This window comes from Pseudochrobactrum kiredjianiae (assembly GCF_030362795.1).
In the GTDB taxonomy this organism is placed as follows: domain Bacteria; phylum Pseudomonadota; class Alphaproteobacteria; order Rhizobiales; family Rhizobiaceae; genus Pseudochrobactrum; species Pseudochrobactrum kiredjianiae.
In genome coordinates, this window is record NZ_JAUCBM010000001.1 from 1 (window position 1) to 113,874 (window position 113,874).

At 51.0% G+C, this 113,874-nt stretch carries 114 protein-coding genes and 2 tRNA genes (1 of these 116 only partly in view); 50 read left to right on the forward strand and 66 right to left on the reverse strand.

Going from position 1 to position 113,874, the window contains the following annotated elements; all coding sequences use genetic code 11:
• Positions 1–449: 449 nt before the first annotated feature.
• Both QUF18_RS00005 and leuD read right to left on the reverse strand, forming a co-directional pair.
• Positions 450–869, reverse strand: a complete 420-nt coding sequence (locus tag QUF18_RS00005; RefSeq protein ID WP_289384162.1) for a metallopeptidase family protein — start codon at positions 867–869, stop codon at positions 450–452.
• A 151-nt stretch (positions 870–1,020) separates the two neighbouring features.
• Positions 1,021–1,626: a 3-isopropylmalate dehydratase small subunit gene (leuD, locus tag QUF18_RS00010; protein ID WP_289384166.1), complete on the reverse strand. Its 606-nt coding sequence runs from the start codon at positions 1,624–1,626 to the stop codon at positions 1,021–1,023.
• A 256-nt stretch (positions 1,627–1,882) separates the two neighbouring features.
• Here leuD and QUF18_RS00015 point away from each other — a divergent pair, with 256 nt between their 5' ends.
• Together QUF18_RS00015 and QUF18_RS00020 are read left to right on the forward strand one after the other, a co-directional pair.
• Positions 1,883–2,746, forward strand: coding sequence for an HpcH/HpaI aldolase/citrate lyase family protein (locus QUF18_RS00015; RefSeq protein WP_289384167.1), 864 nt, complete (start codon positions 1,883–1,885; stop codon positions 2,744–2,746).
• Between the two features lie 31 nt (positions 2,747–2,777).
• Complete coding sequence (locus QUF18_RS00020; protein WP_220158670.1) at positions 2,778–2,984, forward strand: DUF1737 domain-containing protein; 207 nt, start codon at positions 2,778–2,780, stop codon at positions 2,982–2,984.
• Between the two features lie 44 nt (positions 2,985–3,028).
• On the opposite strand, the gene QUF18_RS00025 is transcribed toward QUF18_RS00020, so the two are convergent.
• The gene (locus QUF18_RS00025; protein ID WP_289384168.1) at positions 3,029–5,065 is read right to left on the reverse strand and encodes a M3 family metallopeptidase; all 2,037 of its coding nucleotides are present in this window, start codon (positions 5,063–5,065) and stop codon (positions 3,029–3,031) included.
• Positions 5,066–5,220: 155 nt separating this feature from the next.
• Between QUF18_RS00025 and QUF18_RS00030 the strand changes: the two genes are divergently transcribed.
• From QUF18_RS00030 to typA, 4 genes are all read left to right on the forward strand, one after another.
• Positions 5,221–5,688, forward strand: coding sequence for a MarR family winged helix-turn-helix transcriptional regulator (locus QUF18_RS00030; protein ID WP_289384169.1), 468 nt, complete (start codon positions 5,221–5,223; stop codon positions 5,686–5,688).
• 45 nt (positions 5,689–5,733) lie between these two features.
• Positions 5,734–7,002 carry a multidrug effflux MFS transporter gene (locus QUF18_RS00035; protein ID WP_289384170.1) on the forward strand — a complete coding sequence of 423 codons (1,269 nt, stop codon included), beginning with the start codon at positions 5,734–5,736 and terminating at the stop codon, positions 7,000–7,002.
• Positions 7,003–7,341: 339 nt separating this feature from the next.
• Positions 7,342–8,730 carry a magnesium transporter gene (gene mgtE, locus QUF18_RS00040; protein ID WP_289384171.1) on the forward strand — a complete coding sequence of 463 codons (1,389 nt, stop codon included), beginning with the start codon at positions 7,342–7,344 and terminating at the stop codon, positions 8,728–8,730.
• A 221-nt stretch (positions 8,731–8,951) separates the two neighbouring features.
• On the forward strand, positions 8,952–10,769 hold the full coding sequence (typA, locus tag QUF18_RS00045) for a translational GTPase TypA (RefSeq protein WP_289384172.1): 1,818 nt from the start codon (positions 8,952–8,954) through the stop codon (positions 10,767–10,769).
• 100 nt (positions 10,770–10,869) lie between these two features.
• Here the strand turns inward: typA and QUF18_RS00050 are convergent, their stop codons facing one another.
• Positions 10,870–11,319 carry a universal stress protein gene (locus tag QUF18_RS00050; RefSeq protein ID WP_289384173.1) on the reverse strand — a complete coding sequence of 150 codons (450 nt, stop codon included), beginning with the start codon at positions 11,317–11,319 and terminating at the stop codon, positions 10,870–10,872.
• A gap of 315 nt (positions 11,320–11,634) precedes the next feature.
• On the opposite strand from QUF18_RS00050, the gene cysK reads away from it, so the two are divergent.
• Positions 11,635–12,603 (forward strand): cysteine synthase A, encoded by a 969-nt coding sequence (gene cysK / locus QUF18_RS00055; protein ID WP_289384174.1) that lies wholly within the window; start codon positions 11,635–11,637, stop codon positions 12,601–12,603.
• 287 nt (positions 12,604–12,890) lie between these two features.
• Positions 12,891–13,334 carry a DoxX family protein gene (locus QUF18_RS00060; protein ID WP_289384175.1) on the forward strand — a complete coding sequence of 148 codons (444 nt, stop codon included), beginning with the start codon at positions 12,891–12,893 and terminating at the stop codon, positions 13,332–13,334.
• A gap of 77 nt (positions 13,335–13,411) precedes the next feature.
• Here the strand turns inward: QUF18_RS00060 and QUF18_RS00065 are convergent, their stop codons facing one another.
• From QUF18_RS00065 to QUF18_RS00095, 7 genes are all read right to left on the reverse strand, one after another.
• Positions 13,412–13,543 (reverse strand): hypothetical protein, encoded by a 132-nt coding sequence (locus QUF18_RS00065; RefSeq protein ID WP_272906624.1) that lies wholly within the window; start codon positions 13,541–13,543, stop codon positions 13,412–13,414.
• A 221-nt stretch (positions 13,544–13,764) separates the two neighbouring features.
• On the reverse strand, positions 13,765–14,646 hold the full coding sequence (locus QUF18_RS00070; protein ID WP_289384176.1) for a 3-hydroxybutyryl-CoA dehydrogenase: 882 nt from the start codon (positions 14,644–14,646) through the stop codon (positions 13,765–13,767).
• A 384-nt stretch (positions 14,647–15,030) separates the two neighbouring features.
• Positions 15,031–15,960 carry an electron transfer flavoprotein subunit alpha/FixB family protein gene (locus QUF18_RS00075; protein WP_289384177.1) on the reverse strand — a complete coding sequence of 310 codons (930 nt, stop codon included), beginning with the start codon at positions 15,958–15,960 and terminating at the stop codon, positions 15,031–15,033.
• Between the two features lie 24 nt (positions 15,961–15,984).
• Positions 15,985–16,734 carry an electron transfer flavoprotein subunit beta/FixA family protein gene (locus QUF18_RS00080; protein ID WP_289384178.1) on the reverse strand — a complete coding sequence of 250 codons (750 nt, stop codon included), beginning with the start codon at positions 16,732–16,734 and terminating at the stop codon, positions 15,985–15,987.
• A 497-nt stretch (positions 16,735–17,231) separates the two neighbouring features.
• Positions 17,232–17,837 (reverse strand): cob(I)yrinic acid a,c-diamide adenosyltransferase, encoded by a 606-nt coding sequence (locus QUF18_RS00085; RefSeq protein ID WP_289384181.1) that lies wholly within the window; start codon positions 17,835–17,837, stop codon positions 17,232–17,234.
• Between the two features lie 32 nt (positions 17,838–17,869).
• Entirely contained in the window at positions 17,870–18,061 is a 192-nt protein-coding gene (locus QUF18_RS00090) for a twin transmembrane helix small protein (protein ID WP_122005959.1), read from the reverse strand.
• A gap of 308 nt (positions 18,062–18,369) precedes the next feature.
• Entirely contained in the window at positions 18,370–19,227 is an 858-nt protein-coding gene (locus tag QUF18_RS00095) for an SDR family oxidoreductase (RefSeq protein WP_289386051.1), read from the reverse strand.
• A gap of 200 nt (positions 19,228–19,427) precedes the next feature.
• Here QUF18_RS00095 and QUF18_RS00100 point away from each other — a divergent pair, with 200 nt between their 5' ends.
• Entirely contained in the window at positions 19,428–20,273 is an 846-nt protein-coding gene (locus QUF18_RS00100; RefSeq protein WP_289384187.1) for a YihY/virulence factor BrkB family protein, read from the forward strand.
• Positions 20,274–20,430: 157 nt separating this feature from the next.
• On the opposite strand, the gene QUF18_RS00105 is transcribed toward QUF18_RS00100, so the two are convergent.
• Positions 20,431–21,462, reverse strand: a complete 1,032-nt coding sequence (locus tag QUF18_RS00105; protein WP_289384190.1) for an aspartate-semialdehyde dehydrogenase — start codon at positions 21,460–21,462, stop codon at positions 20,431–20,433.
• A gap of 103 nt (positions 21,463–21,565) precedes the next feature.
• Positions 21,566–21,724, reverse strand: coding sequence for a hypothetical protein (locus QUF18_RS00110; RefSeq protein WP_289384192.1), 159 nt, complete (start codon positions 21,722–21,724; stop codon positions 21,566–21,568).
• A gap of 409 nt (positions 21,725–22,133) precedes the next feature.
• On the opposite strand from QUF18_RS00110, the gene QUF18_RS00115 reads away from it, so the two are divergent.
• A complete protein-coding gene (locus QUF18_RS00115) occupies positions 22,134–24,011 on the forward strand; it encodes an MFS transporter (RefSeq protein ID WP_289384195.1) in 1,878 nt (625 codons plus the stop codon).
• A 78-nt stretch (positions 24,012–24,089) separates the two neighbouring features.
• Here QUF18_RS00115 and leuB read toward each other — a convergent pair whose 3' ends face one another.
• From leuB to QUF18_RS00140, 5 genes are all read right to left on the reverse strand, one after another.
• Positions 24,090–25,202, reverse strand: coding sequence for a 3-isopropylmalate dehydrogenase (leuB, locus tag QUF18_RS00120; RefSeq protein WP_289384197.1), 1,113 nt, complete (start codon positions 25,200–25,202; stop codon positions 24,090–24,092).
• A gap of 273 nt (positions 25,203–25,475) precedes the next feature.
• Positions 25,476–25,667 (reverse strand): Trm112 family protein, encoded by a 192-nt coding sequence (locus QUF18_RS00125; protein ID WP_289384199.1) that lies wholly within the window; start codon positions 25,665–25,667, stop codon positions 25,476–25,478.
• Between the two features lie 25 nt (positions 25,668–25,692).
• Complete coding sequence (locus QUF18_RS00130; protein ID WP_289384201.1) at positions 25,693–26,391, reverse strand: LON peptidase substrate-binding domain-containing protein; 699 nt, start codon at positions 26,389–26,391, stop codon at positions 25,693–25,695.
• 98 nt (positions 26,392–26,489) lie between these two features.
• Positions 26,490–27,611 carry a thioredoxin gene (trxA, locus tag QUF18_RS00135; protein ID WP_289384202.1) on the reverse strand — a complete coding sequence of 374 codons (1,122 nt, stop codon included), beginning with the start codon at positions 27,609–27,611 and terminating at the stop codon, positions 26,490–26,492.
• A gap of 151 nt (positions 27,612–27,762) precedes the next feature.
• Entirely contained in the window at positions 27,763–28,278 is a 516-nt protein-coding gene (locus QUF18_RS00140; protein ID WP_289384203.1) for a prolyl-tRNA synthetase associated domain-containing protein, read from the reverse strand.
• 285 nt (positions 28,279–28,563) lie between these two features.
• Between QUF18_RS00140 and QUF18_RS00145 the strand changes: the two genes are divergently transcribed.
• Both QUF18_RS00145 and QUF18_RS00150 read left to right on the forward strand, forming a co-directional pair.
• A tRNA-Gly gene (locus QUF18_RS00145) sits at positions 28,564–28,638 on the forward strand.
• A gap of 203 nt (positions 28,639–28,841) precedes the next feature.
• Positions 28,842–28,916 (forward strand) — tRNA-Gly (locus QUF18_RS00150).
• A gap of 149 nt (positions 28,917–29,065) precedes the next feature.
• Here QUF18_RS00150 and QUF18_RS00155 read toward each other — a convergent pair.
• From QUF18_RS00155 to QUF18_RS00170, 4 genes are read right to left on the reverse strand one after another with little or no spacing between them, the layout of a single operon-like run.
• Positions 29,066–29,914, reverse strand: a complete 849-nt coding sequence (locus QUF18_RS00155) for a metal ABC transporter permease (RefSeq protein ID WP_289384204.1) — start codon at positions 29,912–29,914, stop codon at positions 29,066–29,068.
• A complete protein-coding gene (locus tag QUF18_RS00160; RefSeq protein ID WP_289384205.1) occupies positions 29,911–30,774 on the reverse strand; it encodes a metal ABC transporter permease in 864 nt (287 codons plus the stop codon). The genes QUF18_RS00155 and QUF18_RS00160 overlap by 4 nt, the downstream gene beginning before the upstream one ends.
• Positions 30,774–31,667 carry a manganese/iron ABC transporter ATP-binding protein gene (locus QUF18_RS00165; RefSeq protein ID WP_289384206.1) on the reverse strand — a complete coding sequence of 298 codons (894 nt, stop codon included), beginning with the start codon at positions 31,665–31,667 and terminating at the stop codon, positions 30,774–30,776. Before QUF18_RS00165 ends, QUF18_RS00160 begins: the two co-directional genes overlap by 1 nt.
• Positions 31,667–32,587, reverse strand: coding sequence for a metal ABC transporter substrate-binding protein (locus QUF18_RS00170; protein ID WP_289384207.1), 921 nt, complete (start codon positions 32,585–32,587; stop codon positions 31,667–31,669). Before QUF18_RS00170 ends, QUF18_RS00165 begins: the two co-directional genes overlap by 1 nt.
• 144 nt (positions 32,588–32,731) lie before the next feature.
• Between QUF18_RS00170 and irrA the strand changes: the two genes are divergently transcribed.
• From irrA to QUF18_RS00200, 6 genes are all read left to right on the forward strand, one after another.
• Entirely contained in the window at positions 32,732–33,211 is a 480-nt protein-coding gene (irrA, locus tag QUF18_RS00175; RefSeq protein ID WP_289384208.1) for an iron response transcriptional regulator IrrA, read from the forward strand.
• A gap of 135 nt (positions 33,212–33,346) precedes the next feature.
• The gene (locus QUF18_RS00180) at positions 33,347–34,195 is read left to right on the forward strand and encodes a metallophosphoesterase family protein (RefSeq protein ID WP_289384210.1); all 849 of its coding nucleotides are present in this window, start codon (positions 33,347–33,349) and stop codon (positions 34,193–34,195) included.
• On the forward strand, positions 34,195–35,376 hold the full coding sequence (locus QUF18_RS00185) for an ABC transporter ATP-binding protein (RefSeq protein ID WP_289384211.1): 1,182 nt from the start codon (positions 34,195–34,197) through the stop codon (positions 35,374–35,376). Before QUF18_RS00180 ends, QUF18_RS00185 begins: the two co-directional genes overlap by 1 nt.
• Entirely contained in the window at positions 35,369–36,301 is a 933-nt protein-coding gene (locus QUF18_RS00190) for a carbohydrate ABC transporter permease (protein ID WP_374806455.1), read from the forward strand. Before QUF18_RS00185 ends, QUF18_RS00190 begins: the two co-directional genes overlap by 8 nt.
• 12 nt (positions 36,302–36,313) lie before the next feature.
• Entirely contained in the window at positions 36,314–37,135 is an 822-nt protein-coding gene (locus QUF18_RS00195) for a carbohydrate ABC transporter permease (protein ID WP_289384213.1), read from the forward strand.
• Positions 37,136–37,186: 51 nt separating this feature from the next.
• Positions 37,187–38,452, forward strand: coding sequence for an extracellular solute-binding protein (locus QUF18_RS00200; protein WP_289384214.1), 1,266 nt, complete (start codon positions 37,187–37,189; stop codon positions 38,450–38,452).
• Between the two features lie 30 nt (positions 38,453–38,482).
• On the opposite strand, the gene QUF18_RS00205 is transcribed toward QUF18_RS00200, so the two are convergent.
• Entirely contained in the window at positions 38,483–39,370 is an 888-nt protein-coding gene (locus QUF18_RS00205; protein ID WP_289384216.1) for a DMT family transporter, read from the reverse strand.
• A gap of 105 nt (positions 39,371–39,475) precedes the next feature.
• Here QUF18_RS00205 and QUF18_RS00210 point away from each other — a divergent pair, with 105 nt between their 5' ends.
• Positions 39,476–39,976 carry a YaiI/YqxD family protein gene (locus QUF18_RS00210; protein ID WP_289384218.1) on the forward strand — a complete coding sequence of 167 codons (501 nt, stop codon included), beginning with the start codon at positions 39,476–39,478 and terminating at the stop codon, positions 39,974–39,976.
• Between the two features lie 5 nt (positions 39,977–39,981).
• Here the strand turns inward: QUF18_RS00210 and QUF18_RS00215 are convergent, their stop codons facing one another.
• Entirely contained in the window at positions 39,982–40,602 is a 621-nt protein-coding gene (locus QUF18_RS00215; protein WP_289384220.1) for a LysE family translocator, read from the reverse strand.
• Between the two features lie 82 nt (positions 40,603–40,684).
• Positions 40,685–41,398 carry a thiol:disulfide interchange protein TlpA gene (gene tlpA / locus QUF18_RS00220; RefSeq protein WP_289386053.1) on the reverse strand — a complete coding sequence of 238 codons (714 nt, stop codon included), beginning with the start codon at positions 41,396–41,398 and terminating at the stop codon, positions 40,685–40,687.
• A 44-nt stretch (positions 41,399–41,442) separates the two neighbouring features.
• On the opposite strand from tlpA, the gene argH reads away from it, so the two are divergent.
• The 3 genes from argH (at position 41,443) to QUF18_RS00235 (ending at position 45,762) form a co-directional block, all read left to right on the forward strand.
• Complete coding sequence (gene argH, locus QUF18_RS00225; protein ID WP_289384221.1) at positions 41,443–42,843, forward strand: argininosuccinate lyase; 1,401 nt, start codon at positions 41,443–41,445, stop codon at positions 42,841–42,843.
• Between the two features lie 164 nt (positions 42,844–43,007).
• Positions 43,008–43,190, forward strand: a complete 183-nt coding sequence (locus tag QUF18_RS00230) for a lipoprotein (protein ID WP_113943872.1) — start codon at positions 43,008–43,010, stop codon at positions 43,188–43,190.
• 52 nt (positions 43,191–43,242) lie between these two features.
• On the forward strand, positions 43,243–45,762 hold the full coding sequence (locus tag QUF18_RS00235) for a TIGR02302 family protein (RefSeq protein ID WP_289384226.1): 2,520 nt from the start codon (positions 43,243–43,245) through the stop codon (positions 45,760–45,762).
• Between the two features lie 167 nt (positions 45,763–45,929).
• Here QUF18_RS00235 and hpt read toward each other — a convergent pair whose 3' ends face one another.
• Positions 45,930–46,475, reverse strand: a complete 546-nt coding sequence (gene hpt, locus QUF18_RS00240; protein ID WP_289384228.1) for a hypoxanthine phosphoribosyltransferase — start codon at positions 46,473–46,475, stop codon at positions 45,930–45,932.
• Between the two features lie 363 nt (positions 46,476–46,838).
• Here hpt and ftsE point away from each other — a divergent pair, with 363 nt between their 5' ends.
• The 5 genes from ftsE (at position 46,839) to ppa (ending at position 50,953) form a co-directional block, all read left to right on the forward strand.
• Positions 46,839–47,498, forward strand: coding sequence for a cell division ATP-binding protein FtsE (gene ftsE, locus QUF18_RS00245; RefSeq protein WP_289384231.1), 660 nt, complete (start codon positions 46,839–46,841; stop codon positions 47,496–47,498).
• Positions 47,491–48,486 carry a cell division protein FtsX gene (locus tag QUF18_RS00250; protein WP_289384232.1) on the forward strand — a complete coding sequence of 332 codons (996 nt, stop codon included), beginning with the start codon at positions 47,491–47,493 and terminating at the stop codon, positions 48,484–48,486. The genes ftsE and QUF18_RS00250 overlap by 8 nt, the downstream gene beginning before the upstream one ends.
• Positions 48,487–48,625: 139 nt before the next feature.
• Positions 48,626–49,345 carry a YdcF family protein gene (locus tag QUF18_RS00255; protein ID WP_289384233.1) on the forward strand — a complete coding sequence of 240 codons (720 nt, stop codon included), beginning with the start codon at positions 48,626–48,628 and terminating at the stop codon, positions 49,343–49,345.
• A gap of 130 nt (positions 49,346–49,475) precedes the next feature.
• On the forward strand, positions 49,476–50,306 hold the full coding sequence (locus QUF18_RS00260) for a lysophospholipid acyltransferase family protein (RefSeq protein ID WP_289384235.1): 831 nt from the start codon (positions 49,476–49,478) through the stop codon (positions 50,304–50,306).
• Between the two features lie 113 nt (positions 50,307–50,419).
• Positions 50,420–50,953 (forward strand): inorganic diphosphatase, encoded by a 534-nt coding sequence (ppa, locus tag QUF18_RS00265; RefSeq protein WP_289384237.1) that lies wholly within the window; start codon positions 50,420–50,422, stop codon positions 50,951–50,953.
• A gap of 184 nt (positions 50,954–51,137) precedes the next feature.
• Here ppa and QUF18_RS00270 read toward each other — a convergent pair whose 3' ends face one another.
• Positions 51,138–51,431, reverse strand: a complete 294-nt coding sequence (locus tag QUF18_RS00270) for a YggT family protein (RefSeq protein WP_122005985.1) — start codon at positions 51,429–51,431, stop codon at positions 51,138–51,140.
• A 139-nt stretch (positions 51,432–51,570) separates the two neighbouring features.
• Positions 51,571–52,110, reverse strand: a complete 540-nt coding sequence (locus QUF18_RS00275) for a gamma-glutamylcyclotransferase (RefSeq protein ID WP_289386054.1) — start codon at positions 52,108–52,110, stop codon at positions 51,571–51,573.
• 311 nt (positions 52,111–52,421) lie between these two features.
• Between QUF18_RS00275 and QUF18_RS00280 the strand changes: the two genes are divergently transcribed.
• On the forward strand, positions 52,422–53,438 hold the full coding sequence (locus QUF18_RS00280) for a DUF2125 domain-containing protein (RefSeq protein ID WP_289384241.1): 1,017 nt from the start codon (positions 52,422–52,424) through the stop codon (positions 53,436–53,438).
• Between the two features lie 216 nt (positions 53,439–53,654).
• On the opposite strand, the gene QUF18_RS00285 is transcribed toward QUF18_RS00280, so the two are convergent.
• Both QUF18_RS00285 and hisC read right to left on the reverse strand, forming a co-directional pair.
• Positions 53,655–54,587, reverse strand: a complete 933-nt coding sequence (locus QUF18_RS00285) for a prephenate/arogenate dehydrogenase family protein (protein ID WP_289384243.1) — start codon at positions 54,585–54,587, stop codon at positions 53,655–53,657.
• A gap of 1 nt (position 54,588) precedes the next feature.
• On the reverse strand, positions 54,589–55,698 hold the full coding sequence (gene hisC, locus QUF18_RS00290) for a histidinol-phosphate transaminase (RefSeq protein WP_289386055.1): 1,110 nt from the start codon (positions 55,696–55,698) through the stop codon (positions 54,589–54,591).
• A gap of 312 nt (positions 55,699–56,010) precedes the next feature.
• On the opposite strand from hisC, the gene metX reads away from it, so the two are divergent.
• Both metX and metW read left to right on the forward strand, forming a co-directional pair.
• Positions 56,011–57,192 carry a homoserine O-acetyltransferase MetX gene (gene metX / locus QUF18_RS00295; RefSeq protein ID WP_289384245.1) on the forward strand — a complete coding sequence of 394 codons (1,182 nt, stop codon included), beginning with the start codon at positions 56,011–56,013 and terminating at the stop codon, positions 57,190–57,192.
• 4 nt (positions 57,193–57,196) lie between these two features.
• Entirely contained in the window at positions 57,197–57,868 is a 672-nt protein-coding gene (gene metW / locus QUF18_RS00300) for a methionine biosynthesis protein MetW (protein ID WP_237121247.1), read from the forward strand.
• 18 nt (positions 57,869–57,886) lie between these two features.
• Here the strand turns inward: metW and QUF18_RS00305 are convergent, their stop codons facing one another.
• Positions 57,887–58,666: a class I SAM-dependent methyltransferase gene (locus QUF18_RS00305; protein WP_289386057.1), complete on the reverse strand. Its 780-nt coding sequence runs from the start codon at positions 58,664–58,666 to the stop codon at positions 57,887–57,889.
• 60 nt (positions 58,667–58,726) lie between these two features.
• Complete coding sequence (locus QUF18_RS00310; protein ID WP_289384248.1) at positions 58,727–58,996, reverse strand: hypothetical protein; 270 nt, start codon at positions 58,994–58,996, stop codon at positions 58,727–58,729.
• A gap of 369 nt (positions 58,997–59,365) precedes the next feature.
• Between QUF18_RS00310 and aqpZ the strand changes: the two genes are divergently transcribed.
• Positions 59,366–60,070, forward strand: a complete 705-nt coding sequence (aqpZ, locus tag QUF18_RS00315; RefSeq protein ID WP_289384250.1) for an aquaporin Z — start codon at positions 59,366–59,368, stop codon at positions 60,068–60,070.
• A 172-nt stretch (positions 60,071–60,242) separates the two neighbouring features.
• On the opposite strand, the gene QUF18_RS00320 is transcribed toward aqpZ, so the two are convergent.
• The 5 genes from QUF18_RS00320 to hemC form a co-directional block, all read right to left on the reverse strand.
• Positions 60,243–60,779: a tellurite resistance TerB family protein gene (locus tag QUF18_RS00320; RefSeq protein WP_289384251.1), complete on the reverse strand. Its 537-nt coding sequence runs from the start codon at positions 60,777–60,779 to the stop codon at positions 60,243–60,245.
• 174 nt (positions 60,780–60,953) lie between these two features.
• Positions 60,954–62,657: a heme biosynthesis protein HemY gene (locus tag QUF18_RS00325; protein ID WP_353074470.1), complete on the reverse strand. Its 1,704-nt coding sequence runs from the start codon at positions 62,655–62,657 to the stop codon at positions 60,954–60,956.
• A gap of 24 nt (positions 62,658–62,681) precedes the next feature.
• A complete protein-coding gene (locus tag QUF18_RS00330; protein WP_289384253.1) occupies positions 62,682–64,124 on the reverse strand; it encodes a COG4223 family protein in 1,443 nt (480 codons plus the stop codon).
• A gap of 82 nt (positions 64,125–64,206) precedes the next feature.
• Positions 64,207–64,917 (reverse strand): uroporphyrinogen-III synthase, encoded by a 711-nt coding sequence (locus QUF18_RS00335; RefSeq protein ID WP_289384255.1) that lies wholly within the window; start codon positions 64,915–64,917, stop codon positions 64,207–64,209.
• 3 nt (positions 64,918–64,920) lie between these two features.
• On the reverse strand, positions 64,921–65,850 hold the full coding sequence (gene hemC, locus QUF18_RS00340) for a hydroxymethylbilane synthase (protein ID WP_289384257.1): 930 nt from the start codon (positions 65,848–65,850) through the stop codon (positions 64,921–64,923).
• Between the two features lie 209 nt (positions 65,851–66,059).
• On the opposite strand from hemC, the gene tsaD reads away from it, so the two are divergent.
• The 5 genes from tsaD (at position 66,060) to QUF18_RS00365 (ending at position 69,645) form a co-directional block, all read left to right on the forward strand.
• Positions 66,060–67,151 carry a tRNA (adenosine(37)-N6)-threonylcarbamoyltransferase complex transferase subunit TsaD gene (gene tsaD, locus QUF18_RS00345; protein WP_289384259.1) on the forward strand — a complete coding sequence of 364 codons (1,092 nt, stop codon included), beginning with the start codon at positions 66,060–66,062 and terminating at the stop codon, positions 67,149–67,151.
• Positions 67,148–68,128 carry an NAD(P)H-dependent glycerol-3-phosphate dehydrogenase gene (locus QUF18_RS00350; protein ID WP_289384260.1) on the forward strand — a complete coding sequence of 327 codons (981 nt, stop codon included), beginning with the start codon at positions 67,148–67,150 and terminating at the stop codon, positions 68,126–68,128. Before tsaD ends, QUF18_RS00350 begins: the two co-directional genes overlap by 4 nt.
• Positions 68,129–68,140: 12 nt before the next feature.
• A complete protein-coding gene (locus tag QUF18_RS00355; RefSeq protein ID WP_289384262.1) occupies positions 68,141–68,428 on the forward strand; it encodes a YciI-like protein in 288 nt (95 codons plus the stop codon).
• Between the two features lie 14 nt (positions 68,429–68,442).
• A complete protein-coding gene (locus QUF18_RS00360; RefSeq protein WP_113943848.1) occupies positions 68,443–68,871 on the forward strand; it encodes an EVE domain-containing protein in 429 nt (142 codons plus the stop codon).
• 90 nt (positions 68,872–68,961) lie between these two features.
• Entirely contained in the window at positions 68,962–69,645 is a 684-nt protein-coding gene (locus tag QUF18_RS00365) for a class I SAM-dependent methyltransferase (RefSeq protein WP_289384265.1), read from the forward strand.
• Between the two features lie 190 nt (positions 69,646–69,835).
• Here the strand turns inward: QUF18_RS00365 and QUF18_RS00370 are convergent, their stop codons facing one another.
• Positions 69,836–70,717, reverse strand: a complete 882-nt coding sequence (locus tag QUF18_RS00370; protein WP_289384267.1) for a DMT family transporter — start codon at positions 70,715–70,717, stop codon at positions 69,836–69,838.
• 237 nt (positions 70,718–70,954) lie between these two features.
• Between QUF18_RS00370 and QUF18_RS00375 the strand changes: the two genes are divergently transcribed.
• A complete protein-coding gene (locus QUF18_RS00375) occupies positions 70,955–72,328 on the forward strand; it encodes an aminotransferase-like domain-containing protein (protein WP_289386058.1) in 1,374 nt (457 codons plus the stop codon).
• On the opposite strand, the gene QUF18_RS00380 is transcribed toward QUF18_RS00375, so the two are convergent.
• Positions 72,329–72,847: a L,D-transpeptidase family protein gene (locus tag QUF18_RS00380; RefSeq protein ID WP_289386059.1), complete on the reverse strand. Its 519-nt coding sequence runs from the start codon at positions 72,845–72,847 to the stop codon at positions 72,329–72,331.
• A gap of 352 nt (positions 72,848–73,199) precedes the next feature.
• Here QUF18_RS00380 and QUF18_RS00385 point away from each other — a divergent pair, with 352 nt between their 5' ends.
• Positions 73,200–73,880 (forward strand): response regulator transcription factor, encoded by a 681-nt coding sequence (locus tag QUF18_RS00385; RefSeq protein ID WP_289384269.1) that lies wholly within the window; start codon positions 73,200–73,202, stop codon positions 73,878–73,880.
• A gap of 232 nt (positions 73,881–74,112) precedes the next feature.
• Positions 74,113–74,568 carry a Crp/Fnr family transcriptional regulator gene (locus tag QUF18_RS00390; RefSeq protein ID WP_289384271.1) on the forward strand — a complete coding sequence of 152 codons (456 nt, stop codon included), beginning with the start codon at positions 74,113–74,115 and terminating at the stop codon, positions 74,566–74,568.
• Positions 74,569–74,669: 101 nt separating this feature from the next.
• Here the strand turns inward: QUF18_RS00390 and QUF18_RS00395 are convergent, their stop codons facing one another.
• The 6 genes from QUF18_RS00395 to tesB form a co-directional block, all read right to left on the reverse strand.
• Positions 74,670–76,253: an ABC-F family ATP-binding cassette domain-containing protein gene (locus QUF18_RS00395; protein ID WP_289384274.1), complete on the reverse strand. Its 1,584-nt coding sequence runs from the start codon at positions 76,251–76,253 to the stop codon at positions 74,670–74,672.
• A gap of 269 nt (positions 76,254–76,522) precedes the next feature.
• Positions 76,523–77,329 (reverse strand): exodeoxyribonuclease III, encoded by an 807-nt coding sequence (locus QUF18_RS00400; RefSeq protein ID WP_289384275.1) that lies wholly within the window; start codon positions 77,327–77,329, stop codon positions 76,523–76,525.
• Positions 77,330–77,485: 156 nt separating this feature from the next.
• Complete coding sequence (locus QUF18_RS00405; protein ID WP_353074471.1) at positions 77,486–78,127, reverse strand: outer membrane lipoprotein carrier protein LolA; 642 nt, start codon at positions 78,125–78,127, stop codon at positions 77,486–77,488.
• Between the two features lie 93 nt (positions 78,128–78,220).
• Entirely contained in the window at positions 78,221–80,791 is a 2,571-nt protein-coding gene (locus QUF18_RS00410) for an FtsK/SpoIIIE family DNA translocase (RefSeq protein ID WP_289386062.1), read from the reverse strand.
• Between the two features lie 191 nt (positions 80,792–80,982).
• Positions 80,983–82,554, reverse strand: a complete 1,572-nt coding sequence (locus QUF18_RS00415; protein ID WP_289384276.1) for a sulfatase-like hydrolase/transferase — start codon at positions 82,552–82,554, stop codon at positions 80,983–80,985.
• A gap of 198 nt (positions 82,555–82,752) precedes the next feature.
• Positions 82,753–83,616: an acyl-CoA thioesterase II gene (tesB, locus tag QUF18_RS00420; RefSeq protein WP_289384277.1), complete on the reverse strand. Its 864-nt coding sequence runs from the start codon at positions 83,614–83,616 to the stop codon at positions 82,753–82,755.
• Positions 83,617–83,818: 202 nt separating this feature from the next.
• Between tesB and QUF18_RS00425 the strand changes: the two genes are divergently transcribed.
• The gene (locus QUF18_RS00425; protein ID WP_289384278.1) at positions 83,819–85,090 is read left to right on the forward strand and encodes a ubiquinone biosynthesis hydroxylase; all 1,272 of its coding nucleotides are present in this window, start codon (positions 83,819–83,821) and stop codon (positions 85,088–85,090) included.
• Between the two features lie 100 nt (positions 85,091–85,190).
• Entirely contained in the window at positions 85,191–85,628 is a 438-nt protein-coding gene (locus tag QUF18_RS00430) for an OsmC family protein (RefSeq protein WP_289384279.1), read from the forward strand.
• 146 nt (positions 85,629–85,774) lie between these two features.
• On the opposite strand, the gene QUF18_RS00435 is transcribed toward QUF18_RS00430, so the two are convergent.
• The 11 genes from QUF18_RS00435 to rimM form a co-directional block, all read right to left on the reverse strand.
• Positions 85,775–86,146, reverse strand: coding sequence for a VOC family protein (locus tag QUF18_RS00435; RefSeq protein WP_289384280.1), 372 nt, complete (start codon positions 86,144–86,146; stop codon positions 85,775–85,777).
• A 173-nt stretch (positions 86,147–86,319) separates the two neighbouring features.
• The gene (locus tag QUF18_RS00440) at positions 86,320–87,099 is read right to left on the reverse strand and encodes a succinate dehydrogenase iron-sulfur subunit (RefSeq protein WP_289384281.1); all 780 of its coding nucleotides are present in this window, start codon (positions 87,097–87,099) and stop codon (positions 86,320–86,322) included.
• Between the two features lie 17 nt (positions 87,100–87,116).
• The gene (sdhA, locus tag QUF18_RS00445) at positions 87,117–88,979 is read right to left on the reverse strand and encodes a succinate dehydrogenase flavoprotein subunit (protein WP_289384282.1); all 1,863 of its coding nucleotides are present in this window, start codon (positions 88,977–88,979) and stop codon (positions 87,117–87,119) included.
• 8 nt (positions 88,980–88,987) lie between these two features.
• Complete coding sequence (gene sdhD, locus QUF18_RS00450; RefSeq protein ID WP_289384283.1) at positions 88,988–89,371, reverse strand: succinate dehydrogenase, hydrophobic membrane anchor protein; 384 nt, start codon at positions 89,369–89,371, stop codon at positions 88,988–88,990.
• Positions 89,372–89,384: 13 nt separating this feature from the next.
• The gene (gene sdhC / locus QUF18_RS00455) at positions 89,385–89,786 is read right to left on the reverse strand and encodes a succinate dehydrogenase, cytochrome b556 subunit (RefSeq protein ID WP_289384284.1); all 402 of its coding nucleotides are present in this window, start codon (positions 89,784–89,786) and stop codon (positions 89,385–89,387) included.
• A 428-nt stretch (positions 89,787–90,214) separates the two neighbouring features.
• Positions 90,215–90,682, reverse strand: coding sequence for a GNAT family N-acetyltransferase (locus QUF18_RS00460; RefSeq protein ID WP_121992195.1), 468 nt, complete (start codon positions 90,680–90,682; stop codon positions 90,215–90,217).
• 353 nt (positions 90,683–91,035) lie between these two features.
• Complete coding sequence (leuC, locus tag QUF18_RS00465) at positions 91,036–92,445, reverse strand: 3-isopropylmalate dehydratase large subunit (RefSeq protein ID WP_289384285.1); 1,410 nt, start codon at positions 92,443–92,445, stop codon at positions 91,036–91,038.
• A gap of 243 nt (positions 92,446–92,688) precedes the next feature.
• The gene (rplS, locus tag QUF18_RS00470; RefSeq protein ID WP_289384286.1) at positions 92,689–93,126 is read right to left on the reverse strand and encodes a 50S ribosomal protein L19; all 438 of its coding nucleotides are present in this window, start codon (positions 93,124–93,126) and stop codon (positions 92,689–92,691) included.
• 212 nt (positions 93,127–93,338) lie between these two features.
• Positions 93,339–93,695 carry a DUF4260 domain-containing protein gene (locus QUF18_RS00475; protein ID WP_289384287.1) on the reverse strand — a complete coding sequence of 119 codons (357 nt, stop codon included), beginning with the start codon at positions 93,693–93,695 and terminating at the stop codon, positions 93,339–93,341.
• Positions 93,692–94,387, reverse strand: a complete 696-nt coding sequence (trmD, locus tag QUF18_RS00480; RefSeq protein WP_289384288.1) for a tRNA (guanosine(37)-N1)-methyltransferase TrmD — start codon at positions 94,385–94,387, stop codon at positions 93,692–93,694. The genes QUF18_RS00475 and trmD overlap by 4 nt, the downstream gene beginning before the upstream one ends.
• Positions 94,387–95,022 carry a ribosome maturation factor RimM gene (gene rimM / locus QUF18_RS00485; RefSeq protein WP_289384289.1) on the reverse strand — a complete coding sequence of 212 codons (636 nt, stop codon included), beginning with the start codon at positions 95,020–95,022 and terminating at the stop codon, positions 94,387–94,389. Before rimM ends, trmD begins: the two co-directional genes overlap by 1 nt.
• Positions 95,023–95,114: 92 nt before the next feature.
• Between rimM and QUF18_RS00490 the strand changes: the two genes are divergently transcribed.
• The 3 genes from QUF18_RS00490 (at position 95,115) to aroB (ending at position 97,953) form a co-directional block, all read left to right on the forward strand.
• Positions 95,115–96,095: a tyrosine recombinase XerC gene (locus QUF18_RS00490; RefSeq protein ID WP_289384290.1), complete on the forward strand. Its 981-nt coding sequence runs from the start codon at positions 95,115–95,117 to the stop codon at positions 96,093–96,095.
• A 109-nt stretch (positions 96,096–96,204) separates the two neighbouring features.
• A complete protein-coding gene (locus QUF18_RS00495; RefSeq protein WP_289384291.1) occupies positions 96,205–96,813 on the forward strand; it encodes a shikimate kinase in 609 nt (202 codons plus the stop codon).
• A 15-nt stretch (positions 96,814–96,828) separates the two neighbouring features.
• The gene (gene aroB, locus QUF18_RS00500; protein WP_289384292.1) at positions 96,829–97,953 is read left to right on the forward strand and encodes a 3-dehydroquinate synthase; all 1,125 of its coding nucleotides are present in this window, start codon (positions 96,829–96,831) and stop codon (positions 97,951–97,953) included.
• A gap of 62 nt (positions 97,954–98,015) precedes the next feature.
• On the opposite strand, the gene QUF18_RS00505 is transcribed toward aroB, so the two are convergent.
• Positions 98,016–98,345 (reverse strand): BolA family protein, encoded by a 330-nt coding sequence (locus QUF18_RS00505; RefSeq protein WP_289384293.1) that lies wholly within the window; start codon positions 98,343–98,345, stop codon positions 98,016–98,018.
• Between the two features lie 179 nt (positions 98,346–98,524).
• Between QUF18_RS00505 and QUF18_RS00510 the strand changes: the two genes are divergently transcribed.
• The 3 genes from QUF18_RS00510 (at position 98,525) to cobT (ending at position 102,404) form a co-directional block, all read left to right on the forward strand.
• Entirely contained in the window at positions 98,525–99,148 is a 624-nt protein-coding gene (locus QUF18_RS00510) for a J domain-containing protein (protein WP_289384294.1), read from the forward strand.
• A gap of 286 nt (positions 99,149–99,434) precedes the next feature.
• A complete protein-coding gene (gene cobS / locus QUF18_RS00515; protein WP_289386063.1) occupies positions 99,435–100,421 on the forward strand; it encodes a cobaltochelatase subunit CobS in 987 nt (328 codons plus the stop codon).
• A 96-nt stretch (positions 100,422–100,517) separates the two neighbouring features.
• On the forward strand, positions 100,518–102,404 hold the full coding sequence (gene cobT, locus QUF18_RS00520) for a cobaltochelatase subunit CobT (RefSeq protein WP_289384295.1): 1,887 nt from the start codon (positions 100,518–100,520) through the stop codon (positions 102,402–102,404).
• 70 nt (positions 102,405–102,474) lie between these two features.
• On the opposite strand, the gene QUF18_RS00525 is transcribed toward cobT, so the two are convergent.
• The 3 genes from QUF18_RS00525 to rpmB all read right to left on the reverse strand — a co-directional run bounded on the left by QUF18_RS00525 (position 102,475) and on the right by rpmB (position 104,543).
• The gene (locus QUF18_RS00525; RefSeq protein ID WP_289384296.1) at positions 102,475–103,212 is read right to left on the reverse strand and encodes an SDR family oxidoreductase; all 738 of its coding nucleotides are present in this window, start codon (positions 103,210–103,212) and stop codon (positions 102,475–102,477) included.
• A 300-nt stretch (positions 103,213–103,512) separates the two neighbouring features.
• Positions 103,513–104,169 carry a VUT family protein gene (locus QUF18_RS00530; RefSeq protein WP_289384297.1) on the reverse strand — a complete coding sequence of 219 codons (657 nt, stop codon included), beginning with the start codon at positions 104,167–104,169 and terminating at the stop codon, positions 103,513–103,515.
• 80 nt (positions 104,170–104,249) lie between these two features.
• Positions 104,250–104,543, reverse strand: coding sequence for a 50S ribosomal protein L28 (gene rpmB / locus QUF18_RS00535; protein ID WP_289384298.1), 294 nt, complete (start codon positions 104,541–104,543; stop codon positions 104,250–104,252).
• A 338-nt stretch (positions 104,544–104,881) separates the two neighbouring features.
• Here rpmB and QUF18_RS00540 point away from each other — a divergent pair, with 338 nt between their 5' ends.
• Positions 104,882–105,730: a DUF3108 domain-containing protein gene (locus tag QUF18_RS00540; protein ID WP_289384299.1), complete on the forward strand. Its 849-nt coding sequence runs from the start codon at positions 104,882–104,884 to the stop codon at positions 105,728–105,730.
• 176 nt (positions 105,731–105,906) lie between these two features.
• Here the strand turns inward: QUF18_RS00540 and QUF18_RS00545 are convergent, their stop codons facing one another.
• The 6 genes from QUF18_RS00545 to dapF are packed head-to-tail and all read right to left on the reverse strand — an operon-like array spanning position 105,907 to position 111,497.
• Positions 105,907–106,410: a hypothetical protein gene (locus QUF18_RS00545; protein ID WP_289384300.1), complete on the reverse strand. Its 504-nt coding sequence runs from the start codon at positions 106,408–106,410 to the stop codon at positions 105,907–105,909.
• A gap of 13 nt (positions 106,411–106,423) precedes the next feature.
• Positions 106,424–107,188 carry a hydroxyacylglutathione hydrolase gene (gene gloB / locus QUF18_RS00550; protein ID WP_289384301.1) on the reverse strand — a complete coding sequence of 255 codons (765 nt, stop codon included), beginning with the start codon at positions 107,186–107,188 and terminating at the stop codon, positions 106,424–106,426.
• A gap of 14 nt (positions 107,189–107,202) precedes the next feature.
• A complete protein-coding gene (locus tag QUF18_RS00555) occupies positions 107,203–107,877 on the reverse strand; it encodes a septation protein A (RefSeq protein ID WP_289384302.1) in 675 nt (224 codons plus the stop codon).
• Positions 107,874–109,298 (reverse strand): signal recognition particle-docking protein FtsY, encoded by a 1,425-nt coding sequence (gene ftsY, locus QUF18_RS00560; protein ID WP_289384303.1) that lies wholly within the window; start codon positions 109,296–109,298, stop codon positions 107,874–107,876. The genes QUF18_RS00555 and ftsY overlap by 4 nt, the downstream gene beginning before the upstream one ends.
• A 31-nt stretch (positions 109,299–109,329) precedes the next feature.
• The gene (gene mtaB / locus QUF18_RS00565; RefSeq protein WP_289384304.1) at positions 109,330–110,610 is read right to left on the reverse strand and encodes a tRNA (N(6)-L-threonylcarbamoyladenosine(37)-C(2))-methylthiotransferase MtaB; all 1,281 of its coding nucleotides are present in this window, start codon (positions 110,608–110,610) and stop codon (positions 109,330–109,332) included.
• Positions 110,611–110,612: 2 nt separating this feature from the next.
• Positions 110,613–111,497 carry a diaminopimelate epimerase gene (gene dapF, locus QUF18_RS00570; protein ID WP_289386064.1) on the reverse strand — a complete coding sequence of 295 codons (885 nt, stop codon included), beginning with the start codon at positions 111,495–111,497 and terminating at the stop codon, positions 110,613–110,615.
• A gap of 639 nt (positions 111,498–112,136) precedes the next feature.
• Between dapF and QUF18_RS00575 the strand changes: the two genes are divergently transcribed.
• Together QUF18_RS00575 and zapE are read left to right on the forward strand one after the other, a co-directional pair.
• Positions 112,137–112,682 (forward strand): protease inhibitor Inh/omp19 family protein, encoded by a 546-nt coding sequence (locus QUF18_RS00575; RefSeq protein ID WP_289384305.1) that lies wholly within the window; start codon positions 112,137–112,139, stop codon positions 112,680–112,682.
• A gap of 95 nt (positions 112,683–112,777) precedes the next feature.
• Positions 112,778–113,874 carry the 5' portion of a cell division protein ZapE gene (zapE, locus tag QUF18_RS00580; RefSeq protein ID WP_289384306.1) on the forward strand. 88 nt of this gene lie beyond the right edge of the window, so the window shows 1,097 of its 1,185 coding nt (coding positions 1–1,097); it begins with the start codon at positions 112,778–112,780; its stop codon lies off the right edge, out of view.

The following is a 113,874-nucleotide window of genomic DNA, read 5'->3' on the forward strand; positions in this document are numbered from 1 at the left end:
AACGAAGGACAATGCCGCCCACGTTTCTCTTTCTTCTCTATTCAAATTTCAAAGAACAGACAGTTCATAAAACCGTCAATCACATCAACAAAATCAACAGTCGAAACCGGATCTCATCGTCGCAATCACTTAAGGCCGAAACCTTAAAATCTCGTAAACACTAAATCAATCTCTCAATCTTTTCAGTGCCTTACCGATTAGCCAATCTCTCAATCAACCAATCTCAGGGGCGAAGCTCTCTGCCGCTAGCAGCGCCGCCGCCCTCGTTGTTGGCCTCATATAGACCCCACTAACCAAAACTGTCAACACGACAAACTAAGAAAAATGCATAATTCTCAAAATTTCTTTCCACAGGCAAAAATATCAATTCAATCCCTTAGCCAGCTTCTCTATATGCACTGAAAACGAGAACTCATATCACCTGTATATGTATTGTATTGAGCAGTGTTTTAATGCTCGCTACCTAAACGCTCCATCTCGGCTTCTGATAAACCAAGACTCTGGCCAATTTCATGAAGCAGGATGTGGCTGATAATCTCGCCAAGGGTCTCTGTGTTCTCGCTCCAGTAATCAAGAATGGCACGACGATATAATATGAGCAGTTCCGGTCCTTCTTGCGCTCTTAAATGAAAGCGCTCGCCGATACCCCGCCCTTCAAAAAGACAAAGAATGTCATAGGGCGTATCAAGATCCAGATCTTCCATGACTTGCTCATCGGGAAAGTCTGCAACTTCAATACGAATCTGCGGGCTGAGCGCGCGAAAATCATCCGGCATATGCGCATAAGCATTCAATGCCAGTGATTGTAATTCATCGACAGACGGGGCAAGACGTGCTGCCCAATCTCCGCTCAGATCAGTCTGAACCATTGTTTCTATCTTTCTCTCCCGCTTATAATACAGCAGGGTATTCGAAGAGTATTCCATAAAAAAACCACGCTAACAGCCATCTGCAGCGTGGTTTCTGTCACTATATAGGCATTTAGAGGACAAATGCCAAGAGAAGCCCTGTTATGAAGAGTTACGCCCATGGATGGGTTTCAGAATTCTTCTTCTCAAACACCGAAATATTATCGGCTTTTTCCATTGTCAGACCGATATCATCCAAACCATTGAGCATGCAATGTCGCTTGAACTCATCCAGCTCAAAACCAATCGAGCCGCCATCGGGGCCGGAAATTGTCATGCCTTCAAGATCAACTGTCAGCGTGGCATTGGCACCGCGCGACGCATCATCCATTAGCTTATCAAGATTTTCCTGAGAAACTTTGATCGGCAAAATACCGTTCTTGAAGCAGTTATTATAGAAGATATCTGCGAAAGATGTTGAAATCACGCAGCGAATGCCGAAATCCAGCAATGCCCAAGGCGCATGCTCACGGGAAGAACCGCAGCCGAAATTGTCACCAGCGACGAGAATCTGTGCATTGCGATAAGCAGGTTTGTTCAAAACAAAATCCGGATTTTCCGAACCGTCTTCATTCAGGCGCATTTCCGCGAAAAGACCTTTACCAAGACCTGTACGCTTGATTGTCTTCAGATAATCCTTAGGGATAATCATATCCGTATCGATATTGATGATCGGCAACGGAGCGGCAACGCCGGTAAGCTTGGTGAATTTTTCCATCGGTCTACAAACCTATAAGTCAAAATGCGTTTTCTCATTGTGCTTTACACCAGCTTTTTGCAGAGTCAAAGGCCTGAGAAGGGCTAAAATCCAAGCGAAGTGCCGCACCATGCCGAAAATCACCTTATCGGTACCGATAACAGGTAATATTTCATTGATTGCTTATGGCATTCAATACAAACAATATTCCGTTGTTTTAAATGGTATTTATCGACTAAAAAATACGTGAGCCTCTTTGGTCAAGGAAAAATTCTGAATGTCTCTTTATCAGCCACGCCGTGCCGTTCTTTATGTACCGGCCAGCCACCAGAAGGCTCTTGCCAAAAGCACAACACTGCATCCCGATGCCATTATCTATGATCTGGAAGATTCCGTCGCTCCGGAAATCAAACAGCAGGCGCGTGAAAATCTGCGCCGCCACTTTCAGGAACAGGGACAAGTCACAATCACTCAGGCTATCCGTATCAATAGTCTCAGCACAGAATGGGGACAGGATGATCTGCGACTGGCTGCCGAACTTCGTGTTCACGCCGTTGTCCTGCCAAAGGCAGAGACACCGCAGCAGATTATCGATGTTGCCCGCCAGCTCGACCATAATGATGCGCCGGAGAACTTAGAAATCTGGGCAATGATTGAAACGCCGCGCGGTATTCTCAATGCGGATGAAATTGCCCGATTGGCGCAAAAATCCGCAGCGCGCCTCAGATGTTTCATTATCGGCACGAATGACATTGCCCTGAGCACCGGTGTAAAAACCACCAACCAGCGCAGTGCGTTACTGCCATGGATGATGCAGGTTATCCTCGCAGCCCGCGCGGGCGGTATTGATATACTGGACGGTGTTTATAATAATTTTCAGGATCAGGCCGGTTTTGCTATCGAGTGTGAACAAGGCGCCATGCTTGGTTTTGACGGAAAAACACTGATCCATCCATCCCAAATTGAAACAGCTTTGAACAGCTATTCCTCAACTGCCGAAGAAGCCGCATGGGCAAATCAGGTAATTGCTGCTTTTAATCTGCCGGAAAATGCTGCCAAAGGTGCCATCTCGCTGAATGGCACGATGGTTGAGCAATTACATATTCGTCAGGCTCAGCGCACTCTTGCCCGTATACGTTGATTCTTCTTTCTGCAAACTACAGGAGTTTTCCATGCAGCTTTATCGTTTTCTTACCGGACCAGATGATTCTTCTTTTTGCCATCGCGTTACCGAAGCCCTGAACAAAGGCTGGATGCTCTATGGTTCGCCAAGCCACAGCTACAATGCCGAAGAAAAAAAGATGTATTGCGGTCAGGCGGTAACCAAGGCCGTTGAAGGTCATGAATATTCGCCGGATATCAAGCTCGGCAGTTTCTAATAATTAAGAGCCCCTGCATAACTTGCAGGGGCTCTTTCTATTTACTAAAGGCCGCGCTTTTCGATCATCGCTTGCGGGCTCGGCATACGACCACGGAAGGCTTTGTATAGTTCTTCCGGATCTTTTGATCCGCCAGCGGCATAAATATGGGTCTTCAATTTCTCTGCCAGATCAGCATTGAAAACATCGCCGCTTTCTTCAAAAGCCGCAAACGCATCAGCATCCAGCACTTCCGACCACATATAAGAATAGTAACCGGCAGAATATCCGTCACCGCTAAACACATGCAGGAAATGCGGTGTGCGATGGCGCATAATAATCGCTTCCGGCATATCCAGCTTTTTCAAAACTTCCGCTTCAAAAGCCAACGGATCAGTCACCGCCTTGTCACTGGTATGGAAAGCCATATCCACCAGTGCTGATGAGGTGAACTCCACAGTGTTGAAACCGGCGTTGAAAGTGGCAGCTTTCAGCACTTTATCAATCAGATCCTGCGGGATTGTCTCACCGGTTTTATAATGTGTGGCGAATTTCTCCAGCACCGGACGTTCTGTCAGCCAATGTTCAAAGAGCTGGGATGGCAGTTCCACAAAATCACGCGAGACTGCGGTGCCGGAAATCGCAGGCCATGTCACATCGCTCAGCAATCCGTGCAGGGCATGACCAAACTCATGGAACAGCGTATGCGCATCATCGAGCGACAACAGTGCCACCTCACCTTTTGGCGGTTTGGCGAAGTTCATCACATTATAAATAATCGGCTGCTGGCCAGCATCCAGACGATGAGACGACTGCAAAGCGCTCATCCATGCGCCGGAGCGTTTGCTCTGGCGGGCAAAATAATCGCCTAAGAACAGGCCGCGTCGTGAACCATCTGCATTGAACACTTCCCACACGCGCACATCCGGATGCCATGTCTGAATGCCCTGATGCTCTTTAAATGTCAGGCCAAACAGACGTGTTGCAACGTCAAAAGCCGCTTCAATAATTTTATTAAGCTGCAGATAAGGTTTGAGATCGCCTTCATCAAAAGCGAAGCGCTCGGCACGCAGCTTTTCTGCATAATAGCGCCAGTCCCAACCGGCTACCGGATGATTCAAGCCCTCACCGGCAATCAGCTTTTCCAGATCAGCCTGTTCTTCCGAAGCACGTTGCTTGGCTTTTTCCCAAACCGGCAGCAGCAAATCCATCACCGCATCCGGCGTTTTAGCCATTGTGTCATCAAGCTTGAACGCGGCAAAATTTGCATAGCCCAGCAGCTTTGCCTTTTCATCGCGCAGACTGACAATCTCTGTTACCAAAGTCCGGTTATCAGTCTCACCACCATTTTCACCACGCTTTGCCCATGCATCATAGGCTTTTTCACGCAAAGTACGAACAGAGGAGAATGTCAGGAACGGTTCAACAATCGCGCGGGACAGTGTAACCGCCCAGGCATCTTGACGGCCACGCTCTTCAGCCGCCGCTTTCATGGCAGCCTGCAATTGCTCAGGCAAACCGGCAAGTTCAGCTTCATCCGTGATAAACAACGCCCATGATGCTTCGTCTTTCAGCACATTCTGGCCGAAACCTGCGCCGAGACCGGCAAGCTTTTCGTTAATGTCAGCCAGCCGTGCCTTGTCCTGTGCATTCAGCTTGGCACCGTTACGCACAAAGCCTTTCCAGCTTTTTTCCAGCACACGCAGCGTTTCCGTATCCAATCCGAGATTAGCACGGTTCTGATAAAGCGCATCAAGGCGGGCAAACAGCACTTCGTTCATCATGATGCGCGAATGATGGCGGGACATTTTCGGCGCGACTTCACGCTCCAGTGCCTGAATATCCTCGTTGGTATGCGCACCGGCACGCAGCCAGAAAATAGCTGCAATATGCGAAAGCTCTTGGCCGGAAAGCTGTAACGCTTTCAAAGTATTTTCAATTGTCGGCGCATCAGAGTTCTGCAAAACCGCTTCAACATCAGCCCAGTCTTTTTCCAGAGCAATATCAAAAGCTGCTTTAAAATCCGCATCAGTGAACTTGCTGAAATCCGGCAGACCAAGCGGGCCGCTCCACTGGCTGAGAGCTTTATTTGCGGGTGTCATCTGATTGTCCTGCGGCATGTCTCACGATCTCCGGTTTGCAGAATTACATTTCAAACATTTAAGCAGCCCGCTTATCCGCCACAAGTGATTTATACGGATAATTGACCGCGCGAAGCAGAAATAGTAAATAGAACTTATTATAAGGAAACCTTACTATGTTTTCAGGCAAATCCTATGATCCGGATAGTTTCGGCTTTCTGGCCTACGATATCAGTCGCCTCTTCAGTCTTGAGCGCGAGCGCAAGATCATTGCCGCAGGCATTGAACTCACGGCTTTTGAGTCTCGGACATTGGTGCATGTGGCGCGTTATCAGCCTGCCCGTCAGGTTGCACTGGCCGAGAGTATGAATATTGAGGCGATGACCCTGTCCGGTTATCTCGACAGACTGGAGAATCGCCAGCTGTTGCGCCGTGAGCCTGATCCCGATGACCGCCGCGCAAAGCTGATTTTTCTCAATGAAACAGCTGTTCCCGTTCTCGATGATTTAAAGCGTATTGCACGTGAAACAATTTCAGAAGTCTCGCGCGCATTGCCGCCTGAGGAGTGGGAGAAGTTCATGGGCAATCTGATGACAGTCCGCGCACATTTAAGAGAAATCAATCAGGAAAACCGGAAAAGCTGACCTGCTTTCCCGCTCTTTTACAATCCAACCATAAAGCATGCCGCTATGCCCGATTCATCGCCTCGCGTAAAAGCCTCTCCTCTGGTCATCATGTCCGAACGCCGTGTCGGTATTATCGGTGGTTTTCTCTCGGCAATCGGGCCGCTGGCCATGTCGCTCTACACACCGGCAATGCCGGATATTGTGACCGCTTTCGGCACCACGGAATCCGCGGTCAAACTCACACTCACAGCCTATTTCGGCGGCTTCTGTTTTGCCCAGCTGATCTGTGGTCCCCTCTCCGATGGTTATGGGCGCAAACCGATCACCATCCTGTTCATGTCCGTCTATCTGGCGGCAAGTGTGCTGGCATTGCTGGCACCGACAATTGAGATCATGGTGCTGGCACGTCTGTTACAGGGTGTGGGCGCAGCAGTCGGTGTAACCATGTCCCGCGCGATTGTCCGCGATCTGTTTACCAGTGATAAGTCGGCAAGGGTTATGAACCTGATCGGCATTGTCCTGTCTGTCGGCCCTGCTATCGGCCCGACACTCGGTGGGCTGACGCTGGAGTTCTTCGGCTGGCATGCGATTTTTATGGTCATGATCCTGCAAGGTATCGTGGTTATTACCATCATGCTGCTTTTTGTGCAGGAAACAGGTAATCCTGATCCGTCCCGCATCCGACCGAAAACCCTGATCAAATCCTATTTCAGCCTGCTGAAAACTCCGCATTTTCTGCTGGCCAGTCTGGTACTGACCGGTGCCACCGGTGCCCTTTATACGTCTGCCACCATCATGCCCTTTATTCTGATGTCCCGCGTTGGCTTATCACCAAGTCAGTTTGGCATGGGAATGCTGCTGCAAACTGCCTTCTATGTCTCAGGCGGGATTATCTACCGCTTGATGATGCACCGGCTGAGCGTGTTTCAAATGTTCTGCATCGGCCTGCTCTGCACCTGTTCGGCCAGTATCCTGCTTGCGGTAATGCTGCGCGTTTATGAGCCGAGCTATTTGCGGGTCATGCTGCCAATGGGGCTCTATGTGATGGGTATCGCTTTCCTCACGCCACAAATGACCACAGCGGCCATGGCACCTTTTCCGCAGATTGCAGGCTCGGCCTCGGCTTTAATGGGCTTCTTTCAAATGGGCGGCGGTCTGGTCGGCGGCATACTCTCCGCCTCAATGGGCGATCCCGTGATTGCCATGGCAACTTTGTTGCCGCTGATGGGATTACTGTCATTAATCAGCTATATCATGTGGAACAGGTTCAAACTGCCCCTGAGCCAGACGATAGAACATCCGATTACGCCTAAAATTTCTGAACAACGATAAAATCAGATAGGTCTTTTTGAAAACGGAAACGCATCTAGAGCATTTCCCGTTTAGATTGGATCATTGGAAATGCTCTATACTTTTATTTAAGCGCATCTTATTCCGAAAACCGGTTCCCACTTTTCGGGATGCGCTCCAGCAGGGTTGACATCCCCCGCTCAACAGCACAAAAAGCACGGGAAGACCCTTTGGTCTGATTTTAACCGGAGTTTTACTCTTATGCCCTGCGACAGTCACAGTCGATTGTTTATGCCGTCATCGGCAGCCCTGACCTGATCGCAGAAGGCGGTTGGTTTGTCACGGTCTGTCATGACGGCGGATCGACAGAGAGGCAAGCCAATGAACAACAATACCGGCACCTATGGTGCAGCTCTCGATACAACTAATCTCGCACTATCCGCCCTGCTTGAGCAGGTCGCTCAGCTCCGTACCGGCGATGCCGTCGAGCTGATTAATGAACTTGATCTCGACGATCAGGTCGCATTGTTCCGCGCAGTTTCCACCGATCAGGCGGTTCTGCTGCTCGATCAGCCTGAACTGCATTACGCTGAACAGATCATCGACAGTCTTGACACTGCCCATGCCGGAGAAATCCTCAACGGCATGTCCGCTGACCGCGCTACCGACATTTTTCATGATATGGACTGGCCGTCACGCAACCGCCTGTTTGCTATTCTGTCGGCTGAAACCAAAGCTAATCTGAAAAAGCTGATGGGCTATCCGGCAGATACAGCCGGCGGTCTGATGACCACCGAATTTATCTCTGTGCCAACCACATGGACGGTTGAGCAGACCCTTGCACATATCCGTCAGGTCGAGCGCTCGCGTGAAACTGTCTATGCCATTTATGTGGAAGATCCGGCCACCCGCGTTTTGCAGCACGTGGTTTCTCTGCGCCGTCTGATTACGGCTGATCTGCAGGCCAGCATTGCAGAAGTTGGGCGCGACCAGACACCGCTGACTGTTCCCCCGCTGATGGATCAGGAAGAGGTTTCCCGCCTGTTCCGTAAACATGATCTTCTGGCCATTCCCGTTGTTGATGAACAGCACCACTTGATCGGTATCGTGACCGTGGATGATGTTCTCGACGCCATGACCGAAGAAACCTCGGAAGACGCCTATAAATTCGGTGGTATGGAGGCTTTTACCAAGCCCTATATGCAGATCGGTTTCTTTGAAATGCTGCGCAAGCGCGGCGGCTGGCTCTGTATCTTGTTCCTGAGTGAAATGCTGACCGCCAGTGCGATGCAGCATTTTGAAGTCGAACTGGAAAAAGCCATTGTACTGGCGCTGTTTATTCCGCTGATTATGAGCTCTGGCGGTAACTCCGGCTCGCAGGCAACCTCGTTGCTGATCCGTGCCTTAGCGTTGCAGGATCTCAAACTGGGTGACTGGTGGCGTGTGGCCTTGCGTGAAATACCAACAGGGCTGGCATTGGGTTCAATGCTCGGCCTGATCGGCTTTGTCCGCATTGCCATCTGGCAGAAAACCGGCCTCTATGATTACGGCGAACATTGGGTACTGATCGGCATTACTATTGGTGTCGCTTTGATCGGCATTGTGTTGTTCGGCTCTCTGTCCGGCTCCATGCTGCCGTTCATTCTCCAGCGCCTCGGGCTTGATCCGGCCAGTGCTTCGGCTCCCTTTGTCGCGACACTTGTCGATGTGATGGGACTAATCATCTATTTCAGCGTTGCGGTGATATTCCTCACCGGAACCCTGCTTTAACATCTCAACCGGCCGGAAATTTCCGGCCGGTTTTTTATCCGGTAAATGCTCTTATGGCGTTTTATGCAGTCACTGCACAGCAGGTTTGATATATACGAAATGCTAAAATCAGCCCTCCCCCTTTTAAAATTGACGAAAAACCTGTAAGAGCGCCCCATTATCTGCGGCGTTCACTCGGTTTTGTCCTGGGCGTCCCAACCCCCTATTCAGAGTGATAATCAATGCAATTGCGTAACATCGCGATCATCGCACACGTTGACCACGGCAAAACGACCCTGGTTGACGAACTTCTGAAACAGTCCGGTGTATTCCGTGACAATCAGCGCGTCACAGAACGCATGATGGACTCCGGTGATATCGAGCGCGAGCGCGGCATCACCATTCTTGCCAAGGCAACTTCCGCTGTCTGGAAAGATACACGCATCAATATCGTTGATACTCCGGGCCACGCCGACTTCGGTGGTGAAGTTGAGCGTATCCTTTCGATGGTTGACGGCGTTGTCGTTCTCGTTGACTCCGCTGAAGGCCCGATGCCTCAGACCAAGTTCGTTGTTGGTAAAGCGCTCAAACTCGGCTTACGTCCTATCGTTGCGATCAACAAGATCGACCGTCCGGATGGCCGTCATGAAGAAGTCATCAACGAAGTTTTCGATATGTTTGCAGCGCTTGATGCGACTGACGAACAGCTCGACTTCCCGATTCTTTACGGTTCAGGCCGTAACGGCTGGATGGCAGAAAATCCGGAAGGTCCAAGCGATCAGGGTCTGGCTCCGCTGTTTGATCTGATCCTTAAGCATGTTCCGGCACCTAAGGTTGCTGAAGGTCCGTTCACGATGATCGGTACCATTCTGGAAGCTGATCCGTTCCTCGGCCGCATCATCACCGGTCGTATTCATTCCGGTACTTTGAAGCCGAACCAGGCTGTAAAAGTGCTCGGTCAGGACGGTAAACTGCTGGAAAACGGCCGTGTTTCCAAAATCCTCGCTTTCCGTGGTCTGGAACGTACAGCGATTGAAGAAGGTGTTGCAGGCGATATCGTCGCGATTGCCGGTCTTTCAAAAGGAACTGTGGCTGACACATTCTGCGACCCTTCAATCAATGAAGCCATGAAGGCTCAGCCGATTGATCCGCCAACTGTAACAATGTCCTTCATTGTTAACGACAGCCCGCTGGCCGGGACTGAAGGTGACAAGGTTACCAGCCGTGTTATCCGTGACCGTCTGCTCAAAGAAGCTGAAGGTTCGGTTGCGCTTCAGATTGAAGAATCCGAAGATAAAGATTCGTTCTACGTTTCCGGTCGTGGTGAATTGCAGCTCGCAGTTCTGATCGAAACAATGCGTCGTGAAGGTTTTGAGCTGAGCATTTCGCGTCCGCGCGTTGTGATGCACAAAGACGAAGACGGCAACCTGCTTGAGCCGGTTGAAGAAGTTGTTATCGACGTTGACGAAGAGTATTCCGGCACCGTTGTTCAGAAAATGTCTGAGCGCAAAGCCGAAATGGCTGAGCTGCGTCCATCCGGCGGTAACCGCGTTCGTCTGGTGTTCTTTGCACCAACCCGTGGTCTGATCGGTTACCAGTCTGAACTGATGACTGATACACGCGGTACAGCGATTATGAACCGTCTGTTCCACGAATATCAGCCGCATAAAGGCGCGATCGGTGGTCGTAACAACGGCGTACTGATCTCGAACGATCAGGGCGAATCAGTTGCCTATGCGATGTTCAACCTTGAAGATCGTGGTCCGATGATCATTGATGCAGGTACCAAGGTTTATCAGGGCATGATCGTGGGTATTCACACGCGCGACAATGATCTGGAAATCAACGTGCTGAAAGGCAAGAAGCTGACCAACATGCGCGCATCCGGTAAGGATGAAGCTGTTAAGCTGACCCCGCCGATCCGTATGACACTGGAACGCGCTCTTTCCTGGATTCAGGATGACGAACTGATGGAAGTAACACCAAAGTCCATCCGTCTGCGTAAGCTCTATCTGGACCCGAATGACCGTAAGCGTTTTTCGAAGTCCAAAGGTATGTAATCATACTTAAACGGAAAAATGGAAAAGGCGGCTTTCTTCAGAAAGCCGCCTTTTTCAATATATAAATGTAGTTTTATATCTCACAGAAGATACAGAGCGGTTATTTTACAACCAGCACCGGCACTTTGCTCAAAGACAGAACTTCTGCAGCCTGACTGCCCAGCAACAGCTTGTTCATGCCACGACGACCATGCGACGCAATCACAATCAACTCAGCCTGATGGGTCTCGGCAGCTTCCACAATACCGACGGCCGGTGACTGATTCTCAATATGCAGACCTTCAACAGTCACGCCGGCATCCCGCGCTTTGGCAAGTGCCTGCTGTACAATCGCTTTGGCCTGTTCAGCCATGGATGTGCGGTATTCTTCAAAAATTTCCGGCGATGTGCTCAATCCCGGTGCCACGACAATGCCATAGCTCGGAAACAGATCTGTGACCGTCAAGACTGTGATTTTAGCGGAAAGCTCCTTGGCCAGACCAATAGCCTGCTCCAGACCTTTATTGGCAAGCTCTGAACCGTCAGTTGCCACTAAAATATGCTTATACATTTTTCGCCCTTCCTTTTTGCAGTGTCTGCTAAACATTATCTGAGCAACACTTCATATTATTTATCTAAGAATTAACAGTAGAAATTACATTGATCGCAATCAAAATTGTTTGTGATCCACGCCCTGTATTTCATGGCCTGTTTCAGGACAGCGAAGACGTCAGAAATTGAACCTGTCATTATTCGGCTATAAAATAATTCTAAATTTTCATTGTGATAGAATATTATTCTAATTTGACTGCATAATCTGGAAGCCTGCTTCTATAATCCTGAGCCGTCAGGCCCTATGATTTGCGAAAAGATCAGGAGATTTGGTATGAGCGATTCTAACAAGCCGGGCCGCGGCCGTATTTATTCTTCTATAGTTGAAACAATCGGCAACACACCACTTGTCCGCGTTGACAAGTTTGCCCGTGAGAACAGCGTTGTCGCCAACCTTCTCGTTAAGCTCGAATTTTTTAATCCGCTTGCCAGTGTTAAAGACCGTATTGGTCTGGCAATGATTGAAAGCCTTGAGGCTGAAGGTAAAGCTGTTCCGGGTAAAACAGTATTCATTGAGCCGACTTCGGGCAATACCGGTATCGCACTGGCTTTTGCCGCTGCTGCCAAAGGCTACAGCCTGATTCTGACTATGCCTGAAACCATGTCGGTTGAACGTCGTAAGCTTCTGAAGCTGCTTGGCGCAGAACTGGTGTTGACAGAAGGTGCCAAAGGCATGAAAGGCGCGATTGCCAAGGCTGAGGAACTCGCCGCCGGCAACCCCGACGCCATTATCCCGCAACAGTTTGAAAATGCAGCCAATCCGGAAATTCACCGTAAAACAACTGCGGAAGAAATCTGGAACGATACCAATGGTGAAGCCGATATTCTGGTTTCCGGTATTGGTACCGGCGGCACTATCACCGGTATTGGACAAGTTCTGAAAGCCCGCAAACCATCGTTCAAAGTGGTTGCAGTTGAGCCAAAAGATTCGCCTGTGCTTTCCGGCGGCAATCCGGGCCCGCATAAAATTCAGGGTATTGGCGCCGGTTTTGCGCCCAAAACTCTCGATACCGGCATTTATGATGAAATCATTCAGGTCGCCAATGAAGATGCTTTCACCTATGCGCGTCAGATTGCCCGCGTGGAAGGTATTCCGGTCGGCATTTCTTCCGGTGCAGCACTCAAAGCTGCGATCGAGGTTGGCAAGCGTCCGGAAAATAAAGGCAAAAACATTGTCGTTATTATTCCGTCTTTCGCCGAACGTTATCTCTCAACCGCTTTGTTTGACGGTCTTGACGCCTAATTTAAGCAACTGAACTTTAAAATATTGAAACCGGCCTTTGTGCCGGTTTTTTTATGGCTGTTTCATAAAAAATGCAGCGTACTGTCAGCAGCCCAAACTCTCATGCCCTCTCCGGTTTAATCACGCAAAATTCATGAAGAAAAAACCTTCAGTTCTGCTACACCTCAGCTCAAGAATCAAACCATACGGTTTGTTACGTTATGTGGTGAAATTCCGCATCGCGCAAAGAATAAACACAGAAACTGAACGTCTTTTTCAACCCGCTTTCGTGCAAAGAACCATCATTCATGACAGATAAACACTCTGAACCGTCTTTAATTCTGCCATTTCTCGCACCACTCTATGCCCGTTTTCACGATTTAGCCTACGCCGTCATGCGTGCTGCAAGCGGCGGCATCATGGCATTCTTTGGATGGGAAAAATTGTTTAACGGCGATATGCCCCGCGATATTGAATTGTTTCAGCAATTGGGGCTGGAGCCTGCGGTGCCGCTGGCCTATTTTACCAGCATTCTTGAATTTGCCGGTGGTATTGCCATTGCAATCGGTCTGTTTACACGCCCGCTCGCTTTTATGCTGTTTATCCAGATGATTGTGATTCTGCTGATGGTCATGATCCCGCGCGGCAGCGGTTTCCAGCTCTCAACAGTCTGGTTCGGTGTGTTTATGTATCTGAGTGTGGCCGGTAGTGGCCGCTTGTCCTTAGACCGCCTGCTTGGCAAACAGTTCTAAACATAAAAGCCGGCTCATGAGCCGGCTTTTTCATTCTCTTCACAACCGGATCTGGGAGCTATCCGGTGCAAGATATTTTAGTGCGCATGACGGGCTGCACAAGCAGGGCCAGGGCCACGCATATAATGGCGTTCCGGACGATAGCTTGGTGCCAGAAACTCGCGAATAACTTTAACAACTTGACGAAACTGAACGATCAGACCCATCATCCTACACCCTGATTAATTTAGAATTATTGTTTTTCTGAAGCGCAAATCGCAACAGTGAATTTAAGGTAAATATTAGCCAACAAAGGTGAACATCATATGAATTCACATGCTTAACGACCTGTTAAAAATAACCTTTTATTTATTAACTTGATAAAAAACCCCGCATTTCTTGACAAAATGCGGGGTTTTGATCTGTTTCAAACCTGAGATAGTATTAATTCTTAACGGGTTGGTACCGGCTCATCACCACGGTAGTCGTAGAAACCACGACCGGTTTTACGGCCCAGCCAGCCTGCTTCGACATATTTAACTAGCAGCGGGCACGGGCGATACTTGGAATCCGACAGACCTTCATAAAGCACCTGCATGATCGACAAGCATGTATCCAGACCGATAAAATCTGCAAGCTGCAGCGGCCCCATCGGATGATTGGCACCAAGCTTCATCGCGGTATCAATCGCATCCACAGTGCCGACACCTTCATAAAGCGTGTAAATCGCTTCATTAATCATCGGCAGCAGAATACGATTGACGATAAAGGCAGGGAAGTCGGCTGAAACCGTTATGGTCTTACCGAGTTTCTGTACAAAATCAGTCGAAGCAGAAAAAGTCGGCTCTTCCGTTGCAATACCGCGGATCAGCTCAACCAGTTTCATCACCGGCACCGGATTCATGAAATGAATACCGATGAAGCGCTCAGGACGATCCGTTGTCGCAGCCAAACGGGTGATCGAAATCGAAGACGTATTGGTTGCCAGAATAGCATTGCTATGCAGATGCGGGCAGACCTGCGCAAAAATCTGCTTCTTAACAGCTTCGTTTTCCGTTGCCGCTTCAATCACCAGATCGCAAGGTGCCAGATCAGCCATGGTTTTGGCCGGTTTAATCAGTGCCAGACCGGCAATACGTGCGTCCTCTGCTAGTTTGCCTGAAGCAACCTGACGGGCCATATTTCCGCTGATGGTGGCAATGCCGTTTTCCAGCCGCTCAAGCGAAGCATCATGCAACAGCACGTCAAAGCCCGCCAGTGCGCAAACATGAGCAATACCATTGCCCATCTGCCCCGCGCCGATAATACCCACTGTTTTAATTGTAAAACTCATGATGCGCTCCGGTCCCTTCGTATCAATAAATTTACAGCTAGAGAGTTATCTCTGTTCTGCCTACATGAGCAGCCTCATGCAAATAAGTCTAGAGCGGATTACGTTCAAACGAGATGATTGCGCGCTCTGGTTTCTTTTTGGGTCGCATTATCACAGGCATAAAATTGATTCGATTTAGAGCATTTCCAGCAAAAGTGCGAAGCGGTTTTGCGTCGGATAATGCGTCAAAACAAATAGTTACAGCGGTTCCAACGATTCAATCTTAACTGGAACCGCTGTAACTGTGAAATGCTTTGCCCCTGATTAAAGCAAAACGCGCCCGGATTAAATATCTGGACGCGTTATAATATCAAAGACAATCATGCCTGATTGTCATGATCCTGATTAAAGTGCTTTTTCAAGCTCCGGCAGAATGGTGAACAGATCGCCAACCAGACCATAATCAGCAACCTGGAAAATCGGTGCTTCTTCATCCTTGTTGATCGCAACGATCACTTTGGAATCCTTCATACCGGCCAGATGCTGAATCGCACCGGAGATACCGCAAGCGATATATAATTGAGGCGCAACAACCTTACCGGTCTGACCAACCTGCCAGTCATTTGGTGCATAACCGGCATCAACCGCAGCACGGCTGGCACCAATAGCAGCACCGAGCTTGTCTGCAACCGGTGTAATCACTTCGTTGAATTTCTCAGCAGAACCGAGTGCGCGGCCACCTGAAATGATGATTTTTGCCGAAGTCAGTTCCGGACGATCACCGCCGGAAATCTTGGCTTCAACAAATTTCGACACTGCCGGATCATTGCCTGCATCAACGCTTTCAACCGCAGCTGAACCGCCTTCACCGGCAGCAGCAAAAGATGCTGTACGCACAGTGATGACTTTTTTCGCATCAGTCGTTTCAACAGTCTGAATAGCGTTACCCGCATAGATCGGACGCTTGAACACAGTCGGAGATACAACTTCGATGATCTCGGATACCTGTGCCACATCGAGAAGGGCAGCAACACGCGGCAGCACGTTTTTGCCGGATGTTGTGGCAGGGGCAATCACGGTGTCGTAAGAACCGGCCAGACCGACCAGCAATGCGGCAGTTGGTTCTGCCAGACGGTTTTCAAGAGCATCGCTCTCAGCCAGCAGGACTTTGCGTACGCCTTTGAGTTTGGCAGCGGCATCTGCGGCAGCTTTTGCACCTTTACCCGCAACCAGTACATCCACATCACCGCCAATAGCGAGCGCTGCGGTCAATGCCTTAGCTGTCTGGTCAGAAAGACTTGCATTATCGTGTTCTGCAAAAAGAAGAATAGCCATAATCGTTTTCCTGTCCTGACCCGCTTACAATACGCCTGCTTCGTTTTTGAGCTTGTCAACAAGCTCAGCAACGGAAGCCACTTTAATGCCCGCTTTACGGCCGGAAGGCTCTTCAGTTTTCAGAACTTTCAGGCGTGGTGCAGTATCTACGCCGTAATCAGCCGGTGTCTTCTCGTCGAGAGGCTTCTTTTTGGCCTTCATAATATTCGGCAGAGAAGCATAACGCGGCTGGTTCAAACGCAGATCTGTGGTGATGATCGCAGGCAGTTTGACTTCAATGGTCTGCAAACCGCCATCAACTTCACGGGTCACATTGGCAGTAGCATCTGAAAGCTGCACTTCCGAGGCAAAAGTTGCCTGTGCCCAGCCCAGCAATGCAGAGAGCATCTGGCCGGTCTGGTTCGCATCATCATCGATGGCCTGTTTGCCAAGAATAACCAGCGCAGGCTGTTCTGCTTCAACCACGCCCTTCAGAATCTTTGCAACGGCAAGCGGCTCAACAACATCGTCATTTTTGACGAGAACAGCGCGGTCAGCACCCATTGCCAAGGCCGTACGAAGGGTTTCCTGCGCCTGCGCAGGGCCGATTGAAACAACCACCACTTCAGAAACCTTACCGGCTTCTTTTAGTTTCAGAGCTTCCTCAACCGCGATTTCATCAAACGGGTTCATCGACATTTTGACATTGGTCAACTCAACGCCTGAACCGTCACTCTTGACCCGGATTTTGACGTTGTAATCAACAACCCGCTTAACTGCGACCAGAACTTTCATTCGGTTAAGATCCTCTCCATTGAAGCAGCATGTGCTGCTCTCTTCGACAAGATATCAGCTCTCTACCAACTGATATCCGTCTGCCTCTCTGTCAGATACAATTTTAAACTATGGCATAAGCAACAACTTGCCTGATGCCGACATTCTAATATCGTATCGCAAACCTGCCTGATGCCCGCCCGATATTGTGCGAACAATATTGACCGGAATTTCAGAAATTTCATAAGACCGTAAGTCTGAACGGGAAGCAGGTCAATCGCCTCCAAGACCAAGGCTATGAAATCTCGTCATAACCATCTTCGAAACCTGAACAAGCATGTCGCAAAATAAACATGCCGGAGCGCCGGATACCTATTCGGCTATCAAAACGTCTCGAATTTTTGCAGATGCCCTCTAGAGCATTTCACAGTCAAGTTGGATCAACTTGACGTCGGGATAATGCGACAAACTAAAGAATCTAGAGTGAGCACTGCGATCCAACATGAACGTAAACCGCTCTAGCGCGTGAGCGCCGGAACCCACAAAATATCGTCCTGGCCCTGATTATTAGCAATACGTGCCGCTACAAACAGCAAGTCTGACAGGCGGTTGATATAATGCAGCGCTGGATCAGAAACGATCTCGCCATCCTGTGCCGCCAGCGCCACCATGGAGCGCTCTGCACGACGGGCAATCGTTCTGGCCATATGCAAATGTGCTGCCGCCGGTGATCCACCGGGCAGAATGAACGAGCGGAGTGGTTCAAGCTCCTCATTCAGCGCATCAATCTCCTGTTCCAGACGATCGACCTGCGTGCTGATGATTCTTAATGGCTCATAACCGAGATTTGCAGCAGCAGCACCGGCAGAACCTGAAACAGCATCGGGAGTGGCAATATCAGCACCGAGGTCAAAGAGATCATTCTGTATCCTTGTCAGTATTGCATCAACTTCCGGCAGGATCAGCGCCGTATAAAGACGCGCCAGCCCGATTGCTGCATTCAGCTCATCAATATCACCGCATGCAATAATCCGAAGATCATCTTTACGCCGTCTGGGACCACAGGCCAAACCTGTTGTGCCGTCATCACCGGTGCGCGTGTAAATTTTATTCAGCTTGACCAAATTGCCTCACAACGGACTGTTTCACAGACGAATTAACGTCGGGCAAAATATAATGCGCCGACCATTAACAGCACGGCGATAAACTGAAACATAATACGCAACCGCATCAATTTGTTTGATGTATTGCCATCGCCGTTTCGTAGCATATTACGCAAACCCAGCAGCAAAACCACTGCCACGGCGATCATTGCAATGATCGCTAAAAATTTGAAACCGCTGTCCATCTTCTTCCTCCCGATCGCTTTTCAGCAATCCTCTGTCTTCCCCGCACAATGTGTAACAGATGCTTTTTGCGGCTGATAGAGCATTTCCCGCAAAAGTGCGTAGCGGTTTTGCGTCAGGACAATGCGACTAAACAAACCAGCATTTCCCGCAAAAGTGCGCAGCGATTTTGCGGCAGGACAATGCGACTAAACAAAGCCAGCATTTCCCGTAAAAGTGTATAGCGGTTTTACGTCAGGACAATGCGCCAAACAAACCAGCATTTCCCGTAAAAGTGTATAGCGGTTATAATGCGAAGAGCGCATATTCCTTATGATTGATCGGACAGCATTTTATAAAGCCAGCGGGAAGGCAGCAGGCGCTTGGCAAGAATGCCCAGCTTTGCCGGGCGTGTTACCGGATAATGCGGACGTGGCCTGTCACTTTCCAATGCATGCAATAAAACCTCATACACTGCATCAGGGCCGAGCTTCGCTGAGGACTTTGTCCCGCCACCCTGCAGTTTTGCAAATTGCCGCTGGTAATCCTGCCGGTGAACAGACGCTTCCATATCAATATATTTCTGCGCAAAAGCAGCTGCATTGACTGCAAATTTGCTGGTAATCGGGCCCGGCTCAATCATTGAGACAGAAAGACCTGAACCTTCCAACTCCATACGCTGCACCAGCATCAGCCCTTCCAGAGCAAATTTGGAAGACACATAAGCGCCGCGCCATTTCATCGGCACTAATCCGAGAATGGATGAACAATGCACCAGCCGCCCCTGCTTACGGGCACGCATTGCGGGGATCAGCCTTTGCGTTAAATCCTGCCAGCCAAAGAAATTAGCCTCGAATTGCAAGCGCAACGCTTCCATCGGCAAGTCTTCTACCGCACCGGGCTGCGCATAAGCGCCATTATTAAACAGCGCATCAAGCTGATGATGACAAGCTTCCAGAACCGCTTCAGCAACAGCTGCAATTGACTCCGGCTCACAATAATCCAGATAAAAAGCTTCAAAGCCCTGCTCTCGCAAATAGCTCAGATCTTCACTCTTACGCGCAGTGGCAAACACCCGCCAGCCACGCTGTTTCAGCGCTTGCGCACAAAAAGCACCGATACCGCTGGAACAACCGGTGATCAGAATAGTTTTTTGTATGACAGGTGAAATTTGCGCATTCTGTGCCATAGGTTGGTCTTTATCCATTGGTTTACGGGCTGACATAATTGCAATTCCTGTCCGCAAAGTTTTATACACGTTGAGTTTTTGACTTATCGTCAGTTATACCACACAAACATGACATCAGCGCCGCAACAGATTGAGAGCGGTTCCCACTTTTGCTGGAAGTGCTCGAATAGAACAAGCTGAACTTAAGGAATTTTCTGTCTATGCGAAAAATAGTCCGTTTCCTCAGACAGACTGCCACTGATGCGATCGGCCATTTTATCTCCGATGACGGCTGGGCTTTTGCATCCCATATCGCCCTTTCCAGCCTAATGGCGCTGTTTCCGTTTTTGATTTTCGCAACAGCCCTTGCCAGTTTTCTCGGTGCTGATGCTTTTGCCGATACGGCAGTGCATGTCATTTTTGACACCTGGCCGCCTGCAATTGCCGCACCGATTGCCCGTGAAGTGCAAAATGTTCTGACCATTCAGCGTGGTGACCTCCTGACCCTCAGTGTGATCGCCGCCGCCTATTTTGCTTCCAATGGCGTTGAGGCACTGCGCGTTGCGCTCAACCGTGCCTATCGCGTTACTGATACCCGCTCCATTCTGTTTTGCCGTGCGCAAAGTCTGGGCTTCGTGATTGTGGCGACCCTCAGCATTATGGCGATCAGTTTTCTGCTGATTCTGGCACCTCTGGCTATTCGCTTAGCCGAACAATGGGTACCGGCTCTCGAAACTATGTCTGTCTCATTCAGCTTCTGGCGCTATGCAATTGCGCTTTCCGTCCTGATTTTCGGTCTGTTTGTCGTGCATATCTGGCTACCGGCGGGCAAGCGCTCACTGGTTGATATTCTGCCGGGCATTGTGCTGACATTGCTCGCATGGCTGGCCGGTGCCACCGCTTTTGCACGTTATCTGGAGAGTTTTGCCAGTTACGTCACCACCTATGCCGGTCTGGCCTCGATCATGGTGGCGATTGTGTTTCTCTATATTATCGCCGCGATTTTCATTATCGGTGCAGAAGTTAATGCTGCAATTATGCAGTACCGTAATCGCGAACAGCAATAAGGATACAAAAAAGGCGCGGTTTCCCGCGCCTTTTGGTTTAGAGCGGTTTCAGTTAATATTGAACCGTTGAAACCACTCTATCTTTTTGTTTTTACGCGCATTTGAATCCGAAAACCACTTCACACTTTTCGGAATGCGCTTTAGACTTCGCTCAAAATCAGGCAGCTGATTTTGGCTTAATCAGGTTGCGTTCCAGCAACAACTCAGCGATCTGAATGGTATTCAGAGCTGCACCTTTGCGCAGGTTATCGGCAACAATCCACATGGAAAGACCGTTTTCGAGGGTGATATCTTCACGGATGCGCGAAATGAATGTCGCATCTTCGCCGGCGCTTTCATACGGGGTGATATAGCCGCCGTCTTCAAGCTTATCGACAACCTGACAACCCGGTGCTTCACGCAGGATTTCACGGGCTTCATCAGCACTGATCGGCTTATCGAATTCAATATTCACAGCTTCAGAGTGACCGATAAACACCGGAACGCGCACGGCGGTGCAAGAAACCTTGATCTTCGGATCAAGCATCTTCTTCGTTTCAGCCATAACTTTCCACTCTTCTTTGGTGGAACCGTCTTCCATGAAATCATCGATATGCGGAATGACGTTGAAGGCAATACGCTTGGTGAATTTCTGAGCAGAGACAGGATCAGCAACAAAAACCGCACGTGACTGCTGGAACAATTCGTCCATGCCTTCTTTACCGGCGCCGGAAACCGACTGGTAGGTCGCAACAACGATACGCTTGATGGTGGCCGCATCATGCAAAGGCTTCAGAGCAACAACGAGCTGCGCTGTCGAGCAATTCGGATTAGCAATGATATTGCGCTTGCGGAAACCGTCGATTGCTTCAGGGTTTACTTCCGGAACGATCAGCGGCACATCCGAGTCATAGCGCCATGCGGAGGAGTTATCGATAACAACACAACCCTGTGCAGCGATTTTCGGCGACCATTCTTTTGAAACCGAACCACCGGCAGACATCAGGCAAATATCGACATCAGAAAAATCATAGGTGTCGAGAACCTTGGTTTTCAAGGTTTTATCGCCATAAGACACTTCAGTATTGAGGCTGCGACGGGACGCAAGCGCCACCACCTCAGAGGCTGGAAAACCACGCTCTTCAAGAATATTGAGCATTTCACGGCCCACATTACCTGTGGCACCGACAATAGCAACTTTGAAACCCATATGAAATCTCCTGTCCCTCTCCGCTTTCACACCAGAAAACCCGTTGGCCACGCAGGTTCTCCACCCCGGACCTAACCCGGGAGAGGGTGAGCAGGCCAAGGGATCAGACCGTTTTGGTGGTCGTTTTCGAGGTGATTGTCTTCAGGGCAATCATGGCCGTTTTGGTAATATCGAACGCAGGAGAAGATAAGACCATAGCTTCGCCGCCGGAAATGTTTCCGGAAAATGCTGGCAAAACTAATAGTGAAGCGAGGGATTCCACGCAATGTCTCCTAATTCACCGTTGCTTGTACCGCGATTTTGGCAAGAGTCAATTGCCGTTTATATCCCGAAAGCCGCATATTTTTTATGAAAATAACAATTTTTCAATTTGCAATGCCGGCGCTCGTGCGCCCCTCGCGCTACAACGAAAAATATTTCGCTATTATTATACTAAAGAATACTGACGCAAATCCCGTTTTCAGTTCATTCTGTCTGTGACTGCTTTGCCAAGCGGCGCAACAAGCCGCACGATTGCAGACATCCGGCCAAACTGGCCCAGACCGACCGAAGCTGGCAATGAGCATATTTGGCCGGCAATGAGCATATTTGAAATGACTGAAAGGCAGAAAACAATCAACGCCCGGTGACAATAAGGGAACAGTCACAGGGTTTATCCGGGAGGAAAAAGAATGGCAGCAATTGACGGTGCGCGCGAACGCGCCCCTAAAATGACCAAGGAAGAGCGCAAGGTTATTTTTGCCTCATCGCTTGGAACAGTCTTTGAATGGTATGATTTCTATCTCTACGGCTCACTGGCAATTTATATCGGAGCCACCTTCTTTAGTGAATATCCTGAAACAACCCGTAATATTTTCGCGCTGCTGGCTTTTGCGGCGGGCTTTCTTGTCCGCCCGTTCGGCGCGCTGTTCTTCGGCCGCATCGGTGATCTGGTCGGCCGTAAATATACATTCCTTGTGACCATCGTAGTGATGGGGCTTTCCACCTTCCTCGTTGGTCTTTTGCCGGGTTCGGCATCTATCGGCATCATCGCACCAATTATTCTAGTTGTACTGCGCATGCTGCAAGGCCTGGCGCTTGGTGGTGAATATGGCGGCGCTGCCACTTACGTGGCCGAGCATGCACCAAATGGCCGTCGTGGTTTCTACACCTCATGGATTCAGACCACAGCAACATTCGGTCTTTTCCTGTCGCTCGTTGTGATTCTTCTCATTCAGAACTCACTGACCGCTGAAGAATTTGCAGCCTGGGGCTGGCGTATCCCGTTCCTGATTTCAGTTGTTCTGCTCGGTATTTCCGTCTGGATCCGTATGCAGATGAGTGAATCACCGGCTTTCAAGAAAATGAAAGAGGAAGGCAAACAGTCCAAAGCGCCCCTGAAAGAAGCCTTTGGTCAGTGGAAAAATGCCAAGATTGCTCTGATTGCCCTGTTTGGTCTGACCGCAGGTCAGGCTGTGGTCTGGTATACGGGACAGTTTTATACGCTATTCTTCCTGCAAAACGTGCTGAAGGTTGAAAGCATTTCAGCCAATATCATGATTGCTATCGCGCTTCTGATTGCCACACCATTCTTCCTGTTCTGGGGTTGGCTGTCGGATAAAGTTGGCCGCAAACCAATCATCATGGCTGGTCTTGCACTGGCAATCTTTACCTATTTCCCGCTGTTTAAAGCGCTTACAACTGCTGCCAATCCGGCACTTGCCCGTGCAGAAGCCACGATCAGCGCAACCATTACCGCAGCACCCGGCGATTGTACTTTCCAGTTCAATCCGGTGGGCACTGCCAAATTCACCACGTCCTGCGACGTTGCAACCGCCTTCCTGTCCCGCTCTTCCGTACCTTATACGGTTGAAACCGGCGCAGCAGGCACCCCTGCAAGCGTCAAGATCGGCGACAGCACTATAACATCCTATGATGCGACCGGTGCTGATGCAGCTACACGCGGCCCTGCTTTCATCCATGATACGAATCTGGCTCTGCAAAAGGCTGGTTTCCCTCTGGTGCGTAATCCTGCCAAAGTGCCGGATGCCAAACTGGATGCATTTGTTGCTGCTAATCCGGAACTGGCACTGAATGCAGATACTATTCGTGCCGGTGAAGCAGCCACAATGACAGCCGATCAGATGGTCGCTGCCAAACTTATTACAGCAGCTGACGCGGCGACAATCGGCGAGCAAAAAGTTTATACAATTGCGGATGCAGGTAGCTTTAAAATGGTTGCTAATCCGGATGAGGTAAACTGGCCGCTGACAGTGCTGATCCTGACCATTCTGGTGATCTATGTAACCATGGTCTATGGCCCGATTGCCGCAATTCTGGTGGAAATGTTCCCGACCCGCATCCGGTATACCGGTATGTCCCTGCCTTATCACATTGGTAATGGCTGGTTCGGTGGTCTGCTTCCGGCAACCGTATTTGCGATGAGTGCGGCCAAAGGCGATATTTATTACGGCCTCTGGTACCCGATTATCATTGCAATCATGACCCTGATTATCGGTCTGATCTTTGTGCGTGAAACCAAAGATCGTGACCTCAATCACGTAGAGTAAAAACTCTGCCGCAAAACAAAACCGCCGGAACAGCAATGCTCCGGCGGTTTTTCTATGATCAATCGGCTGCTCTGAATTTTAAGCAGACAATCCTTTGTACTTGGCGAGAATTGCGTCGCCCATTTCAACGGTGCCGACTTTATTCGAGCCTTCCGACCAGATATCGCCGGTGCGGATACCATCATCGAGAACCGCAGCAATTGCAGCTTCCAGACGATCAGCTTCCTCAATCAGGTTGAAGGAATAACGCAGGCACATTGCGAAAGAAGCGATCATTGCAATCGGGTTGGCAATGCCCTGTCCGGCAATATCCGGTGCCGAACCATGAACCGGCTCATACAGCGCTTTGCGCTTGCCTGTTGTTGCATCCGGTGCACCCAGCGATGCCGATGGCAACATGCCGAGCGAACCGGTCAGCATAGCTGCAACATCAGACAACATATCGCCGAACAGGTTATCCGTGACAATCACGTCAAACTGCTTCGGCCAGCGTACCAGCTGCATACCACCGGCATCTGCCAGCATATGCTCAAGCTGCACATCCGCATATTTGGCTTTATGGGTTGCGGTCACAACTTCGTTCCACAACACGCCGGACTTCATCACGTTGCGTTTTTCCATCGAGGTAACTTTATTGCCGCGTGTACGCGCCAATTCAAAAGCCACACCGGCAATACGTTCGATTTCATAGGTTTCATAAACCTGTGTGTCGATACCGCGCTTCTGGCCATTGCCCAGATCGATGATTTCTTTCGGCTCACCGAAATACACGCCGCCGGTCAGCTCGCGAACGATCAGAATATCGAGACCTTCAACAACTTCAGGGCGCAGCGATGAGGCATCGGCCAGCGCCGGATAGCAAATTGCAGGACGCAGGTTCGCAAACAGCGACAGATCTTTACGCAGGCGCAAGAGGCCTGCTTCCGGACGCACTTCATAAGGAACGCTGTCCCATTTAGGGCCGCCAACGGCACCAAACAATACGGCATCAGCAGCCAATGCTTTTTCCATATCGCCTTCAGAAATTGCCTGACCATGGGCATCATAGGCAGAGCCGCCGACAAGACCTTCATCTGTCTCAAAGCCAAGGCCTTTTTCTTCATTCAGATAGGTAATGATTTTGCGGACTTCCGCCATTGACTCAGGGCCGATGCCGTCGCCCGGCAGAAGAAACAGTTTTCTGGTCGCCATTATGCCATGCCTTTGTTCAGATCACTTGCCGGTCAGCCGCACAAGTGAACCTCTTTAAACTCAGAGCACTCTTCCTCTGCAACTTGTTTCAAAGGCAAAGCGCTCACGCGAAAAATTCACGCTATTCATAGCCCAAAAGCTCAAAGAGGGGAAAGTGTCAAACGCAAGATTTGACTCATATTTTTGCAAATTTCGCAATAATCTTAAAACAAATATCTGCGCAGCTTTAAAAGCTTGCCGTAGCACAATTTAAACTGTCAGGGAGCAAGACGCTTAATCCAAAGACCTTGCTTCCGATGCCAGCAGGATCGGAATGCCCTCCCGTACCGGATAGGCCAGTTTTGCTTTTTTGGAAATCAGCTCACTATGTTCACGGTCATAGACCAGCACGCTTTTGGTCAAAGGGCAGACCAGTAATTCCAGCATTTTCGGATCGATTTGCTTGTCGCCTCTCTCGGTAGACATATTCAGCACCCTTTACCCGCGCATATTACTGCAAGCCTGAGCCATAATCATCACCATGGCGAGCCAGCGCAATTTCAGTAATTGCCACCAATGTTTCCGCACGGGTTTTCAAATCCGGCGCTTCGAGCAGCGCTTGTTTTTCAGCTTCACCAAAAGGCGACATCATCGACAATGCATTGACCAGTGTCTCATTGCCCGCTTTAGCAATGCTTTCCCAGTCGGCTTCAAGACCGTTGATTTCAAGATAATTCCGAAAAGCCTGCAACAATGCTTCGCGATCAACATCTTTCTCGCCCTGCTCTTCTTCCAGATCCTGCAAATACGGTGTCACACGAGCCATACGAAACGGATGCGCCACAGACAGTTCTTCCTCCAGCCTGAACCGGCAAATGCCCTGTACTGTGATGAGAACACGCCCGTCGCCGGTTTCGGTATAAGACGTGATCCGTCCAAGACAGCCGACAGCACTCAGTTCCGGTTTATCCGTGCCTTTGGCCGCACCTTCTTTATCTTCCACCGCAACACCGTTGACGATTTTAGGTTGAATAATTCCGATCACACGATCACCGGCTAAAACTTCATCCACCATCACCAAATAGCGCGGTTCAAAAATATTCAGCGGCATTTGTCCGCGAGGCAATAACAGGCCGGCCACTAGCGGAAACACCGGAATCACTTCTGGTAAGTCTGACGCTTTTCGATAATGGACATTGCCCGCCTGCATAAATTCACCTCACCGCTCTGTGCCGGACTTCACATTCCGGTCCTCATTTCATATTCAAAACGGAGCGACCATTACGGTTAAAGATCGCTCCCTGTATTTTAAGCAAATAACAGTGACGACAATTTACGGCGTCCGCTCAATGTGGCCGGATCTTTAAAGCCCCAAGCCTCAAAAAATTGCAGCAATTGCTTGCGTGCGCCGTCGTCATTCCATGTACGATCTGCTTTCATAATCGCCAGCAACCCGTCGGCAGCCTCATCACGCTTATCCAGCGCATTGGCAATCATTGCCAGATCAAAGCGCGCCTGATGGTCATTCGGATCTGCATTCAAACGTGCCTGCAATTCAGCAGGATTACCAAGATGGGCAACCTGTTCGGCCAAAGCCAGACGCGCTTCAACAGCACGTATTGCCGGATCATCCTTCTGTTTCTCCGGCACTTGTGCCAGTACTTCGCGGGCTTTTTCGAGATCACCCAGATCAAACAGACATCCTGCCAGACCGGCAAGAGCTGCCATATTATCCGGCACATTTTGCAAAACAGCAGCGTAAATCTGCGCAGCCTGATCCGGCTCGCCATGCTCCTGCATTTCCTGCGCTGCTGCCAAAGCCTCTTCGATTGCAGCCTGCGGGCCACTTTTCGCACCGGCGCTTTTGGCAACCTTATCGATAAACTCTTTAATCTTGCTTTCCGGCAAAGCACCCATAAAACCATCAACAGGCTGACCGTTGACGAAAGCAATCACGGCCGGAATTGACTGAATACCCAATTGTCCGGCAATCACCGGATGATCGTCAATATTCATCTTCACGAGTTTAACGGTACCCTGCGCCGCATTCACAGCGCTTTCGATCACCGGCGTTAATTGACGGCACGGGCCGCACCAAGGTGCCCAGAAATCCACCAGCACCGGCTGATTACGGGATTCGCTGATAACGTCAGCAGCAAAATCTGCCGTCGTAGTCTCTTTAATCAATCCGGCAACAGCGGTCTCAGAACTGCCAAAACCAGCCAGCGAAGACAGAGTCCCTGAACTGTCCTCTGGTTGCACAGCATTCGCCGCCGGTGCGCTTGCGCTCCTATCATCAACAAGTGCGCTTGCGCCCGTATTATAGGTCACGCTGGTATTGCCGTTTCCCTGCCCCGCGCCTTGTCCGGCTGCAGTGCCATAAGACGCACCGTAAGGATTACCGCCATAAGGATTGTTACCGCTGTTCATTCTCGTCCCTTAATCCGCTCGTATCATAACCACAGGCATCATAATGCAGCATGGTCTGTGCCTTACAATGATTATGGCAGAATAAAATATCTCTGCCATGTTAATTCGGCATTTTACGTTGCGCTTTCAACCCCTAACCTAAAGGCTCTGTTCAAGCGGGAGCAACTTCTGCAGTGCTGACAGGCAATATACGCACATCATGTCCGGTTGCTTTCAAAAACTTCAGTAAATCGTCACGGCGGATTGACGTTGTGGCCTCATTGGTCAGCGGATGCGCATTGATAATTTCATGGCGCATCAATGCCTCGTCGAGAATAATGCTGACTTGATGCTCGCTGTCATTGATCGCACCCAAAACAGAAACCGATCCCGGTATCAGCCCCAGATATTCCAACAGCTTTTCCGGTTTACCAAAAGACACCTTGCTGGATGCGCCAATCACCGTGTGAATCGTCTTCAGATCAACAAGTGCATCTTCCTCAACAGTTACCAGAAAGAAATTGTCCTTCTTATCTTTGAGAAAAAGATTCTTGGTGTGCCCGCCCGCGATCTCTCCACGCAGATTTTGAGAATCAGCAACGGTAAACAAAGGCGGATGAGTCACTGTTTTTACCTCGATCCCCAGTGTTGCCAGATAATCATGCAATTCGGCAGCAGTTTTCGGCATTATTTTATTTCTCCTCCATGAAAAACTATACCACTCTTATAAAACTGCCATCCGAAATGCAAAGTCCCTGAAAAAACCACATGCTTAAATCCGAATCATAACAAGGATTTATGCCCCTGTTCCCGCCCAATCCGATATATCAGAGCTCCAACATCCACAAATTCAGCCTGTAATGCGCTTTTTTGTAATTATACACAAAACTGTTTGAGTTTTTCGCAAAATCCCTGTTGCAAATCACCTGAGGTTTTGCCATATAGCGCAGGCCTAACCAACAAACTGGCGCGAGCGGGTGTAGCTCAGGGGTAGAGCACAACCTTGCCAAGGTTGGGGTCGAGGGTTCGAATCCCTTCGCCCGCTCCAGTTTGGTTAAGCTTTCAAAAGCCACGCAACAGCGTGGCTTTTTGCTTTTCTGCTCAGATTTTCCCTTAATTGCCACATCCTCAAAACCTAATTGCTGATTTGTCGTAAAGCCTTCAAAAAAAATACAGATTTTGAATTTTCCCTATTGCAAATCACTTTGGATTTTGACATATAGCGCAGGCCTAACCAACAAACTGGCGCGAGCGGGTGTAGCTCAGGGGTAGAGCACAACCTTGCCAAGGTTGGGGTCGAGGGTTCGAATCCCTTCGCCCGCTCCAGTTTGGTTAAGCCTTCAAAAGCCGCGCAACAGCGCGGCTTTTTGCTTTTCTGATTACTGCTTTTATTTCAATTATTTATAGTCAAAAAATATGGCGCCGCACTTCAAGCGCGGCGCCTTGCCTGCAGAGAATCGTTTTCAAGCATGAAGTTAAGAGGAGAAAACCTGTCTCTCTGCGCGGGCAACACGACGGCGCGCAATAATAAACGCCGCAATAAACACCAAGGTCATCAGCAACACGATAGTTGGTGCCGGCGCGCTATCGATGAAAAAACTGGCATAAACACCAAGTCCCGATGAAGCGACTGCCACAACGACTGCAACAATCAGCATGGAACTGAAATTGCGCGTCAGCAGGAAGGCAATAGCCCCCGGCGCAATCAGAATCGCAATCGCCAGAATGATGCCCACCGCTTTCAAAGCACCGACAATGGTCAGCGAGAGAATGGCCAGCAAACCGTAGTGCAACAACCGCACCGGCAGCCCCACTGCACGGGCCTGCGCCGGATCAAAGGCATGTAGCAGTAAATCGCGCCATTTCAGCACCAAGAGCGTGGTGACAATTAAAGCAATGATTGCTGTCTCAATCATATCCTGCTTGCCGATACCAAGAATATCGCCGAACAGAATGTGATCCAGATGCACGTCAGACTGCACCTTCACATACATCACTAATCCAAGACCAAACATGCCGGAGAAGACGACGCCCATAATGGTATCTTGTTTGATCCGGCTGTTTTCTTTCAGAAAGCCGGTTGCCAATGCACAAAACATCCCAGCAACAAATGCACCAATCGCCAGCGGGATATTAATAATATAGGCCAGCACCACACCCGGCAGTACCGCATGGGAAACAGCATCCCCCATCAGTGACCAGCCTTTAAGCACCAGAAAACACGATAATAATGCAGCCGGTACCGCGATCAGCATAGCGATGACCATAGCATTGACCATAAATTCAAAGCGAAACGGCATTATCAGAGTTTCAAACAGGCTCATGATTGCACCTCCGCTCTGATCGCTTCAGCTGCGCGACGTCTTGCTGCCAGCATGCCGTGCTTCGGTGCGAAGAAAAATGCTGCCAAAAAGATCAGCGTTTGCATCACAACAATAATACCGCCGGTCGCACCGTCGAGAAAATAGCTGATATAAGCGCCGCTAAAGCTGGTAACAGTCCCGATAATCACAGCGATCATCAGCAAGCGCGGAAAACGATCTGTTAGCAAATAGGCCGTCGCACCCGGTGTCACCACCATCGAGATCACCAGAAATGCACCCACTGTCTGCATAGCCGCAACGGTACAGGCCGACAGCAGCGTGAAAAAAATTACTTTCAACACCGTCGGGTTCAGGCCGATAGAACGGGCATGGCTTTCATCGAAGAAGGTCACCATCAGGTCTTTCCAGATGAACAGCAGCACGGCCAGTGATACAAAGCCGATTATCGCCAGTTGCAGCGTATCCGCCGGTGTAATCGCCAGAATATTACCCAGCACAATAGTCTGAATGCTGACGGCCGTTGGCTTCAGCGACACCATAAACAGGCCGAGACCGAAGAAAGACGTGAAAATCAGACCGATAATCGCATCTTCTTTCAGCTTGGTACGTTCATTGAGAAACAACATCGCAGCCGCAGCTAAGCCACCGGAGAAAAAAGCACCAATCGCAAAAGGCAGGCCAAGCATATAAGCGCCCGCCACACCCGGTACGATGGAGTGCGATAAGGCATCGCCGATCAATGACCAGCCTTTGAGCATCAGATAGCCGGACAGGAATGCGCACACGCCGCCGACCAGCGCCGAAACCCACATGGCATTGATCATATATTGATAGGAGAACGGCTCAAGCAGCAGTTCCATTAGTCTGCTCCTTTGCCGTGACCGTCTTGATAGAGCACCAGCGGCCGCTCATCATCAGTCAGAATATTCACCGGATGCGCCTTGTCTTTATCAGCATCCTTGAGCACGAAATGACGCAGCACACCGCCAAAGGTCTTCTCCAGATTTGCCTGCGTAAAGATCGTTGCTGTATCACCATAAGCCAGAACCGTGCGATTCAGCAGCACTGTACGGTCACAGAATTCCGGTACACTGCCGAGATTATGGGTCGAGACAAACATCACCCGTCCCTCATCACGCAGATCGCGCAGCAGCTTGATAATCGCTTCTTCGGTTTTGACATCCACACCGGTAAACGGCTCATCGAGCAGAATAACTCGACTATCCTGCGCTAACGCCCGTGCCAGAAACACGCGCTTTTTCTGCCCGCCAGACAATTCACCGATCTGGCGCTTGCGATACTCCGTCATGTTCACGCGTGCCAACGCATCTGTGACAGCCTGATAATCCGCAGATTTGGCGCGGCGCATCATGCCCATATGACCATAGCGCCCCATCATCACCACATCTTCAACGAGAACCGGAAAATTCCAGTCCACATCTTCCGACTGCGGCACATAGGCAACAAGATTACTCTTGAGTGCCTGCTTAACAGGAAGCCCGAGAATGCGGATATCGCCTTTTGCCAGCCGCACAAAGCCCATCAGCGCCTTGAACAAGGTGGACTTACCGGAACCGTTCACCCCCACCAGTGCGGTGATTGTACCGGTCGGAATTTCAAAGCTGGCATCACGCAGGGCCGTATGACCATTGCGATAGGTTACTGTCGCACCACGCACCATAAGCCCTGCTCCCGCATCGGATGATGCGGGAGACCGGACTGTCGTTGGGCGGACATTAAGCGGGGCATTCATTATTTCGCATCTCCGGATTTAAGACCCTTCGCAATCGTGTCAGTCGTCACACGAAGCAGGTCGAGATAGGTCGGCACGGCACCGTCCGGCTCTGACAGTGAATCCACATACAGAACACCGCCATAATTCGCGCCGGTTTCAGACGCCACCTGCTTGGCCGGAGCCGGAGAGATCGTGCTTTCAGAGAAGACCACATTGATCTTGTTCTTACGAACAGCATCAATCACTTTACGAACCTGCTGCGGCGTGCCCTGCTGATCCGCATTGATCGGCCACAGATAGAGCTCTTTCAGGTTGAGATCACGTGCCAGATAGCTGAAGGCACCTTCACTGGTAACCAGCCAGCGCTTGTCTTCTTGAATATCTTTCAGCTCATCCTTGATCGGGTCAATCAGAGCTTTGAGCTTGGCTTTATAGGCTTCCGAATTGGCCTTATAGGTTTCCGCGTTTTCCGGATCGTGTTTTACGAAAGCATCACGGATATTATCAACATAGATCATCCCTGCCGATGGTGACATCCAGGCATGGGGATTTGGCTTACCGCTATACGGACCTTCGGTAATGCCCATCGGTTCAACACCATCCGAGACAACAACGCTTGGAACATCTTTCAGGTGCTGGAAGAATTTTTCAAACCAGCGTTCAAGATTGAGGCCGTTCCAGAAAATAAGCTGAGCGCCCTGCGCCTTCATAATATCGCCTGGGGTCGGCTGATAATCGTGAATTTCCGCATCCGGCTTGGTGATGGATTCCACAATCGCGGCATCACCTGCAACATTGCGGGCAATATCGGCAATCACTGTGAAAGTTGTCACGGCTTTGAATTTTTCCTTAGCCGCAGCAGGCACTACGACAAGCGCGGCAGAAAAAGCCGAACCAATAATACCGGCCAGCAGCACGCGCCTCAGTTTACTGAACATTTTCAACTCCTCAATCCATACCAAATTTTTTTATTGCAAATAGAAAATCCTAGTTGCAAATGATTGTCAATTGCACTCCTCGTAAAGAGTCTGTAATAATTTTGCAAGTGAAAATCATTCGCAACTAGAGCAACGGATCGTGCCATGCTGGAAATGCCTGAAAATTTACGCGCGCAATTGCGGTCGCAACGCCTGATGCAAAAGCAGGATACCTCCCGTATCCGGCCGATTTTGCAGAAAGCCGGCCTGCGCCCGACCAAACAACGTCTAATGCTCGGGCAATTTCTGCTCAGCGGACATCACCAGCATATTTCGGCCGATGATCTGCATCTGCTCGTGCTGCAGTGTGGTTTCAGCATGTCGCTGGCGACCGTCTACAATACCCTCAACCAATTTGCTGAGGCCGGTCTGATCCGCAAAATATCCGTCAGCGGCCAACGCACATTCTTTGATACCAATGCCCGTAATCATCAGCATTTTTATTTCGAGGATGAAGATCGTATGATTGATATCGGCGGTGCCGCGCTCATGCTTTCACCAGCGCCACAAGCACCGGAGGGCTATACAATTAGCAAAATCGATATTCTGGTCAGTCTTAAGAAAGTGGAAAATAAGCAATTATGAATGTTACAATTGTGTCACCGGTCTGATGTCTGTCTGTCACCAACGCAGTGTAGTGAACGCGCAGTGGCGGTCTGTGTCCCCCGTTAGAAATACACATCCGCATCTTCTCTTCAAACTCTGTGAAGGAGCAGATCCATGCGGATTGTTCAGATTACCGATACTCATCTCAGCCCGTCCAAAGCCCATTTCACTAAAAACTGGCGCCCGCTTGTCGAATGGCTGGAAGAGGTTCAACCGGATCTCGTCATCCATACCGGCGATCTGGCTGTCGATGGCGCGGATTTTGACGATGATCTGACCTTCTGTGCTGATCTGCTTGGCGAACTGAACATGCCGGTGCTCTGTGTGCCCGGTAATCATGATGTCGGTCATCTGCCCTCCTCTCTCCAGCCGGTTAATGATGAACGTCTGGAACGCTGGCGTGATCTCGTCGGCCCAGATCGCTGGCTGCATGACCAGTCCGGCTGGCGTCTGATCGGGCTGAACAGCCTGCTGATCGGCAGCGGCCATGCGGAAGAAGAACAGCAGTTTCAATGGCTGGAAGAGGCGCTCAAAGGTGCCAATGGTAATCCCGTAGCCATTTTTGCCCATAAGCCGCTTTTTGTAGATAGCCCTGATGAAGGCGACAGCGGTTACTGGGGCGCTTCACCGAAAGACCGCAAACGCCTTCTCGATCTGTTCAACGCGTATAATGTCCGCCTATATGCCAGTGGTCACCTGCACCGCGCATGGGCTGGCCATCATCAGGGTATTTCCCTGATCTGGGGGCCTTCCTCCGGCTTTATCGTCGGCCCGATGGAACGCGATCTGCCGGGTGAGCGCATTGTCGGCGCGGTTATCCATACGCTGAGCGATACAGTCCACAGCGAGATCACCGAACTGACACAGCTGCGCCCATATCTGCTCGATGATGTGGTGCATGAAGTTTATCCTTCGAGCCATACTGCCGTTATCGCAAATGCGGATGAAACGGAGCAGGCATAATGGCTCATTTCGCGCTGAAGAATATTTCCAAATCCTTTGGCGATCAGCACATTCTCAAAGATGTGACGATTGAAGCCGAAGACGGTGAATTCATTGCACTGGTCGGGCCTTCCGGTTGCGGCAAAAGCACCATCCTGCGCATTGCCGCTGGTTTGGAACATGCCGATGAGGGGCATATCTGGTTGGGTGAGCGTAATATCACCGCCGCCCATCCCTCCGATCGCAATATCGCAATGGTATTTCAGTCCTATGCACTCTATCCGCATCTGACAGTGCGTGAGAATATTGCCGTGCCTCTCGCCATGCGCGATCTGAGCACAATGGAACGCCTGCCACTAATCGGCAACTGGATGCCGGGTCAGGTAACTAAACGCGCTACCATTCAGCAGCAGGTACTGACAACTGCACAGAGCCTGAAAATAGACCATCTGCTGGATCGCAAACCTGCACAAATGTCCGGCGGCCAGCGCCAGCGCGTGGCACTGGCACGCGCTATGGTACGCCAGCCGCAGGTCTTCCTGATGGATGAGCCGCTCTCCAACCTCGATGCCAATTTACGCGTGCATACCCGTGCTGAAATTGTCGATCTGCATCGCCGCGCCGGTGTACCAAGTCTGTATGTAACCCATGACCAGTCCGAAGCTCTGAGTATGGCCGACCGTGTTGCTGTGATGATTGGTGGCCATCTGCTGCAAATCGATACACCGGCAGAGATTTATAATAATCCGCGTCATATCGAGGTTGCCCGTTTCATCGGCAGCCCGAAAATCAACGTGCTCAATGCCCGTGCCAGCGATCAGGGCATTATTCATTTTGCCGGAAAACCGATCTTAAATCAGGTTGATATTCACGCCGGTTCCGCGCTCAGCGTGGCTATCCGCCCTGAGGATTTGCAAATCCGCCGTGCCAATGACAAGCCTGCAGAACGAACAATCTCAGCCACTGTGGCGCGTATCGAATTTCTCGGCTCCGAAGCACTGGTCTATCTCCATGCTCCGGGCACTCAGGAACTGCTCACCGCCCGCAGCACACCTGCTTCAGTCGCAGAACTGCAACCGGATATGCCGGTGCATCTGACTTTTGAGCCGAATAAAGCCTTGCTGTTTGACACGGAAGGCCAGCGCCTGCGTAAACTTAACCATACAGTGACCAGTCGCATCAAGGCAGACAGCCATGTCTGACATTGCACAAATCTTCCCTCCGGTGATGACCGCGCGTGAAGCAGCCAATGCGGCATGCAAACGTGAAGAACGGCTGGCATGGAAACTGATGGCGCCTGCTGTCTCACTGGTGTTGCTGTTTATTCTGCTGCCGACACTGGCTGTGCTCTATCTCAGCTTCACCAATTTTGAACTCGGCTATACGGATTACGAATTTATCGGTCTGGAAAATTACATCGAGCTTTTCAAAGACCGTACCTTCCGCATTTCCCTGCAAAATACAGCCATTTATACGCTGATCGTTACACCGGTTTCAGTTTTTCTCGGATTAGGTGCAGCCTTGCTGATCGAGAGTGAAACGCGCGGCAAAGCTTTTTTCCGCACTGTCTATTTTCTACCTGTCGCCTCGCTGCTCGTTGCTATGGCCACCGTCTGGCAATATCTGCTGCACCCGACGATGGGGCCGGTTAATGCCATGCTCGGCCTGTTAGGCATTGACGGACCAAACTGGCTCGGCAGTTCCTCCACCGTACTGCCAAGCCTTGCCATGATCGGCATCTGGCAATCGGTCGGTTTCAATATGGTGCTGTTTCTGGCTGGCCTGACCGCCATTCCCCGAGAGCTGTATTCTGCCGCTGAAATGGACGGCGCCAAAAGTGCATGGGAGCGTTTCCGCTTAGTCACCTGGCCGCTGCTCGGCCCCACTACACTCTTTGTCCTTACCATCAGCGTCATCAACTCCGTCAAAGTTTTTGAATCGGTCAAAACCCTCACACAAGGCGGGCCGAACAAGGCCTCCGAAGTGCTGCTGCATACGATCTATCAGGAAGGTTTCGTGTTCCTGCGTGTCGGCTATGCCTCAGCCATGACGGTCATTTTCCTCATGGTGCTGATCGTGATGATGTTGCTGCAATATCGCGTGCTTGACCGCCGCGTGCATTATTAAAAGGCGAAAATCATGTCAGCCTTACGCTTTTTCCGCCTCGGTATTCTGTCTTTCGGTGCGCTGCTGTTTCTCGCACCTTATATCTGGATGCTCTCCACCGCAGCCAAATCACAATCCGATATTTTCTCGTCTTCGCTCAGCCTGATACCCAAAAACTGGGCACTGATTGAGAATATCACCAAAGCTTTCTCCCGCGTACCAATGGGGCTGTTGTTATTCAACGGCGTGCTGGTGTGTGGTATTATTCTGGTGGTTCAGGTCATTATCGCTATCCCTTGCGCTTATGCCATGGCCAAGCTGCGCTTTCGTGCAGCACAGGTGATGATGAGCGCCGTAATGCTCGGCCTGCTAGTCCCGATCCATGCCACGGCGCTGCCTTTTTATCTTGGCTTTGAACGCACCGGCCTGCTGAACAGCTATTTCGCCATCAGCGCACCGTTCTTCATCTCGGTGTTCGGCATCTTCCTGTTCCTGCAATTCTTCCGCTCAATGCCCGATGATCTGATCAATGCCGCCCGCCTCGACGGCATGTCGGAAACCGGCATTGTCGCCCGCGTTATTGTGCCGAATGCATGGCCTGCAATTACTGCCTTCGCGATTTTCTCAGTGGTTGCCCACTGGAACGATCTGTTTTGGCCGCTGATCGTGGTGACCGGTATGGAAAAAGCCACGCCGCCGCTGGGTCTGCTCTATTTCCGCGCGGCTGAAGCCGGTGATGACTATGGCGCGCTGATGGCCGCCACGCTGATTATCACCCTGCCCCTCGTTCTTGCTTTTCTGGCGGCACAACGGCGCTTCATTGAAGGCATCACCATGACCGGCCTGAAAGGCTGAACCCTCCCCCCCCCTGTAACGCCCTTCCTCCCCGCATTTACGGAGCCTGTAATGACATTCTTCTCCCGTACTCTGACTGCCGCCGCCCTTCTGACCGGCCTGTGCAGCACAGCTCTCGCAGAAACCACGCTCAATGTGCATTATCCGATGCCGGGTTTCTTTCAGGATGTGATGGCCAATATTTCCAAGAAGTTCATGGAAGAAAATCCGGATATCAAAATCCACTTCGTCAATCCGTCAGCGACTTATGAAGACGGCATTCAGCTGATTATGCGCCAGAACGGCACTGCTGAACTGCCGGATGTCACCTTTACCGGTCTGAACCGTCTGCGTATTTTGAGCGAACGCAATATCAGCCTTGATCTGAAGCCACTGATTGAGAAAGAAACCGATTTTGAAGCACAGGGCTTTACCCAGACCATTCTGAATCTTGCTAAAACCGGCGACCGTCAGGTTGGTTTGGCTTTCGCCACCTCCAACCCGATCATGTATTACAATGCTGACCTGTTTAAAAAAGTCGGCGAAAATCCGGATACGCCTCCTGCAACATGGGATGATGTCATCCGCATCGGCGGTAAAATCAAAGCGCTGGGCAACGGCGTTCAGGGCATTGATTTCCGCTGGCAGGGCGATGACTGGATGTTCTCCGCGCTGCTTTTCGGTGCAGGCGGTCAGATGCTTTCCGATGATGAAAAACAGGTTGCCTTTAACGGCGCTGAAGGTGAAGCCGCCTTTAAAACACTGGATCCTATGGTGAAAGAAGGCGGTCTGCCGGTCTTTACCAAAGACGCCGGTGAACAGGCCTTTGCTGCCGGTAATGTCGGCTTCTCCTTCCAGACCACCGGTGCCTTGCGCAATACAATTAAAAATGTCGGTGATAAATTCGACATGCGTACGGCCAAAATTCCGCTGCTCAATCCTGAAAAAGGCCGTCTGCCAACCGGCGGCAATGCCGTTGTTATCCTGACGTCTGATGATACCAAAATTGATGCCGCATGGAAATTTGCCAAATTTGCTGCCGGCCCTTACGGCGCATCAGTTGTTGTGCCGGGCACCGGCTATGTGCCGAATAATGAGCTGGCTGCCAAATCCGACGAGTATCTCGGCAAATTCTATGACGAAAACCCGCTGTTCAAAGCTGGTCTCAGCCAGATGAATATTATGGTGCCTTGGTATGCTTTCCCGGGCTCTAACGGTGTGAAAGTCACTCAGACAATCGTTGATAATCTGTCCCGCGTGGTGGAGCAGAAAGCAACACCGGAAGAAGCCCTTGCCGATGCAGCGGATGAAGTGAAGAAGCTGCTGCCACGCCGCTAATTACATCTGACAAGACTGAAACCAGCAGCTTTAAACTGCTGGTTTTTTCTTTTGTCCCGTACGCTGTAATGTTGCCAGTGCCACACCGAAAGTGGTCAGAACCATACCGGCAATCTGCACTAGTGTCAGCGTTTCCCCAAACAACAGATAGGCCATAATCGCCGCTGTTCCCGGTACCAGATAAAAGAACGACGCGACTTTAGACACTTCGCCCTGTCCGATCAGGATCAGCAGCAGCAAAATTGCACCGATCGACAAAACCAGCACCAGCCAGACCATCGCAAACAATAATTCACCGGACCAGATCACGGTCTGCGTTTCAAAGCCGAGCGACAACAGACCGGTCAGAATACCCGCCGCGATATATTGCACGGTCGTACCGGTTTTCAGATCAATTTTCACCGCAAACCGCTTTTGCCATACCGTGCCAATACTGATCGCCAGCACCGCCGCCAGCGCCGCGCTCAAAGTCGCCGGATTAATACCGCCGGAACTGAGCGAAAATTTCGGCGCCACCACCAGTGCCACACCACAAAAACCAATCAACAGCCCCAGCCATTGCCGTGGTAACACGACCTCGCGCAAGAATAGCGCTGCGATCAGCGTGGTAATCAACGGCTGCAAGCCGGACACCAGCGCCGTCATCCCTGCAGGCAAACCGTGACGCACTGCCCAGAATACGCCGGAGAGATAAATCCCGTGAATGAGACAGCCGACAATTGCCGCATTCACAAGCCCGCGCCTGTCCGGCCAGCGGGCACCGGTTGCCAGTGCCCAGACTGCCAGAATAATTGCAGCAATGAAAAACCGTGCCGTCATGAACCAGAAAGGCTCGGCATAAGGCATGGCAAAACCGGCACCGATAAAACCGGTTGCCCAGAGAAAGACGAATAAAGCGGGGAAATATTTGACTGGCATGATCTGTATCTGTTTCGAAACAATCTACTCGGCTTATCCCTGCCGCTGTGCCACGCCAAGTGTTAAACGCTTGCCAATCACTTTTGGCTTTGCCATGAAGCATGAATGACACACTCCGATGAAAACAAAACCATCTGCATTTATGTCGATGCCGATGCCTGTCCGGTTAAAAACGAGATTTACAAAGTTGCTGAGCGCCATCGCATCAGAACCTTTGTTGTCGCCAATAGCTTCATCGCCATTCCGCGTGATGAACCGCTAATTGAACGTGTGATCGTCCCTGCGGGTTTGGATGTGGCTGATGACTGGATTGCCGAGCGATCACGTGCCGGTTGCATTGTTATCACCGCCGATATTCCGCTGGCGCATCGTGCAGTTACTGCCGGTGCGGTAGCCATTGCACCGGATGGCCGCCTGTTCAGCGCGGCCAATATCGGCAATATTCTTGCCACCCGCAATCTGATGGATGAGCTGCGTTCCGCCAATCCGGTATCTGCCGGTCAGTTTGGTGGTGCAAAACCATTTTCAGCCCGCGACCGCTCCGCATTTCTCTCGGCGCTTGATCTTGCAATTGTGCGTCTGAAACGCGACGGCTTCACCGCATAAGCGGATTAACTGGCACGCATCGTTGCTGTTGCCACACCGGCACCGATCAGCAATGTGCCGCCGGTGCGGTTGAAAGCACGCAAAATCCGCGGACTTTTAAACAGCGATCGTGCGCGATGTGCCGCAAAGGCATAAAGAAACGCATTGCTGAAAGACAGCACCAGAAATGTTGCTTCAAAAATCAGCATCTGTGTCCAAAAATCACCGTGCCGGTTGAGAAACTGCGGCAGAAATGCCACGAAAAATGTAATGCTTTTCGGATTAAGAGAAGTCACCAGCCAAGCATGTGTCAGCATTTTCAATGGTGACACATCGGCTTCCCGCGCTTCCGACTGCATAGAGGCGCCGGAACGGAATAATTTGATACCAAGCCAGATCAGATAGGCCGCACCCAGCCATTTCACAATTGTAAACACGATAGCAGATGTGGCCAGCAATGCGCCAATGCCAAGCATGGACAGCGTCATCGCTGTAAAATCACCCAGCGCCACACCAACAGCCATCGGCACAGCCGTGCGCCAGCCCTGCCCCAGCGCATAAGACACCACCAACAAGATCGTTGGTCCCGGTATGACCAGCAAAACGATTGAGGCTGCTGTAAAAGCTAGCCAGACATCCAGACCCATTGGAAAAACTCCCCCGAAAAAGCAATCTGAACAGAATTATATCGCTCTGTAAAATCACTTTTTTCGGAAAATAGATTCGCCTTTAGCGGCGTAGATTCTTTGCGACATTCACCAGATTAACGGCATCCTGTCCTGCCCAATGTGCGGGTCCGTTCATCGCCGCAATCTGGCAGCCGGTTTCATCAACCAGTAAAGTCACGGGCAGGCCAAATGCCAAGCCTCTGCGTTTCAGATCATTAAAAACGGTCAAACTGGCATCGCGATAAAAGCCGAGCTTTTCAACACCAATTTCATTGAGAAAATTCTTGGGCTTGGAGATAGCACCGGTGTCGATATTCAGTGCAACCACTTCAAAATCGTCACTGCCTTGTTCGGCCTGCAATGTATCCAAAGCAGGCATTTCCTCCCGGCAAGGCGCGCACCAGCTTGCCCAGAGATTAACCAGCAGGGTTTTGCCTTTCATGTCGCCGATGGTGGTTTTTGAGCCGTCAGGGGCATCAAATTGCAAATATGTCAGCAAAGCAGGCTTATCCGATGGCTGCATTCCGGCAACGTCACCGGTTGCAGCAGCCGACAATTTAGCGAGTTGTTCCTCACTCAAAGCACATTTTGCATCATCTGCGGCCGCTGCAGTGACATTACTGGACGTATTCTGTGTCGGAACAACATTGCCAGAAGGCGGTTCCATCACGTATACCGCAACAGCACCGGCCAAAAGTCCGGCGATACCGGCAAACAAAATCATCTTCGGGCTGATTGCGCTTTTCGGTTTCGTCTCTTTATTATCTTCGGCCATAATATCGTTCTTTTTACTCAAAGTTTCGGCTCAGGTATGCGCGCATGACGACAGAAAAATCCAGCAACCAAATGTGGGGTGGCCGTTTCGCCTCAGGTCCCTCTGCCATTATGGAAGAGATTAATGCTTCGATCGGTTATGACCGCAAGCTCTATGCACAGGACATTGCCGGATCGCTGGCGCATGCTGCCATGCTTGCCAAGACCGGTATCATCGCTGCAGATGATCACAAACAGATCTCCGATGGTCTCAATACCATATTAGCCGAGATCGAAAATGGCAAATTTACCTTCTCGCGCAAGCTTGAAGACATTCACATGAATGTGGAAGCCCGCCTTGCAGATCTGATCGGCGCTCCGGCCGGTCGTCTGCATACGGCACGCTCCCGTAATGATCAGGTCGCGCTGGATTTCCGTCTCTGGGTCAAGAATGAGCTGGAAAAAACCGCTGCCTCGCTGAAAATTCTGATCGAAGCCTTCCTCATCCGTGCAGAAGAACATGCCGGCACTGTTATGCCGGGTTTCACCCATTTGCAGACCGCTCAGCCGGTGACCTTCGGCCACCATTGCATGGCCTATGTGGAAATGTTCGGCCGTGATCTCTCCCGCGTACGCGATGCGATTGAACGTATGAATGAAAGCCCGCTCGGTGCGGCAGCGCTGGCCGGTACCGGTTTCCCGATCGACCGCCACATGACTGCCGAAGCACTTGGCTTCCGCGAACCAACCCGTAATTCCATCGACAGCGTTTCCGACCGCGACTATGCGCTGGAATTTCTGTCGATTGCTTCGATCTGCGCAACGCATCTGTCGCGCTTAGCAGAAGAAATCGTGATCTGGTCAACCTCGCAGTTCAATTTCATCCGTCTGTCCGATGCTTTTTCGACCGGCTCCTCCATCATGCCGCAGAAGAAAAATCCGGATGCCGCAGAACTGGTACGCGCCAAAACCGGCCGTATCACCGGCTCTCTGGTCGGCCTGCTGATGGTGATGAAAGGCCTGCCACTGGCCTATTCCAAAGATATGCAGGAAGACAAAGAAGCTGTCTTTGATGCAGCCGAATCTATTGAGCTGGCACTCGCAGCCATGAGCGGCATGGTTTCCGACCTCACCGTGATTGAAGCCTCAATGAAAAAGGCTGCCGGTTCCGGTTATTCCACTGCAACGGACCTCGCCGACTGGCTGGTGCGTGAACTCGGCCTGCCATTCCGCGAAGCGCATCACGTGACCGGCCGCGCCGTTGCACTGGCAGAATCGAAGAAAGTTGACCTGTCCAAACTGACGCTGGAAGACATGCAGTCGATCCATCCGCAGATTAATGATGCAGTCTTCGGTTTCCTCACTGTGGATAAATCAGTGAAAAGCCGTCAGTCTTTTGGCGGCACTGCGCCACAGGAAGTGCGCCGCCAGATCAAATATTGGAGAAAACGCCTGATTAAGGCCTGATTAGTGCAACTGATACCAAACGGAACCGCATTACGGTTCCGTTTGTCACGTCTTCAAAGATTTGTGTTCGTATCTGAACAGTTTGCGTTAGCCTTCAATTGAGTTAAGACTGTGCGCTCATACACACGGCTCTCCGGCCAAACACCAATTTCAGGATATTTTTTATGAATAGCCGCGTATTCATGACCTCTGTGATTATGCTTGTTGCCGTTGGCAGCATTGTAACCGGCTGCGGACGTCGCGGCGCACTGGAAGCGCCTGCCAATGCTACCGTGCATGACGACTGGCGCAAACAAGACCAAAAGGCCGTCGAAGAAAAACCATTTATTCTGGATAAGCTGATCTGAAGCTAACTTCAGCACTAAACGCATTACCAGCAAGGTGGGAACCGGATTTTTAATGCCAGAGTCCGATACAAAACCTGTTCTTAAAGCCGACAGCAAGCTCTATCGCCTGCGCGTCAAAGCGGCGCTGGTCTTGTGCTTTGAGCGCCTATGGCCGCTAATATTACCAGTTTTGCTGTTAATTGCGCTGTCGGCAAGTCTGGCGTGGCTTGGTCTGTTCCAGATGATGCCGCGCTGGCTGCATCTCACAGTTCTCACAGCTTTTGCTCTCGCATTTCTCTACTGCCTGTTTCGTTTTCACCAGTTCCGCCTACCGGATGACCAGACAGTCAACAGCCGGATTGAGCGTGAAAACAATCTGCTGCACAGCCCACTACAGATCAATGATGATCAACTTGCCGGACAAAGCGATGATCCGCTGGCCCAAGCTCTCTGGCAGGAGCACCGCAAGCGCATGGCAGCGCTGACTGAGCGGTTACACGGTTTTCTGCCGCATCCCGCTATTCCGCAACGCGATCCTTATGCTGTCCGCGCTGTGGTCATTTTGCTGTTTGCTGCAACTGCGGCTTATTCTGTTAGTCCCTCTTCGGGAAAACTCAGCGATCTGTGGACCCCACCGGCAGGTTTTGCAGGGCCGGAAGGCCGCATTGATGCATGGATTACTCCGCCCGCTTATACCGGCAAAGCACCGGTCTTTTTGAGCGCAGCCAATCTCGATAGCAAACCTCTGGATGTGCCGCAGGGCAGTATTCTCAGTGTTCAGATCAGCGGCAGTTCCCGCAATCAACTGACACTGACCGGTCAGGATGGTAAATCCTATCAGGTAGAGGCCAAACCGGCATCTGGCGCAACAGCCAATAGCGCGAATTTTGAATTACCGCTTAGCAAATCCGTTACCGCACAATTGCAGGCAGGTTCCCGTCAGCAGGCATGGCAGTTCAATGTCACGCCGGATACAGTGCCTGTGGTCGAATTTACCCGCAATCCGACCTATGCGCTCAACGGTACGCTTGAGCTCCACTATAAAATAAGTGATGACTACGGCGTCACCAAGTTACAATCTGATATCAAGCTACTTGAACAGCCTGACATTTCAGGCCAGTCGCTGACAGATGTACCGGAATTACGACTGTCATTCCCAAAGCGCGGTAAAAACAGTGCAGATGAAATTACCGCGCTGCAGGATCTGACCATGCATCCGTGGGCAGGCAAATATGTCTCCCTGCAAGTACAGGTAACAGACGATGCCGGACAGACAGGCACGAGTAAAGAAATCCGCTTTGTGCTGCCCCAGCGCCCGTTTATTAATCCTCTGGCACGCGCTTTAGTCGAACAACGTCAGATATTGGCGCTGGACAGTAGTCAGAAAACCTCCGTTATCCAGATGCTGGATGTGCTGACCATGTATCCGCAAACCACCATTGCTAATGTCAGCCATTATTTGGGTCTGCGCTCTGTGCGGGAACGCCTGAAACTGGCACGCAACAATGAAGACCTGCGTGAGATCGTTGCCTATATGTGGAATGTGGCACGCGGGATTGAAGACGGACAGCTTTCCGAGGCAGAAAAAGCGCTGCGTGCGGCTCAGGAAGCACTCAGTCATGCATTGCAGAACAATGCCGGTCCTGAGGAAATCGCCCGCCTTACAAAAGAGCTGCGCGAAGCCATGAACCGTTACTTAAACGAAATGGCACGCCGTCAGCAGACCAATCCGAACCAGAATGCACAGAATAATCCCAATGTCCGTGTGCTCAGCCAGCGTGATATCGACCGGATGATGCAGCAGATTGAAGATCTGGCACGTTCCGGCAATCATGCGGAAGCACAGCAAATGCTCTCGCAATTGCAAGAAATGCTCAACAATCTGCAACCCGGACAAAGCGCTCAGCAAGGTCAAGGCCAAGGTCAGGGACAGGGCAATGGTGCGCAGCAGCAGCTCAATAAGCTGGGTGATCTGATGCGCCGCCAGCAGGAGCTGATGAATGAGACCTTCAAGCTCGATCAGCAACTGACGGAAACTGACGATTATAATTATGACGGTGAAGGCGAGCAGAGCCCGAAAAACGGCACCTCACGACAAGAAACCGAACAGGCGCTGAAAGATTTGCAGCAACAGCAACGCGATTTGCAAAGCGAACTGAACAAGCTGACTGATGAGCTGAAAAAGCAGGGTCTGGAATCTTCCAAGGAAATGAATCAGGCACAGAATTTCATGGGTCGCGCAGGTCGTTCGCTCGGTAACGGAGAAAGCGGACAGGCGACAGACCAGCAGGCCGAAGCGCTGGATTCATTGCGCCGTGGTGCTCGTTCCATGATGCAGCAATTACAGCAAGCACAAGGACAAGGTGAAGGTCAGGGCCAAGGTCAGGGACAGCAAAATGGTGAAGCCCGCGATCCGCTGGGACGTGGAACCGGTCAGGGCAGTTCCGATGGCAAAGGCACACAGCTGCCGAACCAGATTGATATTCAAAAAGCACGTCGTATTCTCGATGAAATCCGCAAAAAGCTCGGCGATGCTTTAAGCCCTCAACAGGAAAAAGAATATCTGGAGCGCCTGCTGCAGCGCGATCAATGATGACTATTTGTTTTACGCGCATCTTTTCTGATCGAAGCGAGATTAAGAAATCAGTCCAGTGGACTGATTTCCTCGCGAAGGCGGTTCCCACTTTTCGGGATGCGCTCTAATAAAAAAGCCGCTCATCTGTATGAGCGGCTTTTTTAACAACATATATCCGGAACGACTTATTTCGGCGCATCCATGACACGGCCGACATAAGGCAGCTGGCGGAAAGAATGCGCAACGTCCATGCCGTAACCGACAACGAAATAATCAGGGCATTCAAAAGCGGTGAAATCCGCATAGAGATCAAGCTTGCGGTGTCCCGGCTTGTCCAGCAGCACAGCAATGCTGACACTACGTGCGCCGCGTGACATCATCAGTTCACGCACGAAACTCAGGGTTTTGCCGGATTCAAGAATATCATCAATCAGCAGAATGTCGCGGCCTTCAACTTCACTGTCTATATCGCGAACCAAACGGATGTCACCACCCTTCGTACCTGCACCATAGCTGGATACAGTGATGAATTCCACATCCGGCTCAACACCGGCATCATGCATGGCACGGATCAAATCCGCTGCAAAAATAAATGAGCCTTTGAGAATAGAAACCGCCAGCGGCCGCTCCAGCTTACGCTCAGCAATTTTTTGTGCCAGTTCACGATTGCGCTCTGCAATCTGCTCTGCACTGAAAAGAACTTCAATATTTCTGCCACCTACGTCAGGCATAAACACGTCTCCGGTCTTTATCCGCATTATGAATTTACATTACGCAGTTTCGAACGGAAAACCGGTTTCCACTTTTCCTGAAACTGCTTGAACCGAAATAGCTCCGGCAAGAAAAAAGTAGCTGTTACAGCACTACGCCCTTGGCTGAAAGGGCAGTTTTACATTATTTACCTTTGTTATGCATCAAATCTGCGTTTTTGATGGTTATACACAAGCGGCATCAAGAGAACGCGACGAAAAATTTCTGTTCTTTTTTCAACCTCAAAATGCCAAACTTGCGTGCAGATTAACGCGAGATTAACCACATCAGTCAATGGTCGGCAATCATAAGACGCAGAGCAAAAATAATCGGGAAACTGGATAGTGATTCGTTTTGAAAATGTAGGATTACGCTACGGTATGGGATCGGAAATCCTGCGGGATGTTTCCTTTCATATTCCGCCGCGCTCCTTTCAGTTTCTCACCGGCCCGTCCGGCGCCGGTAAAACATCGCTGATGCGCCTGCTTTTCATGGCACTGAAACCGACACGTGGCCTGATTAGCATATTCGGCAAAGATATCTCCACGATGGAGCGCAGTGAAATTCCGCTGCTGCGCCGCCGTATCGGCATCGTCTTTCAGGATTTTCGCCTGCTCGACCACATGACCACCTATGAAAATGTCGCGCTGCCTCTGCGCGTTCGTGGCAAGGAAGAAGCCACCTACCGCCATGAAGTGCAGGAGTTGATGCAATGGGTCGGACTGGGTGATCGTATGCATGTCCTGCCACCGGTGCTGTCCGGCGGGGAAAAGCAACGTGCAGCGATTGCACGCGCACTCATCGATCAGCCGGAAATTTTGCTGGCAGATGAGCCGACGGGTAACGTCGACCCGCCACTGGCACGCCGTCTGCTGCGTTTGTTTGCCGAGCTTAACCGCTCCGGCACCGCCGTTATCATTGCCACCCACGACCTGACTCTGATGGATCAGGTTGATGCACGCCGCATGATCCTCGATCAGGGAAGGCTTGATATTTATGGCTGACCTGCGCGCAACGATTGATCATTATCACGGGATTTTTCTGGAACTGCTCGGCAAGCGCAAACGTGAAAAGCGCGGACCAACGCCGATTGTGCCGCCGGTCAGTGTTTCCGGCACTACGTTGATTACGGTGATCGCGATTATGACTTTTCTCGCATGTCTCACGATTGGCGGGGTTAGTCTGGTGCGTGCGTCTGCTGCCCAATGGCAGAGCCAGATTTCACGTGAAGCAACAATTCAGATCCGTCCTGTAGATGGTCAGGATATGGAAGCGGCTCTTGCACAAGCAGGGCAAATAGCATCCGGTTTTGCCGGTGTAACAGGCACCGCTATTGTTGACCGCGCAGCCACTGCCCGTCTGCTGGAGCCGTGGCTTGGCACTGGGCTGGATATTGACGAATTACCGGTGCCGCGCCTTGTGGTTGTGACCATTGACGAGCAAAACCCGCCGGACTTTGAAACCCTGCGCTCAGAACTGCAAAAGAATATTCCGAGTGCCAGTTTTGATGATCATCGCACTTGGGTGGATCGTCTGGTCTCTATGGCGCATACAACCGTGCTGATTGGTATGGGTGTGTTGTTTCTGATGCTGTCTGCCACCGTATTGACAGTTATTTTCGCCACCCGTGGCGCTATGGCCGGTAACAGCCATATTATTGAAGTGCTGCATTTTATCGGTGCAGAAGCCCGCTTTGTCGCCCGCGAATTTGAATGGCATTTCTTTCGCACGGCGCTCAAAGGCGCATGTTTCGGTGGTGCTGCGGCCTTGCTGGTGTTTCTGATTATCTCATGGTGGACGTCACGCAATCTGGCGACACCGGAAGGCGATCAGGCAGCAGCTTTGTTTGGCAGTTTCTCCATCAACCGCGAAGGCTATATCGGCATTGCAGCTACGATCATTATTGTCAGCATTCTTACAATGCTAACAAGCCGCCTCACGGTTATCCGGCAGCTTAAAGACATGGACAGTATCAGTGGCAGTAAAGATTAGGCATGCCTTGAAAAGGCGACAAAGCAAAAGATTAGAGTACCATCTGATAAAATCAGAATGTACTCTAAAAGACTGATTTGCGCCGGTTATGCTAAACTGCGCTGACACGAAGATATAAACAGGCCAAACGGCAATGCACGTGCAACACAACGCTTCTGATCCTGCAGACCACATCCTACAGGATGCTGCACAACCGGCCGTCACTGCCGGTCAGAATGCCCGTGACCAGCGTTCAGATAACAGTGTCATCCGGCATTGGCTGAAACGTCTGCGCCGCCGTATTCCGCCCGTTGCTGTCGTGTTGTTCTCCCTGATTGTGGCTCTGGGCATCGGTTTTGTTATTTTCAGCGAGCATATCAGTAATCTCGAAACACCGGTTTCAGATCAGAAGGCCGATGCGATTATTGTCCTTACCGGCGGTAAGGCGCGTATTGAAGTCGCCCTAGAACTGCTGGCTGAAAAACGCGGCGAACGTCTGCTGATCAGCGGCGTGCACCCCTCGACAAAACGCGAAGCTCTTCAGCGGATCACTGGTGCGGATGCTGCTCTTTTTGCCTGCTGTGTTGATCTCGACCGCTCTGCCCTGAATACGATCGGCAATGCGGTTGAGAGTGCCAAATGGATCAGGCAGCATAATTATAAGCGCATTTTCATTGTGACCAATAATTACCATATGCCACGCTCTATACTGGAATTATCGCGCCATATTCCAGATGTCGAGCTGATCCCCTATCCGGTGATTAACAGCGATCTGAAAAATAATTGGATGCATCAGGGCGATACACTGCGCGTACTTTTTACGGAATATATCAAATATACCGGCGCGCTTGCCCATATCAGCCTTGGTCAGGGCAGTTAAAATCAAGGCGCAGGCTCACACCGTGCATGTCCGGAATTGATAAGCGCCCGGTTTTCTTCTATTTGAAGAACCGCTCCGTTTAAAACGGAACCATTTTACCTCATGCACGTATAAAAGGCTGATACAAGATATGCTCATAGCCATCCGGTCAGTGCTGTTTAATCTGGCATTCTATATCAGCCTGATCATCCAGATGATTCTGTTTCTTCCGCTCACATTGCTGTTGCCGCGCAAAAAGGCATGGATTGTTCCTAAATTCTGGGCGCGCTCCAATCTTTTTCTGCAGAAATATATTGTCGGCACCGATTTTGTAGTCGAAGGCACAGAAAACTTGCCGGAAGGTGCCTATATTTGCGCGCCGAAACATCAGTCTTTCTGGGATGTCTATGCATTTTTATCTTACATACCCGATCCGGTTTATATTCTTAAACGCGATCTGATGCGTATTCCGCTGTTTGGCTGGTATCTGAAAAAGATGAAAATGATTCCGGTTGACCGCGGCACAGGGATTAAAGCTCTGCATTCCATTTCCGGCGGCACACAAGAGGCTATCGCAGATGGTCGCCAGATCATGATTTATCCGGAAGGGACGCGTCGCGCCCCCGGTGCGCCGCCTGCCTATAAATATGGTGTGGTGCATCTCTATATGAATCTGGGTCTGCCGGTTGTGCCTATTGCTCATAATGCCGGTCTGTACTGGCCGCGCCGCAAATTCATGCGCTATCCCGGCACTGTTCGTTGCCGTATTCTGCCGCCGATTGAACCGGGTCTGGACAAAGACACATTTCTGAAGCGCCTGATGGAAGCCACAGAAACCGCTTGTGATGAGTTTCTCGTACAGGCCTCACAGGATAAAAATCCGCCGCCAATGCCGGCGACAGCCAAAACGCGTCTTGCTGAATTAAAGGCACAGGGTGCAAAGGCAGCAGATGCCGTGACGGACACCGCGCCCAAAGCCTGATAGCGCCGCCCGATTTTACGGACATGACAATAAGCCGCTTTATATGAAATTGCGTTTTTGTTGCACGGTTCCACGAAAACCGATATCAGAACGCCAAATGAAAGGACACGCCCATGAATATTGATGCCATTTCCATCGGCTCCAACCCTCCTGAAGACGTTAACGTCATCATCGAAGTACCGGTCGGCGGACACCCGATTAAATATGAGATGGACAAAAATGCCGGCGCTTTGATCGTCGACCGTTTTCTCTACACACCAATGACCTATCCGGGCAATTACGGTTTCGTACCGCACACATTGTCGGAAGATGGTGATCCGATTGACGTTCTGGTTTGCAATACCCGTCCGCTGATCCCTGGCTGCGTGATCAATGTTCGCCCGATCGGCGTTCTGGTTATGGAAGACAATGCCGGTAAAGACGAAAAAATCATTGCCGTTCCATCACCAAAGCTGACCCGTCGTTATGAAAAAGTTCATAACTACACTGATCTGCCGGAAATCACTTTGCAGCAGATTGCTCATTTCTTTGAACATTACAAAGATCTGGAGCCAGGCAAATGGGTGAAAATCGGCGATTGGGGCGATGAAGATTACGCACGTAAATTCATCGTTGAAGCGATCGAACGCGCTAAAAACGCCAAATAATTGCTATATGGCCTGTCTCCCAAGAGGCCATATTATAGCAGCTAGAGCATAATTCCTTAAACCTGGATCAGTTTAAGGTGAAATTATGCTCTCATTTTAAAGTGTTAGAGCGAGTTTTGTGTGCCAAGTATGGCACACGGCGCTCTAATAAAAAAAACCCGCTTTTCAGCGGGTTTTTTATTGCTTAGCTCAGTAGTATCGGCGCCAGTGTATTCCACATAAACTGACGAATGAAAAAGATCGCCAGCAGCAGCACAATCGGCGAAATATCAATACCGCCAAGATCCGGCAGAATTTTACGGATCGGGCGCAATGCCGGCTCTGTCACCTTGTAGAGAAATTCACCGATTGAGGCGACAAAGCGGTTACGGGAATTGACCACGTTAAAAGCATACAGCCAGGAAAACACCGCACTGGCAATGATGATCCAGGTATAAATATCCAGCGCCAGATCAACGGTGCGCAAAACTGCGAGCATAAATGTCTCCTACTCAATCGGATTGTTCAGTGCAGCCAATGCTACACAGGGTGAGACACATTTAAACAGCGACAATGTCATTCACAAGATCACTGACCGGAAAAAGTCAGTCCGCATGTCTGTAAATCCGGTAATTTTCTTAAAGTCTAGCAGGCGGAAGCAATTGTAAAACCGCTTCCAGCAACTCATCGCGAATATCCATTACCTGCAAATGACGCACTGTATTAATAACATAATCGCAGTTCGGCCCTGCCTGACCATGAGCATGACCAACCAATGCGGCCATTGCCTGTGCAGTTAATCCCCCCGCATATTGCACATGCAACGGGTCTGCCACGTAAACCAGCGCCTCAATCTGACGGCCATCTGCGAGTTCTACCGGCAAATATTTCTCCAGATAAACACCACTGACCTGCTCGCGTTCGCGCAAATAATCCAGTACCGGTGCTTTATGACCGGCAGAAACACGAAATGCCTGCCCGTGACAGAAGCCACCGCTATTCAATCCCAGTACCAGCCCCGGCAATTCCGGCGTCCCGCGATAGACATGGGAATAGATGCAGAGCGAACGGCTGAAACCGTGCAGCAATGCCGGAAGATTCTCCGCACTGTCAAAACCCGGTCGCCACATCAGGGAACCATAGCCAAAGACCCACAGATCTGAACTGCTGTCAGTCAGTTTATCGCGGGGCATAATATCTGGGTGTAAACTCTGCTCTGAAGCCATTCGTTTGCTTTTGCTTGTCAGTTAGAATTCATATATTGCATAGTCAACTTTAAGATACAGTTTACACTTTGTATGCTGTATTTCCCAACAGGCTGCGTTTTTCAGACAGTTCTTTATATAGAAAAATGCACCTCAATAAGACATTTATATAAAAAACAATGCCGGATGATCCAGTATCAGCGCGGAATTGTGATGAAACATGATTATAAAAGAGTTCTTCTGCCCTGTCAGCAGAGCGCCCTTTGAAATCCGAGAGGCATGGTATGGTAGCTAAATCGCGTCCATCCCCGCAAAGCTCAAAGCGCATGACAAAGGGCATTCTCATTGTCCTGTCTATTGTCGCTTTATACAGTGCGGGCTGGTTCTATCTGGCATCATTGGCAAAAGACCGCGTCAGTGCGGAGCTGGCTAAGATATCGGGACAGGAAAACACTCTGAAATGCCATTCGCTTTCAGCGCGCGGCTATCCGTTTTCGATGTATATCAGTTGCTCCGGTTTCAACTACCGCGATCAGGACCAGACACTGAATGCAGCAACCAGTGCGGTTGATGTAGGCGCGTCCATCTTCTCCTTCCGCACCGTTAAGACACAACTCACAGGTCCTGCGGCCGTTGCCTTATCCGGTGCCGATCCGGTCAAAGCAGACTGGAGCAAGCTATACGCTTCAGCGCATACGGACGGGCGTACAGCTCAAAACATCAATCTCAGCGCGGAGAACCTACGCCTGCAAAGCATTAAAGCAGAGAATGAAGTTGACGCTCCGGCCGTGTCTTTGCTTGAGCTGCAATTCGAACTGAACAGCCTTGAAGAGCCGCTGAAGCTTAAAATGACATTTGACGATCTGCGCCTGACCGGTAAGACGCCGCTGGCGGCGCTACCGGAACTGGACGGCCTGATCGATATCAGCTCTCCGGAAAGTCTGGCTTCATTCAAAGAGCCGGATGAAAATGGCAGCGTATTGCGCGGCAAATCCCTGCAACTCAACCAGATGCTGTTTTTGCTTCCTTCAGGCGCTAGCCTCAGCATCAATGGTCCTTTGACAGTTGATGCTGAAGGGCTGACCAATGCCGACCTGAAAATCCGCCTGACCAATACTGCTGCGCTCGGTCAGACTTTACAGGCCGCCTTCCCCGATCAGGCCAAGAACATTAACACCGTGATTTTTGCTCTTGGCTCCATGCCCAAAGATGACACCGGTGCCACCATTGTTCCGGTTTTGATTAAAGAAGGCAAAATCAGCGCGGGCTTTATCCCGCTGGGCCGATTACCACGGCTTTAATACAAAAAAACCCGCCGAAATGGCGGGTTTTTCATTTTCATGTAGTGCAATACAAAATCTGAATCAAAAAGCGATAGACCGCAGCGAAAATGGTAATTTCGAGAACCGGAGCGCAGTGTACTTAAATGTACATGAGCACCGGAAGCGCAGAAATTGCCATTTGCAGCCAGGTATAGCGTCTTTTAGATCAGATTTTAGGCTTGCTTGCAGCCTCGCTTATTTTGTTGGCTTGCTTGCAGCTTCACGGCCAAAGTTCGGTGCATCCACTTCCTGACCGGCATCAATAATACCACGCCGGATGGCACGGGTACGTGTAAACAGGTCAAACAAGGCATCACCGTCACTCCAGCGGATTGCCCGCTGCAATGATGCCAGATCTTCCGAGAAACGTCCCAGCATTTCCAAAATAGCATCCTTGTTATGCAAACAGACGTCGCGCCACATTGTCGGGTCAGATGCCGCCAAACGGGTAAAATCACGGAAACCGGAAGCGGAATATTTAATCACTTCCGATTCAGTGACCTTCTCCAGATCATTGGCAGTACCGACAATATTGTAAGCAATGATATGCGGCAGATGCGAAACGATCGCCAGCACCAGATCATGATGCTGCGGATCCATCTGATCTGTCTTCGAGCCGCAAGCTTCCCAGAACGCATTGAGCTTTGCCAGCTCGTTCGTATCTGTATCCGGCAAAGGTGTGAGAATACACCAGCGATTGATGAACAGATCGGCAAAGCCTGCATCAGGCCCTGAATATTCCGTACCGGCAATCGGGTGTCCCGGAATGAAATGTACATATTCAGGCAGTTCCGGCTGCATCTGAGCAATGACCGAACCCTTGGTAGAGCCCACATCAGTGACAATCGCACCGGCTTTCAGACTACTGGCAATCTGGCTTGCAACCAGACCGGATGATCCGACAGGCACGGAAACGATTACCAAATCGGCATCACGAACAACTTCAGCATTATCCGTGGTGTAGCTGTCGCCCAATCCCAGTTCTTCCGCGCGTTTCAGCGTTTCCGGACTGCGTGTGGCAATAGCAATATGACCAGCCAGACCCTCACGGCGAATGACACGAGCCAGTGACGAACCGATCAGACCAATACCAATCAGCGCAATTTTATTAAAATGAATATCAGACATATCAGGACTTCAAAAATTCTGTAAGAGCGGCAATCACGCCGCGATTGGCTTCCTCCGAGCCGATGCTCATCCGCAGGGCTTCGGGGAAACCATAGGATGTGACACGACGCAGAATATATCCTTTGGACTGCAAATACTCGTCCGCTTTGGCAGCAGACTTGTTCTGCGTGTCAGGAAAATGTACCAGCAGGAAGTTGGTGACCGATGGTGTCACCTTCAAACCGAGTTTGGTGAACTCGTCTGTCAGCCACTGCGCCCATTCAGCATTGTAAGCGCAAGCCTTCTGCACATGGTCGCGGTCACGGATGGCCGCACTACCGGCAGCAATCGCCGCACTATTCATGTTGAAAGGTCCGCGAATACGGTTCACCGCATCCGTGACATGCGCGGGCGCATACATCCAGCCAATGCGCAGAGCAGGCAATCCGTGGATCTTCGAGAAAGTGCGGGTCATCACCACATTATCGCTCGCTGAGACCAGCGCTACACCGGCTTCATAATCGTTTTTACGCACATATTCCGCATAGGCGGCATCCAGCACCAGCAGAACATGCGGCGGCAGACCGGCATGCAGGCGCTTCACTTCCTCAAACGGCACATAAGTACCGGTCGGATTGCCCGGATTGGTGATGAAAACAACTTTGGTCTTGTCTGTAACCGCAGCAAGGACTGCATCAACATCAATCACCGTGTCATTTTCTTTCACGATAACCGGTTTTGCACCCGCAGCCAGTGTCTGAATTTTATAAACCAGAAAACCGTGATCGGTGAAAATCGCCTCATCCCCCGGCGCCAGATAGGTCTGGCACAACAGGCCGAGCAGCTCATCCGAGCCGTTGCCACAGAGAATATTTTCAATATTCAGGCCTTGCGTTTCCGCAATCGCCTGACGCAAGGCCATGACTTCACCGTCCGGATAAGAGCTTAGATAATGATCGGTTGCACGATAGGCTTCAACAGCATGCGGGCTTGCACCCAGCGGGCTTTCATTGGCAGACAACTTGTGAATCTTGGCAACACCCTGAACAGTGGCTTTACCAGGAACATAAGCAGCAATATCCATGACGCCGGCTTTAGGTGTCGGGCGTTGAGCTTTCGCGAAATCGTTCATCATTCTTATCCAATATTAAGAGCCTGTATTGTTGAAAGTGAGTATTCATGAAACAACATATCGGACTATAATCAGCGGTAAAAAATACCGGTAAAATTTCCGATACGCGATCTGACCCTAGCGGCATAAACCGCATCGCAGAACAAGTCGAGAAGAAACCTTAATTTTAAGCTCTCTGCGCTGCTGACACAGTGAAATTTCGGTTTCAAACCACTAGATTCTTTACTTTGTCGCCGTATCATGTCCATTAAGTTAATCCGACTTCAGGTGTGATGCTCCGGCACCACCGCAAATACAAAAGCATACGTATTTATGACACTATCCGCTGAAACCGCCGCCCCGTCAGACAGCCGTAATCAGGAAGCAGTTCAGCCGAACAGCCCTGTGGTGTTTTTTGGTGAGGACAAACCGCTACAACTCGATAGCGGCTCGGTTCTGAGCCCGTTTCAGATTGCCTATCAATCCTATGGCACACTCAATGCCGATAAAAGCAATGCAATCCTGATCTGCCATGCGCTGACCGGCGATCAGCATGTGGCCAACACCAATCCGCTCACCGGCAAAGACGGCTGGTGGACATCGCTTGTCGGTTCCGGCAAGCCGATTGATACAGACCGCTATTTTGTGTTGTGCTCTAATGTTATCGGCAGTTGCATGGGCTCAACCGGCCCCGCATCTGTCAATCCGGCAACCGGCCAGCCCTATGCCCTTGATCTACCGATCATCACCATCAGCGATATGGTGCGCGCGCAGGCGATGCTGGTGGAACATTTCGGTATTGAACAATTGCTGGCAGTGGTTGGCGGTTCTGTCGGCGGCATGCAGGTACTGCAATGGGCATCGAGCTACCCGGACAAGGTTTTCTCTGCTGTGGTACTAGCCAGCGGTGCACGGTTATCCGCACAAAACATCGCCTTTAACGAGGTTGGCCGTCAGGCTGTGATGGCTGATCCGCTCTGGCTCAACGGGCAATATCTCACGCAATCCGATACCGTCCCGCGCAAAGGCCTGTCCGTTGCCCGTATGGCTGCGCATATTACCTATTTGTCGGAAACCGCATTGCACCGCAAATTCGGCCGCAATTTGCAGGATCGTGCGAATATTACTTTCGGTTTTGAAGCCGACTTCCAGATTGAGAGCTATCTGCGCCATCAGGGCAATAGTTTTGTTGACCGGTTTGATGCCAATTCCTATCTCTATCTGACCCGCGCCATGGATTATTTCGATATGGCAGCAGAGCATAACGGCTTGCTGGCCTCTGCTTTTACCGGCACCAAAACCCGCTTCTTTGTCGCCTCTTTCTCCAGTGACTGGCTGTTTCCGACCTCTGAGAGCCGTCTGGTTGTCCATGCCCTCAATGCGGCCGGTGCTTCCGTTTCCTTTGTCGAGATTGAAACCGATCGCGGCCATGATGCTTTTCTGCTTGATGAGCCTGTCCTGTTTTCAACAGTAGACGGTTTCATCCGCTCTGCAGCCCGCGCGAAAGGTCTGTAATCCCATGACTGATACGAAAGCCGGAACCGGCGATACGACACTTTTCGCGCAGAATGCCACGGAAAATCTGCATATCCATAACCGTGTTGATTTCGATATTATCGCATCGCTGGTGCGTCCGGGTACACGTGTGCTGGATGTCGGCTGCAGCGACGGCGAATTGCTGCAATTGCTGCGCGATACCCGCAATGTCGACGGGCGTGGCGTTGAACTGTCGCAAAGCGGCGTAAACCAGTGTCTGATGCGCGGCCTGTCGGTGATACAGGGCGATGCCGATCGTGATCTGGTCTATTATCCGGATTCCAGTTTTGACTATGTGGTGCTGTCGCAGACTTTGCAGGCCACGCTTAATCCGAAGAAAGTTCTGAGCGAGCTCTTGCGCATCGGCGAGCGCGCCATAGTCTCCATTCCCAATTTCGGCTATTGGCGCGTGCGCGGCTCATTGCTGTTTCGCGGGCGCATGCCGGTGACCAAAGAACTGCCATTCAGCTGGTATGATACGCCAAATATTCACTTCTGCACGATCCGTGATTTTGTGGATATGACGGAAGAAGTCGGCGCAACGGTAGAAGATGCAGTGGCACTCAACCGTAACGGCGAGCGCATGCCGTTCAGTCTGCCATGGGGCATGTGGAACCTGCTCGGTCAGCAGGCTGTATTTTTGCTTAAGCGCTAAACAGTTTTCTTGAGCGAATTATTGACCGGAACGCTCTCGTGGATCGTGAATTGTCACCTTCACCGGTTGCTGGCGTGCCGTTCCCTGCGGGGTCAGCACCGGCACGAAAACGCGTCGTGACGAGCGCTTCAGCACCGGTAATCCCTGATAAAGACGCTTATGCGCCTCGCCGATAACCACACCGCCAAAAAGCGGCCAGAGACGTGTGCCAACACTCTCAATCAGGCCGGATGATTGTTGCAGCCAGCGCCAGCGCGTCGGCGGTACATGCAGCGCATTGATGACTTTGCCCGGCGTAAAATTGGCTTCCCTGAAAGCCTGTAACAACTGCCCGCGACTGAAGGGGCGGCCACTGCCGAAAGGCGTATGTTCCATTCGTGCCCAGACACCGCGACGGTTCGGTACAACGACAATCAGCTGCCCGTTCGGGGACAGAACACGCCAGATTTCCTTCAGGGTTTCGGAACTGCTTTCTGAAAATTCAAGCGTATGCACCAGCAGAATACGGTCAACAGAACTGTCCGGCAAAGGCAGCTCCTCATCGTAAACCAGCGCAGTGCTTACAGCCTGATCGTGCGGCCAGCCGGTTGCGCCCTGCCTTGCCGGCATAAAGGCAAAGGCACGCTCCGCACGGGATGCAAAATGATTGAGATAAGGCAGCGTATAACCAATGCCGACCAAGCGCTCCTGCGGCATCGGCAACCATAGAGGATCCAGTGCAGAGGTAATGACCGAAGACGCCAGCTTACCCAGAGCCGTTGCGTAAAATGATTGCAGCTCAATAATATCCAGATGCATCATTTTTCCTGAATCAGTTCACCTGTCGGCAGCACATAAACAACCGGCAATCTGTATTAATTATTGCCAGCAACCAAGGTTTTTACCTTTGAGATTATGTGAGTCCACTTCCATAATCAGCCCAGGATCATCACGCATCAACATATAATAAGCACGCTGCTTCATATTGATTTTCTGCCAGCCGGCACATTCCTTAGGCAGTTCAACCTGTTCAATCGTGACTTTTTCAGTCCATGCCGTAGCTGTACCTGTGCAGCCCGCCAGCAAAGCGATCAAAGGCAGACACAACAGCCTGACATTAAAAATCTGTCGGCGCTCAAACATAAACATCAATACCGGCACTCCGGAAACCGTTTCAATTTTATCCCGAAACCTCAAAGAGCATAAGAGAATACTCCTGATCCGAGCCTGACGGTACAACACTTTAAAACAACGTAACAGTGTGAAAACAACAAACCTGATGATAATCACATTATCCGCATATTGCAAAATGCACTATTTTATGAAGTTGACTATGGTGTATTTTCAATATTAGTTAAATGTAATAATAATATAATTATGTAATTCAAAATATAAATATTTAAATCAACTATATATAAAATCAATTGCGAAAAATATATTTGATTAAAAGAAAAACCGTAGCATATTGTGCAAATAAATTTCTTTTATATTTATCTCAGCAAAAACAGGGGAATGCGCATGCCTAACACTCCCTCTACATTGAACAAATTGTCTGCAGAGTGTTTCGGAACATTCTGGCTGGTCTTCGGTGGCTGCGGCAGTGCCGTCCTTGCAGCGGCCTTTCCTGAACTCGGCATCGGTTTTGCCGGTGTTGCTCTCGCCTTCGGTCTGACAGTATTAACAATGGCTTATGCCGTGGGCGGCATTTCAGGCGGGCATTTCAATCCTGCCGTTACGCTCGGCCTCACTCTGGGCGGGCGCTTTGAAGCAAAAGACCTCATCCCTTACTGGATTGCCCAGCTGGTCGGTGGCATTCTCGCCGCAGCCATTCTGTATTTCATTGCCAGTGGCAAAGCTGACTTCAGCGCAGGCGGCTTCGCATCTAATGGCTATGGGGATTTATCACCGGGCAAATACAGCCTTGGGGCGGCTCTTGCCATTGAAGTGGTGCTAACGGCCTTTTTCCTGATTATTATTCTCGGCTCTACCTCTTCGCGGGCACCGGCAGGCTTTGCGCCAATTGCTATCGGTCTCGGGCTGACACTGATCCACCTGATTTCTATCCCTGTAACCAATACCTCAGTCAATCCGGCTCGTTCCACAGCAGCAGCCCTGTTTGCAGATACTGCTGCTATCAGCCAGCTATGGCTATTCTGGGTCGCCCCGTTGATCGGTGCGGCACTTGGCGCAGTGATCTGGAAAGGCTTGCTCAACAAAGATTGAAATATAACTAGAGCGCCGTGCGCCAGTCTTGGCACACAAAGGTCGCTCTAACACTTTAAAATTAGAGCATAATTTCACCTTAAACTGATTCAAGTTTAAGGAATTATGCTCTAATAAAAAAGGCCGTCTTTGACGGCCTTTAACATTCATGCACCAAAGAGACTGACAGCCATTATTCAGCTTTTTCAGCTTCAGCGTCCTTTTGCACCTCAGCTTGTGGCAGCGATGCCAAAGCTTCGCGCATTGATTGCGCACGTTCAGCCACCCGTAATTTCAAACCAATGCGCTGCTGCTGATCAACACCGATCAGCTCAGCAATCCGCCACATAATATTATCTTCAATCTCACCGACATCACCATCAGCATAGACCATTTCCCACAGAACTTCGATAAAGTTTAAGCGGGCAGGCACATCAAGATGGCGTTTCAAAACACTGGTAAAACGATAGAGATCAATCGATTCCTGATCGGCTGCTTCCGCAGCTTTAATCAGTGCCTGTAAATCATCACCCTGCAAATCATAAGCTTGCGAAAGCAGATCAGACAGACGCCTGCGTTCTTTTTCATGCTGCTCGCCGTCAGCCTCAATCACATGAAACATCAGAGCTGCCGCAGCCAGACGCGGATCTTCATCAGAGAATGTTTGCTTTTTCTTAGTCGAATCCAAACCGGGTAATTCTTTGAAAAAACTGATCAGACGCTCAAACATACATACTCCAGTGCCTATACGCAGCCCGTAACAGGTCTGACCATAGTGCACACATAATGGAGAGCCAAGCGCAGAGCCGTGTTTTGCAGTCTTCGCAGGTACTAAACTTCCGCAGAGTCACCAAGCAGCAACAAAAAGCCGGTTTTTGGCCTGTATTCCGGATAAAATACCCGATCAGAAGAGACGGAATTTCTCATCCTTGCGTGGTTGTTCCTTTGCATCCGCAGGCACACCCGGATCATCCACGATCAGATTATGTTGAATATCCTGCTTTTCAGACTTTTCCGGCTGATTTTGCTGTAAGGCATGTAAAGCAGGATTATCTGTCACTTCATCCAGAATCGTCACTTTAGCTTTTAGCAAATCACTCTTTGCTTTTTGTGGTTCGGCTTTTGATGCAACCGGTTTTTGTGGCTCCGGTTCGACGGAGATAATCTCGGCATCATCCGCATCAAAACGGAATGCCGGTTCATCCGTACTATAATCCTCGCCTCCGTCTCGGACATAACTGACAGGCAGAAACTCTCCTGCCAGATCATCCCCGTCCAGAACCGGCGCTGCATCACCGGCAATTGCTGTCAGCGGCACCTTCCACTCAAAAGCGTTCAACCGTCCTGTCACCGGAGAAGCCGGAGCCCATTGCGCGGATACAACACCATCGGCAGTCCATGCCGGATCACGCGGTGCCTTGACAGCCTGAGCCAGCCATTCGCGCACGCGCCCCTGATCTCCGGTTTGCGCCTCTTCAATATCGGCCATCAGCAGATAGGCGCTTTCACGCGGACTGACCTTCAATGCCGCTTCCGCACTTTCCCGTGCCAGCTTCAGCTCTCCGGCATCCAGCGCTGCACGGGCAACTACCAGCGCAGATTCCACATGATGATTGCGCAGGCTTGCAAGATGACGGGCTTTTTTCAGGCGATCCAGCGCCGTGTCACCGGAACGACCATGAATATAAGCATCAGCAATTTCAGGATGCGGCTCGCGTTTCCACACGGTTTCCAGCAGGCGGTTGCCTTTACGGATATTACCATCACGCAGATAACAACGCGCTGCAATCAATGCTGCCGGTAACAGTTCAGGCTCCAACTTATAGGCCTCTGCCGCCGCCTCACGGGATGCAACGGCATCCGTATCGAAACTTCTCATCGCCTGCGCCGTCAGCAAAACCGCACGATTGCGCTTGAGCATATCACGGGCTGTTTTGCCGTCTTTGCCATAAGGGATTGTGGCTTTGCGTGCTTCCAGTACCCGTAAAGCCCCCTGAACATCGCCCTGCAACACCTTATGCCCCAGAACGGCATTGCTTGCCCATTCCAACTGCGGTGCCATTGTGCTGGCTTCCTGTGCATATTGAAATGCAGCTTCCTGCACACCTTCACGGCTGGCCTCAAGGTAAAGACCGCGTAATCCCAGCAATTTGGTTTCCGGATCGGCAATCATTTCCTCAAAATAACGGCGCAAATCTTCCTTGCGTCCTTCCAGCAAAGCGGTCTGGGCATCAAGCAAACGGATCAGCGGCTCCTGATCAACACTCAGCAATTTGGAGGCCTGCTTGCTCATACGCCGCGCGGCCTCTGCATCGCCCGCACCGGCAGCAATCAAACCTGTAGAAAGCGACTGATAACCACGATCGCGTTTGCGCGCACGAAAATGACGCTGCAAAATATACGGCGAACGCACCAGATTTTTGACGACCCACCACAACAGCATGGCGCAGGCAATCGCTGCAACAACCATGCTGGCAGCCGTCATCAGAGAAATATTGTGCCGTTCTCCGGCAAAAGTGAAGACCAGATCTCCCGGACGATCCGCGAGCCATCCGAACCCCAGCCCCAGCGCTGCCACAACAACAAGAAACAGGATTACCCGTATCATACCGTTCTCCTTTTCTTGTTTCGCTTATTGCGCAGCCGGTTTTGTCTCAGAGACTTGCGTCGAGGCCGCAATCAGCTGTGCAAGCAGTGCATCCGCATCACGTCGTGCACTCAACGCATTATAAAAATCCTGACCAACCTGTTTGGCAGCTTCCGGTAATTGTGCCCATTCGGTGATCGCACGCTGCACATCCCCATTTTGCAAAGCAAACTCAATCCGTGCAGTCACCGGCCCAACACCGGTACCAGCCACATCACCGATCGGCCGCGAACGCACTAGATTTTTGGCACTGCCCACCAGCTGATCCCAAACACCCGCATCCGCCGCAGGTTTATTCACCGCAGCAACCATATCATCCGCTAGTGCTGCAAATTGCGTATTCAGCTGGCTTAATGTCGGAATACCACTGTCCGCGAGTGCATCCAGTCCTGCGGCAGAGCCCGCCTGTGCAGGCAACAAGGATTTATAGGTCTGCAATTCGTTGGCGTATGAACCGCCGCGATCAATCGCGGTTTTCAACGCATTGGCGGCAATGATAACGGCCATATCCGGCTGCGAAGCCTGCCCGTCAATTTTTGTCTGCAAGGCAGTCAGCTGCTCTTTCAGCGCATTGACCGCATCACCATCGGTGTTCAGAGCGGCATTGGCCTGCTCAGCCTGTGAACCAATGGTGTTAAGCTTGGTTTCCATCGTATTCAGACGTTCCGTCAGGCTAGTGACCAGCGCATCATCTGCCGGTTGTGCACGCTCTGCCAGTGCTTTCAGCTGCTCCTGCAAACCCGCCACATCTGCACGAATGGCTTCATCATCCGCTGCAGGCACCGGACTGGCTCTCATCATTTCATTCAAATGTTTTTGAGCCTCTGCTGCATTTTTCTCCGCCACCTCCAGACGCGCCAATAAGTCAGCATCCGGTTTGGCATCCGCCTGCATGGCAGCGATCTGCTGTTTGAGATCAGCAATCTGCGCATTCACAGCTTGCGCTGCTGCATCCGCTCCATTGTTTTGCCCTGTAAGCGGCATCAAACCTGTCCATTGCAATGCGCTCACACCTGCAAGAGCAATCACACCACCGGTTAGTCCTGCGAGCCATGGCGAAGCCGTTTTTTTCGTCTGCGGAGCGGAACTGGCGGCATTATTCATGGTTTTTCCCGATGCATATGGATTGGGGCCGGAAACTCCGGCAGAAGAAGCCGGACGTGAAGTTGCCTGTGCCGGCTGAGACTGAGGCTGTACCGGCGAGGCAGGTTTTGCCTCAGCCTGCGGTTTTGGCGATGGCGGTGCGAAAGGTTTTGCAGCCGTCTGTGCAGCCGGTTTCGGATCACCTACCGGCTCAGCATCCGGCACAATTTTATCTGCAGTTTTGGAGGTAAACTTCCCGACAGGTTTCACATCAGACGGATCGAGATCGATCACTACCGGTTTGCGGGTTGTCTTGCTGTGACGCGACACTGTGGATTTAGCCATAAGCCCTCTCGCAGTAATTTATTTCTCTTACACGCTGCTGCAACCTAAATGACGGTATTAAACAAATGGTTGCATAATTTCGTCAAATCAATGCCAGCAGGTGCAATAAAGCATCTTCATCCGGTGTTTCACTGATCTGCACACGCGCGCTGCAATCTTCAGGTAATTCTGCAGCAATCCGCTTTGAAAGACAAAAAATATATTTTGCGCTCCGGAGAAAAGCCCCCTGTGCCTGCTCATTTAAAGCTACAAACTGCTTGGCGGCAACCGCAGAATAGAGCAAAATGACATCAACTTGCCCTGCGACTGAAATCCGTTTCAATTCAGCGTCACTATAGGCCACAGGACGGGTGTCATAGGTTTCTGCCACTGTCAGCTGAATACCAGCGGCGCTCAACTGCGCTTCAAAATCTGGCCGCCTGATTTTTCCGGTTAAATACAGCACATGACTGCTCGTTGGCATCGCAGCAGCCACATGGCGCCCCAAATGCAACCCCCAGCCATCACCGGCATAAATTGCCTCAAAACCACATTCTTTCGCGACAGAGGCGGTTTTTTCGCCAACCGCATAAAGCTGTAAATGCCGGTAAGGTTCCAGCAATTCAGGTGCAATATGGCGCAAAGCATTGGCACTGGTCACAGCCACGGCATCAAAATCACACTGTGGTAATGATATACCCGTTGCCACAGTCTCACTCACCGGCAGACAGACCGACTGATAACCGGCAGCTTCAAGCTTTGCCGCGGTCAGAGCGGCATCCGGTTGCGGGCGTGTGACCAGAACCCTGTGCATTGCTTACCCCCAGCTGGTGAAGAAATCAGCACCGGCTTCTGCACGAATACGCTCGGCGGCCTCTGTTCCCAGAGCGCTTGCATCTGCAGCAGTACCTTCAATAGAAACGCGATGCAGGCGCGAACCATCCGGCGTCAAAATCATACCGATAAAGGAAACGCGCCCATCCTTGACCTCAGCCAGTCCGGCAATCGGCGTGCGGCAGGAACCGTCAAGACGTGCCAGAAATGCCCGTTCACAGGCAAGACGCACAAATGTCTCTTCATGGTTCAAAGGCTTGAGCAGTGCATCAATACGCGTATCATTCATGCGGCTTTCAATGGTGATTGCACCCTGCCCCGGAGCCGGCAAAAACCGCTCCGTATCCATCAGCTCAGTCACCACATGCTCAAGACCAAGGCGCTTCAATCCTGCAAAAGCGAGGAAGGTACCATCGACCTGCCCCTCTTCAAGCTTACGCAAACGGGAATTTACATTGCCGCGAAATGTAATGACATTGAGATCAGGGCGGATATGTCGGATTTGTGCCTGACGGCGCAGGCTGGATGAACCAACCGTCGCGCCCTGCGGCAGATCGGTCAGCTTGGCACTGGTTTTACCCACAAAAGCATCACGCGGATCTTCGCGCTCCAGATAGGTAGAAAGATGCAGACCTTCCGGCAGAACAGTCGGCATATCTTTTGTCGAATGCACGGCAATATCAATACGCCCCTGCAACAGCGCATCCTCGATCTCTTGCGTGAACAGACCCTTGCCGCCGATTTCCGACAAAGACCGATCCTGAATACGGTCACCCTGCGTGGACATCGGCACGATTTCAACATCCGCTTCGCTTAAACCATGCGCGGCCATCAGGCGTGTGCGTGTTTCTTCTGCCTGTGCCAGTGCCAAAGCACTGGAACGTGTTCCGATTTTTAAACGTGGTGTTTGCATCTGGCTCTGTCCGTGGTACGCGAATATCAAAGCTTCTCTAACTGCCTTTCGCCTTCGGGGCAAATTCACGCCTGTAATATCGTGAATATAATGCCACTATCCGGTGAAAGACAGAAAGATCAGCGAAGTTTATTTAGTTGACGCATTCTCCTTACGCGAAACCGCTCTGCAATTTTGCCGGAAATGCTTGAATACGGGTCTAATCGCTTATGCGCGTGCTTGGAATAGAGACAAGTTGCGACGAAACAGCCGCAGCTATCATTGAACGCTTTGAGAATGAACAAGGCGAGGTGTCTTCGCGCATCCTGTCCAATGTTGTTCTGAGCCAGATTGCCGAGCACGAACCCTATGGCGGCGTGGTGCCGGAGATCGCCGCACGCGCCCATGTTGAAGCGCTCGACGGACTGATTGCCAAAGCGCTGGCCGATGCGGATATGAGCATTAACGATGTGGATGCTATCGCCGCCACCGCAGGCCCCGGCCTGATCGGCGGCTTGATTGTCGGTCTGATGACCGCGAAAGCCATGGCCTTTGCCGCAGACAAGCCTTTTTATGCTGTCAATCATCTCGAAGGCCATGCTCTGACAGCGCGCCTGACCGACGGATTGCCCTTCCCTTATCTACTGCTGCTGGTATCCGGTGGTCATACGCAGGTTATTCTCGTCCATGGCCTCGGCCACTATGAGCGCCTCGGCACCACAATTGACGACGCGCTGGGCGAGGCTTTTGACAAGACCGCCAAGCTGTTGGGATTGCCATATCCGGGCGGGCCTGCCGTTGAACAGGCCGCCTTGAAAGGCGATGCCTCACGCTTTGAACTGCCCCGCCCGCTCAAAGGTGAGGCGCGGCTGGATTTCTCTTTCTCCGGTCTCAAAACCGCTGTGCGCCAGACCGCAACCCAGCTTGTGCCGCTGAGCGATCAGGATGTAGCAGATATTTGCGCTTCATTTCAGACGGCAGTTGCCGACACCCTGAATGACCGCGTGAAGCGCTCGCTGAATAAATTCCTTGAAACCTATCCGGATAAAGAAAAACCGACGCTCGTCGTTGCCGGGGGCGTTGCCGCCAATAAAGTGTTGCGCAAAGGGCTTGAGACGCTTTGTAAAAAACACGGCTTCGATTTCCTCGCACCACCGCATATTCTGTGCACGGACAATGCGGCGATGATTGCATGGGCCGGTGCGGAACATGCTGCGCGCACAGAGCCGGATAATCTGGATTTTGCACCGCGCTCGCGCTGGCCGCTGGACAGCACAGCAGCGCCATTGATCGGTTTTGGCCGCAGAGGGGCAAAGGCATGAGCAAGAAAATTGTCATTCTCGGCGGCGGTGCATGGGGAACAGCTCTCGGCTGTATGGCCGCACAGAATGGGCATGAAGTTGTGCTCTATGCCCGCGATCAGGCAACGGTCGACGAGATCAACCACAAGCACCGCAACAGCCGCTATCTTGGCGATATCGCCCTGCATGATAATCTGCGTGCCACCAGTGATGCAGCCGCAGCTCTGGACAATGCCGATACGGTTCTCGCCGTTATCCCCGCGCAATCCATGGCTGCCGCATTGCAAGAGTTGAAACCACTCATTCCCGCCAATTGCCCCGTTGTGCTTTGCGCAAAAGGCATTGAACGCTCCACCGGACGGCTGATGTCGCAGATCATTGCGGATATTTTGCCGGATCATCCGATTGCAGCGCTTTCTGGCCCGAGCTTCGCCAGCGATGTTGCCCGTGGCTTTCCGACTGCCGTGACGATTGCCTGTGAAAATATTGCCATTGCCGATGATCTGGCCGCTCAGTTTTCCGGCAGCACCTTCCGTTGCTATTCCTCTGATGATCTGACCGGCGTTGAAATCGGCGGCGCGTTGAAAAATGTGATCGCCGTGGCAGCCGGTGCCACCATCGGCAAAGGTCTGGGCGCTTCGGCACAGGCGGCACTGGTCACCCGCGCTTTTGCAGAATTGCGCCGCATTGCAGCAGCCTTCGGCGGACGGCCTGAAACCCTGATGGGATTATCCTGTCTGGGTGATCTGATGCTGTCCTGCTCCTCTCCGCAATCGCGCAATTATTCATACGGACTAGCACTGGGGCGCGGTGAACCACTAGAAGGCTTGTTGTTAGCCGAAGGTGTGGCAACTGCGCCGGTGATCGCCGAGCTTTGTGCCCAACGCCAGATTTATGCACCGGTTATCAGCACCATTGCAGCCCTGCTCAATGGCAGCATCACCATTGATGCGGCTGTTACCGGACTGTTATCCCGCCCCTTGAAAAACGAAGATTAGGAACCTGACCTCATGCTATTCGCGATTCTCTGCAATGACAAAGCCGATCATCTGCAACTGCGTCTTGATACCCGCCCTGCCCATCTCGATTATCTGAAAAGCCTTGGCGACAAAATCAAATTCGGCGGCCCTTTTCTGAGCGAAGCAGACCAGAAGCCAACCGGCAGCATGTTGATGGTCGAAGCAGAAACCATTGAAGATGCAAAAGCTATTGCAGCCGCAGATCCTTACGCATTGGCTGGCCTGTTTGAAAATGTAACCGTGCGCCCTTGGAATTGGGTTATCAACAAACCTGAATAAATCCGGAGAAAATTGTGGCATATTGGCTGTTTAAATCTGAACCATTCAAATGGTCGTGGGAAATGCAAAAGGCCAAAGGCGCTGTCGGCGAACAGTGGGATGGCGTGCGCAATTATCAGGCACGCAATAATATGCGCGCTATGGAACTTGGCGATAAAGCTTTTTTCTACCACTCCAATGAAGGACTGGAAGTTGTCGGCATTGTGGAAGTTTGCGCTCTGGCGCATCCGGACAGCACAACCGACGATCATCGCTGGGAATGTGTCGATATCCGCGCTGTCTGCGATATGCCAAAACCGGTGACACTGAAAGATGTGAAGGCCAATCCGCTGTTGAGCGACATGGCACTGGTCACATCCATGCGTCTTTCCGTGCAACCGGTTAAGCTAGATGAATGGATCGAGGTCTGCCGCATGGGCGGATTAGACCACACCAAAATCTGAGAGTATAAAGATGCAGAACGCAACCCAAACACTATTTCGGAAGCGTTCTGCATTTGCAGTCGCTTATCCTCTGCTTGATCCGGAGCGTCTATGCCCCTCCTGATCCCCGACACGAGACGCGCAACGCAATTTATCCTTGCCAATACCGGCATTCACCACCCGCCCCATGTGGCGGAAATTACGCTTCATCTTGCTGATGAGGCACATGACCTTTGGCACAAGACCGAAGAAGAACTGTCTGAAATCGGACTACCGCCACCCTACTGGGCTTTTGCATGGGCAGGCGGACAGGGCGTTGCCCGCTATATTCTCGATCAGCCGCAGGTTGTGCAAAACAAACGCATACTGGATTTTGCCTCAGGCTCTGGTCTGGTCGGCATTGCAGCCCTTTTAAGCGGTGCAAGTTCTGTGACCGCCAATGATATTGATCCTTTTGCCCGTCACGCCATCAGCATCAACAGTGCTTTAAACAAAGTATCCTGCGACTTCAGCGATGCCGATCTGATCGGACAGGATGTCAGTGCCTCTTTTGATGTGCTGCTCGCCGGTGATGTTTTTTACGACAAACCGCTCGCCGATCGGCTGATTGTCTGGTTTGATATGCTTGCCGCCAAAGGGGTGCAGATCATTGTCGGCGACCCCGGACGATCTTATCTGCCACGGCACCGGCTGACAGAGCTGGACGTTTATTCCGTGCCGGTCACCCGCGCGCTGGAAGATGCAGACGTGAAGCGCACCACCGTCTGGCACTATGGTGCAACAGAAAAGGCGTAGCAAACGCCACGCCTGATTTGATTTAAGTGTGCGGTTCTGTGCAGCGCCCTCATAACGCTTCGCACTTCTCTTAGATTTGTCGCTCAGCTTATGTCTAACTATGCCGCTTCGCCACATACCTAGACATAACGCTTCGCATGTTTTTTACTTTCGTCGCTCCGCGCATGTTTGATTATGTCTTACAACATATTCAAACATAGCGCTTCGCTCCGGCAACACACATCACCACAACACAAGCCACTACCATCATCGCCACACTCACCGGCTCTCCCAGCACAAAAGCCGCCAGTGCAAGGCCGAAAAACGGCTGTAGCAATTGCAACTGCCCGACCCCTGCCGCACCGCCAAGCGCCAGCCCGTGATACCAGAAGAAAAAGCCAATCAGCATACTAAACAGCGACACATAGCCCACGCTCAGCCAGACAGGTGCCTCAATACTGGCAAAACTATCAGGACGCAGCGCAACCACCAGCACCAACATCAGCGGCAATGCTAACACCAGCGCCCAGCAGATCACCTGCCAGCCACCTATTGTACGAGACAAGCGCGCACCTTCGGCATAGCCATAACCGCAGACAATGATCGACAGAAACATCATCACATTACCAAAGAGCGAAAATTCACCGCCCGACTGATCTTTCGCTAAGGCAAAAAATGCAACCGCTGCACTCCCCGCCAGTGAGAACGCCCAGAAACGCCATTGCGGATTGCTGTCACCACGCAACACGGCAAAGATTGCCGTGCTCAACGGCAACAAGCCAATAAAGACAATCGCATGAGCCGAGGTCACATATTGCAATGCCAGCGCAGTAAATAGCGGAAAACCAACAACAACCCCACCCGATACCAGTGCGAGTGAAAACAGCTCTGATCGGCTCGGCAGTTTTTCACGAAATGCCAGCAACAATGCACCACTCAGAATACCGGCAATGGTTGCCCGTAGAACTGTCAGGTAAACCGGATCGATCTGTAATACCGCCAAACGTGTGGCGGGGAGAGAACCGCTAAAGATCAAGACACCAATAAAGCCGCTTATCCAGCCCGCACTCTGACTCTCAGTCTGCTTATTCATTTTTATAAAATCTCGATATTCATTACATATTTTTCAATAAATATTGATACAAAGACAAAAGTGTCAGATACAGTTGCAGTACAATTTAATCAAACTGTACTGCTAAAATCAGGAATACAGATGATGGTTCAGTCCGGACATAAATATCCAGACCCAATGGTCACGACAGATAACACAACCAGTCAGCTGTCTGTCAGTCAGGAAATTCTGGAAGCAACAACATTGGTTGAAAAGGTCATGACCATCATCCGTGACCGGATCAATGCCATGAGCCTGATGCCCGGTGCCCGCCTGCCATCCATTCGCCGCCTGTCGGAAACCATGTCCGTTTCCAAATCCACCATTGTAGAAGCCTATGACCGGCTGGTGGCTGAAGGCATTATTCAGGCACGACGCGGCGCCGGTTTCTATGTGGCAGAGAGAAATCACCATACACCCGCCACGGCTGATTTTACCGAAGCGCATAACCGTAATATTAACCCCTATTGGGTGATGCGTCAGTCTTTCAATAACAATGATACGCCATTCCGGCCGGGTTGTGGCTGGCTGCCGCAAGACTGGTTGCCGGAAGATGCCATCCGTCGCGCTTTACGCCAGATTGCCCGTAATCCCGCTGCCAATCTATCGGACTATGATGAACCGCTCGGCTTTTTACCATTACGCCAACTACTGAGCACACGTTTACGGGAACAGGGCGTTGTTGCTGCTCCCTCGCAAATATTACTGACCGATTCCGGCACCAATGCGCTGGATCTGATTTGCCGTACCTTTGTTCGTTCCGGCGATACGGTACTGATTGATGATCCCTGCTATTTCAATTTCAGGGGGCTGCTGCTGGCTCAGGGCATCCAGCTCATCGGTGTTCCCTACACACCACAAGGCCCTGATCTCGAACATTTTGCGCAGCTATGCGCGCAAAATCGCCCAAAGCTCTATATCTGCAATTCCGGTATTCACAATCCGACCGGCGCAACGATACAACCGGCCACCACACATCGCCTGCTGAAACTGGCAGAGCAATATGATCTGCTTCTGGTCGAAGATAATATTTTTGCCGACTTTCACGGAAACCCGCCGCCGCTTCTGGCGGAACTTGACGGGTTGGAGCGGGTTATTCACATCGGCAGTTTTTCCAAATCACTGTCTGCGGCTGTGCGCTCCGGCTATATTGCCGCCCGTCCTGACTGGCTGGAAATGATCACCGACATGAAGCTGGCCACCAGTTTCGCAAGCAATGCTTTGTCTTCGCAGATTATCTATCAATTACTGACGGATGGCAGTTACCGCAGCCATATCGAAAAAATCCGCGTCCGGCTGGCAGAATGCCAGACACGGATACGGCAAAAACTGCTCAATGTAGGTTTTAAACTCTGGTGTGAACCGGTTGGCGGTCTTTTTCTCTGGGCACAATTACCGGATGATCTGCCTGAAGGCGTGGACAGTGATGTGATTTCCAAGCGGGCTCTGGATCACAAAATCGTCTTGGCACCCGGCAATATTTTCAGCCAGTCCCAGACCTGCGGGCAGTTCATGCGCTTCAATGTGGCGCAATCAGCCCATCCGAAAATTTTTGAAACCCTCAAAGAGATTATGTATCAGCCCGAACGATAACTATCCCCGACGCACACGGATCACCGTTTCACCGGAGAGGTGTGGCAAGAGACGCATCATATCGCGGCGGCTCAGCGCAATACAGCCTTCCGTCGGCGTATATGTTTCACGTGAAAGATGAAAGAAAATCGCACTGCCGCAGCCTTGTTTGCGCTCAGACACATTCCAGTCCATCACTACGCAAATATCGTAAACATCATCCTTGCGCCACATCTTCTCATGGCTGCGCTTGTAAGTAGCCGCCACTGGCCGGTTATAATTCCGGTCATTGGCTGCATCGCACCAGCCGTCATGCAGCTGTGTAGCGCGAAAATTCAGTGCTGTGGCAGGCTGATCCGCAATCACCGGTGTCCGTCGTTTATATCCATAAAGCAGGCGCATTTGCGCCAAAGGCGTTGCGCCGTCGCCTTCACGTTTGCGCGAAGAGACACCGCCCTTACCCAGTGCACAACGCAACACCAACGGCCCTGCGATCAGGTAGCCCTGACTGCGGTGTCCCGGCCGCACATGAACATCCATCGTTTTAAGCGTGCGCGATGACGTTCTTCCTGCCTGCAACAAACCGCTTTGCTTCGTCTCTCTGCCCAATATCATTGTGAAGGCCCCCTCCGGACCGGATTGACTGTCTTTTCAATTCTTTTCGCTAACGCCCTGAAACACCAGAGAATCAGTTCTTACATTATATATTTACAGAAATGGGTTTATGCACAGCCTCAAACACCATCCGGCCATTTAAACCAGCATTAAGAGTGCATTTTATCAGGTAAATTTTGTTTCATCTGAGCTCTCTTTAGTTTTTGTTCGTTAAATGTCATAAATCACCCATCTTGCTGATGTTCAGCTCCTGTTTTTACAACCGAATGAGGCAGATATGATCGCCCATACACTTCTGATCGTTGATGATGATGAGGATCTTCGTTCCATCCTGATCGACCAGCTGTCACTGCATCCTGAATTTCAGATCCTGCAGGAAGATACTGCCAGCAAAGCTATTCAGACCGCACGGGCAAATAATATCAGCCTGTTGATTATGGATGTCGGCCTGCCGGATATGGACGGCCGTGATGCAGTCAAACAACTGCGTGCCGGTGGCTTTACATCACCGATCATTATGCTGACCGGCCACGATACGGATAGCGACACAATTCTCGGCTTTGAATCCGGTGCCAATGATTATGTTACCAAGCCGTTCCGTTTTGCGGTGCTGCTTGCCCGCATCCGCGCACAGCTGCGCCAGCATGAGCAAAGTGAGGATGCGACCTTTATCGTCGGGCCTTACACGTTCAAACCAAGCCAGAAGCTGCTGCTGGATCAGAAAGGCGATAAAATCCGTCTGACTGAAAAAGAAGCCGCTATCATCAAATTCCTGTATCGCGCCGGTGGCGTGGTCGGGCGCGATGTGCTGCTGGAAGAGGTCTGGGGTTATAATTCAGGCGTCACAACCCACACGCTGGAAACTCATGTCTATCGTCTGCGCCAGAAGATTGAACCGGATCCGTCGAATGCCAGCCTCTTGGTCACCGAAAGCGGCGGCTATAAGCTGGTTCCTTAATCCAGACTGCCTGCAAAAGGTATAACACAAATTAAAATTCAGGGAGAAGCGGCAACCGCTTTTCCCTGAAGCCGTGATAAAGACAAAAAGATAGCGCGGTTTTAATTATTTTATTTTAAATTAAGATCGCCCTATCAAAAACTTTAGAGATTTTTGGGTATTTTAGGGTACTGCATAATTCTCCCCAATTAGAAAAATGCGGGAAACAGAATTATGTTGAAGAAAGAGGCAAATGGCACTCGATGATGATATTCAGTTCCTGAGCACGATCGGCCTCTTCGAGGCCTTCTCGGCTCAGCACCTGCGACTGCTTGCCTTTGGCGCAGAGCGCATGGTTCTGCGTACCGGCAGAGAACTGTTTCAGGAAGGTCAGAGCGCTGACTGCGCCTATATTGTCGTCAGCGGCAGCATTACCCTTTTTCACCACAGCAAACAGGGACGCGTCAACTTGCAGTCCATCAGCACTGGTACAGTGCTTGGTGAAATGGCACTGATCGCCCAGAGCAACCGCCTGACCGGCGCTGTGGCCGACACGGAAACAGAAGTGATCCGCCTCAGCCGCGCTATCTTCCATCGCATTCTGGAAGAATATCCGGAACTTGCAGCCTCCCTCTATCAGCATATCAGTAATAATCTGAATGAGATGGTCGAGCAGATCGACAAGCTGTCCTCGCGCTTTGCGGATTAGAGCGGGTTTCGATCCGATTGGATCAGATCGAAACCCGCTCTAATCATTTGTTTTAACGCGCATCTTTTCCGAAAACCGTTTCACGTTTTTCGGGATGCGCTCTAATTTGAAAGATTAATCCGGCGTGTAATGCCGATCGCATTTAAGAACACTTCATCATGACTGGTGATAAGCAAAGCTCCCTGATAGGCATTCAATGCTGTTTCTACGGATTGCAAGGCAACAATATCGAGATGGTTTGTCGGCTCATCGAGAATGAGCAGCTCGGGTGCATGAACACCGCCCAGAACACAAGCCAGCCCTGCACGCAGTTTCTCCCCGCCACTGAGCACACTGACTTTCTGTAAGGCAGCATCCGCCCGAAACATGAAACGTGCAAGCGCCGCGCGACAATCATTATCCGATGCCTTCGGGTGAATGCGCTTAAAATTATCCCTGATATTCAGCTCAGGATCGAGCAGGCTCACATGCTGATCCAGCATAGCGTGGCTGACATGCCATTGCACAGTGCCTTGCTGTGGTGTCAGCTTCCCTGCCAGCAGATGCAGCAAACTTGTTTTCCCCGAGCCATTGCGCCCGCATAAAGCAACGCGCTCCGGCCCTGTAATCTGCAAAGACAGGTTCTGAAATACCGGCCTGTCCGCGTGATAAGCGAGTGTCAGATTCTCTGCGGTCAGAACGGTTTTAGACGCAGGAAGGCTGACAGTCCCGAGATTGAAATTTTGCGGAACAAGCCGTTCAATTTTACTCTGCGCCTCACTCAGCGCCTGCTGGCCACTTTCTGCCTGCTTTTGTGCCAGTAGATTGTTCCGTCCGCCGGTTGCCTGCGCACGATCCGCCTTGGCATCCAGTAACAACTTGCTCTGTCCGGCACTAAAACGCGATTTTTTACCTGCAGAATCACTTTTTTCCTGACGCTCTTTAATCAGCCGCGCCTGTTTTTCAGCCTGCTTAATTGTTGTTTCTGCAACGGCCAGATCATGCTGGGCTGCCGCCAGTTCTTCAGCCTTGCGCGTTTCATAAAAATCCCAGTTACCGGCATAGGAGGAAACACCGATTGATGTCAGTTCCACAATCCGGTCCATCTCGCGCAATAATGCGCGGTCATGGCTGACCACCAGCGCCCCGCCACGCCAGTTTCGCAACAGCTGCAACACAGCATCACGCCCCTGCGCATCCAGATTATTAGTCGGCTCATCCAGCAGGATCAGATCAGGCTCCTGAAAAATCAGTGCAGCCAGTGCCGCGCGGGTCTTTTGTCCGCCGCTCAGTGTATGTAACGCTGTTTGCAGACTAAGATCAGACAGCCCCATTTTAGCCAGCGCATCATCCATGCGCGTTTCCAGCGTCCAATCCGCATCTGCCAGATCTTCGTCACTGCCTTCACCGGTCAGAATACGTGCTTGCGCTACCAGTTGTCGGGTAACACCAAACAAATCCGCGACAGTTTCATGGCTTTCATCGGCTATCTGATGCAGAAAACCGAGTTTGGCATGACTGGTCAATGAGCCGCTGGCCGGCGGTATTTCACCGGCGATAATACGCAGCAAAGTAGACTTACCTGTACCGTTACGCCCGATCAGACCGGTACGTTCACGCGACAGATGCAGAGAAAGATTTTGGAAAAGATTGCGCCCGTCAGGCGTTTGGGCAACAAGATTGTGAAGTGTGAACAGAGTTATCAAGAGCAGTATCCATTGAAACAACAAAAACATCAGTTAGGAAAAACTGTGCTGTCTGCTTCATTGGTCTGCACTCCTGAAATTACACTTCTGCCCAGCATCAATGGCCGGTAACACTCATTTAAACAAGCATTGTGGCCATTTCAAGCCACGATGCTCTTTATAGCATTTGCGAGCCAAAAGTGGGAACCGGTTTTGCGTCGGATAATGCGTAAAAACAAATAATTACAGTGGTTCCAACGCTTCAGTCTTAACTGGAACCGCTGTAAGTTTTAGTCGAGATCAAAACGGGCAATAACCGGCACGTGATCGGAAGGGCGCTCCCAGCCACGGGCATCCCGCAAAATCTGCAAATCCTTCATATGCGGCTCAAGATCTTTCGAACCCCAGATATGATCCAGACGGCGCCCGCGATCCGCAGCATTCCAGTCCTTGGCGCGGTAGCTCCACCAGGTATAGATTTTCTGATCGGCAGGGATCATCTGGCGCATCAGATCGCTCCAGCCACCTTTGACACGCAAATCTTCCAGCGTTTCGGTTTCAACAGGCGTGTGGCTGACGATCTTGAGCATCTGCTTATGCGACCAGACATCATTTTCCAGCGGCGCAATATTCAGATCACCCACGAGAATAGAAGACAAGCCATCACCGCGATCAGCCGTTACAGCCCGCATTTCCTCAAGAAAACTCAGCTTATGGGCAAATTTCGGATTGATCGAAACATCCGGCTCATCACCACCGGCAGGCACATAAAAATTATGAATACGGATGGATTTACCACCGGCCTGCACAACACTGCTCAAGTGACGGCAATCGCCCATATCGCAAAAACCGATCACTTCAGTGTTTTCCATCGGTCTGCGCGACAGCGTCGCTACGCCGTGATAACCCTTCTGGCCGCTGATCGCGATATGTTCATAACCGGCATCGCGCAGGGCTTGCAGCGGAAACTGATTATCAGGGCATTTGGTTTCCTGAAGACACAACACATCAGGGGCATATTTTTCAAGAAAATCAAGAACCAGCGGCAAACGAAGACGAACGGAGTTGATGTTCCAGGTGGCGACGGAAAAACTCATTAAACTGCTCAACGGCTGAAGGACAAAAGAAACAAGACGGTGCGGTTCACCAATGTGCGCTCACCATAAGCCGCTTATACAGGATGTGCAAATACCGGATAAATAAAAAATGCCGCGCCAATTACGGCACGGCATTGTCAAAGATAATCTTCACGATCAGCGGGTTTTGCGTTTCATCGCCATGCGCTGATAGTCAATCTTGAACATATTATCCGTGAACCTCACGCCCTTTTGCACGTTAAAAATCATCACGGTTGTATCCTGACGCTGAGCATCGGTGATTGTCCACTGTTTCAATTCCGCATTGGCCGGATCAAACATCAGCGCGATTGTGGCATCGGCAAAGACAGCTTTATCGCCCAGCACCATTGTCAGCGCATCAGGTTCATTTTTCAATCCGCGCAGACGGCCGCTCCCCAAATCGACATGGTCGCTTAACAGCAGTTTCAATGGGGTTTTAGACAGCGGATAAAGATCCCACGTATCCAGTTTCTTATTATTCACCACCACAGATTCACCGTCAGAAATCACGGTGATCGGGGATTTATCATAGTTGAAGCGAATTTTACCCGGACGCTCAATATAGAACTTTCCGCCCGTCTGATCGCCTTTAGGGCCAAACTGCACAAACTCACCGGTCATGGTTTTCACAGATGTAAACTGATTGGCAATAGCCTGCGCCTGCGCACCACTATTGGGCGACTGAGCCTGTGCCAGACCTGCAGGCAACAGAACAGCCAAAGCAACGGATGTAAGCGTGAGATATTTTGCGACCATAAAAGGCAATTTCAGTTTCATCAGAGAAATACGCTCCCGTATTCGTTATGACGGTTTTCACCGTGTTCTTTTATCTTTTATACCGGCAGTTTGACCTGACTATGGCAGAAAACATCAGTAATCATCGTCCTGTGTCGGCACAAGAATCTCACGTTTACCCGCATGATTGGCAGGACCAACAATGCCTTCTTCTTCCATGCGCTCGATAATGGAAGCAGCACGGTTATAGCCGATACCAAGACGACGCTGGATATAGCTGGTCGATGCCTTCTTATCACGCAGCACCACAGCAACCGCCTGATCATACGGATCATCAGAACTTTCCAGATTTGAAGTACCGGAAGGCGCAGAACCACCCTCGTCCTCATCATCTTCCATAACCGCATCCAGATATTCCGGCACACCCTGGCTTTTGAGATGCTGAACCACCTGTTCAACTTCATCATCACCGACAAATGGCCCGTGAACACGTTGTATGCGACCGCCACCGGCCATGAACAACATGTCACCCATACCCAACAATTGCTCTGCCCCCTGCTCGCCCAGCACCGTGCGGCTGTCGATTTTGGAAGTAACCTGAAACGAAATCCGTGTCGGGAAGTTGGCTTTAATCGTACCGGTAATCACGTCCACGCTTGGGCGCTGCGTCGCCATAATCACATGGATACCAGCGGCACGCGCCATCTGCGCCAGACGCTGTACTGCACCTTCAATGTCTTTACCCGCCACCATCATCAGATCGGCCATTTCGTCGATAATTACGACGATATAAGGCATTGGTGCCAGATCCAGCTCTTCGGTTTCATACACCGCCTCACCGGTATTACGGTCAAAGCCCGTCTGAACTGTACGGGAAATCTGCTCGCCTTTTTTCTCGGCCAGCGAAACGCGACTGTTGAAGCCGTCAATATTGCGCACGCCGACTTTCGACATTTTACGATAGCGGTCTTCCATTTCGCGCACCGCCCATTTCAGGGCAACAACGGCTTTTTTCGGATCGGTCACAACAGGTGTCAACAAATGCGGAATACCGTCATAGACAGAGAGCTCCAGCATTTTCGGATCAATCATAATCAGGCGGCATTCCTGCGGGGTCATACGATAGACCAGCGACAGGATCATCGTATTAATCGCCACAGATTTACCGGAACCGGTGGTACCGGCCACCAGCACGTGAGGCATCTTTGCCAGATCAGCAATCACGGGCTCGCCATTAATGGTTTTACCCAGCGCCAATGCCAGCTTGGTCTTGGTCTGCATGAAATCGCGGCTTGCCAGCATTTCACGCAAGAACACCATTTCACGCTTCGGATTTGGCAGTTCAATACCAATCGCATTGCGTCCAGGCACCACAGCCACGCGCGCAGAAATTGCGCTCATGGAGCGGGCAATATCATCAGCAAGACCAATCACACGGGAAGACTTGATCCCCGGAGCAGGTTCCAGCTCATACATAGTGACTACAGGGCCCGGTTTGACCTGAATAATCTCTCCGCGCACACCGAAATCTTCCAGCACACCTTCCAGCACGCGGGCATTCTGTTCCAGTGCTTCTTTCGACAGCGACGGATCCCGCGCCAACACTTTCGGCTCACTCAGATAATTGAGATCCGGCAGCATAAAGCGGCCACCATTATTCACCGGATGGCTTGGCGCACGCGCTGTTGGTGCCTTGCGTGCAGTCTGCATACGTGGAGCTTGCGCAGCAGCAGGCTGTTGCTGCACCGGCGCATCATCATAATCATCATCGTCAAAATGCGTATCATTAGCAGCATGGTTGGCAGGCTCAAAGCCCGGTTCGAAGCGCTCACCGACATTCTTACGTGAAACAGCAACATCACCGAACGGATCATCTTCATAGTCGCGCCTGCGCGATGGAGAGATTTTGCGCTTCAGCCCAAACATACGGCGCACCGATGCTTTAGCACTGAGCATCCAATGTGATGCGGCACCGATTGTGGAGGCAGAAAGACGCGCAAAGAAACCAATACGTCCGTCGCCCTGCTCATAATCATCAAAATCGTCAGCATCGTCTTCATAAGGATCATCTTCAACCTGTCGCGCTTTGGCACGAACAGGTTTGGTCAGGCTGCGTTCACGGCCGATCAGCCCGCTGGCAAAAGCGCAGAGCCACAAAGCCGGAACAGACAGAATAACCGCAATACCAAGCGCAATCACGCCGGTCGGGAAAGCTCCCAGAAATACCCCCGGCACTTTCAGCATCATATCGCCGAATACACCGCCAAGGCCGATTTGCATCGGCCAGCTTTCCGGCGGCTGGATACAACTGGCAATAGCCGCAAACAAAAGAGAGGCAAAAAACCATGCGGAAATACGGCGTGGCAAACGGTCAATACGACCGGTGGCTATCAGCAAAATGCCCCAAAAAACCAGTGGCAGCAGAACAACAACACTAGAAAGCCCATAAAACTGCATGGCCAGATCGGCGAAAACCGCACCCGGATAACCCGCAGCATTGGTCACTTCATTGGCAGTCGCATGGCTGAAACTCGGGTCAGCCACATTCCATGTTGCAAGTGCGGCAACAGCTCCCGCCACCAACGCCAACAGGAGCAAGCCTGAGAAAATATCGATCTGGCGGCGCAACAAAGCGCTGAGCCTCAATCGTTCTCCCCGAACTTCCTGCTCATCTGGCCCGTAGGACGGTGAATAGCCTTGCCGCATTAAACCTGCCTCAAATGTCTTCACCTCTTTTCCAAGCGAAAAACACGCTGAAAACAGGTAAATTTTATGAATCGCATCCGATCATACAATATTGGCAGTTAAGGCAACATTAACCATGGGCGCATCGCTATTCATGCCTCAGCTAGAGCGCCGCGTGCCATACTTGGTACACAAAGATCGCTCTAACACTTTTAAGACCCCTCATTGCTTGATAACCAAATTTTCTTTGTTAGAGCCCTGTCGTATTTAATCATACTGTTCAACTGCCCTGTACCAAATTGCTCAACCAATGTCGGCTGATCGGATAGCAGAGACACGCCTAATCCCGCACGTCTTTCCGGCAGATTAAACCCAAGCAATTCCAGTATTGTAGGGTAAGTATCAAAAGTTGCAGCCTGTTTATTTCTCACAGAAACATCAACACCAGAACCGATAAATGCAAGAAAATTCAAACGATTATGCTTCTTAAGCTGTGATGTGACCTCTGTTTGCATTACCAGATGATCACTCATGACCACGACCAGGGTATTATCTAACAAATTCGCTTTTTCGAGATCACTGATAAACTGCTTAATATGATGTCCCATACATTGCACAGAGAATAAAATGCTTTTATCACTGGCCGGAGCCAGATCAGATTTACAGCTTTGCGACGGATAACCTTTTGAACTATGACCACCAATCGTCAAAACTGTAAGCAAAAACGGCTTTTCATTTTCACGTAATTCATGCGCTTTTTCCAATGCCGCACCAAACAATGTGTCATCATACAAGCCCCATGAGTTTAAATAATCGCCCGCTTTTTCCCTATAAATCGGATAAGTAACTGATTTTTTATAGTTATGTTGCGACATAAATTTATCTGTGCCGGCAAAAGCCAGATCACCACCATAAACAAATTCATTATTATAGCCGTTTGCCGCCAGAACATCGCTTAGGCATGTCACTCCAGGCAGAAAATCTTTACGTTGCGCAAAATTATTTTCACTTAACAAGCCAATAGGCTGCAGGGAAGTACCGCATTGACTGGCGATTAATCCAGCAACAGTCCAGCCTGTATTCGTCACCTGCTCAACACCAACAATTTCCATTCCCTGACTGGCAACATCAATCATAGGTGCATAAACGGTCTTACCATTTTCCAAATATTGATAAGTTCTCTCTCCGCTTTCGGCATAGATCAGAATAACATTCTTAGGAGGAGCAGATAATGCAATATTCCGATCCACATCCTGAAACAGCGCAGGCATAACGGAGTGATATTGGGAATAATATAGCGACCCAATTAAATGGGTAGCAAAAGGCGTTACCAGAAAAATTGGAAGCGCCAACAAACGATCCGCGATCTCTATAACTCTGAACCTGTTGATCAGGTATACCAAAGAAACGCTCATCAATACAAAAAGCAGAAAATATCGCGAAGCCTCACGGAAAAGAGCTGCTTCTGTAGCTGCACCTTCGAGACCTGCCTCGAAGTGAAACATTAAAGCCCCAACATCTACATCACCGAATAATTTTTGATACCAAAAGCAAAAATAAACAACAAACAAAGGAAGTATAGAAAAAGCAAATTTATGCTTTTTCGTTACTGCGTTTTTTCCAAGAAAAATCAAAATACATATTAAAAAAACGGCACAAATTATACCAATATTGACCCATGCATAGCGAGGTAACTCGGTTATTTTTCTGGCTATGTCTCCCACCAAAAATGAAATTATCACGGCAAATATTATATCAACTATATTTATTTTGTTTTTCTTCATAATATTACCGTTAAATTTAAATTTTTTGTTTATTTAAATTTAAATTCAGTATTGTCAACAAAGTATCTCAAACAATAAACAATAAACAAGTAAAATGAGTTTAAAATTAATAAAGTCTAATTTATAAATTATCTTACTAAAAATAAAAAAACACGCCCGCAGGCGTGTTTTGTAATTTCATAGCTAAAAGCTTCAGGCTTAATCACGTATGCGGATCAGACCTTCCTGAGCTGTTGAAGCAATCAGCACACCATCTCGGGTGAAAATAGAACCGCGATTGAAGCCACGGGCACCGGTCGCCATCGGGCTGTCCTGACTATAAAGCAGCCAGTCATTCAGCTTGTTCGGGTGATGGAACCACATGGAATGATCCAGACTGGCAACCTGTATGCCCGGATCAAATACAACGCGACCATGCGCGTGCAGCGATGTATCCAGTAAAGTCATATCTGAAAGATAAGCCAGAATGGCGGATTGTAAGGCGCGGTCATTTGGCACTTCGCCACAGGCACGCACCCAGACATTCTGTTCCGGCGGGAGCGGGTCTCTGGTCAGATAGTGACTGAGCGAAACCGGCTTCATATCAATCGGCTGCTCGCGCTCCAGATATTTACGCACCACTTTCGGCGCCATTTCGAGATATTGCTCTTTCATATCCCTGATGCTGAGCAGCTTTTCCGGCATTGGTACATGCAGTGGCATCGGAATCTGATGTTCCAGCCCCGGCTCATCAATTTGGAAAGATGCAGAAAGCGTGAAAATTGCCTTGCCATGCTGCACAGCCACAACCTGACGGGTCGAGAAACTGGAACCATCACGCAGCCGTTCAACGCGATAAATAATCGGGATCGAAGGGTCGCCCGGCCGCATGAAATAACCATGCAGCGAATGGACAAAGCGCCCCTCCTCAACAGTACGTTGCGCCGCTACCAGCGCCTGACCGATCACCTGTCCGCCAAACACCCGCTGCCAGCCCACCTGCGGGCTGCGACCACGAAACAGATTATGCTCCAGCGGTTCCAGATCAAGGATCGACAATAATTCTTTCATCGCGTCAGACATAGAAAACTCATTTTCTGCAACAGATACACTATGGCTACAACCGGTTGACCGAAGGTGCAAGGGAATGCGGATAAAAACTGCGGCATTTCCGCTTGAGACAAACCAGCTTAAAGCCTATCTACATCTATATGATATAAAGCACGAACACGTTTAAAAGGAACTGACAGTCCTGCAAACCTGTTGTGCAGAGAAGGAAACCCTCATGGCCAAAACGTCCCGCAAATCATCGCCGGTTACTGCTGAAACACCTTCAGCGCCGGTCAAAACAGATGTTCTGATTGCCGGTGCGGGCTATGTGGGGATGACCACTGCGGTTGCTATTAAAACCGGCGCACCGCAGCTTGACGTTACCATCATTGATGCGGCTCCTGCCGGTCAGTGGAAAAAAGATCCGCGCGCTTCCGCCATTGCTGCTGCCGCAACCCGTATGCTCGGACAGCTTGGCTGCTGGCAGGCCATTAAAGCAGATGCGCAGCCGATCAACGATATGGTGATTACGGATTCGCGTGTTTCCGATCCGGTACGCCCTGTTTTTCTGACTTTTGCCGGTGAAGTTAATCCGGGTGAACCTTTCGCTCATATGGTTGAAAACAAGGTTCTGAATGCTTCGCTCCATGCCAAGGCTGCGGAGCTTGGCATACACGTTATTGAAGGCTGCGGCGTTGACGGTTTCACCACCGCGTCCAATGCTGTGACTGTAACCTTAGCAGATGGCCGTCTTCTTGAGACGCGCCTGTTGGTTGGAGCTGACGGCGTACGCTCCCGTATGCGCGATCAGGCCGGTATCAAAACAGTACATTGGAGCTATGGTCAGTCCGGGATTGTTTGTAATGTTTCTCATGAGCGCCCGCATGAAGGCCGCGCGATTGAGCATTTTCTGCCAGCCGGCCCCTTTGCGATTTTGCCACTGAAAGGCAATCGTTCATCCCTCGTCTGGGCAGAGCGCACTGAAGATGCGAACCGTCTGGTTGCACAGGATGATTTTGTCTTTGAAGCAGAACTGGAACAGCGCTTCGGTCATCACTTGGGTGAAATCCGTATTGAAGGTAACAAACGTGCCTTTCCGCTCGGTCTGACACTGGCACGTGAATTTGTAAAACCGCGTTTTGCACTGGTCGGTGATGCCGCACATGGTATTCACCCGATTGCCGGACAAGGCCTTAATCTCGGCTTCCGCGATGCGGCAACGCTTGCACAGGTGATTGTCGATACCGAGCGTCTTGGCCTTGATATCGGCTCCTTTGCCGCATTGGAACAGTACCAGACATGGCGCCGTTTCGACACCGTACAGATGGGTGTCAGCACCGATGTTCTGACCCGCCTGTTCTCCAATGATAGTCTGGCGCTTCGCACCGTGCGCGATATCGGTCTCGGTCTGGTTGATCGTCTGCCGGTGATGAAGAACTATTTCATCAAACAGGCTGCCGGTTTTGGCAAGGAAAACCCGCGCCTGTTACAGGGTGAAGCCATCTGAAAATTGGCATAGCAGACATAAATTCGGTTCATTCTCTGGATAAGCCATAAAAGGGGACTATCTCTTTTATGGACGTTAAACTCTCACCGAGGATAAGATAATGAACCGAACTGCCACAGCAATCTGGAACGGCGATCTGAAGACCGGTACAGGTAAATTATCTACGCAAAGCACTGCGCTCAATGATCTGGGCTACAGCTTTAAATCACGTACAGAAGATATTCACGGAAAAGCCGGCACCAACCCCGAAGAACTCATTGGTGCTGCACATGCCGGTTGCTTTGCCATGATGCTGTCATCGCTGCTGTCAACCAATGGCACACCACCAACAGAATTGCAGGCGACTGCAACCATCAGCACAGTGCCAAATGAAGGTGGTGGTTTTTCCATTGCCAAAAGCGATCTGACATTGCGTGCCCGCGTTGCCAATATTTCAGAGAGTGACTTCCAAAAACTGGCCAAACAGGCCAAGGAAAACTGTCCTGTATCCCGCGCCTTGAACGCACTGGAGATCAGCCTGACTGCCACACTGCTTTAAATACGATCAAAGATAAAAGCCGCAGGTTTAACCCGCGGCTTTGCTTTAGAGCGCATCCCGAAAAGTGGAAAATGGTTTTCGGAAAAGATGCGCGTTAAAACAAATGATTAGAGCGCCGATCTGATCCAATCAGATCGAAACGCGCTCTAAGCAGGCATATGGCACACAACCTCAATCATATGTCCGTCCGGGTCTTTGACCAAAGCGCTGAAATAATCCGCATGATAATTCGGGCGTAAAACCGGTGCGCTATGGTCAATACCACCTGCACTGAGTGCCGCCTGATAAAATCGTTCAACTTCACCGCGCGTCCCAGCCATAAACGCCAGATGCATATGACCTTTATAGGCAGAGCCTTTTTGTGAGCCTATCCAAAATTCCGGCTTACCGTGCCGACCATAGCCCTGCCAGTTACCAAATTCTGTGACCGCATCAATACCCAGCGGCGCCAAAGCAGCGGAATAAAACGCCCGCGCTTTATCTTTATTGGTGACCATAAATCCGATCTGATCAAGCATAACGGCCTCCGCCAAAGATTACACAGCTTATGCAAACACCAAATGCTGTAAGCGCGCAAGAGTTGCAGAATGAACTGTAAAATTTAAGCGCGCTTAATCAGGCAGATTTATGAAAGATCATAAAAAAGGCACCGCGAACGGTGCCTTTTCGATTTGTATATTGCTCGTCTCGATTACACGCGGCGCTCGACCATCATTTTCTTGATTTCGGCAATCGCCTTCGCAGGATTCAGGCCTTTAGGGCAGGTCTGCGCGCAGTTCATGATCGTATGGCAGCGATAAAGACGGAACGGATCTTCGAGATTGTCGAGACGTTCGCCTTTCGCTTCATCGCGGCTATCAATCAACCAGCGATAAGCCTGCAGCAGCACGGCTGGGCCGAGATAACGGTCGCCGTTCCACCAATAGCTTGGGCACGAGGTCGAGCAGCAGGCGCAGAGAATGCACTCATAAAGGCCGTCCAGTTTGGCGCGATCTTCATGGCTCTGCAGCCACTCTTTCTGCGGTTCAGGAGAAACCGTTTTCAGCCATGGCTCAATCGAGCGATGCTGCGCGTAGAAGTGGCTCAAATCAGGAACCAGATCCTTCACAACCGGCATATGCGGCAATGGATAGATCTTAACTGTGCCTTTGATGTCTTCCATGCCTTTGGTGCATGCAAGCGTATTCGAGCCATCAATATTCATTGCGCAGGAGCCGCAAATACCTTCACGGCAGGAGCGACGCAGCGTCAGGGTCGGGTCAATGTTGTTCTTGATGTACAGCAGTGCATCGAGAACCATCGGGCCGCAATCATCAAGATCGACATAAAATGTGTCGAGACGCGGGTTTTCACCATCATCCGGCGACCAGCGGTAAATCTTGAATTCACGCAGATTTGTTGCACCCGCAGGCTTGTCCCAGACTTTGCCGGGACGGATCTGCGAATTCTTGGGAAGTGCCAGTTCTACCATTGCTCTTTCCCTTGTCCTTAGTAAACGCGCGCTTTAGGCGCGATTTTTGCCAGACTGATACCACCGTCTTCTTCCTTGACCAGCGGGTCAAGATGAACAGGGCGGCTTCCAAGCGTAACCTTACCGTCTTCTGAGAGCCAGGACAGCGAATGCTTACGCCAGTTCACGTCATCACGATTCGGGAAATCCTCATGGGCATGGGCGCCACGGCTTTCCTTACGGGCTTCAGCGGCCACAACAGTGGTCATCGCATTCGCCATCAGGTTTTCCAGCTCCAGCGTTTCCATCAGATCGGAGTTCCAGATCAATGAACGATCGGTCACTTTGATATCCGGCATTTCTTTCCAGATTTCGGCCATACGTTCACAACCCTGCTTCAGGGATTCTGAGGTACGGAACACAGCAGCATCTTCCTGCATGGTGCGCTGCATCTTTTCACGCAACACGGCAGTCGGTGTGCCGCCGTCAGCAAAACGCAGACGGTCGAAACGTTCCATGATCTTGTCGCAAGCAGCGAGATTCAGATCAGGAATTTTTGCATCACGGTCAATCACTTCACCGGCGCGGATTGCAGCCGCACGGCCAAATACCACGAGATCGATCAGCGAGTTTGAACCGAGACGGTTTGCACCGTGAACGGACGCACAACCAGCTTCACCAACAGCCATCAGACCAGGCTGTACACGATCCGGATTTTCTTCGGTCGGGTTCAGCGCTTCACCCCAATAGTTGGTCGGCACGCCGCCCATATTGTAGTGAACAGTTGGCAGAACCGGAATAGGCTCTTTGGTCAGATCAACACCGGCGAAAATCTTGGCGCTTTCCGAAATACCCGGCAGACGCTCATGCAGAATTGCCGGATCAAGATGATCCAGATGCAGATAGATGTGATCTTTGTTCTTGCCAACGCCGCGGCCTTCACGGATCTCAATGGTCATGCAGCGGGACACAACGTCACGCGATGCCAGATCTTTTGCCGAAGGTGCATAACGCTCCATGAAGCGCTCGCCCTCAGAATTCACCAGATAGCCGCCTTCACCGCGTGCGCCTTCAGTAATCAGGCAGCCTGCACCGTAAATACCGGTCGGGTGGAACTGAACAAATTCCATATCCTGCAAAGGCAAGCCGGCACGTGCAACCATACCGCCACCGTCACCGGTACAGGTATGGGCAGAGGTTGCCGAGAAATATGAACGACCATAACCACCGGTCGCCAGAACCACCATTTTGGCAGTAAAGCGATGGATTGTACCATCATCCAGATTCCATGCCACAACGCCTGTGCAGACGCCGTCAGTCATGATCAGATCAAGCGCAAAATATTCAATGAAGAACTGCGCATTGTTCTTAAGCGACTGGCCGTAAAGTGTGTGCAAAATCGCGTGACCGGTACGGTCAGCAGCCGCGCAAGTGCGCTGAACTGGCGGACCATCACCGTAGTTCTGCATGTGACCGCCGAACGGACGCTGATAAATTTTGCCTTCTTCGGTACGCGAAAATGGCACGCCGTAATGTTCCAGCTCATAAACCGCCGCAGGCGCTTCACGGGCGAGATATTCCATAGCGTCAGTATCACCGAGCCAGTCAGACCCTTTAACAGTGTCATACATATGCCACTGCCAGCTGTCCGGACCCATATTGGAAAGCGAAGCCGCAATACCGCCCTGCGCTGCAACCGTATGGGAGCGCGTCGGGAAAACCTTGGTAATACAGGCTGTTTTAAAGCCCTGCTCTGCCATACCCAGTGTTGCACGCAAGCCTGCACCACCGGCACCGACAACCACAACATCAAATTTGTGATCGACAAAAGTATATTTGCTGCCGCTGGCAGCTTTGTCTTTACCGCTGCTATGAGCAGCTTTGTCTTTAGTTGTTGCCATTTGGCCTATCAACCTCCGAAGCTGAGCTTGAGGATTGCAAAAACACTCGCGCCACCAACAACAATCGCAAAGAAGGTGTTGAGCATAACGCAAACAATCTTCAGGCCTTCGCCATGAATATAATCTTCGATAATAACCTGCATGCCCAAGCGCATGTGATAAACACCGGTCAGAACAAACAGTGCCATAACAATCGCATTAAACGGATGGGCGATTGCAGCGCGGACTTCTGCATAATCTGCACCATTGAGGCAGATGAGCAAGCCGACAAAGTAAATCACCAGCGGCACCAGTGCGACTGCACTCATACGCTGGGTCCAGAAATGTCCGGTTCCTTCCTTGGCAGAACCAAGGCCGCGAACCTTACCCAGAGGGGTACGCATATCTTGCATAATGTCTGTCCTCTCAGCGCAGGCTGTAAGCAACAACCCAGATCAGGATTGTCGCAATTACGGAAAACACCACAGTTGCCCAAGCAATTTTGCTGGCTGTGTGTTTTTCAAGTCCTGCGCCCATATCCCAGATGAAATGACGGATACCGCCCGCCAGATGCTGCATCAGTGCCCATGTGTAGCCGAACAGCACAAGCTGTCCTACCCAGGAGCCGAACAGGCCATTGACGAAATTAAAGCAGTCTTCACTGACCGCTGCGGAAATCAGCCAAACGGCAAGTAATACAGTGCCGAAATAAAGAGCGCCGCCGGTAATACGGTGAATAATCGACGTCGTCATGGTAATTGCCGGTTTGTAAATCGACAAATGCGGTGACAGCGGGCGCTGGCTTTTGACTATTGGTCTTGTTGTCATAGCTATCCTGGTAAAAGTTACCGATAAACAGGCCACATTAAATAAGCCGGTACTCCGGCAAAATTCAGGATCTGTTCATGCCCAACAGAGTTTTCTTGTATGATGCTCCTACGAACATCATACAAGAAAACTCTGTCATAATAACATGCTGCACAAGTGCTGTAGCTGAATGCTCAGAACCGCGCAGTAGAGCGAATACGGCCAAGATCGTTTAAAGGACGACCATGTTAGGGCTTATCTACTGCGCTTTTGTCACCACGTCAAAGTCACAACCATGCGACCAGCCATGCAATTAGTCGCACCTGAGCAGAGAGATGACGTTTTAAACGGTTTTATACGGGCTATTTCCAGACATCTGTCTGAAAAATAAAATCCGGCGGCAGAGAAATTGTCCTGAATATGAACCGCCGGACAGCATATCCGCGTATTTATTGTAAATGCGGTGCGAAACGAATCACAAAACTACTCCAGTCAGCAGTCGTTGCCATTTGCTCATAGAGCTTGCGGCCATCTTCCGGCTGGCGCGGTGCATTGAGTGCCAGTTTGCTCCATGTACGCTCTTCGGCCTTGTCGGCCAGCACGTCGATCAGCGCTTTGGCGATGCCCTTTTTGCGATGGTCATGATGCACATAAATATGATCGACCTGCCCTGCACGCATACCGGAAACCGGCTCCGGCAGATCATAGAAAATCACAAAGCCGACCAGCACACCATCAATACGGGCACCAAGCAATTCGGCACTGCGATCCTGCAACAGTTTTTCCGCATAATATTCATCCGGCCGACGCGGCGCCCCGCGCTTCAGCGCCTGCGCATAGTCGGCCAGCAAAGGGGCAAGTTCACGGGCATCACGTAAGTGAAGCAGCGAAATATCAATAGCGTGATCCTGTGTCATGATAGTTTCCCCTTTGAGACTATAAAGCAGACTAACTGCTTCTTTTAAAAACACCAGAGCATGTCGCAGCTAAATGGACTCATTTAGCGTTCGCGAACATGCGACAATCAAAAAAATCTAGAGCGAGCTTAGTGGATACGATTAAACGCGACACGCTCTAGAGCATTTCACAGTCAAGTTGAATCAACTTGACGTCGTGATAATGCGACAACTAAAGAATCTAGAGCGAGCTGAGTGGGTACGATTAAACGCGACACGCTCTAGTCCAATCAGTGCTGTTTTAGCTGAAAAGAAAAACCCGCCCATTGATCTTACGCAATGGACGGGTTTTATTTTTTTAAAAGCTGAAAAGCTTAATGCCAGTCGCGGATATCAACAAAGTGCCCCGCCACAGCTGCGGCGGCGGCCATTGCAGGCGATACCAGATGGGTACGACCTTTAAAGCCCTGACGGCCTTCAAAGTTACGGTTTGAAGTAGATGCGCAACGCTCCCCCGGCGCCAATCGGTCATCATTCATTGCCAGACACATCGAGCAACCCGGCTCGCGCCAGTCAAAGCCTGCTTCGATGAAAATCTTGTCCAGACCTTCAGCTTCAGCCATTTCTTTGACAAGGCCGGAACCCGGCACGATCATCGCGCTGACAGTGGAGGCAACCTTTTTGCCTTCAACCATACGTGCGGCATCGCGCAAATCTTCAATACGGCCATTGGTGCAGGAGCCGATAAAGACGCGGTCAATCGTAATATCAGTGATCTTGGTACCAGGCTTCAGATCCATATATTCCAGCGCACGCCATTTCGATGAACGCTTGGTATCATCCTGAATATCATCAGGGTTAGGCACCACATCGGTCACAAAAACCACGTCTTCCGGTGAAGAACCCCATGTGACAACCGGTGAGATTTCAGCGGCATTTAGAGTCACAACCTTGTCGAAATGCGCACCTTCATCAGTGTTCAAGGTCTTCCAATACGTCATGGCCTGCTCAAGCTGCTCGCCCTTAGGCGCGCGCGGCTTGCCACGAATATAATCAAAAGTCGTCTGATCCGGTGCGATCAGACCAGCGCGTGCGCCACCTTCAATCGACATATTACAGACCGTCATACGGCCTTCCATGCTCAATGAGGTGATTGCATCACCGGCATATTCGATAACATAACCGGTACCGCCAGCGGTGCCGATTTTACCGATGATCGCCAGTGTAATGTCTTTGGCGGTCACGCCTGATGCCAGCTTACCATCCACACGCACCAGCATGTTTTTGGCTTTTTTCTGGATCAAGGTTTGGGTGGCCAGCACATGTTCCACTTCGGATGTGCCGATACCATGTGCTAACGAACCAAAAGCACCGTGGGTTGATGTGTGGCTGTCGCCGCAAACAATGGTCATGCCCGGCAGGGTAAAACCCTGTTCAGGACCGACAATATGGACAACGCCCTGACGCTTATCGCGCTCGGAATAATATTCAACGCCGAACTCGGCCGCATTTTTAGCCAGAGCTTCAACCTGAATGCGGCTTTCTTCGTTCTTGATGCCGTTGATACGATCCGCCGAGGTTGGCACGTTATGGTCAACAACAGCCAGTGTGCGTTCCGGATGACGCACTTTGCGGCCAGCCATGCGCAGACCTTCAAAAGCCTGAGGGCTGGTCACTTCATGCACAAGATGGCGATCAATATAAAGCAGGCAGGTACCGTCATCCTGCTGATCTACCAGATGATCGTCCCAGATCTTGTCATAGAGTGTACGCGGCGCGCTCATGGGTCTTGTTATCCTTTGCAAGCGTTCTGCAGCCTTAGCCTCCCGGCAATCATAGCACTACAGAACCGATATGATTATGGTTCATATGCACCTGCCACGCGATTTCGTCAAGAAATGACAAGCGTAACAGGGTGTCGCAGCAAGATTATTACCAAAGCGGCATTTAATCTTTGCAAAAAGAAAAGGGCGGCCATTGAGGCCGCCCTTATCAATTGAAATTCAAAAAATCGTAACTGGCAGAAATTATTCTGCAGCTGCAGCCTTAGCAGCAGCATCACGCTCAGCAGCGCGCTTGTCTGCTTCACGTTCAGCTTTCGAACGATTGTCTTTTTTCTCAACGATACGGGCAGCCTTACCTGTAAGACCACGAAGGTAGTAAAGTTTCGCACGACGTACTTTACCGCGACGAACAACTTCAACGCCTTCAACCAGCGGAGAATAAACAGGGAATACGCGCTCTACACCTTCGCCGTAAGAAATCTTACGAACGGTGAAGCTTTCCTGCAGGCCTGCGCCTGAACGGGCAATGCAAACGCCTTCGTAAGCCTGTACACGTGTACGTGTGCCTTCAGTTACGCGTACGAGAACGCGAACAGTGTCACCGGCGTCGAAAACAGGCAGAACGCGCTTTTCAGAAATTTTTGCAATCTGTTCAGCTTCAAGCTGCTTAATAATGTTCATAGTTTTATTCCTTCTGATTCTTCTCGAACAGTCAGAGCGCTATCACTTGCAAAACAGTCTTTGCCGTCATGCTATGCCGTAAAGGCAGGAGCGGTTTCACTACTCATTGATTTCAGGTCAACGAAAATTGGATTTCAGGAAATCCCGAAATGTGAGGCGGCAATACACCATTACCGCCTGTGAATCAACTCACCTCTGCAAGAAGTTCTGATTCAATTGAGCCCTATGCGCCCCAGATGCGTATCGTGAAACGCTGAGGCATATTTCAGTCCGTAGCCCAGCATCCGGTCGAATGCGATATGCCCTGCCCAGATCAGCACATAAGGCCACAGCCAGTTCTGCCCTGACAAATGCATCAACAGACCGAGCGCGGCAACGCCCAGAAAGCTATGACCTGCATTATAGACCAGCGCACCGGCGCGATTGCCAAACGCATAGCCAGCCATTGTCAGGTCAGGCACCAGAAACAACAACACAAACCACCACCAGCTCGCACCGCTTTGCCCATAAAGCCACAAAACAAGCAGAAAAACAGCCGCATATTCCGCGCGTCTCAGAATCTGCATCATTTGCTCCTGTTCTGATAAGCCTCCCACAGATCGGGGCGGCGTTCACGGGTAATGCGCTTTGCTTCTTCCAGCCGCCACTGATCGACAGCTTTATGATTACCGGACGTCAACACAGTCGGAATAGAGCGGCCTTCCCATTCCTGCGGGCGGGTATAATGCGGATGCTCAAGCAGGCCGGTTTCAAAACTCTCGGTTTCACCGGATTCATGATTGCCCATTACCCCCGGAATTAAGCGAACAATAGCATCAAGCAGCACAATTGCGCCGGTTTCACCGCCAGAGAGAATATAATCTCCGACCGAGACTTCCATCAGATTGCGCGCTTCAATAACCCGTTCGTCCACGCCCTCAAAGCGCCCGCAGAGAATCACTGCGCCCTCGCCTTGCGCCAGTTCGCGCACCAGATCCTGTGTCAGCGGCCTCCCACGCGGGCTCATCAGAATACGCGGGCGGTTGTCCTGCTCTAAACTGTCGAGCGCTCTGGCCACAACATCCGGCTTCATTACCATACCGGCACTGCCGCCAGCCGGTGTATCATCAACCATCCGGTGTTTATCGGGCGCAAAATCTCTGATCTGCACAGTTTCGAGCTGCCATTTATCATCGCGCAAAGCGCGCCCTGCAAGTGCAGTACCCAGCGGCCCCGGAAACATTTCAGGATAAAGGGTCAGAACAGAAGCTTTGAAACTCATTATCGCGCCCATCCGTCATCATCTGTTTCAAGCGCATCACCAGCATCGCCTTCATCATCGCCCGTTTCGTCAGAGGATGTTGAACCATCATCAACTAGACCGGCTGCCAGCGGATCAATCAGGATAGCGCCTTCTGCCATCAGGATTTCAGGCACAGAAACCAAGGTGAACGGGATCAAAACCGGCTTTTTGCCGCTTTCTTTAATTTCCAAAACGTCACCGCCGCCGAAATTAAATACGGCTGAGACTTTGCCGTAAATCGTGCCTTCACGGTCACGCACGGTCAAACCAATCAGATCAGTATAATAAAATTCGTCTTCGTCGAGATCCTGCGGCAGTTGCGCATGATCCACATAAAGCTCTTTACCGTTCAGCGCTTCCGCCGCATTGCGGTCCTCCACACCGGCAAAGCGCACAACCACAACCGTTTTGCTCGGGCGGATCGTCAGGATTTCATAGCTTTTGCCGGATGCATCATAGAGCAGACCATAGGAGCCCAGATCCAGCGGATCGCCGGTATAGGTTTTAACACGCACTTCCCCTTTGATGCCATGGGCAGCACCAATAACGGCGAGCTGAACCGGATTATCAAGATTTGCAACCTTCACAGGGCTGCCTTTTTTCTGAGAAGACATGAAAAACCTTAAACTGTGGACGGCAACGGTTCCGTAACCTGACCATGAGAAACTCTATTTTTATTAAGATAACCGGATTATAGATTCAATCCATGCAAACAGCCAAAACAGAAACATCTAAAGCGGAATTTCTGATTATCGCCGCGCCGGACCTTAATCAGGCACGCCAGGACTGGCTCGGAAGTTTAGCCAACAGCCGCAGACTGGCAGCACATACGCTGAATGCTTATGAGCGCGACAGCCGACAGTTCCTGCACTTTATGACAAGTCATCTAGGCACACCACCCGCATTAAAAGACGTGTCGGAGCTACGCGTTTCAGACTTGCGCTCCTATCTGGCATCGCGCCGTAATGATGGTGCGGGTGCGCGGACTCTCGGGCGCGGTCTGGCCGGTGTACGCTCATTGCTGCGTTATCTTGAAAAGCAGGGACTGGCGAATGCAGCCGGTGCCAGCGCGATCCGCGCGCCGCGCCAGCCAAAATCACTGCCAAAACCATTGACGGCAGACGCAGCTTTGCGGGTTGTGGACACACAGCAGCAACTGGCCGAGGAGCCGTGGATTGCTGCACGCAATGCCGCCGTTCTCACCTTGCTTTATGGTTGCGGTTTACGCATTTCTGAAGCGCTTGGCCTGACACCGGATGCGATAGCCGATACCACTGCCCGCTCTCTGACAATTCAGGGTAAAGGCGGCAAGAGCCGTCTTGTACCGCTGCTGCCTGCCGTGCATCAGGCGATTGCTGAATATCGACGCCTCTGCCCGTTCCTTTTAAGTGATGGTGTCCCCCTGTTTCGCGGCGCGAAAGGCGGCGCACTTCATGCAGGGATTATTCAGCGGGAAATGCAGAAAATGCGCTCGGCACTCAACCTGCCGGAAACCGCAACACCTCATGCTTTGCGACACTCTTTTGCCACCCATCTGCTGGCACGTGGCGGTGATCTGCGCACGATTCAGGAACTGCTCGGCCATGCCAGCCTTTCCACCACACAGGTCTATACCGGCGTGGATACAGACCGCTTGCTGGAGATCTACGATAAAGCGCATCCCCGGGCGCGGCCCTCAAGCGCGTAATCGTCAATAGCGGCAGAAAATCACTGATCTTTCTTGACAAGCTTGTGATCAGCAGCGATTGACTTGATCTAAGTGTTTCAAACGGAAGCACCGTCATGAGAAGAAGACGATGCCGCACCAAAATAACAAAGCTGACCAGTCACACCTGCGCAGCCAAGCCGACGAAATCAAAGCCCTGCTGAACCAGCGTCCAGTGGTGCTGGTCGGGCTTATGGGAGCAGGAAAATCCACCATCGGCAAAAAAATGGCCGCAATGCTGGAATTGCCGTTTTACGATCTTGATACGGAAATCGAAAATGTTTCCCGTATGAGCGTTACAGAATTGTTTTCCTCTTACGGCGAGCCGGAATTCCGCGATCTTGAGCGCCGCGTTATGCAGCGTCTGCTGGAAGGCGGATCAATGATCCTTGCCACCGGCGGCGGCGCTTTCATGAATGAACAGACCCGCGAGAATATTGCTGAAGCCGGTATCTCCCTGTGGCTCAATGCCGAGCTTGATGTATTGATGGAGCGCGTACTGCGCCGTCACGACCGCCCGCTCCTGAAAAACGACGATCCCCGCGCAGTCATGCAGAAACTGATGACCGAGCGTTATCCGGTTTATGCCACCGCCGATCTGAGCATCATGTCGCGTGATGAAAAACGTGAAGTGATCGCACAGGAGGTCATTAATTTGCTGCTCAATCACTTACGCAAGACAGAACCCAACCAGGACTGAACACGAGTATCTCCCATGACATCAGCAAGACACATCGCAACCGAAACCGTTCATGTATCTCTGGGAGACCGCTCTTATGACATTCTGATCGGCAGCGGTCTGCTTGCCCGCGCCGGTGAGGAAATCGCCATGCGCCTGCCGGGCATCCGTGCAGCCGTCGTTACTGATGAAAATCTTGCACAACTGCATCTGCCATCCTTGCTCAAAGCTTTGGAAGCAGCGGGTATTACCGCGACACCGGTTGTGGTGGCGGCCGGTGAAAAATCCAAAGGCTTTGCTACGCTTGAAACTGTGACCAATGAGATTCTCAAAGCGCGTTTAGAGCGCGGCGATGCCGTGATTGCCTTGGGTGGCGGTGTAATCGGTGATCTCGCCGGTTTCGTTGCCGGTATTGTGCGCCGTGGCATGAATTTCATTCAAATTCCGACCTCGCTGCTGGCACAGGTTGATTCGTCCGTTGGCGGCAAAACCGGCATTAATACCGGATATGGCAAAAATCTTGTCGGCGTTTTCAACCAGCCGCAACTGGTGCTGGCCGATACCGATATTCTCGACACCCTGAGCAAACGTGAATTTGCAGCCGGTTATGCGGAAGTTGCCAAATATGGCCTGATCGATCAGCCGGAATTCTTTGAATGGCTGGAAAACAACTGGCAGGACGTCTTTGCAGGCGGTACTGCGCGCCAACAGGCCATTGCCACATCCTGCCGCGCCAAAGCAGCCGTTGTTGCCCGCGATGAGCGTGAAACCGGCGACCGCGCCTTGCTCAATCTCGGCCATACATTCGGCCATGCGCTGGAAACAGCGACCAATTATGATTCTTCACGCCTCGTGCATGGTGAAGCCGTTGCCATCGGTATGGTACTGGCGCACCAGTTCTCTGCACGTCTCGGCCTGATTTCAGAAGATACTGCTGCACGGGTTGAAGCGCATTTGAAAGCCGCCGGCTTGCCGGTTTCCATGAAAGAGATTGCCGGTCTGCCATCAGCAGACGTGCTGATGTCTTATATCGCGCAGGATAAGAAAGTCTCACGCGGTTCACTGACGTTCATCCTGACCCGCGGGCTCGGCCAGTCCTTCATCGCTAAAGACGTCAGTGCGGCAGATGTACAGGCTTTCCTACAGGAAAAACTGGTGTGAAAGGACGTCCGGCAGAAACAATGTAGCTGCCGGACACTTCTTTTGGGTGCGTGATAACCTGATCAGTCCTGTTTACGGCTACGGCGGGTCGGTTCACCCGGTGCGCTTGGCTCCAGCGCAATCGCATGCAAACCCGCATGCAATTCTTCTGCCAGCTGCGCATTGATCGCACGATGACGCTCTACACGGCTCAGACCTGTAAATGCCTCTGCCACAATTACAACGCGGTAATGTGTTTCACCGGTTCCGTCGAACACTTCCTCATGGCCGCCGTCCGTATGATGATGCCCCGCATGAAGATGGCTTTCATTGATGACATCAAGCAACACCGGCTGAAAAGCATCATGGAGTTTTGCGGTAATCCGTTCTTGTCGCGTCAAAGGAATAGACATTCTGATCTCCTGCCCCCATATAGGGGTTATGTTATGCGCATGCGTTACCATTACGGTATACATAATGCCGCGAAATCCCGATTTCACGTCTGCTTTGATTCTACCCCTTCAGGGGTTGGTCATGCATCGTGAAATGTCAATTCTTGTATCATCAGATCTGACCCCGAAATATTGATATCATGGCAACGAATTCAAAATATTTTGACAGCATCCGTATCCGCTCCCGCAAGGAAGAAAAAAAAGCCGCAGGCCCTCAGTGCCAGTGGGAAGGATGCGAAGAAATCGGAACGCACAAAGCCCCTGCAGGCGGTGCGCGTGAAGGCTTGTATCTTCATTTCTGTATTAATCACGTCCGGGAATATAACAAAAACTTCAATGCATTTTCCGGCCTGAGCGATGAAGAAATCGCCAAGTTCCAGAAAAATGCAGCTGTCGGCGACCGGCCGACCTGGACAACGACCAAAAACACCACATCCCGCCAGACAGCAACACAGTTTGCCCGTATGCGCTCAGGGACTGCGGCCTATCATAATAAAATCCGCGATCCGCTGAATCTGTTTGAGCAGACCAAAGCCCGCGCTGAAGCCGCAACCCCGACCAGACGCCCGCGTCCGCTCGAATCCAAAGCTTTTGCCACAATGGGTATTGCGGCAAATTCGACCAGCGACGAGATCAAATCGCGCTATAAAGAGCTGGTAAAGCAGCATCACCCTGATGCCAATGGCGGTGATCGCGGTTCGGAAGAGCGTTTCCGCGACGTTGTGCAAGCTTATCAATTGCTAAAGACCGCAGGTTTTTGCTAAACAGGCAAAGACTTTTTCAGAGAGCATCGTAAGTATAACTGCTTTCGCTCTCTGATAACCTGTCTGTGGCAAATACACCGGCACAGCACTTCAGGCAGTTTCATAGAAAACCGGAACTGGCTATGTGGCAAAAACTGAGCCAAGACACACAGAAAAAGCAGTGCCGGCTTCTTTCCGGCTCTGTTGCAAAGTAAAGAAATAGAGGGATTTCCGCTACCGGAAAACAAACCAAACCCTCTGAACATATGATGACATAGCGGCATGCAGGCGCCGCTCAGGAGGCATGATGAGCAAGGTTGATCTCGACATAAACAATATGCCGGACACAACTGTATCGGTGCGTGACGTGTTCGGGATTGATTCCGATATGACCGTGCCCGCATATAGCAAAAAAAATCCGCATGTACCGGAAACAGATCCGGATTACATTTTTGACCGCCAGACAACCTTGGCGATTCTCGCCGGCTTTGCCTATAACCGCCGCGTCATGGTTTCCGGTTACCACGGTACCGGTAAATCCACCCATATTGAACAGGTTGCAGCCCGTCTGAACTGGCCATGTGTGCGCGTCAACCTCGACAGCCATGTCAGCCGTATTGATCTGATTGGTAAAGATGCCATCGTTGTTAAAGACGGTATGCAGGTTACCGAATTTAAAGACGGTATTCTGCCTTGGGCTTATCAGAACAATGTCGCTCTGGTTTTCGACGAATATGATGCCGGTCGTCCGGACGTCATGTTCGTTATTCAGCGCGTTCTGGAGGCTTCAGGCCGTTTGACCTTGCTCGACCAGAGCCGTGTTATCAATCCGCATCCGGCATTCCGCATGTTTGCAACCGCGAACACTGTTGGTCTCGGCGATACCACCGGTCTTTACCACGGTACCCAGCAGATCAACCAGGCGCAGATGGACCGTTGGTCGATCGTTACCACGCTGAACTACCTGCCGCATGACAATGAAGTTGAGATCATTCTCGCCAAATCCAAGCATTACCAGAATGCGGAAGGCCGTGAGATCGTCTCGAAAATGGTTCGCGTTGCCGACATGACCCGTCAGGCTTTCATCAATGGCGATCTGTCGACCGTTATGAGCCCGCGTACTGTGATTACATGGTCTGAAAATGCCAATATTTTCAAAGATGTCGGCTTTGCATTCCGCTTAACCTTCCTGAACAAATGTGACGAGCTGGAACGCTCCATCGTTGCCGAGTTCTATCAGCGTGCTTTCGGCGAAGAACTGCCGGAATCAGCAGTTAATGTCGTTCTCGCTTAAAGCGCAAATATGACGTCCCCGTATTCCACGGGGACGCTCTCGCTTCATTGTGACAGCGAAACAGGGTTAAGTTTTCTGATATAAGGCAGTTTCATCATGGCAGGCCCCGGCGATAACACACGCGAACGTCCTAAAGGTCCGGTCGATTCCGAACCTTTCAAACGTGCGGTCACTGCCTGTGTGCGTGCAATCGCCGGAAGCAATGAATTTGAAGTCGGGTTCAGCCATGACCGTCCGGCCTTGACCGGTAATCATGCCCGCCTGCCTGATCTGCCAAAGCGTCCGACAGCTGAAGATATTTCCATCATCCGCGGCCTTGGCGATTCCATGGCACTGCGTCATGCCCGTCATGATCCGCGCATTCATGCGCAGCTTGCACCTCAGGGGCAACAGGCACGCGCTATTTATGATGCTGTTGAACAGGCACGCGTTGAAGCTATCGGCGCTCTTGCTATGGAAGGCGTGGCAGCCAATTTGTCCTCCATGCTGGCAGATAAATATAGCCGCGCCAATTATTCCGCTATTACCTCGCGTGATGATGCCCCGATTGAAGAAGCCATCTCCCTGCTTGTGCGTGAAAAGCTCACCGGCTACCGTCCGCCTGTACAGGCCGGCAATGTAGTTGAGCTGTGGCGCGACTGGATTGAGGAAAAAGCCGGTAAACGGCTTGAAACACTTGGCGATCGTCTGAACAGCCAGCAGGATTATGCGCGACTGGTGCGTGAAATGCTGGTTGCACTGGATATGGCTGAAGAACTGGCCGAACCGTCTGAGAGTGACGACGAAGAAAGCCAGCAGGAAGAACAGGCTGATCCGGAAGAATCACAGGAAGGCGCATCGGAAGAAGATGCAGAAAACCAGTCCGGTGATGGCGACAGTTCTGAAGATACAAATGATGATCGCGAGCGCGGTGATCTGGAAGCTGAAGATGCCGCTTATGAAGATGCGGATGACGGCGAAGAAGAAGATGCGGAAACACCGGGGGAAGCACGCCGGTCGAACCAGCCGTTCTCTGATTTCGACAAGCACAATGATTACAAGGTTTTCACCCGTGAATTCGACGAGATCGTAGAAGCAACGGATCTCTGCGACGATGCGGAGCTGGAGCGTCTGCGCGGCTTTCTCGATAAGCAGCTTGCGAATTTGCAGGGCGTTGTCGGTCGCCTCGCCAATCGTCTGCAGCGCCGTCTGATGGCGCAGCAGAATCGCTCATGGCTGTTCGATCTGGAAGAAGGTCATCTCGACAGTGCCAAGCTGGTGCGTGTGGTGATTGACCCAACCCAGCCACTTTCTTTCAAAACCGAGCGCGACACCAATTTCCGCGATACGGTCGTCAGTCTGATTATCGACAATTCCGGCTCCATGCGCGGCCGCCCGATTACGGTTGCCGCAACTTGCGCCGATATTCTCGCACGCACGCTGGAGCGTTGCGGTGTGAAAGTTGAGATTCTCGGCTTTACCACCAAAGCGTGGAAAGGCGGCCAGTCGCGTGAAGCATGGCTGGAACGCGGCAAGCCTGCACAGCCGGGCCGCCTCAATGATCTGCGTCATATCGTTTATAAGAGTGCAGATGCGCCATGGCGCCGCGCACGACGCAATCTCGGCCTGATGATGCGTGAAGGTCTGCTGAAAGAAAACATCGACGGTGAAGCACTGATGTGGGCACATCAGCGTATGCTCGGTCGTCCTGAGCAGCGCAAAATCCTGATGGTGATTTCTGATGGCGCGCCGGTTGATGATTCGACCCTGTCGGTTAATCCGGGCAATTATCTGGAACGCCACTTGCGTGCCGTGATTGACGAGATTGAAAACCGTTCGCCAGTCGAACTGATTGCTATTGGTATCGGTCATGACGTGACACGCTATTACCAACGCGCGGTGACGATTGTTGATGCGGAAGAGCTGGCCGGTGCAATGACCGAGCAGCTCGCATCGCTGTTTGACGATCAGGATCAGCCAAAGCGTGGTCGCGGCAGAGGCTGATCACTTCACTCACATTTAAGATAAATAAAACCTGAAAGTCACACGGCTTTCGGGTTTTATTTATCTGCAATCAGGCCTGCTGGCGGGTAGCCGCCAACACAATCTCACGAATACAAACCTGCTGCGGTTGTTGATAGGCATAAAGCACCGCCCGCGCCACATCGTCTGCCGATAAAACCGGACTGCCCATTGAAGTCTTCCAGTCCTCATAACCGGCTTTAATTGCTGCATCACTGGTATGGCTAAGCAATTCCGTTTCAACGGCTCCCGGTGCGATAGTCACAACCCGTACACCGCTTGGCGCCAATTCCTCGCGCAGATTTTCTGACAAGCCGTGAACGGCGAATTTGGTCGCCACATAGGCCGTATGATTGGCAAAAGTTTTTCGCCCTGCCACGGAACTGATATTAATGATTGTTCCGCTCCCGCGTGCCGCCATACCGCTTGCAACGGCATAAATTCCATTCAGCAGCCCTTTAATATTTACATCAAGCATCCGGTCCCATTCCACCGGATCCTGCCGTGTTATATCGCCAAGCAACATGACACCGGCGTTATTCACAATTGCATCAGCCATACCGAAACGAGCCTGCGCAGTCTCAACCGCCGAAAGAAACGCAGCACGATCCATCACATCAACGGACAAGCAAAGACTGTTTGGCAGTTTCAGCGCCTGCATGGCCTCGACACGCCGCGCCAGCAATAAGAGCGGATGCCCTGCTGCGGATAGGTGTCTCGCAGTTGCCAGACCGATACCGGAACTGGCGCCGGTTACAATAACAAGCGGTTTGGTGGTTTTCGCAATCATTTTCAAAAATCCGGTTGTGAAAATACTGCACGATTATCCCGTACATAAAATCAATTCGCAACCGGTAGAATTACAAGGTGTCGTACTGCCCTGAAAACGAGCGCAGCAGATGCACTCAGGAGCATTACGTTAAAGCTAGAGCGCCGTGTGCCAGACTTGGCACACAAAGGTCGCTCTAACACTTTAAGATTAGAGCATTTCCCGTTTATTTTGAATGATAGGAATTGCTCTATCTTTTTTGTTTTTATGCGCATCCTTTCCGAAAACCGGCTTCCACTTTTCGGAATACGCTCTAGCTGGTTATTTAGTGCGCACCGGTTTGCCTGCGCCATAGATAGATGGTGCAAACAGTGCCAGAATCGCCCCGTAAGGCACCAGCATCACCACACTCATCAGAACCTTGACACCAAAGTCACCAAGCGCCAGTGACAGCCACAGTGGCATTGTCAGGCCAAACCATTGCACCTGATCAATCATGGAACTGTCAGCAAAGCCAAAAACCGTGTCCAGCATGGCGAAGGGGGCAGCAAAAGCCAGCGAGAAGAACAGGATTGTATCCAGAACCGATCCGCAAAGTGCTGCGGCTAGAGGTGCTTTCCACCAGCGCAAACGGCGCAAACGGCTGAACACGCTGATATCAAGCAATTGCGCGAACAGAAACGCACTTCCCGACGCCACAGCAAGCCGTGGGCTCGCAAGCCAGATCGACATGATCACACCCAGAGCAAAACCGGCATAAACGACCTGACGGGCGCGTTGCGGACCAAAGCGGCGGTTGGTCAGATCATTGACCAGAAAGGCAAACGGATAGGTAAAGGCGCCATAAGTGAGAATTTCCTGCAAACCCAGATAATGCACCGGATATTGAACAAGAATATTGGAAGCGGCAACGGCCGCACACATGGCAAGAACGGGAAAAATCAACGCTTTTAAAGCGGAACTATGCTGTAATGGCATTTTTTTATCCTGGGTAATGGAACCAGCAAAAAGGCCGGATAAACCGGCCTTTAGCAAACGAAAATTAGCCGAAAAGACTATTAAGCAGCAACTTCTGCCAGCTTCTTAGCAACCTGACGCTTCAGCAGACGTGCGCGCTGTGACAGCTCGTTGTCCGATGATTTAGCAAGGAATGCATCCAGGCCACCGCGATGCTCTACCGAGCGAAGCGCATGGGCTGTAATACGCAGACGGTAGCTCTGGCCCATTGCATCGGACATCAGAGTTACATTGCAAAGATTTGGCAAATAACGGCGACGCGACTTGTTGTTCGCATGGCTTACATTGTTGCCGTAGAGGACCGCTTTACCGGTCAGTTCACAAGCGCGGGACATTGGTCTCACCTTCAAAATTCTGTTTCAGGCCCCGGCACAAATACCCGATACCGTCTTCGCTTCAAGCATAATCAATATAAAATTGATATGTCGCGGCGCGCAATATCGGACAGCGGCCCATTGGGAAAGTCGGGTTTCTATAGTGAAAGCAGCTGTTGTCGTCAAGCCGTTTCAGAGGATTACAGGTCCAATTCCTGCCAATGACAAGGAATTGACTGTCTTTGACCCCATTTTGCCGCTTTTATCATAGAAATAGCGGGCATTAAAAGAGCCAGTACTGCAGTTTCAGGCTGGCAGACAGTGAAATACCCGCTCAGGTGAGTCTCAGGGAGATACGAATGCTGTTGACGGATATAGCTGCAAAGACACAACAAAAAACGGTCGCAAAACGCCTGATCGGAACCATTTTTCTCACAGCAGTTTCTCTTCTGCCTGCTACTGCATATGCTGCTGATTCCGGCTACCGCACGGAATATGGAATTTACATTTTCGGCATGACAATTGCGCGTTCTGAAATGAATACCAAGATGTCCGATACCAGCTATACCCTTGACGGCGAGTTTCATAGTTCCGGCCTCGCCCGTATTTTTGACAGTACCAAAGGCTCCATCACCATTCGCGGCGCGGTGCTGAATCAAGGCACCGCAGCCTCTGTGCAGCCTGCCTCTTATCTCACAACCTATCGCAGCGGTAAAAAGCACAAGCGCACATCCATCAGTTTCAAAAACGGCTCTGTCAGCGCTTATGATAACCAACCGCCGATCAACAAAGTTGCGCCATGGGCAGAACTGGGTGCCAATGATCTGAAAGCAGTTTTTGACCCGATCAGCTCTATGATGATCACAAGCCCATCTGCTGCTGCGGTCTGTAACCGCACTTTGCAAATCTTTGACGGACAAACACGCGCACAAATCCGGCTTAGTCCGGCGGGCACAGAGCGCTTGTCAGTCAAAGGCTTTGATGGCACAGCAATCACCTGCAATGCCAGGTTCGTGCCGGTCTCAGGCTATGAAAAAGATAAAAAATCCGTGCGGTATCTCGCCGATAAAAGCAAAATCACCATCAGTTTTGCGTCCCTGAACACGGATAATCAGGGCGCAGGTATTTATGCCCCTGTGGGCGCCAGCGTCGGCACCCAGATCGGCACGGTCAAAGTACGTGCAACACGCTTTGAAAAGACAAAATAGCAATCTGATACCAAAGCTCCATGAATGTGACTCGTGGAGCTTTGGTCAGGCCCGAATGGCGATTGAACTTCTTCAAGGCGTGATGCGTCAGCATCTTGATGCCGCTTGGTATGACTACGTAAATATTCAAGCGGAGTGGTCATTCAACCGGAATGCTTTCCGCTTGAGATTGATGATTATTCACCCATCAGTTTATGAATACGGTCAAGATACTTCTTGCCAAAGGCGATGTGCGCCGGATTGATGCCTTTTAACTCATCAACAATCTGATCTTCGTCTTCTGCTTCCACCGCGCTCACACTGCTGACCAGCGCAAAATAACCGTAAATATAATCCTGCGCTGTCAGGCCGTGTTTTTCCAGCACGGCTTTGACTTTTGGTTGCTTGTCGATTCGCGCAGCCAGCGCTTTCGGCGAATGATCACCGGTACCGTCCTCATCATTACCTTCACCAGACATATCGATTGTATTAAGCTCTGCTTGCGCGGCTTCCATTCGGGTCAGAAATGCCTCATCCAGCGGGAAATTATTCACTTCTGCCGGCACTTCCGGCTTGGCCATTTCCGAAAAACTCTGCGCAAATGCCTGATTGTCTGTCAAAGGCAGGCCACTGAGACAAGCTACAGCAAAAAAAGAACCGGCCATAAATGTAAGAGCCGGACGGCGAAACAGACAAATCATGCTTATACCTTTGTCAAAAATGATCTTTGCGTTTACGCAGTTCTGCAAAGATCTGCAATTCACTGGCGTCTTCCATCCCAAGCCGTTTGGCGATTGCACCGTCATGGGTGCGCAGAAACGGATTGGTAGCCATTTCCAGACCGATACTGGTAGGCAGGGTCGGCAGACCTTCTGCCCGCAGCCGTTCAATCTCGCGGCCGCGCTCTTTCAGAGCCGGATTGGTGCCATCCACATCCAGTGCAAAACGCAAATTGCTCAGCGTATATTCATGTCCGCAATAGACTTTCACATCCACAGGCAGCAAAGCCAATTTTTGCAGCGATGCATACATATCCGCCGGTGTACCTTCAAACAGACGACCGCAACCAAGCGCGAATAGAGTATCGCCAGTGAAAACAACCTTTGCCTGCGGCAGATAATAGCTCACCTCTCCGGCCGTATGACCGGGCGTGGCAATCACCTGCACTTCAAAACTGCCGAACTGAAAGGTGTCACCGTCTTTAACGCCACGATCTGCACCCGGAATTTTCTCCGCGGCAGGTCCTGTGATCATGGCGCCATATGTGCGTTTCAATGCTTCATTGGCATCGACATGATCGAAATGATGATGGGTGGTAAAAATATAATCGAGCTTCCAGCCGCGTCGCGCCAAAGCCGAACGGATTGCCAGTTCTTCCGGCGCATCAATCGATGCGGTCAGTCCGGTTTCCGGATCATGAATCAACACGCCAAAATTATCTTCACGGCAATAGAACTGTTCAATTTCAAGACGAGCCATCGTTCTGCTCCCGATTATTTTTTATCCGCTGATGCTGCGCTATCTTCACTACCCCAAGGCACCAGAGAATGTTTTTTGATCAATGGCAACTGGAACATTGTAAAGGCAATCGTCAGCGGCATCACGCCCCAGACTTTAAAGGTAACCCACGCATCGGTGGAAAAGTTCCGCCACACAACCTCATTGATCACTGCCAGCACAAAGAAGAACAGCCCCCAGCGCAATGTCAGCTTGCGCCAGCCTTCCGCATCCAGTTTGAAAGCCTGATCAAAGACATAGCCGAGAAGCGCTTTACCGAACAACAAACCACCAAGCAAAATCGCTCCGAACAGGCTGTTAACGATGGTTGGTTTCATTTTTATGAAAGTATCATTGTGCAGCCACAGGGTCAGCGCACCAAAGACCAGCACAACAATGCCTGAAACCAGCGGCATGATCGGCAGGCTGCGTGTCATGATCCACGAGACAACCAGCGCAATCACAGTAGCCGCCATAAACAAGGCTGTCGCGATGAAAATCGGCTGACCGATCTGTGCCAGTACCGGAAAGCGCTCAACCAACCACTCACCACGGGAGTTGGCGAAGAAGAAGATCAGCAATGGCCCCAGTTCCAGAGCCAGCTTTAGCAGCGGCGGAACATCTTTGCGTTTCGGATCGGAAGGATCACGTTCAAAAATCTGATCGTTCATCGTGCCTCTCCCGCAATTGCTCCGGCAAAATCTTGCGCCGTAAACGGCTCAAGATCATCAATCTGTTCACCGACACCAATAAAATAGACCGGCAATTTATGTTTGGCGGCAATCGCCACCAGAATACCGCCACGGGCAGAACCATCGAGCTTGGTCATCACCAAGCCATTCACACCAGCAATATTCTTGAAAATCTCTACCTGATTAAGCGCATTCTGACCGGTGGTAGCATCCAGCGTCTGTAACACCGTATGCGGTGCTTCCGGATCATGCTTACCAAGTACACGCACGATCTTAGCCAGCTCTTCCATCAGCTCGGCCTTGTTTTGCAAACGCCCTGCCGTATCAATAATCAGCACATCGCTGCCGGCATCTTTGGCCTGTTGCCATGCATCAAAGGCAAGCCCCGCAGCATCAGCACCAAGTTTGGAAGACACCACCGGTGAACCGGTACGCTCACCCCAGATATGCAATTGTTCAATCGCCGCGGCACGGAATGTATCACCGGCTGCCAGCATCACTTTCAGACCGCCTGCGGTGAGCTTGGCCGCGAGCTTACCGATTGTTGTCGTCTTCCCTGTGCCGTTCACGCCAACCACAAGAATGACATGTGGTTTATGGGACAGGTCGAGCTCAAGGGGTTTTGCCACCGGCACCAAAACTTTTTCGATTTCAGAGCGCATAATGCTGCGGACTTCATCCGTCGAAATATCTTTGCCATAGCGGCCGGATGACAGGCTATCTGTGATGCGCATCGCTGTTTCCAGACCAAGGTCGGCCTGAATCAACACATCTTCCAATTCCTGCAACGTATCTTCATCCAGCTTACGCTTGGTGAAAATACCGCCGATCGAATCACCAAGCTGTTGTGACGAACGCGACAGGCCGCTGCGTAACCGCTCGAACCATGACAATTTTTTTTCCGGTTCCGCTTCAACAACAACCGGCTCCTGCTTTGCTTCAACCGCTTTGCTGACAGTCACCTTCACCGGTTTGGGCGCAGGCACCACATCCGCATCAGTGAATTTTGGTTCGGTCTCAGGAAAAGACGGTGTCAGTTCAACAGTTGCCGGATCAGCCACCACCGGCTGTGACAACAGCTCTTCAATTTTTTCAAGAACCGTTTCATGAGGCAGCTCTTCCGCCTGCAGCTTTTCCTCAGCAACAGGCTCATCAAGCTCATCAGTTTCAGGCGTATCATAAACCGGTTTCAGTTCTATGGTCGCCGGATCAGCGATCAATGGCTGAGAAAGCAATTCCTCAACCTGATGAAGCACGCTCTCATGCGGCGGCTCAACAGGAGAATGCGCTTCTTCTGCGCCCTGTTCCGCTAAAGGTGACAGAGTTTCCTCAGACGGCGCGGAAGAGGCCTCCTCCTTTTTGCCGAAAGAAAAAATCTTTTTAATAAAACCCATAGCCATGAATACAGCGCTTCTTATTTTCGAATGATAATTAGATATTTTGCGGAACAGCCAACAGCTTGTCACCATCATGACCGGAGATCACGCGGCTGACAATCTGTCCTGCGGTCAGCTCTGTCGTATCCAGTCCTGTCAGCGTAAAGCCTTCTGTGCGACCAAGCCCATCCCGCTCCACCAGAATATTCTGTACAGTGCCTTTGAGACTTTCCAGATGCAAGCGATAAGCCGCATCACCAGCTACACGCAGACGCGCTGCACGTTCCTTGATCACTTCACGACGCAATTGCGGCATGCGCGCGGCAGGTGTGCCCTCGCGCGGACTATAAGGGAAAACATGCAAATGGCTGAGGCCGCATTCTTCGACAATACGGATAGAGTTCTGGAACATCTCTTCCGTCTCGGTCGGGAAACCGGCGATGATATCCGCACCAAATACGGCATCAGGTCGTAATTTACGCACATCCTCGCAGAAGCGGATTGAATCATCACGCAAATGGCGGCGTTTCATCCGCTTGAGGATCATATTATCCCCTGACTGTAGTGACAAGTGCAGATGCGGCATCAGGCGTTTTTCATTGGCCAGCGCTTCCATCAGGTCTTCATCTGCCTCGATTGAGTCGATAGAAGACAAACGCAGGCGCTGCAAATCCGGCACCTGAGACAAAACAGTTTTCACCAATTTACCAAGGCGCAAATTTCCCGGCAAATCAGGTCCGTAGGAAGTCATATCCACGCCGGTCAGCACCACTTCCGCATAGCCGTTACTGACCAGTCGTTTGACTTGGCTCACCACGCCGCCCATCGGGACAGAGCGGGAATTACCACGGCCATAAGGAATGATGCAGAAAGTACAGCGATGGTCACAACCATTCTGCACCTGTACAAAAGCACGGGCGCGGCCTTCAATGGCATCCACCATATGGCTGGCGGTTTCGCGCACTTCCATAATGTCGTTGACGCGAACCTTCTCAAACTGGTTCACACCAAAGTCCGGCAACATGCGGTAGGAATTGGATTTCAGTTTTTCTTCATTGCCGAGTACGAGATCAACTTCATCCATCGCGGCAAAATCATCAGCGCCGGTCTGCGCCGCACAACCGGTGACGATAATACGGGCCTCCGGATTATCCCGTCGTGCTTTACGGATCGCCTGGCGTGCCTGGCGCACCGCTTCCGCTGTGACTGCACACGTGTTGAAAATAATCGCGCCGTTTTCCAATGTGCCGAGACCGGCCTCATCAGCTTCGCGTTTCATCACTTCGGATTCATAGGTATTCAGCCGGCAGCCGAATGTTACAACCTCAACCGCCATAATCAGGCACCTTCCGCTGTTGTGTCTTTTGCCCAAAGACCTGTTGCCGGATCAAACTGCCCCGAAAACTCCCATTCAGCCGGTCCTGTCATTAAAACATGATCATCATCGCGCCAAATGATCTGCAATGGCCCGCCCGGAACAATGACTTTTACATTGCGCCCTGTACGGCGTGTGCGTGCTGCCGATACACCGGCGGCGCAGGCAGCAGAGCCGCAAGCACGCGTCAACCCGACACCACGCTCCCAGGTGCGGATTGTCAGCTCATCTTGTGCCGTGACCTGCGCGATAGAAATATTTGCTTTTTCCGGAAACATCGGATGATTTTCCAGCAATGGCCCAAACTTATCCAGCTCATAGGACCAGACATCCTGATCCACCCAGAAAATCGCATGGGGATTGCCCATCGACGCCACAGACGGCGAATGCAGTACCGGTGCATCAATCGGCCCAACCTGCAATTCAATCATGCGGGTATCACGAAACTCTTCTGCCAGCGGGATCGCCTGCCATTCGAAATGCGGCTTGCCCATATCCACACGAATCTGTCCGTCCGGCAATTCCTCTGCCAGTAACAAACCGGCCAGCGTTTCAAAAGTGAATTGCGATTTTCCGGTTTCCGCTGCCAGCGCCTGCACCACGCAGCGAGTGCCATTGCCACAAGCCTGTGCTTCACTGCCGTCACAATTGATAATGCGGATATAATAATCTGTGCCCGCAGTTTTCGGATCATGGATCGCCATAATCTGATCGAAACCGGTCTCATTGTGACTATTCAATGCGCGAGCGGCATCAGGCGTAATCCGGTCATTCCGGCCACGCATATCCGCCACAATAATTTTATTGCCAAGACCATTCATTTTGGCAAAAGCTGCATTGACTGACATAGCTACAGACATAATTTCACAATTTAAAACCGCCGGATCAAAACATAAAGACTGCCTGAACCGGCATAAGACGACAAATGACGTTTATTCCGGATGATTTGCCTTAAACCACGGCCATAAGACTGTGAAGCAGTTTCCGGACAGGATACAGGTTCTATATGGCGGAACTTGTCTCAAATTGCCAGATATGCCGGACGGATTCAAAAAGCCGCGATACATTTTTGTCTCCAAAACCGGTTTTGAAGCCAGATCAAGCCTTGGCCGCAAGGCAAAATATGTTTATCCTTTAATATATAACCTGCTTATAGCATTTCCAGCAAAAGTGCGAAGCAGTTTTGGCAATGGATAATGCGCAAAAACAAACAGTTACAGCGGTTCCAACAATTCAGTCTTTACTGGAACCGCTGTAAACGGCATATCTGGCCATATTATTTCCGCCTGACTATGATGATGTCACAAGCGTAAAATAAAGGACGGAAGCCAGAAATTTGCACTATCCTGCTCATTTCCCATTTGTTCAATAATTCCTTTTGAATCCAAAATGGTCTAAACTGCGCCGAATTGTGCTTCAATATTGACCTGAAGACGGAACTGTTTCACTGATTCCCGTCACAAACCACCATAATCAAGGAGATGGGTATGGGAGTTTCTAAGATTGGCCTGCTCGGACTTGCAGCTGCCACTATTCTCGCAGGCTGCCAGAGTTCGCGCTTTGACAATATGGCCAGTAACACTCCCCCGCAGGCTCAGCGCCCTGCTCCTTTGCGTCCTGCACCGACGACATCGATTCAGTCCGGCTCGCTGAGTGATGTGAATGCATCGCAGTTTCCGGCAAATCCGAATGATATGAATACGCAGCCGCAGGGCAATACGCAGGTTGCCAGCCTGCCACCTGCGACTTCCGTCGAGCTGACACCGGGCAAAGTTGCCGGTGTATGGAATGCTTCACTTGCCGGTCAGAGCTGTAAAGTTGCGACACCGCAGACCAAATTCGGTCAGGGCTATCGCGCCGGTCCGCTGCGTTGCCCGGGTGAACTTGCCAACCTGTCCTCATGGTCGGTCAACGGCAAACAGCTGGTTCTCTATGATGCAAATGGCGGCACAGTTGCTTCGCTTTATTCGTCTGCTGACGGACGTTTTGACGGTCAGACATCCGGCGGCCAGCCGATCAGCCTGTCCCGCTAAGATTTGCTAACAGTTTGAACTCATAAAAGCTGCAGACACAATCTGCGGCTTTTCATTTATAAAACAGCGCCTGAATGAGCCCGAATGAGGTTGTCATGTCTTTCAATGAAACGCTGAAAGCCTATCCGTCCGTATCAGAACGCTACGACTCTCTGGCTGCTGCCGGTGATATTGAAGCTGATCCGCAGCAGCAAATTCTTGCAAAACGCTTTGATGCTTTGATTGAAGCCATTTGTAGCAAACGCCTTTCGCGCAAATCCAGTGCATTGGGCTGGTTGTTCGGCAAGTCCAAAAAAGTGGCTGAGCCGATCAAAGGCTTATATATTCATGGTAAAGTCGGTCGCGGCAAAACCATGCTGATGGATATGTTTTTTGAATTGCTGCCGGTTGAGCGTAAACGCCGTGCGCATTTCAATGATTTCATGGCTGATGTGCATGATCGTATCAATGCACATCGCCAAGCCCTGAAACGTGGTGAAACCAAACAGGAAGACCCGATCCCGCCCGTGGCGGAAGCATTGGCACAGCAGGCATGGGTGCTGTGTTTCGACGAATTCACCGTAACTGATATTGCTGATGCAATGATCCTGTCCCGCCTGTTCTCTGCGCTTTTCGAACGCGGTGTTGTGCTGATCGCTACCTCCAATGTCGCACCGGATAATCTCTATCCGAACGGTCTCAACCGCCAGCTGTTCATGCCTTTTGTCAGCATACTCAAAACCCGCGTCGATGTGATCAATCTGGATTCAAGAACCGATTATCGTCTTGAAAAGCTCGACCGCCAGCCGGTCTATCTCACGCCTCTTGGCGCTGAGAGTGATGCTAAGATGGATGAAACCTGGAAAATTTTGACTGAAGGCCGCAGGGAAACACCGGTTACGATTGATTTCCGTGGCCGTCAAATCGTTCTGAACCGGACTGTCGGCGATGCTGTCCGTGTTACCTTTGAAGAACTCTGCGCCAAACCGCTGGCTGCTGCCGATTATCTGGCAATCATGGCGCGTTTCCGCACCATGTTTATTGACCATGTGCCTGCACTTGATTTGAGTCGCCGCAATGAGGCCAAACGTTTCATCCTGCTGGTCGATACACTTTATGATCATCGTGCCCGCGTGGTGATCAGTGCCGCAGCCTCTCCCGATAAGCTCTATATCGCCTCAAGCGGTACAGAAGCTTTTGAATTTGACCGCAC

Excerpts from the sequence above, each read along its gene's own strand:
- QUF18_RS00155 (WP_289384204.1), bottom strand. The coding sequence starts at position 29,914 with ATGAGCCTGTTTGAAACTCTGATAATGCCGTTTCGCTTTGAATTTATG.
- ftsY (WP_289384303.1), bottom strand. The coding sequence starts at position 109,298 with ATGGCTATGGGTTTTATTAAAAAGATTTTTTCTTTCGGCAAAAAGGAG.
- QUF18_RS00430 (WP_289384279.1), top strand. The coding sequence starts at position 85,191 with ATGAACCGAACTGCCACAGCAATCTGGAACGGCGATCTGAAGACCGGT.
- QUF18_RS00215 (WP_289384220.1), bottom strand. The coding sequence starts at position 40,602 with ATGGGTCTGGATGTCTGGCTAGCTTTTACAGCAGCCTCAATCGTTTTG.
- QUF18_RS00355 (WP_289384262.1), top strand. The coding sequence starts at position 68,141 with ATGCTATTCGCGATTCTCTGCAATGACAAAGCCGATCATCTGCAACTG.
- aroB (WP_289384292.1), top strand. The coding sequence starts at position 96,829 with ATGACATCAGCAAGACACATCGCAACCGAAACCGTTCATGTATCTCTG.
- hisC (WP_289386055.1), bottom strand. The coding sequence starts at position 55,698 with ATGAACGATTTCGCGAAAGCTCAACGCCCGACACCTAAAGCCGGCGTC.
- QUF18_RS00555 (WP_289384302.1), bottom strand. The coding sequence starts at position 107,877 with ATGAACGATCAGATTTTTGAACGTGATCCTTCCGATCCGAAACGCAAA.
- QUF18_RS00285 (WP_289384243.1), bottom strand. The coding sequence starts at position 54,587 with ATGTCTGATATTCATTTTAATAAAATTGCGCTGATTGGTATTGGTCTG.
- QUF18_RS00505 (WP_289384293.1), bottom strand. The coding sequence starts at position 98,345 with ATGTCTATTCCTTTGACGCGACAAGAACGGATTACCGCAAAACTCCAT.
- QUF18_RS00575 (WP_289384305.1), top strand. The coding sequence starts at position 112,137 with ATGGGAGTTTCTAAGATTGGCCTGCTCGGACTTGCAGCTGCCACTATT.
- QUF18_RS00385 (WP_289384269.1), top strand. The coding sequence starts at position 73,200 with ATGATCGCCCATACACTTCTGATCGTTGATGATGATGAGGATCTTCGT.
- rplS (WP_289384286.1), bottom strand. The coding sequence starts at position 93,126 with ATGAACATTATTAAGCAGCTTGAAGCTGAACAGATTGCAAAAATTTCT.
- QUF18_RS00065 (WP_272906624.1), bottom strand. The coding sequence starts at position 13,543 with ATGATGGGTCTGATCGTTCAGTTTCGTCAAGTTGTTAAAGTTATTCGC.
- mtaB (WP_289384304.1), bottom strand. The coding sequence starts at position 110,610 with ATGGCGGTTGAGGTTGTAACATTCGGCTGCCGGCTGAATACCTATGAA.
- QUF18_RS00475 (WP_289384287.1), bottom strand. The coding sequence starts at position 93,695 with ATGATGCAGATTCTGAGACGCGCGGAATATGCGGCTGTTTTTCTGCTT.
- metX (WP_289384245.1), top strand. The coding sequence starts at position 56,011 with ATGACACTATCCGCTGAAACCGCCGCCCCGTCAGACAGCCGTAATCAG.
- dapF (WP_289386064.1), bottom strand. The coding sequence starts at position 111,497 with ATGTCAGTCAATGCAGCTTTTGCCAAAATGAATGGTCTTGGCAATAAA.
- QUF18_RS00320 (WP_289384251.1), bottom strand. The coding sequence starts at position 60,779 with ATGTTTGAGCGTCTGATCAGTTTTTTCAAAGAATTACCCGGTTTGGAT.
- QUF18_RS00020 (WP_220158670.1), top strand. The coding sequence starts at position 2,778 with ATGCAGCTTTATCGTTTTCTTACCGGACCAGATGATTCTTCTTTTTGC.
- QUF18_RS00230 (WP_113943872.1), top strand. The coding sequence starts at position 43,008 with ATGAATAGCCGCGTATTCATGACCTCTGTGATTATGCTTGTTGCCGTT.
- leuC (WP_289384285.1), bottom strand. The coding sequence starts at position 92,445 with ATGAGCGCGCCGCGTACACTCTATGACAAGATCTGGGACGATCATCTG.
- tsaD (WP_289384259.1), top strand. The coding sequence starts at position 66,060 with ATGCGCGTGCTTGGAATAGAGACAAGTTGCGACGAAACAGCCGCAGCT.
- QUF18_RS00390 (WP_289384271.1), top strand. The coding sequence starts at position 74,113 with ATGGCACTCGATGATGATATTCAGTTCCTGAGCACGATCGGCCTCTTC.
- QUF18_RS00260 (WP_289384235.1), top strand. The coding sequence starts at position 49,476 with ATGCTCATAGCCATCCGGTCAGTGCTGTTTAATCTGGCATTCTATATC.
- QUF18_RS00075 (WP_289384177.1), bottom strand. The coding sequence starts at position 15,960 with ATGGCTATTCTTCTTTTTGCAGAACACGATAATGCAAGTCTTTCTGAC.
- QUF18_RS00130 (WP_289384201.1), bottom strand. The coding sequence starts at position 26,391 with ATGCAGGCGGGCAATGTCCATTATCGAAAAGCGTCAGACTTACCAGAA.
- QUF18_RS00310 (WP_289384248.1), bottom strand. The coding sequence starts at position 58,996 with ATGTTTATGTTTGAGCGCCGACAGATTTTTAATGTCAGGCTGTTGTGT.
- QUF18_RS00060 (WP_289384175.1), top strand. The coding sequence starts at position 12,891 with ATGACAGATAAACACTCTGAACCGTCTTTAATTCTGCCATTTCTCGCA.
- QUF18_RS00350 (WP_289384260.1), top strand. The coding sequence starts at position 67,148 with ATGAGCAAGAAAATTGTCATTCTCGGCGGCGGTGCATGGGGAACAGCT.
- QUF18_RS00250 (WP_289384232.1), top strand. The coding sequence starts at position 47,491 with ATGGCTGACCTGCGCGCAACGATTGATCATTATCACGGGATTTTTCTG.
- QUF18_RS00335 (WP_289384255.1), bottom strand. The coding sequence starts at position 64,917 with ATGCACAGGGTTCTGGTCACACGCCCGCAACCGGATGCCGCTCTGACC.
- QUF18_RS00095 (WP_289386051.1), bottom strand. The coding sequence starts at position 19,227 with ATGGCACAGAATGCGCAAATTTCACCTGTCATACAAAAAACTATTCTG.
- QUF18_RS00025 (WP_289384168.1), bottom strand. The coding sequence starts at position 5,065 with ATGACACCCGCAAATAAAGCTCTCAGCCAGTGGAGCGGCCCGCTTGGT.
- QUF18_RS00035 (WP_289384170.1), top strand. The coding sequence starts at position 5,734 with ATGCCCGATTCATCGCCTCGCGTAAAAGCCTCTCCTCTGGTCATCATG.
- mgtE (WP_289384171.1), top strand. The coding sequence starts at position 7,342 with ATGAACAACAATACCGGCACCTATGGTGCAGCTCTCGATACAACTAAT.
- QUF18_RS00380 (WP_289386059.1), bottom strand. The coding sequence starts at position 72,847 with ATGGATGTTCATGTGCGGCCGGGACACCGCAGTCAGGGCTACCTGATC.
- QUF18_RS00545 (WP_289384300.1), bottom strand. The coding sequence starts at position 106,410 with ATGATTTGTCTGTTTCGCCGTCCGGCTCTTACATTTATGGCCGGTTCT.
- QUF18_RS00180 (WP_289384210.1), top strand. The coding sequence starts at position 33,347 with ATGCGGATTGTTCAGATTACCGATACTCATCTCAGCCCGTCCAAAGCC.
- metW (WP_237121247.1), top strand. The coding sequence starts at position 57,197 with ATGACTGATACGAAAGCCGGAACCGGCGATACGACACTTTTCGCGCAG.
- trxA (WP_289384202.1), bottom strand. The coding sequence starts at position 27,611 with ATGAACAGCGGTAACAATCCTTATGGCGGTAATCCTTACGGTGCGTCT.
- QUF18_RS00440 (WP_289384281.1), bottom strand. The coding sequence starts at position 87,099 with ATGGTAGAACTGGCACTTCCCAAGAATTCGCAGATCCGTCCCGGCAAA.
- sdhC (WP_289384284.1), bottom strand. The coding sequence starts at position 89,786 with ATGACAACAAGACCAATAGTCAAAAGCCAGCGCCCGCTGTCACCGCAT.
- QUF18_RS00115 (WP_289384195.1), top strand. The coding sequence starts at position 22,134 with ATGGCAGCAATTGACGGTGCGCGCGAACGCGCCCCTAAAATGACCAAG.
- QUF18_RS00525 (WP_289384296.1), bottom strand. The coding sequence starts at position 103,212 with ATGATTGCGAAAACCACCAAACCGCTTGTTATTGTAACCGGCGCCAGT.
- QUF18_RS00125 (WP_289384199.1), bottom strand. The coding sequence starts at position 25,667 with ATGTCTACCGAGAGAGGCGACAAGCAAATCGATCCGAAAATGCTGGAA.
- QUF18_RS00460 (WP_121992195.1), bottom strand. The coding sequence starts at position 90,682 with ATGACACAGGATCACGCTATTGATATTTCGCTGCTTCACTTACGTGAT.
- cobS (WP_289386063.1), top strand. The coding sequence starts at position 99,435 with ATGAGCAAGGTTGATCTCGACATAAACAATATGCCGGACACAACTGTA.
- typA (WP_289384172.1), top strand. The coding sequence starts at position 8,952 with ATGCAATTGCGTAACATCGCGATCATCGCACACGTTGACCACGGCAAA.
- sdhA (WP_289384282.1), bottom strand. The coding sequence starts at position 88,979 with ATGGCAACAACTAAAGACAAAGCTGCTCATAGCAGCGGTAAAGACAAA.
- gloB (WP_289384301.1), bottom strand. The coding sequence starts at position 107,188 with ATGGCTCGTCTTGAAATTGAACAGTTCTATTGCCGTGAAGATAATTTT.
- cobT (WP_289384295.1), top strand. The coding sequence starts at position 100,518 with ATGGCAGGCCCCGGCGATAACACACGCGAACGTCCTAAAGGTCCGGTC.
- tlpA (WP_289386053.1), bottom strand. The coding sequence starts at position 41,398 with ATGGCCGAAGATAATAAAGAGACGAAACCGAAAAGCGCAATCAGCCCG.
- QUF18_RS00400 (WP_289384275.1), bottom strand. The coding sequence starts at position 77,329 with ATGAGTTTTTCCGTCGCCACCTGGAACATCAACTCCGTTCGTCTTCGT.
- hpt (WP_289384228.1), bottom strand. The coding sequence starts at position 46,475 with ATGCCTGACGTAGGTGGCAGAAATATTGAAGTTCTTTTCAGTGCAGAG.
- QUF18_RS00195 (WP_289384213.1), top strand. The coding sequence starts at position 36,314 with ATGTCAGCCTTACGCTTTTTCCGCCTCGGTATTCTGTCTTTCGGTGCG.
- QUF18_RS00540 (WP_289384299.1), top strand. The coding sequence starts at position 104,882 with ATGCTGTTGACGGATATAGCTGCAAAGACACAACAAAAAACGGTCGCA.
- QUF18_RS00375 (WP_289386058.1), top strand. The coding sequence starts at position 70,955 with ATGACCATCATCCGTGACCGGATCAATGCCATGAGCCTGATGCCCGGT.
- QUF18_RS00140 (WP_289384203.1), bottom strand. The coding sequence starts at position 28,278 with ATGCCGAAAACTGCTGCCGAATTGCATGATTATCTGGCAACACTGGGG.
- rimM (WP_289384289.1), bottom strand. The coding sequence starts at position 95,022 with ATGTCTTCTCAGAAAAAAGGCAGCCCTGTGAAGGTTGCAAATCTTGAT.
- QUF18_RS00435 (WP_289384280.1), bottom strand. The coding sequence starts at position 86,146 with ATGCTTGATCAGATCGGATTTATGGTCACCAATAAAGATAAAGCGCGG.
- rpmB (WP_289384298.1), bottom strand. The coding sequence starts at position 104,543 with ATGTCCCGCGCTTGTGAACTGACCGGTAAAGCGGTCCTCTACGGCAAC.
- QUF18_RS00410 (WP_289386062.1), bottom strand. The coding sequence starts at position 80,791 with ATGCGGCAAGGCTATTCACCGTCCTACGGGCCAGATGAGCAGGAAGTT.
- QUF18_RS00160 (WP_289384205.1), bottom strand. The coding sequence starts at position 30,774 with ATGGAACTGCTGCTTGAGCCGTTCTCCTATCAATATATGATCAATGCC.
- QUF18_RS00405 (WP_353074471.1), bottom strand. The coding sequence starts at position 78,127 with ATGAAACTGAAATTGCCTTTTATGGTCGCAAAATATCTCACGCTTACA.
- QUF18_RS00165 (WP_289384206.1), bottom strand. The coding sequence starts at position 31,667 with ATGAATGCCCCGCTTAATGTCCGCCCAACGACAGTCCGGTCTCCCGCA.
- sdhD (WP_289384283.1), bottom strand. The coding sequence starts at position 89,371 with ATGCAAGATATGCGTACCCCTCTGGGTAAGGTTCGCGGCCTTGGTTCT.
- QUF18_RS00190 (WP_374806455.1), top strand. The coding sequence starts at position 35,369 with ATGTCTGACATTGCACAAATCTTCCCTCCGGTGATGACCGCGCGTGAA.
- QUF18_RS00050 (WP_289384173.1), bottom strand. The coding sequence starts at position 11,319 with ATGTATAAGCATATTTTAGTGGCAACTGACGGTTCAGAGCTTGCCAAT.
- QUF18_RS00330 (WP_289384253.1), bottom strand. The coding sequence starts at position 64,124 with ATGGCTAAATCCACAGTGTCGCGTCACAGCAAGACAACCCGCAAACCG.
- QUF18_RS00080 (WP_289384178.1), bottom strand. The coding sequence starts at position 16,734 with ATGAAAGTTCTGGTCGCAGTTAAGCGGGTTGTTGATTACAACGTCAAA.
- QUF18_RS00490 (WP_289384290.1), top strand. The coding sequence starts at position 95,115 with ATGCAAACAGCCAAAACAGAAACATCTAAAGCGGAATTTCTGATTATC.
- tesB (WP_289384277.1), bottom strand. The coding sequence starts at position 83,616 with ATGTCTGACGCGATGAAAGAATTATTGTCGATCCTTGATCTGGAACCG.
- QUF18_RS00015 (WP_289384167.1), top strand. The coding sequence starts at position 1,883 with ATGTCTCTTTATCAGCCACGCCGTGCCGTTCTTTATGTACCGGCCAGC.
- QUF18_RS00305 (WP_289386057.1), bottom strand. The coding sequence starts at position 58,666 with ATGCATCTGGATATTATTGAGCTGCAATCATTTTACGCAACGGCTCTG.
- QUF18_RS00370 (WP_289384267.1), bottom strand. The coding sequence starts at position 70,717 with ATGAATAAGCAGACTGAGAGTCAGAGTGCGGGCTGGATAAGCGGCTTT.
- QUF18_RS00105 (WP_289384190.1), bottom strand. The coding sequence starts at position 21,462 with ATGGGTTTCAAAGTTGCTATTGTCGGTGCCACAGGTAATGTGGGCCGT.
- cysK (WP_289384174.1), top strand. The coding sequence starts at position 11,635 with ATGAGCGATTCTAACAAGCCGGGCCGCGGCCGTATTTATTCTTCTATA.
- QUF18_RS00325 (WP_353074470.1), bottom strand. The coding sequence starts at position 62,657 with ATGATACGGGTAATCCTGTTTCTTGTTGTTGTGGCAGCGCTGGGGCTG.
- QUF18_RS00425 (WP_289384278.1), top strand. The coding sequence starts at position 83,819 with ATGGCCAAAACGTCCCGCAAATCATCGCCGGTTACTGCTGAAACACCT.
- leuD (WP_289384166.1), bottom strand. The coding sequence starts at position 1,626 with ATGGAAAAATTCACCAAGCTTACCGGCGTTGCCGCTCCGTTGCCGATC.
- ppa (WP_289384237.1), top strand. The coding sequence starts at position 50,420 with ATGAATATTGATGCCATTTCCATCGGCTCCAACCCTCCTGAAGACGTT.
- QUF18_RS00510 (WP_289384294.1), top strand. The coding sequence starts at position 98,525 with ATGGCAACGAATTCAAAATATTTTGACAGCATCCGTATCCGCTCCCGC.
- QUF18_RS00495 (WP_289384291.1), top strand. The coding sequence starts at position 96,205 with ATGCCGCACCAAAATAACAAAGCTGACCAGTCACACCTGCGCAGCCAA.
- argH (WP_289384221.1), top strand. The coding sequence starts at position 41,443 with ATGACGACAGAAAAATCCAGCAACCAAATGTGGGGTGGCCGTTTCGCC.
- QUF18_RS00210 (WP_289384218.1), top strand. The coding sequence starts at position 39,476 with ATGACACACTCCGATGAAAACAAAACCATCTGCATTTATGTCGATGCC.
- QUF18_RS00090 (WP_122005959.1), bottom strand. The coding sequence starts at position 18,061 with ATGGACAGCGGTTTCAAATTTTTAGCGATCATTGCAATGATCGCCGTG.
- QUF18_RS00185 (WP_289384211.1), top strand. The coding sequence starts at position 34,195 with ATGGCTCATTTCGCGCTGAAGAATATTTCCAAATCCTTTGGCGATCAG.
- QUF18_RS00100 (WP_289384187.1), top strand. The coding sequence starts at position 19,428 with ATGCGAAAAATAGTCCGTTTCCTCAGACAGACTGCCACTGATGCGATC.
- QUF18_RS00270 (WP_122005985.1), bottom strand. The coding sequence starts at position 51,431 with ATGCTCGCAGTTTTGCGCACCGTTGATCTGGCGCTGGATATTTATACC.
- hemC (WP_289384257.1), bottom strand. The coding sequence starts at position 65,850 with ATGCAAACACCACGTTTAAAAATCGGAACACGTTCCAGTGCTTTGGCA.
- QUF18_RS00030 (WP_289384169.1), top strand. The coding sequence starts at position 5,221 with ATGTTTTCAGGCAAATCCTATGATCCGGATAGTTTCGGCTTTCTGGCC.
- QUF18_RS00200 (WP_289384214.1), top strand. The coding sequence starts at position 37,187 with ATGACATTCTTCTCCCGTACTCTGACTGCCGCCGCCCTTCTGACCGGC.
- trmD (WP_289384288.1), bottom strand. The coding sequence starts at position 94,387 with ATGAGTTTCAAAGCTTCTGTTCTGACCCTTTATCCTGAAATGTTTCCG.
- QUF18_RS00365 (WP_289384265.1), top strand. The coding sequence starts at position 68,962 with ATGCCCCTCCTGATCCCCGACACGAGACGCGCAACGCAATTTATCCTT.
- leuB (WP_289384197.1), bottom strand. The coding sequence starts at position 25,202 with ATGGCGACCAGAAAACTGTTTCTTCTGCCGGGCGACGGCATCGGCCCT.
- QUF18_RS00235 (WP_289384226.1), top strand. The coding sequence starts at position 43,243 with ATGCCAGAGTCCGATACAAAACCTGTTCTTAAAGCCGACAGCAAGCTC.
- QUF18_RS00415 (WP_289384276.1), bottom strand. The coding sequence starts at position 82,554 with ATGAAGAAAAACAAAATAAATATAGTTGATATAATATTTGCCGTGATA.
- QUF18_RS00070 (WP_289384176.1), bottom strand. The coding sequence starts at position 14,646 with ATGAGTTTTACAATTAAAACAGTGGGTATTATCGGCGCGGGGCAGATG.
- QUF18_RS00170 (WP_289384207.1), bottom strand. The coding sequence starts at position 32,587 with ATGTTCAGTAAACTGAGGCGCGTGCTGCTGGCCGGTATTATTGGTTCG.
- QUF18_RS00005 (WP_289384162.1), bottom strand. The coding sequence starts at position 869 with ATGGTTCAGACTGATCTGAGCGGAGATTGGGCAGCACGTCTTGCCCCG.
- QUF18_RS00530 (WP_289384297.1), bottom strand. The coding sequence starts at position 104,169 with ATGCCATTACAGCATAGTTCCGCTTTAAAAGCGTTGATTTTTCCCGTT.
- QUF18_RS00280 (WP_289384241.1), top strand. The coding sequence starts at position 52,422 with ATGGTAGCTAAATCGCGTCCATCCCCGCAAAGCTCAAAGCGCATGACA.
- irrA (WP_289384208.1), top strand. The coding sequence starts at position 32,732 with ATGCTGGAAATGCCTGAAAATTTACGCGCGCAATTGCGGTCGCAACGC.
- aqpZ (WP_289384250.1), top strand. The coding sequence starts at position 59,366 with ATGCCTAACACTCCCTCTACATTGAACAAATTGTCTGCAGAGTGTTTC.
- QUF18_RS00205 (WP_289384216.1), bottom strand. The coding sequence starts at position 39,370 with ATGCCAGTCAAATATTTCCCCGCTTTATTCGTCTTTCTCTGGGCAACC.